At 71.7% G+C, this 87778-nt stretch carries 76 protein-coding genes; 45 read left to right on the forward strand and 31 right to left on the reverse strand.

Features of this window, described 5'->3' with window-relative positions; all coding sequences use genetic code 11:
• On the forward strand, positions 1-252 hold a 252-nt coding region (locus tag ABZV93_RS26780), incomplete at its 5' end, for an HNH endonuclease (RefSeq protein ID WP_354941328.1).
• Between the two features lie 23 nt (positions 253-275).
• Here the strand turns inward: ABZV93_RS26780 and ABZV93_RS26785 are convergent.
• From ABZV93_RS26785 to ABZV93_RS26800, 4 genes are all read right to left on the reverse strand, one after another.
• Positions 276-764, reverse strand: coding sequence for a MarR family transcriptional regulator (locus ABZV93_RS26785; protein WP_354941330.1), 489 nt, complete (start codon positions 762-764; stop codon positions 276-278).
• A 61-nt stretch (positions 765-825) separates the two neighbouring features.
• On the reverse strand, positions 826-1476 hold the full coding sequence (locus tag ABZV93_RS26790; RefSeq protein ID WP_354941332.1) for a LysE family translocator: 651 nt from the start codon (positions 1474-1476) through the stop codon (positions 826-828).
• 97 nt (positions 1477-1573) lie between these two features.
• Positions 1574-2248, reverse strand: coding sequence for a 50S ribosomal protein L11 methyltransferase (locus ABZV93_RS26795; RefSeq protein WP_354941334.1), 675 nt, complete (start codon positions 2246-2248; stop codon positions 1574-1576).
• Positions 2249-2292: 44 nt separating this feature from the next.
• The gene (locus ABZV93_RS26800) at positions 2293-3213 is read right to left on the reverse strand and encodes an aminoglycoside phosphotransferase family protein (protein ID WP_354941336.1); all 921 of its coding nucleotides are present in this window, start codon (positions 3211-3213) and stop codon (positions 2293-2295) included.
• Between the two features lie 218 nt (positions 3214-3431).
• On the opposite strand from ABZV93_RS26800, the gene ABZV93_RS26805 reads away from it, so the two are divergent.
• From ABZV93_RS26805 to ABZV93_RS26815, 3 genes are all read left to right on the forward strand, one after another.
• A complete protein-coding gene (locus ABZV93_RS26805; RefSeq protein WP_354941338.1) occupies positions 3432-4544 on the forward strand; it encodes a Gfo/Idh/MocA family oxidoreductase in 1113 nt (370 codons plus the stop codon).
• A 115-nt stretch (positions 4545-4659) separates the two neighbouring features.
• Complete coding sequence (locus ABZV93_RS26810; protein WP_354941340.1) at positions 4660-6279, forward strand: amidohydrolase family protein; 1620 nt, start codon at positions 4660-4662, stop codon at positions 6277-6279.
• A complete protein-coding gene (locus tag ABZV93_RS26815) occupies positions 6276-7616 on the forward strand; it encodes an alanine racemase (RefSeq protein ID WP_354941342.1) in 1341 nt (446 codons plus the stop codon). Before ABZV93_RS26810 ends, ABZV93_RS26815 begins: the two co-directional genes overlap by 4 nt.
• A gap of 185 nt (positions 7617-7801) precedes the next feature.
• Here ABZV93_RS26815 and ABZV93_RS26820 read toward each other — a convergent pair whose 3' ends face one another.
• Together ABZV93_RS26820 and ABZV93_RS26825 are read right to left on the reverse strand one after the other, a co-directional pair.
• A complete protein-coding gene (locus ABZV93_RS26820) occupies positions 7802-8557 on the reverse strand; it encodes a Clp protease N-terminal domain-containing protein (RefSeq protein WP_354941344.1) in 756 nt (251 codons plus the stop codon).
• Positions 8558-8634: 77 nt separating this feature from the next.
• On the reverse strand, positions 8635-10599 hold the full coding sequence (locus ABZV93_RS26825) for an N-acetylmuramoyl-L-alanine amidase (protein WP_354941346.1): 1965 nt from the start codon (positions 10597-10599) through the stop codon (positions 8635-8637).
• Between the two features lie 240 nt (positions 10600-10839).
• Here ABZV93_RS26825 and ABZV93_RS26830 point away from each other — a divergent pair, with 240 nt between their 5' ends.
• Both ABZV93_RS26830 and ABZV93_RS26835 read left to right on the forward strand, forming a co-directional pair.
• Positions 10840-11568, forward strand: coding sequence for an MBL fold metallo-hydrolase (locus ABZV93_RS26830; protein ID WP_354941348.1), 729 nt, complete (start codon positions 10840-10842; stop codon positions 11566-11568).
• 168 nt (positions 11569-11736) lie between these two features.
• Positions 11737-12747, forward strand: coding sequence for an aldo/keto reductase (locus tag ABZV93_RS26835; protein ID WP_354941350.1), 1011 nt, complete (start codon positions 11737-11739; stop codon positions 12745-12747).
• A 15-nt stretch (positions 12748-12762) separates the two neighbouring features.
• Here the strand turns inward: ABZV93_RS26835 and ABZV93_RS26840 are convergent, their stop codons facing one another.
• Positions 12763-13419, reverse strand: a complete 657-nt coding sequence (locus ABZV93_RS26840; RefSeq protein WP_354941352.1) for an MBL fold metallo-hydrolase — start codon at positions 13417-13419, stop codon at positions 12763-12765.
• An 85-nt stretch (positions 13420-13504) separates the two neighbouring features.
• Between ABZV93_RS26840 and argS the strand changes: the two genes are divergently transcribed.
• From argS to ABZV93_RS26860, 4 genes are all read left to right on the forward strand, one after another.
• On the forward strand, positions 13505-15238 hold the full coding sequence (argS, locus tag ABZV93_RS26845) for an arginine--tRNA ligase (RefSeq protein ID WP_354941354.1): 1734 nt from the start codon (positions 13505-13507) through the stop codon (positions 15236-15238).
• Between the two features lie 37 nt (positions 15239-15275).
• On the forward strand, positions 15276-15869 hold the full coding sequence (locus tag ABZV93_RS26850; protein ID WP_354941356.1) for a DUF5998 family protein: 594 nt from the start codon (positions 15276-15278) through the stop codon (positions 15867-15869).
• A complete protein-coding gene (locus ABZV93_RS26855) occupies positions 15866-17062 on the forward strand; it encodes a nucleotide pyrophosphatase/phosphodiesterase family protein (protein ID WP_354941358.1) in 1197 nt (398 codons plus the stop codon). Before ABZV93_RS26850 ends, ABZV93_RS26855 begins: the two co-directional genes overlap by 4 nt.
• Positions 17063-17123: 61 nt before the next feature.
• Positions 17124-17780, forward strand: a complete 657-nt coding sequence (locus tag ABZV93_RS26860) for a thymidine kinase (protein WP_354941360.1) — start codon at positions 17124-17126, stop codon at positions 17778-17780.
• 24 nt (positions 17781-17804) lie between these two features.
• Here the strand turns inward: ABZV93_RS26860 and ABZV93_RS26865 are convergent, their stop codons facing one another.
• Positions 17805-19214 carry a M20/M25/M40 family metallo-hydrolase gene (locus tag ABZV93_RS26865; protein WP_354941362.1) on the reverse strand — a complete coding sequence of 470 codons (1410 nt, stop codon included), beginning with the start codon at positions 19212-19214 and terminating at the stop codon, positions 17805-17807.
• Between the two features lie 60 nt (positions 19215-19274).
• Positions 19275-20252, reverse strand: a complete 978-nt coding sequence (locus ABZV93_RS26870; protein WP_354941364.1) for an LD-carboxypeptidase — start codon at positions 20250-20252, stop codon at positions 19275-19277.
• A 105-nt stretch (positions 20253-20357) separates the two neighbouring features.
• Here ABZV93_RS26870 and ABZV93_RS26875 point away from each other — a divergent pair, with 105 nt between their 5' ends.
• Positions 20358-21239, forward strand: a complete 882-nt coding sequence (locus tag ABZV93_RS26875) for a sulfurtransferase (protein WP_354941366.1) — start codon at positions 20358-20360, stop codon at positions 21237-21239.
• On the opposite strand, the gene ABZV93_RS26880 is transcribed toward ABZV93_RS26875, so the two are convergent.
• The 3 genes from ABZV93_RS26880 to ABZV93_RS26890 all read right to left on the reverse strand — a co-directional run bounded on the left by ABZV93_RS26880 (position 21183) and on the right by ABZV93_RS26890 (position 24508).
• Positions 21183-21683 carry a hypothetical protein gene (locus ABZV93_RS26880; protein WP_354941368.1) on the reverse strand — a complete coding sequence of 167 codons (501 nt, stop codon included), beginning with the start codon at positions 21681-21683 and terminating at the stop codon, positions 21183-21185. The two genes, ABZV93_RS26875 and ABZV93_RS26880, sit on opposite strands and share 57 nt — an antisense overlap.
• Before the next feature lie 226 nt (positions 21684-21909).
• The gene (gene sepH / locus ABZV93_RS26885; RefSeq protein ID WP_354941370.1) at positions 21910-23088 is read right to left on the reverse strand and encodes a septation protein SepH; all 1179 of its coding nucleotides are present in this window, start codon (positions 23086-23088) and stop codon (positions 21910-21912) included.
• A 196-nt stretch (positions 23089-23284) separates the two neighbouring features.
• Entirely contained in the window at positions 23285-24508 is a 1224-nt protein-coding gene (locus ABZV93_RS26890; protein WP_354941372.1) for an MFS transporter, read from the reverse strand.
• Between the two features lie 157 nt (positions 24509-24665).
• Between ABZV93_RS26890 and ABZV93_RS26895 the strand changes: the two genes are divergently transcribed.
• The 9 genes from ABZV93_RS26895 (at position 24666) to ABZV93_RS26935 (ending at position 35468) form a co-directional block, all read left to right on the forward strand.
• Positions 24666-25784, forward strand: a complete 1119-nt coding sequence (locus ABZV93_RS26895) for a ferrochelatase (RefSeq protein WP_354941373.1) — start codon at positions 24666-24668, stop codon at positions 25782-25784.
• 69 nt (positions 25785-25853) lie between these two features.
• Complete coding sequence (locus tag ABZV93_RS26900) at positions 25854-27971, forward strand: prolyl oligopeptidase family serine peptidase (RefSeq protein WP_354941375.1); 2118 nt, start codon at positions 25854-25856, stop codon at positions 27969-27971.
• Positions 27968-28831, forward strand: coding sequence for an inositol monophosphatase family protein (locus ABZV93_RS26905; RefSeq protein ID WP_354941377.1), 864 nt, complete (start codon positions 27968-27970; stop codon positions 28829-28831). The genes ABZV93_RS26900 and ABZV93_RS26905 overlap by 4 nt, the downstream gene beginning before the upstream one ends.
• A 749-nt stretch (positions 28832-29580) precedes the next feature.
• A complete protein-coding gene (locus tag ABZV93_RS26910; protein WP_354941379.1) occupies positions 29581-30666 on the forward strand; it encodes an ABC transporter permease in 1086 nt (361 codons plus the stop codon).
• A gap of 2 nt (positions 30667-30668) precedes the next feature.
• Entirely contained in the window at positions 30669-31586 is a 918-nt protein-coding gene (locus ABZV93_RS26915; protein WP_354941381.1) for an ABC transporter permease, read from the forward strand.
• 9 nt (positions 31587-31595) lie between these two features.
• Positions 31596-32483: an ABC transporter ATP-binding protein gene (locus tag ABZV93_RS26920; protein ID WP_354941383.1), complete on the forward strand. Its 888-nt coding sequence runs from the start codon at positions 31596-31598 to the stop codon at positions 32481-32483.
• Positions 32476-33372, forward strand: coding sequence for an ATP-binding cassette domain-containing protein (locus tag ABZV93_RS26925; RefSeq protein WP_354941385.1), 897 nt, complete (start codon positions 32476-32478; stop codon positions 33370-33372). Before ABZV93_RS26920 ends, ABZV93_RS26925 begins: the two co-directional genes overlap by 8 nt.
• The gene (locus tag ABZV93_RS26930) at positions 33369-33554 is read left to right on the forward strand and encodes a hypothetical protein (protein WP_354941387.1); all 186 of its coding nucleotides are present in this window, start codon (positions 33369-33371) and stop codon (positions 33552-33554) included. The genes ABZV93_RS26925 and ABZV93_RS26930 overlap by 4 nt, the downstream gene beginning before the upstream one ends.
• A 48-nt stretch (positions 33555-33602) precedes the next feature.
• Positions 33603-35468: an ABC transporter substrate-binding protein gene (locus ABZV93_RS26935; RefSeq protein WP_354941389.1), complete on the forward strand. Its 1866-nt coding sequence runs from the start codon at positions 33603-33605 to the stop codon at positions 35466-35468.
• Positions 35469-35562: 94 nt separating this feature from the next.
• On the opposite strand, the gene ABZV93_RS26940 is transcribed toward ABZV93_RS26935, so the two are convergent.
• Complete coding sequence (locus ABZV93_RS26940; RefSeq protein WP_354941391.1) at positions 35563-36783, reverse strand: ABC transporter permease; 1221 nt, start codon at positions 36781-36783, stop codon at positions 35563-35565.
• Positions 36780-37742, reverse strand: coding sequence for an ATP-binding cassette domain-containing protein (locus ABZV93_RS26945; RefSeq protein WP_354941393.1), 963 nt, complete (start codon positions 37740-37742; stop codon positions 36780-36782). Before ABZV93_RS26945 ends, ABZV93_RS26940 begins: the two co-directional genes overlap by 4 nt.
• 340 nt (positions 37743-38082) lie before the next feature.
• On the opposite strand from ABZV93_RS26945, the gene ABZV93_RS26950 reads away from it, so the two are divergent.
• The gene (locus ABZV93_RS26950) at positions 38083-38382 is read left to right on the forward strand and encodes a DUF4193 domain-containing protein (RefSeq protein WP_092655104.1); all 300 of its coding nucleotides are present in this window, start codon (positions 38083-38085) and stop codon (positions 38380-38382) included.
• Positions 38383-38597: 215 nt separating this feature from the next.
• Here the strand turns inward: ABZV93_RS26950 and ABZV93_RS26955 are convergent, their stop codons facing one another.
• The gene (locus tag ABZV93_RS26955) at positions 38598-38870 is read right to left on the reverse strand and encodes a DUF4235 domain-containing protein (RefSeq protein ID WP_354941395.1); all 273 of its coding nucleotides are present in this window, start codon (positions 38868-38870) and stop codon (positions 38598-38600) included.
• Positions 38871-39008: 138 nt separating this feature from the next.
• The gene (locus ABZV93_RS26960; protein WP_354941397.1) at positions 39009-39488 is read right to left on the reverse strand and encodes a DUF3093 domain-containing protein; all 480 of its coding nucleotides are present in this window, start codon (positions 39486-39488) and stop codon (positions 39009-39011) included.
• A gap of 125 nt (positions 39489-39613) precedes the next feature.
• On the opposite strand from ABZV93_RS26960, the gene dut reads away from it, so the two are divergent.
• The 4 genes from dut to ABZV93_RS26980 all read left to right on the forward strand — a co-directional run bounded on the left by dut (position 39614) and on the right by ABZV93_RS26980 (position 42182).
• Positions 39614-40099 (forward strand): dUTP diphosphatase, encoded by a 486-nt coding sequence (dut, locus tag ABZV93_RS26965; protein WP_354941399.1) that lies wholly within the window; start codon positions 39614-39616, stop codon positions 40097-40099.
• Between the two features lies 1 nt (position 40100).
• Positions 40101-40862, forward strand: coding sequence for a DUF3710 domain-containing protein (locus tag ABZV93_RS26970; protein ID WP_354941401.1), 762 nt, complete (start codon positions 40101-40103; stop codon positions 40860-40862).
• Between the two features lie 115 nt (positions 40863-40977).
• A complete protein-coding gene (locus ABZV93_RS26975) occupies positions 40978-41373 on the forward strand; it encodes an OB-fold nucleic acid binding domain-containing protein (protein ID WP_354941403.1) in 396 nt (131 codons plus the stop codon).
• A 2-nt stretch (positions 41374-41375) separates the two neighbouring features.
• Positions 41376-42182 carry a DUF3159 domain-containing protein gene (locus ABZV93_RS26980; protein ID WP_354941405.1) on the forward strand — a complete coding sequence of 269 codons (807 nt, stop codon included), beginning with the start codon at positions 41376-41378 and terminating at the stop codon, positions 42180-42182.
• A gap of 3 nt (positions 42183-42185) precedes the next feature.
• Here the strand turns inward: ABZV93_RS26980 and ABZV93_RS26985 are convergent, their stop codons facing one another.
• Together ABZV93_RS26985 and ABZV93_RS26990 are read right to left on the reverse strand one after the other, a co-directional pair.
• Positions 42186-42869: a TrkA family potassium uptake protein gene (locus ABZV93_RS26985; protein WP_354941407.1), complete on the reverse strand. Its 684-nt coding sequence runs from the start codon at positions 42867-42869 to the stop codon at positions 42186-42188.
• Complete coding sequence (locus ABZV93_RS26990; RefSeq protein WP_354941409.1) at positions 42869-43531, reverse strand: TrkA family potassium uptake protein; 663 nt, start codon at positions 43529-43531, stop codon at positions 42869-42871. The genes ABZV93_RS26985 and ABZV93_RS26990 overlap by 1 nt, the downstream gene beginning before the upstream one ends.
• Positions 43532-43662: 131 nt before the next feature.
• Here ABZV93_RS26990 and ABZV93_RS26995 point away from each other — a divergent pair, with 131 nt between their 5' ends.
• Both ABZV93_RS26995 and ABZV93_RS27000 read left to right on the forward strand, forming a co-directional pair.
• Positions 43663-45708, forward strand: a complete 2046-nt coding sequence (locus ABZV93_RS26995) for an APC family permease (protein ID WP_354941411.1) — start codon at positions 43663-43665, stop codon at positions 45706-45708.
• Positions 45709-45815: 107 nt separating this feature from the next.
• Positions 45816-46754 (forward strand): LLM class F420-dependent oxidoreductase, encoded by a 939-nt coding sequence (locus ABZV93_RS27000; RefSeq protein ID WP_354941413.1) that lies wholly within the window; start codon positions 45816-45818, stop codon positions 46752-46754.
• Positions 46755-46798: 44 nt separating this feature from the next.
• Here the strand turns inward: ABZV93_RS27000 and ABZV93_RS27005 are convergent, their stop codons facing one another.
• Positions 46799-47341 carry a CGNR zinc finger domain-containing protein gene (locus tag ABZV93_RS27005; protein WP_354941415.1) on the reverse strand — a complete coding sequence of 181 codons (543 nt, stop codon included), beginning with the start codon at positions 47339-47341 and terminating at the stop codon, positions 46799-46801.
• Between the two features lie 25 nt (positions 47342-47366).
• On the opposite strand from ABZV93_RS27005, the gene ABZV93_RS27010 reads away from it, so the two are divergent.
• The 5 genes from ABZV93_RS27010 (at position 47367) to ABZV93_RS27030 (ending at position 54431) form a co-directional block, all read left to right on the forward strand.
• Positions 47367-47666, forward strand: a complete 300-nt coding sequence (locus tag ABZV93_RS27010) for a hypothetical protein (RefSeq protein WP_354941417.1) — start codon at positions 47367-47369, stop codon at positions 47664-47666.
• A 40-nt stretch (positions 47667-47706) separates the two neighbouring features.
• On the forward strand, positions 47707-48297 hold the full coding sequence (locus tag ABZV93_RS27015; RefSeq protein ID WP_354941419.1) for a hypothetical protein: 591 nt from the start codon (positions 47707-47709) through the stop codon (positions 48295-48297).
• A gap of 391 nt (positions 48298-48688) precedes the next feature.
• Positions 48689-49315, forward strand: coding sequence for a copper resistance CopC family protein (locus tag ABZV93_RS27020; protein WP_354941421.1), 627 nt, complete (start codon positions 48689-48691; stop codon positions 49313-49315).
• Between the two features lie 17 nt (positions 49316-49332).
• A complete protein-coding gene (locus tag ABZV93_RS27025; RefSeq protein WP_354941423.1) occupies positions 49333-51375 on the forward strand; it encodes a cytochrome c oxidase assembly protein in 2043 nt (680 codons plus the stop codon).
• 248 nt (positions 51376-51623) lie between these two features.
• On the forward strand, positions 51624-54431 hold the full coding sequence (locus tag ABZV93_RS27030; protein WP_354941424.1) for an aconitate hydratase: 2808 nt from the start codon (positions 51624-51626) through the stop codon (positions 54429-54431).
• 121 nt (positions 54432-54552) lie between these two features.
• Here the strand turns inward: ABZV93_RS27030 and ABZV93_RS27035 are convergent, their stop codons facing one another.
• The 3 genes from ABZV93_RS27035 to ABZV93_RS27045 form a co-directional block, all read right to left on the reverse strand.
• Positions 54553-55032, reverse strand: a complete 480-nt coding sequence (locus ABZV93_RS27035) for a hypothetical protein (protein WP_354941426.1) — start codon at positions 55030-55032, stop codon at positions 54553-54555.
• Between the two features lie 115 nt (positions 55033-55147).
• A complete protein-coding gene (gene lysX / locus ABZV93_RS27040; RefSeq protein WP_354941428.1) occupies positions 55148-58609 on the reverse strand; it encodes a bifunctional lysylphosphatidylglycerol synthetase/lysine--tRNA ligase LysX in 3462 nt (1153 codons plus the stop codon).
• 85 nt (positions 58610-58694) lie between these two features.
• Positions 58695-59183, reverse strand: coding sequence for an HIT family protein (locus ABZV93_RS27045; RefSeq protein ID WP_354941430.1), 489 nt, complete (start codon positions 59181-59183; stop codon positions 58695-58697).
• A gap of 193 nt (positions 59184-59376) precedes the next feature.
• On the opposite strand from ABZV93_RS27045, the gene ABZV93_RS27050 reads away from it, so the two are divergent.
• The 3 genes from ABZV93_RS27050 (at position 59377) to ABZV93_RS27060 (ending at position 64475) form a co-directional block, all read left to right on the forward strand.
• Positions 59377-60750: an ROK family transcriptional regulator gene (locus ABZV93_RS27050; protein WP_354941432.1), complete on the forward strand. Its 1374-nt coding sequence runs from the start codon at positions 59377-59379 to the stop codon at positions 60748-60750.
• 185 nt (positions 60751-60935) lie between these two features.
• On the forward strand, positions 60936-62855 hold the full coding sequence (gene dxs / locus ABZV93_RS27055; RefSeq protein WP_354941434.1) for a 1-deoxy-D-xylulose-5-phosphate synthase: 1920 nt from the start codon (positions 60936-60938) through the stop codon (positions 62853-62855).
• Positions 62856-62939: 84 nt separating this feature from the next.
• Positions 62940-64475, forward strand: a complete 1536-nt coding sequence (locus ABZV93_RS27060; protein ID WP_354941436.1) for an amino acid permease — start codon at positions 62940-62942, stop codon at positions 64473-64475.
• Positions 64476-65650: 1175 nt separating this feature from the next.
• Here ABZV93_RS27060 and ABZV93_RS27065 read toward each other — a convergent pair.
• The 5 genes from ABZV93_RS27065 to ABZV93_RS27085 form a co-directional block, all read right to left on the reverse strand.
• The gene (locus ABZV93_RS27065; RefSeq protein WP_354941438.1) at positions 65651-67771 is read right to left on the reverse strand and encodes a 3-hydroxyacyl-CoA dehydrogenase NAD-binding domain-containing protein; all 2121 of its coding nucleotides are present in this window, start codon (positions 67769-67771) and stop codon (positions 65651-65653) included.
• Positions 67772-67806: 35 nt separating this feature from the next.
• Positions 67807-69003 carry a thiolase family protein gene (locus ABZV93_RS27070; RefSeq protein WP_354941440.1) on the reverse strand — a complete coding sequence of 399 codons (1197 nt, stop codon included), beginning with the start codon at positions 69001-69003 and terminating at the stop codon, positions 67807-67809.
• A 172-nt stretch (positions 69004-69175) separates the two neighbouring features.
• Positions 69176-69958 (reverse strand): DNA alkylation repair protein, encoded by a 783-nt coding sequence (locus tag ABZV93_RS27075; protein WP_354941442.1) that lies wholly within the window; start codon positions 69956-69958, stop codon positions 69176-69178.
• 125 nt (positions 69959-70083) lie between these two features.
• Positions 70084-71331, reverse strand: coding sequence for an HRDC domain-containing protein (locus ABZV93_RS27080; RefSeq protein WP_354941444.1), 1248 nt, complete (start codon positions 71329-71331; stop codon positions 70084-70086).
• Entirely contained in the window at positions 71328-71912 is a 585-nt protein-coding gene (locus tag ABZV93_RS27085) for a DUF3000 domain-containing protein (protein WP_354941446.1), read from the reverse strand. Before ABZV93_RS27085 ends, ABZV93_RS27080 begins: the two co-directional genes overlap by 4 nt.
• A gap of 229 nt (positions 71913-72141) precedes the next feature.
• On the opposite strand from ABZV93_RS27085, the gene hemE reads away from it, so the two are divergent.
• Complete coding sequence (gene hemE / locus ABZV93_RS27090; RefSeq protein ID WP_354941474.1) at positions 72142-73188, forward strand: uroporphyrinogen decarboxylase; 1047 nt, start codon at positions 72142-72144, stop codon at positions 73186-73188.
• 75 nt (positions 73189-73263) lie between these two features.
• On the opposite strand, the gene ABZV93_RS27095 is transcribed toward hemE, so the two are convergent.
• Both ABZV93_RS27095 and ABZV93_RS27100 read right to left on the reverse strand, forming a co-directional pair.
• Positions 73264-74259: a methyltransferase domain-containing protein gene (locus ABZV93_RS27095; protein WP_354941448.1), complete on the reverse strand. Its 996-nt coding sequence runs from the start codon at positions 74257-74259 to the stop codon at positions 73264-73266.
• A 53-nt stretch (positions 74260-74312) separates the two neighbouring features.
• Positions 74313-75362 carry a DUF4349 domain-containing protein gene (locus ABZV93_RS27100; protein ID WP_354941450.1) on the reverse strand — a complete coding sequence of 350 codons (1050 nt, stop codon included), beginning with the start codon at positions 75360-75362 and terminating at the stop codon, positions 74313-74315.
• Positions 75363-75554: 192 nt separating this feature from the next.
• Here ABZV93_RS27100 and hemG point away from each other — a divergent pair, with 192 nt between their 5' ends.
• From hemG to ABZV93_RS27115, 3 genes are all read left to right on the forward strand, one after another.
• Positions 75555-76964 carry a protoporphyrinogen oxidase gene (hemG, locus tag ABZV93_RS27105; RefSeq protein ID WP_354941452.1) on the forward strand — a complete coding sequence of 470 codons (1410 nt, stop codon included), beginning with the start codon at positions 75555-75557 and terminating at the stop codon, positions 76962-76964.
• Entirely contained in the window at positions 76961-77677 is a 717-nt protein-coding gene (gene hemQ / locus ABZV93_RS27110; protein WP_354941454.1) for a hydrogen peroxide-dependent heme synthase, read from the forward strand. Before hemG ends, hemQ begins: the two co-directional genes overlap by 4 nt.
• A gap of 147 nt (positions 77678-77824) precedes the next feature.
• Positions 77825-78217, forward strand: coding sequence for a hypothetical protein (locus ABZV93_RS27115; protein ID WP_354941456.1), 393 nt, complete (start codon positions 77825-77827; stop codon positions 78215-78217).
• 98 nt (positions 78218-78315) lie between these two features.
• Here the strand turns inward: ABZV93_RS27115 and msrB are convergent, their stop codons facing one another.
• Entirely contained in the window at positions 78316-78801 is a 486-nt protein-coding gene (msrB, locus tag ABZV93_RS27120; RefSeq protein WP_354941458.1) for a peptide-methionine (R)-S-oxide reductase MsrB, read from the reverse strand.
• Positions 78802-78896: 95 nt separating this feature from the next.
• On the opposite strand from msrB, the gene ABZV93_RS27125 reads away from it, so the two are divergent.
• The 4 genes from ABZV93_RS27125 to ABZV93_RS27140 all read left to right on the forward strand — a co-directional run bounded on the left by ABZV93_RS27125 (position 78897) and on the right by ABZV93_RS27140 (position 82570).
• Complete coding sequence (locus ABZV93_RS27125) at positions 78897-79919, forward strand: YafY family protein (RefSeq protein WP_354941460.1); 1023 nt, start codon at positions 78897-78899, stop codon at positions 79917-79919.
• An 80-nt stretch (positions 79920-79999) separates the two neighbouring features.
• On the forward strand, positions 80000-81076 hold the full coding sequence (locus ABZV93_RS27130) for a LacI family DNA-binding transcriptional regulator (RefSeq protein WP_354941462.1): 1077 nt from the start codon (positions 80000-80002) through the stop codon (positions 81074-81076).
• Positions 81073-82005, forward strand: a complete 933-nt coding sequence (locus ABZV93_RS27135) for an arylamine N-acetyltransferase (RefSeq protein ID WP_354941464.1) — start codon at positions 81073-81075, stop codon at positions 82003-82005. Before ABZV93_RS27130 ends, ABZV93_RS27135 begins: the two co-directional genes overlap by 4 nt.
• Positions 81998-82570, forward strand: coding sequence for an NAD(P)H-dependent oxidoreductase (locus ABZV93_RS27140; RefSeq protein WP_354941466.1), 573 nt, complete (start codon positions 81998-82000; stop codon positions 82568-82570). The genes ABZV93_RS27135 and ABZV93_RS27140 overlap by 8 nt, the downstream gene beginning before the upstream one ends.
• 39 nt (positions 82571-82609) lie before the next feature.
• Here ABZV93_RS27140 and ABZV93_RS27145 read toward each other — a convergent pair whose 3' ends face one another.
• Positions 82610-85150 (reverse strand): endonuclease/exonuclease/phosphatase family protein, encoded by a 2541-nt coding sequence (locus ABZV93_RS27145; protein WP_354941468.1) that lies wholly within the window; start codon positions 85148-85150, stop codon positions 82610-82612.
• Positions 85151-85410: 260 nt separating this feature from the next.
• On the opposite strand from ABZV93_RS27145, the gene ABZV93_RS27150 reads away from it, so the two are divergent.
• A complete protein-coding gene (locus ABZV93_RS27150; protein WP_354941470.1) occupies positions 85411-85818 on the forward strand; it encodes a hypothetical protein in 408 nt (135 codons plus the stop codon).
• Between the two features lie 48 nt (positions 85819-85866).
• Entirely contained in the window at positions 85867-87630 is a 1764-nt protein-coding gene (locus ABZV93_RS27155) for a hypothetical protein (protein ID WP_354941472.1), read from the forward strand.
• Positions 87631-87778 lie beyond the last annotated feature (148 nt).

The following is an 87778-nucleotide window of genomic DNA, read 5'->3' on the forward strand; positions in this document are numbered from 1 at the left end:
ACCGCCTACTCCAAGCCAACGCTCAAGCTGCAAGAACGACCGAACAGGCCGCTTGACAATCATAGAAGCATCCACATCAACCCCTGGGACCACGGGGGCCCAACGGATCTCGCGAACGGCGTACTCCTGTGCCGCTACCACCACGTCACCGTCCACCACAAAGGATGGCAAGTCCGCATGGGCACCCACGGCCACCCCGAATACGTCCCCCCGGAGTGGGTGGATCGACAGCAGCGGATCCTCAGGCCCTGAACGCTAGGTCGTGTTTCGAAGACCTAGGACTCGCGCTGGCGGGCTCGGCGGGCCGGACGGGGAGCCTCCACGGGTTCGGCGAGGTGGCCGGTGGTCAGCCGCTCGAGGGCCCGCAGGAAGACCTTGCGTTCGTCGGCGGGAAGTGCTGCGAGCGCCTCCTGGTGTACCCGGTCGACCACCCGCTGGCTGCGCCGGGCCAGCCGGGCACCCTCCTTGGTGACGGCCACGATCCGCGCCCGGCGGTCCGTGCTGGACGGCCGGCGCTCAGCCAGCCCGGCCTGCTCCAGCGCGTCCACCGTCACCACCATCGTGGTCTTGTCCATGTCGCCGAGCTCGGCGAGCTGGATCTGGGTGCGCTCCTCCACCAGGGCGTGCACCAGCACGCAGTGCATGCGGGCGGTGAGCCCGATCTCGCCCAGTGCCGCCGCCATCCGCGACCGCAGGACGTGGCTGGTGTGATCCAGCAGGAACGAAAGATCCGGTTCGGCGCGGGCGGGAGCCATGGCGGTCATGCCGTCCAGGCTACAACTCGATCCGTGGCGGATTATCCGAGAGCGTCGTTTCGTGGGAACGTCACGGAGTGGCGAGTACGCGGGACCGGTCCGCGGCGATCCGTACCGCCAGCCCGGCGAGCACCGTGCCCATGAGGTACCGCTGCACCCGCAGCCATGTCGGCCGCCTGCCGAGGAACGCGGCCAGCGACCCCGCGCCGAGCACGATCAGCGCGTTCACCGTCAGCGCCACCGTGATCTGCGTCAGTCCGAGCGCCAGGCTCTGCCCGGCCACGTGACCACGCCCCGGGTCGACGAACTGCGGCAGCAGCGAGACATACAGGATGGCGATCTTGGGGTTCAGCAGGTTGGTGACGAAACCCATCGCGAACAACCGGCGCGGTGGGTCGACCGGCAGCGCCTTCGGCGCGAACGCCGACTCACCGCCCGGCCGTACCGCCTTCCACGCCAGCCACAGCAGGTACGCCGCTCCGCCCAGCTTCAGCGCCGTGTAGAGCGTGGGCACCAGCGAGAAGACCGTCGCCAGTCCCGCCGTGGCCGCGAGGAGGTAGACCAGGAAGCCGGCGGCCACTCCGGTCAGCGACACCAGGCCCGCGCGGCGCCCCTGCGTCACCGAACGCGAGACGAGATAGATCATGTTCGGCCCGGGAGTGAGGACGAGGCCGAGAGCCACGGCGGCGATCCCGAGCAGGGCGTGCGGGCTGGTCGTCATGCCTTGGCAAGTTCGCCCGGCCGCGTGGTTATTCCCCGATGATCCGCCGCGGCCGGATTTCTGTCCGACCGCGGCGGGAAGCCGCCCGGCCCTACGGTCAGCCGGAGGGGCGGTCCTCGACCAGTCGCCACACCGTTGTCTGCTTGGCCTCCGCGTCCTCCAGGGTCACCGGCACCGGCATCCGGTAGGACGCGACCGCGACGAACCCGTCCGGCGGCAGATACGTACGCCCCGGGTCACCGACCAGGACACGTGCGCCGCCTGCCCGCGCCCGGCGCAGGAACGGCAGCATCCGGGCGGCGGTGGTGCGTTCGTAGAAGATGTCGCCGGCCAGCACGACGTCGGCGTCGACCGCCGCCTCGGCCAGGAGGTCGCCGAGGTGCCCGGTGAGGTGCACGGCGTTCGCGGCGGCGTTGCGGTGGATCGCCGCGAGGGACAGCGCATCCAGGTCGTTGGCGGTGACGGCGGCGGCCCCGGCCCGCGCGGCGGCGATCGCGACCAGCCCAGACCCCGAGGCCAGGTCGAGGACCCGCGCGCCGGCCACCTCCTCGGGATGGTCGAGGAGGTACCTCGCCAGTGCCTGCCCGCCGGCCCAGGCGAACGCCCAGAACGGCGGCGGTGAGTCGGTGAGGCCGAAGGAGCTCTCGGTCTCCTGCCACAGCCCGATCGCGTCGTCGGCAAGGTGCAGGCTGATCTCGGGTACGCCGGGCACCGGCCGCAGCCGGGTGTGCATCCGGACGAAGCGCAGGAACTCGTCGGATTCGGCGTCCATGGCGGGTTTCTGGCCGGCGCTCGCGTCGGGGGTGGCGTCGGGATTCACAGCTGGGCAGCCGTTCGGGCCAGCCAGTCCTCGAAGCGCAGCCACTCCGCCCGCGACGTCGGGGTCGAGGGCTCGGGCGCGTCGAGCAGTCCGTCGCAGGCGTCCAGCAGGTCCCAGTACGGATGGTGCGCGTCCGCCACGCCGATCCCGCGGTAGAGCGCCAGGAACTGCTCGGCCACCTCGCCGCCGTAGCGTCCGGCCAGGTTGAGCCGCATCCGGGCCAGGTCGATCCCGCGCGGGCCGAGGCAGCCGGTGGTCCAGTCGACCACCCCGACGAGTCGGTCGCCGTCCCACAGCGTCTGGCCGGGATGGTAGTCGCGGTGGATGAAGCCCGGCGTCGTGGGCGGCGGCCCGGCGGCCACCACGTCGAAGACCCGGTTCCACAGCCGGGGTGCCGCCGACCAGACCGGCGGGCGGCGATGGCCGTCGCGGTGGCGGTCGTAGTAGGGCCGGTACGGCGGCAGGGCCCGCACGACCGGGAGGTCCACGGCGTGGACGGCCGCGAGCGTCTCCGCCAGTTGTGCCAGCACGGCCCGGTCGGCGCGAACCGGCGGGCTGCCGGGCACGCGGGTGGTGAGCAGCGTGGGCATGTCGCACACCGTCGGCGTGGTGTCTGCGGCCACGAGCCGGGGCGCGGGTACGTCGGTGCTGCCCAGCAGGCCGAGCACGGTGGCCTCGTTGGTGGGGGCGTACCACGGGTCGGTACGCAGCCGGTCGGTCCGGTGGAAGCGGCGCAGGGCCAGGCGGTGCAGGACGCCGGTGGCGCTGAGCACGTCGACCGCGTGCAGGGTGGTGGAGTCGACGCCCATCAGCCGCAAGGAGGCCACGAGACCGCCCGGGCCGGTGACCTCGCGTACCCACCGAAGCGTTTCGCCGGACGGTGGGGGTGCGCCGTCCGGCCGCTGATCGACACTCATCGCCTTCTGAACGTTACCGCCGGGCTTCCGGCGCCAGGCTCGGCCTCGGGATCGGGCCCCTGCGGTGCCGGTCGGTCTCCGTCCGGCTCCGTTCGGCCACTCGCCCGGCCACGGCGGCGGCAGACTGGGGACAGTCCCGGCGCGGGCGTTGAGTACGCCGCGGACGGTGCCCTACACTTCCGGTCCTGACTGAAACCGCAGGAGCTGACAGGAGCGACATGGACTCGCCTCGCCCGGCAACGACGCCGGTGCCGAGCCCGGCGCAGACGCCGGCGCCAACGCCCGCGCGCAGGCGTGTCGGCCTCGTCGGTCTGGGCAGTATCGGCGTCACCCACGCGCGCGTCCTCGCCGAGTTCCGGTCGGAGGTCGAGCTCGTCGCGGTGAGCGGGGGAGCGGGCACCGACCTGGCCGAACTCGGCTGGCCGCAGACCACCAGGGCCGACCCCGAGGAGATCCTCGTCCGCGGCGACCTCAACCTGGTGGTGCTGTGCGGGCCGACTCCGACCCACGCGCCGCAGACGCTGGCGGCTCTGCGCGCCGGCCGCAACGTCGTGGTGGAGAAGCCGCTCGCGCTGGACGTGGCCGCCGCACAGGAGATCGCGTGGGAGGCGGCCCAGTCCGGCCTGCTGGTGTCGGTGATGGCCCAGCGCAGGCTGGAGCCGCAGCACCTGGACATCAAGCGCCGGCTGGACGCGGGCGAGCTCGGCCGGCCGATCCTCGGTGAGACGTTCGTCCACTGGCACCGCGACGACGCGTACTATGCGCGCGCCTCGTGGCGGAGCCGGCAGGACAGCGGCGGCGGTTCGGTGATGAACCAGTCCGTGCACAACATCGACCTGCTCCGGTGGTTCCTCGGCGCTCCGGTCGAGGTGACCGCCCAGTCGGCGACGCTGGGCCACGACCCGGCGGTGATGTCGGCCGAGGACACCACGGTTGCCACGCTGCGGTTCGTCTCGGGCGCGCTCGGCGTGGTGGTGTCGTCCACCGCCATCCGCCCGGGGGACCCGGCCCGCCTCGCTCTCTGCACGAGTAGGGGAACGATCGAGCTCACCCACGACGAGGTCACCCGCTGGGACCTGCCCGGCGTACCACCTCCACAGACTCCACAGAGCCCGGCGAACGGCACCGGACCGGCCGGCGGGGCACAGAACCCCGCCGCGATCGGCCTGGCCGGTCACCGTGCGCAGTGGCGCGACGTCCTGGACGCGTTGCGGGACGACCGGCCCCCGGCGGTCGACGTCACCGACGGCGTGAAGACCGTACGGCTGTTGTGCGCGATCTACTCCGCGGCCGCGACCGGACGGGCGGTCCAGCTGCACCCCGAGCCGTGACACCCGTGACATCCGTGACACCCGGGACGGCTGCGCCTATTCGGCTCGGACCGGATAGCCTCGGCCGCGGGGCCACCAGCCGGTGGCCGGAGCACGCGGACGCGGCGAGGTATGAGTGAGCGGGTACGACATCCTCCTGACCGGCGGCACCGTCGTGGACGGCACCGACCCGGGTAGCCCCGGTCCGAACGGCTCTGCCGGTGACGGCGGCACCGGAGTGGGTCCGCGGCGCGCGGACGTCGGCATCAGGGACGGCCGGATCGTCGCGGTCGGGGACCTGGGCGCGGACGTTTCCGCCCGGACGGTGCTGGACGTGACCGGGCGATACGTACTCCCCGGCTTCGTCGACTCCCACGTGCACGCGGACGCGGTCCTCACCCGCCCCGACGTCCAGGAAGCCATGCTCCGCCAGGGCGTCACCTCGGTCGTGCTCGGCCAGGACGGCCTGTCGTTCGCGCCCGGCTCGGCGGAGACGGTGGCCTACGTCGCCCGCTACTTCGCCGCGGTGGACGGTACGCCGCCGCCGGAGCTCGCGGCCGGCTGCACCGTCGCGCAGCTGCTGGACTTCTACGACCGCAGGACACCGGTCAACGTCTCCTACCTCGTTCCCCTCGGCACCGTCCGGCACGAGGTGCTCGGCCCCGACGACCATCCCGCCGGCGACCGGCTGCCCGAACTCGTGCGCCTGGTCGAGCAGGGACTGGACGAGGGAGCGGTCGGGGTGTCGACCGGGCTGGAGTACGTCCCCGGCGTGTTCGCCGACTTCGACGAGCTAGCCACGCTGTGCCGGGTGGCGGCCGCGGTGGGAGTGCCGTACGTCAGCCACCTGCGCAGCTACGACGGCGGGCACGCGCCCGGCATGGTCGAGGCCCGCGACCTCGGCCGGACGACCGGCGTACCGATCCACGTCTCGCACCTGCGCGGGCGGGCCGAACCCCTCCTCGCCCACCTCGCCGACTGTGCCGCGGACGGCGTGGACGCGACGTTCGACGTCTACCCGCACATCTACGGCAACACCATCCTGGCGATGAAGGCGCTGCCGCCGCAGGTGCAGGCGGGCGGGGTGGAGGCGACGCTGCGCCGGCTCGCCGACCCGGCCGTGCGCGCCGAGCTGCGGGCGAACTGGTTCCCCCGGGTCAGCACCGACCTGGCGCCGGCGATCCTCGGCTACGTGGCGGGCAGGACGTTCCGGTGGGCGGAGGGCCGCACGCTTGCGCAGGCGTGTGCGGAGTCCGGCCTGGACCTGCCCGACCTGCTGTGCGACCTGTTGCTGGACAGCGACCTCGCGGTGGGCGCGATCATCCCGGCGCCCGGCGGCGACGAGTCCGACCTGCGTGCGATGCTGCGCGACGATCGCCACGTCGGCTGCTCCGACGCCATCTACCTCGGCGGGCACCCGCACCCGCGCGGCTGGGGAGCGTTCGCGCGTTTCCTCGGCCACCACACCCGGGAGCTCGGCGACTGGACGTGGCCGCAGGCGGCGTGGCACCTTGCGGGACACCCCGCCCGGCGGTTCCAGCTCACCGACCGGGGGCGGCTCGCCGAGGGTGCGGTCGCCGACGTCGTGGTGGTCGACCCCGAGCGGGTCGGCGACCGGGCGACGTACGACCACCCGAGGCAGCTGGCCGATGGGGTGGACGACGTACTCGTCGCCGGTGAGCTCGTGCTGACCGGCGGCGAACTCACCGGCGCGACCCCCGGGCGCGCCCTGCGACGAGGAGAAGCCGGCCGATGAAAGCGACCCCCGACGAAACCGCTCCCGGCGCGTCCGTCCCGGGCGGAATCGCCTACGACGCGAGGGTTCTCGACGCCACCCTGACCGCGCTGCGCGAGCAGCCGATCGGCCCCGCGGAGAAGGGATTCACCGCCCTCGCCCCGCTGACGCCGGCGGATCTGGTCGACCGCAAGGCGGGCTTGCGTACCGGCGAACTCACGTTCCCGTTGATGGTGCTGCGGGAGACGGCGCTGGCCGCGAACGTCGCCACCATGGCCGCCTGGTGCGCCGAGCGCGACGTGGTGCTCGCGCCGCACGGGAAGACGTCCATGTCGCCGGAGGTCACCGCGCGGCAGCTGCGAGCCGGCGCGTGGGGGATCACCGCGGCGACGATCGGGCAGGTGCGCGCCTACGCCGAGTGCGGGGTACGCCGGATCCTGCTGGCCAACCAGCTCGTCGACCCGGCCGGTATCGGCTGGCTGGCCGCGGCGACGACCGCCGACCCCGACCTCACCGTCTACGTGTGCGTCGACAGCATCGAGGGCGTCGCACAGCTGAACGAGGCGCTGCGCGCGAACGCCGCGAGCCGGCCGCTGCCGGTGCTCGTGGAGATCGGCGTACCCGGCCGCCGGACCGGCGCGCGCGGCCACGACGCCGCGATGGCGGTGGCCCGGGCCGCCGCCGCGGCGCCGATGCTGCGGGTCGCGGGCGCGACCGGCTACGAGGGCGTGCTCGGGCACGGACGTGACGACACCGCGCTCGCCGCCGCAGCGGCGTTCTGCCAGGAGGTGCGCACGCTCGGCATCGCGCTGCGCGAGGAGGGCCTGGTGGACGTGCCCGACGGCCGGCTGCTGCTGTCCGCCGGCGGGAGCACGTACTTCGACGTGGTGGCGCAGGAGCTCACCGGCGTGCCGTCGTCGACGGTGGTCGTCCGCAGTGGCGGCTACGTCACCCACGACGAGGAGCTGTACGGCCACGCCACCCCGCTGCCCACCGGTGGCCGGCCGCACGAGCTGCGGGCCGCACTGGAGGTGTGGGCGTACGTCCTGTCCCGGCCGGAGCCGAACCGGGCGCTGGTGGGTGCCGGCCGGCGGGACGTGCCGTTCGACGTCGCGCTTCCGTCGGTGCGGTCGGCCGTGGGGCCGGGCGGCCGGCGCCGGGACGTCGCGGGTGTGCGCGTCAGCGCCCTCAACGACCAGCACGCGTTCCTCGACCTGCCGGCGGAGGCCGACCTTGCCGTCGGCGACCTGGTGCGGTTCGGGATTTCCCACCCGTGCACGGCGTTCGACAAGTGGCGGCTGATCCCGGTCGTGGACGGGGCGGACCGGATCGTCGAGGTGGCGCACACGTTGTTCTGACGACGACCAGTGCGGCACGCCGCTGTCCGAACGCGAGGGCGGCTGGACCTGCCCGTGAGCGACCCGACGTCGCACGACTCGGCGTCAACTCCGGGTTGGCAGCGTCCGCATTGGACACCCGAGCGGTCACAGCGGCGTGCCCCCGGATGGCCGGGATGGCACGCCGCTGTGAGTTTCTCGAAGTCCTACGCCCGCTTGCGGGTGCGCTTTGCGGCGGGACGCTCGGCGGCCTCGGTGGACAGCCGGCTCACCTCCTGGCGCAGTGCCGCGTAGTCCACCCCGGCCTCGGCGAGCGCCTGGCCGGCCGGCGTGCGCGGGTCACTGGCAAGGGCCAGCAGCACGTGCTCGGTGCCGATCTCGCCGCCACCGAGCCGCAGTGCCTCGCGCACCGCGACGTCCAGCGCCCGTACCGACGCCCTGCCCAGCGGGGGGTTCTTCGTGACCCGGCGCGGGCCCTCCGCGGTCAGCCGCGCCCGCGCGGTGCGGCGAACGTCGGCCACGCGGACGCCCGAGGCCTTCACCGCGCTGACGGCGCCGCCACTTCGGTTGTCCAGCAACGTCAGCAGCAGGTGCAGGTCGTCGACGTAGCGGTGGTGGTGGGAGACCGCCAGGTCGCGGGCCGCCGTCAGGGTGGCGGTGGCCCGGGCGCTGTAGGGGAGAGCGGCGCGGCTGCCCGCCGCCTCCACGTCGACCCCCTCCGCCGGAACGAACCGCTGCTGCGCAGCCTGCCGGGTGACGCCGAGCGCCGCACCGATGTCGGTCCAGGACGCACCTTCGTGGCGCGCCTGGTCGACGAAGTGCGCGACCACGTGCTGTGCAAGGGCATCCAAGCGGGTGGCGGCCGCACGTGCGGCACCCACCCGCTCCAGCGGGGTGGCCTGGGTCTGTTCACCTTCGACCGCGGCGATGATCTGGTCGAGATCCAAGTCGTTGACAGCCATGGGGACAGACTGGTTGGATGATCGCCCTATGTCAAGCGGACGTTGACATAGTTGGCCGCAGGTAGCCTGCGCTGCGTTCAGCCGGCAGGAGTCACGAGGTCGACGTCGTCGGCGAGCACGTAGCCGATGCGGTGGCCGAACTGCACCTGGTAGTAGCGCAGTTCTCCACGGATCACCTGGTGGTCGGCCGGATCGAAGGTCACCGCGCGGTAGTACTCCGCCTCTGCCTGCATTCCCAGTACGTACTTCTGCCCGGCGGGCCAGGTGTAGCTCAACGGCACCAGCGGCTGCACGGGAACGTCCGGCGGATACGCGGTCGCCTCGGGGTAGGCCCGGCCGTAGATCTGCACCGAATCCCTGCCCTGCTTGGGCTTCACCAGCGTCGCCTTCGTCCAGACCGCGCGCGGAGCGTCGGCGGGGTTGAAGAACCACCCCTTCTGGCCGAGGTACCAGATCGCCGTCCAGTCACCGCGTACCTCGGCGACGGCGTACTGCTGGCCGGCGGAGACCCGGCTGCCGATGTCGGCGACGTTGGTCGTACTCACACCGTCAGGTGGGTTGCTGTCCACGTCCCGCAGCAGCGGTGCGCCCTGGTTGGGCTCGGTGTGCAGCAACACCGCGGACGACGGCCAGGCCCGGCAGCGGCGCGGTCGGCCCTCCGACGGCGGGCCGGGTTGGTCCTCGCAGTGGGTGAAGACGGGCCGGTTGGTCGCGGGGTCCGGCTTGATGGTCACCACTCCGCCGGCCGACGTGGAGTTCTGCGTGAACGGCGCGCCGAGCAGCTCGAAGTAGTGGTTCCAGTCCCAGTAGGGACCCGGGTCCCAGTGCATTCCGGCCACGTTGGCCGGGGTGATGCCGGGCACGTTGTCGTGGCCGAGGATGTGCTGGCGGTCCAGCGGGATGTCGTACTTCGCCGCCAGGTAACGCACCAGGGAGGCGGAGTTGCGGTACATCACCTCGGTGAACCAGTCGCCGCGCGCGGCGTAGCCCTCGTGCTCCAGGCCGATCGACTTGGCGTTGACATACCAGTTGCCCGCGTGCCAGGCGACGTCCTTGGTCAGTACGTGCTGGGCGATGTGGCCGTCGCTGTCGCGCAACGTGTAGTGCCAGCTGACGTAGGTCGGGTCCTGGACGAGGTTGATGGTGCCGGCGTAGCTGCCCTCGGTGCTGTGGATGACGATGTAGCGCACCTTCTGGCTGTTCGGCCGGTCGGCGAGGTCGTGGTTGCCGTAGTCGCCGTCGCCGAATTCCTCGTACGGCGCGGGAATCCACTCACAGCCGAGGTCTGCCGGGCACTCGGGCGCGGCCGCGGCCTTCGGAGCCCTCCGCAAGTCCAGCTTGCGCAGCCAGGTGCGGTCCGCGCGTACGGTGGTCGGCGCCAGGGTGACCCGGTGCCCGTCGTCGGTCGCCCGGCTCGCGCCCGTTCGAATCTGGGCATAGACGTCGTCGGCGAACGCACGGGCCGCGGACTGCTCGGTGGCGCCGGAGTAGGCCGCGACCGCGCCATACCAGTCACCGGGGTCGGTGGCGCCTGCTCCGCCCAACCGGCGTTGGTACTCCGCGAGCACCGCCGCACCGCCGCGGATGTTGGCGGCCGGGTCGGTGCGCAAGGTGGCCTTGCCCACGCCGGTCAGCCGGGCGGCGAGGTCGACGGTCCGGAACGCCGGACCACTGGGCGTCCTCGCCGCGCCCGGACGCGCCGGGTCGCCGCGGTCGCCCGGAGCCGGGGTGCCGCCCTGCGCGGTGGCGGCGGCCAGGTCGGTGAGGTGCATCGGGCCGTAGCCACCGGCCATGGAAGGCCTGCCCCGGTGGGCGTCCCAGCGCGTCTCGAGGTAGGACACACCCAGCAGCACCGGCAGCGGTACGGCGTACTCCCGCGCCGCCTCGGCGAACGCCGCCTGCCGTGAGTCCGAAATCCCTGCTGTGGTTGAGCTCTGGCCACTCTGCTGGGCCACACTCGGGGCCGCCGCCCGCGCTCCGACCGCGGGCACCCCGCTCATCGCGAGTGCCGCGGCGGCCACGGCGGCGGTGGCGACGCCCACTCGCAGGGAGGGCGTCCTCTTCGGACTGCGTTTCGGACTGCTCTTCGGGCTCCTCGGAAACTTCCCGCGCATCACTGACCTCCCCGTCAGCCACGCAGCACCGGCCCACGCCGCGCGATGTCCGGCTCAGCGTTATCCCACCGGGGCAGCCGCGTCAACGGATTGCGCACAACCGGACGGCCTCGCAGGTATTTTCCTGGACGCGCGCCTCGGCCGGGAACATGCCCTACCTTGGGCGGGATGAAGGCAACCACGGTGGTTCCGGGCGTCTACCGCATCAAGCACGGGTTCGTGAGCTCCTACGTCGTGGAGTCCGACGACGGTCTCGTCCTGGTCGACACCGGTGAGCCCAAGGACGACGAGGACATCGCCGAAGGCCTGCGGCTGCTGGGCCGGGAGGCGGCGCTGATCCGCCACATCCTGGTGACGCACCACCATCCCGACCACATGGGTGGCCTGGCGGCGATGGTGCGTCGTACCGGCGCGTCTGTGTACGCACATCCCGTCGACGCCGGTGTCGTACGTGGCGACACTCCGCGGCAGTGGCCGCAATGGCAAGGCGTGGTTGCCCGCGTGCTCGGCCCCCTCGTCGTGCGGATGAACGCCAGGGGCGGCGAACCCGAGCCCGCACAGGTCGACGTCGAGGTCGACGAGGGGCAGCGGCTGCCGTTCGCCGGCGGGATCCGGGTGATCCACACGCCCGGCCACACCCGCGGCCACCTGTCGTTCCTGCTCGAACGCGACGGCGGAACGCTGCTCGTCGGCGACGCCGCGGTCAACCTCGCCGGCATCCGGTCACCGGCCGGCCGGGCGGGGGAGATCGTCACCGAGGACATGCCCGCGGCGGCGCGGAGCTTCCGCCGGCTCGGGGAGTTCGACTTCGAGAAGGCCGTGTTCGGCCACGGCGAGCCGATCCTGTCCGGCGCCTCCGAGCGCTTCCGGCGCAGGGCCGGACGCGGACGTTCGTAGGCGGAGTCGTTCGTAGGGCGTTTCCAGGCCGAATTGGTCCGGAATCCGGCCTGCTGGATGGCCGGTCCGAGCGGCTCGTTCCGCCCTAACGTTCTGGCAGGCACGCGAAAGCGCCGCGCCAGGACGCCTCGCCAGAACGCGTCGACACAGCACCTCGACAGGAGTCTCATGGAACACCGGTATCTCGGCCGGACCGGCCTGCGGGTCAGCGAACTCTGCCTCGGCACGATGTCGTTCGGGCAGTCCACCGACGAGGCCACCAGCCACAAGATGCTGGACCGGTTCGTGGAGGCAGGCGGGACCTTCGTGGACACCGCCGACGTCTATGGCGCCGGCGCCAGCGAGGAGGTCGTCGGCCGTTGGCTGAGGTCGGCGAACCGCGACGACATCGTGCTCGCCACGAAGGTGTACGGGCAGATGGGACCGGGCCAGAACGACACCGGCGCCGGCCGCAAGCACATCATGGCGGCGGTGGAGGCCAGCCTGCGCCGGTTCGGCACCGACTACCTCGACCTGTACCAGGTGCACGTCTTCGACGACGGTACGCCGCTGGAGGAGACGCTCGGCACCCTCGACCGGCTGGTGCAGAGCGGCAAGGTCCGCTTCCTCGGAGCGAGCAACTACACCGGCTGGCAACTGCAGAAGTCGGTCGACCTCGCCCGGCACAACGGCTGGGAGCCGTTCGCCTGCCTGCAGCCGCTGTACAACCTGCTCGACCGCGACGCCGAACTCGAACTCGTCCCCGTCTGCGAACGCGAGGGCCTCGGCCTGATCGCCTGGAGTCCGCTGCGTGGCGGCTGGCTGTCCGGCCGGTACCGCCGCGGCGCGGACGGCGCGGCGGCCGGCTCACGCGTGGCCGAGGCGAGCGGGAACGACAACGGCGAGAGCTGGGAGCGGTACGCCAACGAGCGCACCTGGACCGTCCTGGACGCCCTGCACGACATCGGCGAATCGACCGGTCACTCGCCCGCGCAGGTCGCGCTGCGCTGGCTCGTGCAGCGGCCGGGGGTGACAGCGCCCATCATCGGCGCGCGGACGCTGGAGCAGTTCGAGGACAACCTCGGGGCCGCCGGCTGGTCGCTGGGTGCCGCGGAGATGGCCCGGCTGGACGAGGTGAGCGAGTTCGCCCGTCCCTATCCGTACGCCCTGCTGCGGTCTTTCGTACGCCGGCCCGTCTGAGCCGGACCCGGCCGCTCACCAGCCGCGGGCACGCCACTCCGGCAGGTGGGGCCGCTCGGCGCCGAGCGTGGTGTCGGCACCGTGGCCGGGGTAGACCCAGGTCTCGTCCGGCAGCCGGTCGAACAGTTTGTGCTCCACGTCGTCGATCAGCCGGGTGAAGTCCTTCTTCGACCCGTGGGTGTTGCCGACGCCGCCGGGGAACAGGCTGTCGCCGGTGAACAGGTGCGGACGCCCGCCCGGCTCGTGGTAACACAGCGCGACCGAGCCGGGCGTGTGCCCGGCCAGATGAGTGACGGTGAGGGCGCAGGAGCCGACGCGCACCTCGTCCCCGTCGTGCAGCGGCTCGGTGGTGGGCACCTTGATGCCGGGCGCGTCGTCGACGTGGGCGGCCGTTGCCGCGCCGGTCCGCTGCACGATCTCGGCCAGCGCCTGCCAGTGGTCGCCGTGACGGTGGGTGGTGATCACCCGGGCCAGCGGCGCCCCGCCGAGCAGGTCGATCAACGTCCCGGCGTCGGCGGCCGCGTCGATCAGGACCTGCTCCCCGGTCTCCCGGCAGCGCAGCAGGTAGGCGTTGTTGTCCATCCGGCCCACCGACACCTTGGTCAGGGTCAGCCCGGCGAGCTCGCGGACCGCGGGGGCGCCCCCAACCTTCACATTTCCGTCGTACGCCATGGCTCGGACGGTAGCGCACCATCGCGCGCCAACATGTGACCCGCCGCGTGCCTTCGCGTGGGTGGGCGTGCGATCCTTACGTGTTGTGACCGACCTTCCCGAGCTGCTCGCGCAGAAGCTGGCCCGTGCCTTCGCCGACGTGGCGGGATCGCCCGCCGACCCGGCGGTGCGACGTTCCGACCGTGCCGACTACCAGGCCGACGGCGCGCTCCGCCTGGCCAAGCAGCTGGGCCGCCCCCCGCGCGAGGTCGCGGCGCAGGTGCTGGAGCGGGCCGATCTCGGTGAGCTGGTCTCCGGCGCGGAGATCGCCGGACCCGGGTTCGTCAACCTCACCGTCGCCGACGCGGCGCTGTCCGGGCTGGTGGAGCAGATGGCCGCCGACACCGAGCGGCTGGGCGTGGCCACCGCGCCGGAGCCGGAGCGGGTGCTGGTCGACTACTCCGGCCCGAACGTCGCCAAGGAGATGCACGTCGGGCACCTGCGGTCGACGATCATCGGCGACGCGCTGTCCAGGCTGCTGAACCACCTCGGCCACGACGTCGTACGCCGGAACCACATCGGCGACTGGGGCACGCCGTTCGGCATGCTGATCGAGCACATGCTCGACCTCGGCGCCGGTGAGACGGCACAGGAGTTGTCCGTCGGGGACCTCGGCGAGTTCTACCGGGGGGCTCGGGCGAAGTTCGACGCCGACCCCGGCTTCGCCGACCGGGCCCGCCGCCGGGTGGTGGCGCTGCAGGGCGGAGACGCCGAGACACTCGCCCTGTGGCGGGTGCTGGTGGAGGAGTCCGAGCGCTACTTCGCCGCCGTCTACGACCGGCTGTCGGTGCTGCTCACGCCCGCCGACATCGCGGGGGAGTCCAGCTACAACGACCTGCTCGCCCCGGTGATCGACGAGCTCGTCCAGCTCGGGCTGGCCCGGGAGAGCGAGGGCGCCCTGTGCGTCTTCCCCGAGGGCTTCACCGGACGCGACGGCGGGCCGCTGCCGCTGATCCTGCGCAAGAGCGACGGCGGGTTCGGGTACGACACCACCGACCTGGCCGCCCTGCGCCACCGCGTCCACGACCTGAAGGCACGCCGGCTCGTCTACATCACCGACCTCGGGCAACGCCTGCACTTCGAGATGGTGTTCCAGGCAGGCCGGGAGGCCGGCTGGCTCGGCGCCGACGCGCGGGCGGAGTTCCAGGGCTTCGGCATCGTGCTCGGGCCGGACCGCAAGCGGCTGCGCACCCGGGCCGGCGACTCGGTCAAGCTGATCGACCTGATCGAGGAGGCGGTCCGCCGGGCCGCGGCCGTGGTGGGGGAGAAGGCGCCTCACCTGTCGGCGGAGGAGCAGGCGGAGGTCGCCCAGATCGTGGGCATCGGCGCGATGAAGTACGCCGACCTGTCCAACGACCGGGTGAAGGACTACGTCTTCGACTGGGACCGGATGCTGTCCTTCGACGGCAACACCGCGCCGTACCTCCAGTACGCCCACGCCCGGATCCACTCCGTGTTCCGGCGCGGCGAGATCGACCCGGCGAGCCTGGCCGGTGCCAAGGTGGTGCTCGCCGACCCGGCCGAGCACGCCCTGGCGTTGCGGCTCACGGAGTTCGAGGGTGTGCTGCACAAGGCGGTCGAGGAGGTGGAGCTGCACCGGATCGCGGGGTACCTCTTCGAGCTGGCGACGGCGTTCACGACGTTCTACGAGCGCTGCCCGGTGCTGCGCGCGGAGGACGAGCAGACCAGGACCAGCCGCCTCGTGCTGTGCGACGTGACCGCCCGGGTGCTGGCAACCGGGCTGTCGCTGCTGGGGATTGCCGCGCCGACCCGCATGTAGGACGCTGCCCTCGAGGCAGGCGTGGAAGGATGACCGCATGAGTGAGTCCGCGAGCGCGACGCAGGGGCTGCGCGCGGCCATCGACCGCAGTGGCTACTACCCGGACGTCGTCGCCGACGCGTTGGAGACGTGCCTGGCCGGTGAACGGGTCGTCTCCTACTTCGTCCACCACGAGCCGACGTTCTACTCCGAGGAGGTCCGCCGGCACATCACGGTGCTCGTCCTCACCCCGAGCCGGCTGGTCCTCGGCCACACCGACGAGCACCCGGCCGACGAGACCCTGCCGACGCCGTACGCCACGGCCTCCACCGAGGCTGTGCCCATCGACCGGGTGAGCTCCATCGTGGTGAGCCGGGTGGTGGCCAACCCGGCCGCGTACGAGCCGGGCGGCCCCGTGCACGAGGCGATCCTCACCATCGGCTGGGGCGCGATGGGCCGGCTGGACCTGGAGCCCGCCACCTGCGCCGACCCCAACTGCGAGGCCGACCACGGCTACACCGGCACGTTCTCCTCCGACGACCTCACCGTGCGGGTGAGCTCGGCGGTGGAGGGCGGCGACGCCGTGGGCCGGCTGCTCGGGTTCGCGCAGGAGCTGTCGGTCCTCACCCGGCGCCCGCCGCAGTTTCGATGACCTCACCGGAGGGCGGCGGCCGACCGGGGACGCCTCCTCGGTCGGATCCGTCGACGCCGTCGGCTCCCTCGGCCCCGCCGGACCTGGTGCTCCCGCGCTACGGCGCCGGCGCGTTGTCCGACGTGGTGCCGTCCGCCCTCGCCGCCCTCGGAGTCGAGGGCGAGCGTGACCTGCTCGGCCTGCCGCCGGCGGACAGGTACGTCGTCCTGCTCGTCGACGGGTTGGGCCGGCACCTCCTGCACCGCCACGCCGAGGACGCGCCGTTCCTCACCGGCGAGGGCCGGATCAGGCGCTCGATGACGGTGGGTGTGCCGTCCACCACGTCCACCAGCCTGGCGAGCCTGGGCACCGGCCTCGCGCCGGGCCGACACGGCATCGTCGGCTACACCATGGCGATCCCGGGCACCGACCGGCTGCTCAACACGTTGCGCTGGGACACCACGGTGGAGCCGCTGGTGTGGCAGCCGCACCAGACGGCGTTCGAACGCGGAGCCCAGGCCGGGGTGGCCGTCACCACCGTGGCCCGCAGGGCGTTCCGCGGGTCCGGCATCACGGTCGCCGGCCTGCGCGGTGGCGACTTCGCCCCCGCCGACAGCGCCGGTCAGGCCACGGCGGCCACGGTGGAGGCGAGCCGCCGGGGCGACCGCAGTCTGGTCTATCTGTACGAAGGCGACCTGGACTGGACCGGGCACCGCGGGGGCGTGAACGCTCCGGCGTGGCGGCACCAGCTGTCCGTGATCGACCACTTCGCCGCCCGGCTGCGTGCGTCGCTTCCCGCCGACGTCGTACTCCTGATCACCGGTGACCACGGGATGGTGGACGTGCCGCAGGACGCCCGCGTGGACGTCGACTCCGCGCCGGAGCTGCGCGCCGGGGTGCGGATGGTCGGGGGAGACCCGCGGCTGCGCTACCTCTACACCGACGAGGGCGCCGCCGACGAGGTGATGGCGACATGGCGCGAACGCCTCGGCGACCAGGCGCTCGTCCTGGGTCGGGACGAGGCGATCGCGGCGGGGTGGTTCGGCGAGGTGGAGGACCGCGTCCGCCCGCGGATCGGCGACGTGGTGATCGCCGCGCTGGACGACCTGGCGGTGGAGTGCAGGAAGGACTTCCCGATGGAGCCGCTGATGGTCGGCTGGCACGGCTCGCTCACCGCGGCGGAGATGCTGGTCCCGCTGATAGTCGCCCACTGACCTGACGATCACTCGCCCCCGCCGATCACCCGGCGCGGGTGATAGGCGAGGATTGCCCGCCGTGGCCGATCTCGTCTTCTTCACCGGAACCATGGACTGCGGCAAGTCGACCCTTGCCCTGCAGATGGACCACAACGCCCGCCAGCGCGGCCTCGCCGGACGGCTGTTCACCTGCCACGACCGGGCCGGCGCGGCGACGTTGTCCAGCCGGCTGGGGCTCACCGTGCCCGCCGTCGAGGTACGCCCGCACCTCGACCTCCAGCAGTACGTCGTCGCCGAGATGACCGCGGGCGCGCGCATCGACTACCTCATCTGCGACGAGGCGCAGTTCTACTCCGGCGCGCAGGTCGAGCAGCTCGGCCGGATCGTGGACGAGCTGAGCGTCGAGGTCTACGCGTTCGGCATCCTCACCGACTTCCGCACCAGGCTGTTCGAGGGCAGCCAGCGGCTGGTCGAGCTCGCCGACCGGGTCGAGGCCCTGCAGGTGCAGGCCCTGTGCTGGTGCGGCCGGCGCGGCACCCACAACGCCCGGACGGTGGGCGGCGTCATGGTCACCGAGGGAGCACAGGTCGTGGTCGGCGACACCGACGAGGGCGCCACCCTGGAGATCGGGTACGAGGTCCTGTGCCGGCGCCACCACCGCCGCCGGGTCACCGCGCACGCCGCGGGAGCCGGATCCCCGTCGCCGGACGTCCTTCCGTTCGGCGCGTCCGCCTGAGGCGCCCGCGCCGACCGGCCGATCTCACACCGTACGCAGGAAGTGGTCCAGCACCCGCGCGCCGAACCGCAGCCCGTCCACCGGCACCCGCTCGTCCACCCCGTGCGCCAACCCCCGGAGCGGGAAGTCGGGCGGCAGCCGCAGCGGTGAGAAGCCGTAGCCCGCGATGCCGAGCCGGGCGAACGACTTGGCGTCGGTCCCACCGCCCATGCAGTAAGGCACCACCACCGCGTCCGGGTCCTGCGTACGCAACGCCGCGGCCATCGCCTCGAACCACGGCGAGTCGATCGGCGCGGACACCGCCTCGGTGTAGTCCAGGGTCTCCCGTTCGACGTGGGGGCCGAGGAGCTTGTCGATGGTGTCCAGGAACTCCTGCTCGGTGCCCGGGAGCGCGCGGCCGTCGATGTTGGCGTGCGCGGTGCCGGGGATGACGTTGATCTTGTAGCCGGCGTCCAGCATCGTCGGGGTCGCGGTCGCCCGGACGGTCGCCGTGGCGAGCGCCCCGGCCTTGCCCAGCCGGTCGATGGTGGCGTCCACGTCGGTCAGGTCGACCTCGACGCCGAGTGCCGCGCCGGTGCGTTCGAGGAACGCCTGCACGGTCGGGGTGAGCCGGACCGGCCACTCGTACGCTGCGATCCGGGCCAGCGCGTGCGCCAGCCGGACGACGGCGTTGTCGGGGTTGGGCCGGGAGCCGTGACCGGCCCGCCCGCGCGCGGTGAGCCGGAGGTGGATGGTGCCGCGCTCGGCGGCGGCCACCGGATACAGGCGTACGCCGTCCACGTCGAAGGAGTGCCCGCCGGACTCGCTGATCCCGATCGCGCAACCGGAGAACAGCTCCGGGTGCTCGTCGACCAGCCAGCTCGCGCCGTAGTCGCCGTGCGCCTCTTCGTCGGCGACGAACGCCACCACGATGTCGCGCCGGGGCCGCAGGCCCGCCGCCGACCAGGAGCGCAGCACCGCGAGCACCATCGCGCACATGTCCTTCATGTCGACCGCCCCGCGGCCCCACACCAGGCCGTCGCGGATCTCACCGGAGAACGGATGCACCGACCACTCGCTCGGATCGGCGGGCACGACGTCGAGGTGGGCGTGCACCAGCACCGCCTCCGCGGCCGGGTCGGTGCCGGGGATGCGGACCACGACGTTGGCCCGCCGGGGCGCGGACTCCAGCAGCGTCGGGGACAGGCCCGCGTCGGTGAGCACACCGGCGACGTACTCGGCGGCCTCGCGTTCGCCCACCGAGTCCCCGGGTCCGCGGTTGGTGGTGTCGAACCGGATCAGCCGCGCACAGAGGTCCTCCACCCCCTCCTCGGGACGGTGGGCCGGCGTTCCTTCGGCCGCGCTGCGGGCGGCGTCGCCGGCGTCGGGGTTGGTCTCGGGGTTGGTGTGGGAGTACGCCTCGTCGGTTCCGGTCACGTTCGATCCCTCGCTCACGTTCGCCTCGTCCTCACCCTGCTGCGTTCTCGCCGGGACGCCTGCCCGGCCTGCGGCACCTCAGCCGATCGTCTCGCCGAGCCTCAGCTGCGCCACCCCCGCGTCGGGGTCGGCGACCAGCTCCACCTCCACGCCGAGCGGCACCGCGAGCTGTGCCGGGCAGTGCCCGAACCCGAGCTCCCAGATGATGGGTACGCCGAGCCCGCCCAGCCGGTCCGCCAGGAGCGCCCGGACCGTCTCGAGGTCGCCGCACTCCACCCACGATCCCAGCGCGATCCCGGCCACGCCCTCGAAGTACCCGGCGCGCAGCAGGTGCGTCACGAAGTGGTCGATGCGGTACGGCTCCTCGGTGACGTCCTCGAGCAGGACGATCGACCCCGGCGGTGGCGGGGCGACGTCGGGAACTCCGCGTCCGGACACCACCAGGCTGAGGTTGCCGCCGACGGTGCGCCCACGTGCCCATCCGGGCACCATCGTCTGCGCCAGTGGCCCGGACATCACCAGGCCCGCGTCCGGCTCGAACAGCAGCCGGCGGAGGTTCTCCTGGGCCGCCGGGTCGTCCACGAACGACGCGGTGCCCATCATCGCCCCGAACACCGTGGGTGTGCCGAGCCGGGAGCCGATCACCTGGTGCAGCGCGGTGACGTCGCTGGAGCCGGTGAACACCTTCGGCGGGGCGGCGGCGATCGCGGTCCAGTCGATCAGGTCGAGGATGCGAAGCGCGCCGTACCCACCGCGGGCGCAGAAGATCGCCGCCACGTCCGGGTCGCACCATGCCCTGGTCAAGTCCCCGGCCCGGTCGGCGTCGGTGCCGGCGAGGTAGTCGAAGGTGGGATGCCGGTCGCGGGCGTGCGGTGCGACCTCCACCTCCAGGCCCCAGGACCGCAGGACCGCCACACCCTTCTCGAGATACTCCGGCACCAGTGGGCCGGACGGCGCCACGACAACGGCTCGGTCACCGGGACGCAGCCGGCGCGGCGCGACCGGACCGGCACCTTCGCCGGAACCCGGTGGGCCGGGGAACGCGGACGTCGGCATCGAACCTCCTCGGCGGCCGGCGCTCGGTGGCAGCCGGGCGACTCAGCCTCTCAGATCGCCGGGCACCAGTCGATCACCGGTCCGCCGCCTGGGAGACTGGCCGCCATGAGCCCGATCCTCTCCGTGCCGGACCTGGCCACCTGGCTGGCCAGTGGCCGGCCGCCCGTCGTCCTCGACGTCCGGTGGACGCTCGCCGGCTCACCTGCGCTGGAGGTCTACCGGACCGGGCACGTGCCCGGTGCGAGGTACGTCGACTTCGACACCGTGCTGTCCGGACCTGCCGATCCCTCCGGCGGCGGGCGGCATCCCCTGCCGTCCGCTGAGGACTTTGCCGGGGCCATGCGTGCCCTCGGCGTACACACCGACACCGACGTGGTGGTCTACGGCGCGCCCGACGGGTTCGGCGCCGCGCGCGCGTGGTGGTGCCTGCGGTACTTCGGCCACCGCTCGGTCCGGGTGCTCGACGGCGGGTTCGCCGCCTGGGAGCGGGCCGGGCAGCCGGTGGAGACGGGGGAGCCGGGGCCGGTCCCGGCGGTCGGCGACTTCGCTGCCCAGCCGGGTGGCATGCCGGTCCTCGACGTGGACGGCGCGGCCCGGCTCGCCCGGTCCGGCCTGCTCCTCGACGCCCGGGCAGGCGAGCGCTACCGCGGTGAGACCGAACCCGTCGACCCGGTGGGCGGGCACATCCCCGGTGCGCTGAGCGCCCCCACCGCGGCGAACCTCGACGCCGACGGCCGGTTCCTGGACGCTGCCCGCCTGCGGAAGCGGTTCGCGGCGCTGGGGGTCGGCCCCGAGGACGGCGATGCTGCGGCCGGTGCGGACGGCGGATCCGGCGTGGGCACCTACTGCGGTTCCGGGGTGAGTGCGGCGCAGCAGGTGCTCGCCCTGGAGTTGGCCGGCGTACGGGCCGGGTTGTACGTCGGCTCCTGGTCAGACTGGGTGTCCGACCGCCAACGGCCGGTGGCCACCGGCCCGGACCGGGGCTGACCGCCAGACCTCGGGCGACCCGGCGGACGAGCCGGCTGCGGGCGCGAGGCCGGGGAGGAGGTCGGTGACCAGCCGGTTGAACACCTCCGCGGCCGCGTCGACGGTCAGCAGCCCGGCCTCGAAGCCGCGCCAGCCCTGCTCGGCCGCGCCGTCGTAGCGCACGCCGTCGGCAGGTTGCGTGTGCGTACGCAACACCAGCCGGGGTGGCGCTTGTGGGGCAGGCAGGTGCTCGCCGCAGCCGCAGTCGCAGCGAGGGGCGGGGTCGGCGAACAGGAAGTCACCCTCGGCGTACCGCTCGAGGTCCACGGTCGTGCCGTGGCAGCGGAAGTGCAGCAGCCCGCCGGCCGGCAGCAGTGCCCACAGCCGCACCGGGGCGGGGTGGCTCGGCGGCACGACACGCAGGCCGCGGTCGAAAAGGGTGCGAGTCCAGGCAGCGAAATCCATCGCGGGCGTCCTCGAAGAGCTGGTTGATGCTGCGGCGGCAGGCCGCGGGACCGGATGAGGTCAGCAGCAACAACAACAGCGGTGCAGGACGCCAGAACGCATGTCCGGAAGTCTGCCAGCCTTCCGGCCGGGCCGAACATCGCGTCCAGCATCCGGACACGATGTCCAGCAACGGCGAGGGACGAACCAGGCCGTGCCGGACGAAGCGCCCGGCCGGCGGAGACAACTACTCCGAACCGCGGCCGCCGCCGAACAGGATGTCGTCCCAGCTGGGAACCGCGCTCCGTCCCCTGCCCTTGCCGCCGGCGGCGCGTGCCCGGCGTCGCCGGGCCTCCGCGGCCCGGCGACGGGCGGGCTGCTCGGGAGAGGCCTGTTCCTTCTCGTCATCGGCAGGCGTGCTCTCGGCGGCGGGCTCGTCCTGGGCGGCCACCTCCGGCTCCGCGGCGACCTCCGGTTCGGCAGACGGCTCGGGAAAAGAGGCGCGGGTCTTCTCCTCCGGTGCGGAGGGCGCCGGGATCTCGTCCGCCGGTGTCGGCGACGCCGTCCGCTCGGTCTCGGGTGCTTCGTTCAGATCGGGCACCTCGTCGGGGGCGAGGTCGTCGGGATCGTTCGCCCTGCCGGTGTCACGCGGACCCGGCGCCGGCACCCCGCGAGGGCCCTGGCCCGCGGCGAACTGGCGGCCGATGCTGTGCGAGAGGTCGACCGTGTCCTCGGTCTCCGGCACGGCATCGGCAGGTGGGGGAGCGAGCCGGAGCCGGTGGGCGTCACGCGACAGCGGCTCGGCCGCGGGTGTCGCCGGTGCGGCGGGCGGAGGGACGATGCTGTCCATCGGCGCCTCACCGACCAGGGCGCGTGCCTTGGCGTCGGAGGTGACGACGACCCGGCCGAGCGGGTCGTAGCTGAACATCGCGCGGTGCTCTTCGCCCTCGAACGCGAAGGTGACCGAGACCGCCCAGCGCCCCTCGGGAGTGCGCCAGGCGTCCCAGGTGGCGTGGTCGCGGCCGACGCCGAGCGCATCGAGCCGGCTGCCGACCGCCTCGTCGAGGATCTGCGCCGGGCCCTCGCGGCCGTTACGGCGAAGCGCGCAGCGCCGGGCCTGGCCGGCGGTGTACTCGCGTTCGGCCAGCACGGGTCCGGCATAGCGAAGGATCCGCTCGATCGGCACCTCGGCAGCCGCGGCGACGGTCTCCGACGACTCACCGGCACGCAGCCGAGCCTGGATCTCCTTGGGCCGGAGCCGGCTCTGCTTCTCCAGCGGTGCCGACCCCTGTCGTGCCCGGTCACTCACGACGGCTCCGCGGAGCCGGTCGTCGATCTTGAGTGCGAACTCCTCCCCCGAGCCCTCGTGAGTCAGGAGCAGATGGGTGCCGTCGTCGCTGAGGTGTACCAGCCTGACGTCGCGCACGGTGTGCCTCCCCACATGTCGAGCCCTGATCAGTCTCTCGCGTACCGGGAGGACGATGCCAGGCACCGCGCCGGAGACACCCGAGGCGGTTCGACTGATCCGTGGTCTCGGGGGAGACGCCTTCGGTCAGAGCCTAACGTCTGTCCCGCGCCCCGAGGTCCTTGACGCCGCCGCCATGAACGCGGCCGGGCCGACGTCACGTCGCGGTCAGTTCGACGGGTTCGGCGACCTCGGCGGGCGCACGTCGCCGCGGCGACCGGGCTGCGAACGCGACGAGCACGGTGACGACTCCCGCGGTGAGGGGGACGTAGAAGCCCGCGCGGCCACCCGCGGCGTCCACGACCTGACCCGCGACGGCGGCGCCGACGGCAACGCCCGCGGCCATGCCGGTCGTGGTCCAGGCCATGCCCTCGTTGAGCCGGGCGGCCGGGACCGTGCGCTGGACGACCGCCATACTCGACACCAGTGTGGGCGAGATCGCGAAGCCGGCAAGGAAGAGCACGACGCCGAGCACGCCGAGATGACCGATGAACGGCAGCGGGAGCATCGTCGCGGCGATCGCCGCCGAACCGAGCCGGAACCGCTTCATCGGCGGCATCCGCAGCCGCATCGCGCCGAGTGCCAGCGCGGACAGCATGCTTCCGGTGGCCCAGCCGGCGAGCAGCAGACCGGACGCGGACCGGTGGCCGGCGTCGGAGGCGACCGCGACGACCACAACCTCGGCGCTGCCGAACAGCGCGCCGAGACCGGCGCACGCGACCACGACCGGGCCGAGCACCGGCCAGCCGAGCGGCGGCTTCACCTGCTGGCCGCTGCCGGGGTGATGGACCGGTGGTTGCGTACGCCGCTGCGCGGCCAGCAGGCAGGCGCCGACCACGCCTGCGACGACGGCCGTCAGCAGTCCGGCGACCGGGCTCACCGTGGTGGCCAGCAGGGTCACCAGCGGCGGGCCGACCATGAAGACGACCTCGTCCAGCAGGGCCTCCAGCGCGAACGCCGTGTGCAACTCCGGCTTGCCCTCGAGCAGGTGGGTCCACCGGGCACGGACGTAGGAACCGACCAACGGTCCGGAAGCACCGGCGACGGCCGCCAGTGCCTGGGGGAGCGGGTACGCCACGCCGGCGCGTACGGTCACGATCAGCCCGCCCAGCGCGACCGCGTTGACCGCCGCGATCAGGGGAAGGACGAGGTGCTGCCCGTGGCGGTCGACCAGGCGGGCCTGCACCGGAGCGAGCACCGCCGCCGCGATGACGTAGGACGCGGAGATCGTGCCGGCCAGGCCGTAGGAGCCGGTGGTGGCCGACACGAGCAGGACCAGGCCGAGGCCGACCATCGACAGCGGAAGCCGGGCGAACCAGCCGGTGAGGGAGAAGGCGAGGCTTCCGGGAAGGCCGAGGATGGTGCGGTACGGGCTGAACATGGCAGGGCAGCTCACGGTGGGGAGAGGGTCGGACGGGGGGTCGGAACGTCGTGGTGCGGTGTCTCACGTGCCGCGCGAACTGCGGCGGCGAGCCCGGGGAACCGCACCGCTCACCCTAACGAGCACCACCGACAGGGCACCTGCGAATATCGGGAACATGCGAGCCGCCCCGATCGATGCCGTCCTGTTGGTCTCGTTCGGCGGACCGGAAGAACCGGACGACGTGGTGCCATTCCTCGAGAACGTCACCCGGGGGCGGGGCATTCCTCGTGAACGCCTCGCCGAGGTGGGCCAGCACTACTTCCTGTTCGGCGGCCGCAGCCCGATCAACGACCAGTGCCGGGCGCTGAAGGCCGAGCTGGAGGAGGACCTACGGCTCAACGGGCCGAACCTCCCGGTCTACTGGGGAAACCGCAACTGGGACCCCTACCTGCCCGACACGCTGGCGCGGATGCGCGACGCCGGCGTCCGGCGGGCCGCCTGTCTGTTCACCAGTGCGTACTCCTCCTACTCCGGCTGCCGGCAGTATCGCGAGAACCTCGCCGACGCCCTGGCCGAGGTGGGCGAGGGCGCACCGGAGCTCGTCCGGCTGCCGCACTACTTCAACCGTCCCGGTTTCGTCGCGCCCTTCGTGGACGAGACGGCCGCCGCGCTGGAAAGGCTTCCGGCCGGGTCGCGGATGGTCTTCGTCACCCACTCGGTCCCCGAGGCGATGAACGACGCCAGCGGTCCCGAGGGTGGCCGGTACGTCGCCGAACACCGTGACGTCGCGGCGACGGTGGCCCGCGAGGTGGCCGCCCGGACCGGGCGGGACGCCGGCTGGGATCTCGTCTACTGCAGCCGGTCCGGCCCGCCGAGCCAGCCGTGGCTGGAGCCGGACGTCAACGACCACCTGGCGGCGCTGGCCGACCAGGGCGTGCGGGGCGTCGCGGTGGTGCCGATCGGCTTCGTCTCCGACCACATGGAAGTGCTGTACGACCTGGACACCGAGGCCCGGGCCACCGCCGATCGGCTCGGGCTGGCCTTCACCCGCGTGGCCACGCCGGGGATCGACCCGAGGTTCGTCCGCATGGCCGGCGACCTCGTCCGGGAGCGGGTCACCGCGGACGAAGGTGACGAACACGGCGAGCGCGGCGAGGGTGCCGCCCCGGCCGCGGCCGGCGACGTCGGGCCGGCGGAGCTGACCGGCTCGCTGGGGCCGATCTGGGGCAACTGTCCGGCCGGGTGCTGCCGCAACCTGCGCGGCGACCGTCCGGCGGTGTGCGGCGCCGACTGAGGCGCCGACTGAGGCGGGGAACGAAGATCATCGTGCTCCATGAGGGCGCTCACCTCTAGGCTGATCCACATGACTGCGGAGACGGCGACCCCTTTCCATGATCTGGACCACTACGTAGCGTTGCGCCGGCTCGCCGGTCTCTGGCTGTCGCCCGACGGCAGCCGACTGGTGGCCGCCGCCCAGCAGCTCTCACCCGACCGCAAGAAGTACGTCACGTCGTTGTGGCAGGTCGACCCTTCCGGTGCCCGCCCGGCGCGGCGGCTCACCCGCGGCACCACCGGCGAGGCCGGCGCGGCGTTCCTGCCCGACGGCTCGTTGTTGTTCGTCTCCAAGCGTCCGCACGAGGAGTGGCCGGAGCCGCCGGAGTCCATGCGTTCCGGCGACTCCGACGAGCCCGCCGACACCAACGGCACCACCTCTCGGGAAGTGTCCACCGGCGAAGGGAACGACGCGGACAAACCCGCCCTGTGGATGCTGCCCGCCGGAGGCGGCGAGGCCCGCCGGGTGGTGGGCCGGCCGGGTGGCGTCGGCGGGGTGATGGTGGCCCGCGACGCCGGGACGCTCGTGTTCACCGCCCCCACGCTTCCCGGCACCAAGACCGCCGACGACGACCGCGAGCGCCGCAAGGCCCGCACCGACGCGTCGGTGTCGGCGATCCTGCACGAGGGCTATCCCGTTCGTTACTGGGACCACGACCTCGGGCCGGACGAGCTCCGCCTGTTCGCCGCCGACCCGTTCGACGTCGACGAGGGCCACCCGCGCCCGCGCGACCTCAGCCCCGAGCCCGGCCGCGCCCTCGACGAGGGGGCGGCCGACGTCAGCGCGGACGGGAGCACCGTCGTCAGCACGTGGAAGGTCGCGACCCGCCATGGCGACCACCGCGTCGACCTGGTGGCGATCGACACCGCAACCGGCGAGCGCCGGGTGCTGGCCAGTGACCCCGACCACGACCACGAGTCGCCCCAGATCTCCCCGGACGGCCGCTGGGTGGTGTGTACTCGCGAGCGCCGCAGCACCACCGACGCCGCGCCAGACGTCACGTTGTGGCTGGTTCCGGCCAACGGCGGCGAGCAGCGGGACCTCACTCCCGAGCTCGACCTGTGGCCGCACGAGCCCCGCTGGTCCCCGGATGGGCACACCATCTACTTCACCGCGGACGAACGCGGCCACTGCCCGGTCTTCGCCGTCGACGTCGCCACCGGCTGCGTGCGCCGGCTCACCGCGTCCGGCGCCTACGCCGCGCTGGAGCCGGCACCCGACGGCCGGTCCCTCTACGCGCTTCGCAACGCCGTGGACGCGCCGCCGTCGATCGTCCGGCTCGCGGTGGACGCCGTCGACCAGGAGGCGGAGCGACTGCGGGGGCCGGAGGCGACTCCCGCGCTGCCGGGACGGCTCACCGAGGTGACCGCGACCGCCGAGGACGGCTCGGACCTGCGGGCCTGGCTGGTGCTGCCCGACGGTGCGTCCGCGGAGCAACCGGCGCCGCTGCTGCTGTGGATCCATGGTGGTCCGCTGTCGTCGTGGAACACCTGGAGCTGGCGGTGGAACCCCTGGCTGATGGCCGCCCGCGGCTACGCCGTCCTGCTGCCCGACCCGGCGCTGTCCACCGGATACGGACAGGAGTTCGTCGAGCGGGGCTGGGGGCGTTGGGGCGCCGAGCCGTTCACCGACCTGATGGCGGTGACCGACGCGGCCCTCGAGGTGCCCGAGATCGACGCCGACCGCACGGCCGCGATGGGCGGCTCGTTCGGCGGCTACATGGCCAACTGGGTGGCCGGGCACACCGACCGGTTCAAGGCGATCGTGACGCATGCCAGCCTGTGGGCGCTGGACCAGTTCGGCCCGACCACCGACGTGGCGTCGTACTGGTTCCGCGAGCTCACTCCCGAGCGCGCCCTCGCCAACTCCCCGCACCTGTCCGCGGAGCAGATCACCACGCCGATGCTGGTGATCCACGGTGACCGCGACTACCGCGTGCCGATCGGGGAGGGGCTGCGGCTGTGGTGGGAGCTCAACCGCCTGCACGACGGGGACCCCGCCGCGCTGCCGCACCGGTTCCTCTACTTCCCCGACGAGAACCACTGGGTGCTCTCGCCGAACCACGCGAAGGTGTGGTACTCCACGGTGTTCGCGTTCCTCTCCTGGCACGTCGAGGGCGCGGGCTGGGAACGCCCGGAGCTGGTGTGAGCACCAGCACGGAAGGCGTCGATCCGACGGCGCTGCTCGACCTCGCGGTGCGGACGGCCCGCGAGGCGGGCGAGCTGCTTCGCGCGCGGCGGCTGACCGACGAGGTGAGTGTCGACCACACCAAGTCGACGCCGACCGACATCGTGACCGCGATGGACACCGCGTCGGAGGCGCTGATCCGCGACCGGCTCCGCGCCGCACGCCCGGACGACACGATCCTCGGCGAGGAGGGCGGCAGCGTCCCCGGCGAGTCCGGGGTCAGGTGGCTGGTCGACCCGCTCGACGGCACCGTCAACTACCTGTACGGCCTGCCGGCGTACGCCGTCAGCATCGCCGCGGAGGTGGCCGGCGAGGTAGTGGCCGGTGCCGTGTTCTGTCCGCCGGCTGAAGAGTTGTGGACGGCGGTGCGAGGCGCCGGCGCCTGGCTGAACGACGACCCGGTGCGGACCAACTCCGTGCCCGAGCTCGGCCGCGCGCTGGTCGGCACCGGGTTCTGGTACGACTCGGGTCTGCGCGCCCGGCAGGCCGAGCTGCTGCGGCACGTTCTGCCCCGGGTGCGCGACGTACGCCGGATCGGTTCGGCGGCCCTGGACCTGTGCTCGGTCGCCTGCGGCCGTCTCGACGCCTACTACGAGACCGGCCTGCATCCGTGGGACTGGTCGGCCGGCCTGCTGGTGGCCCGGGAGGCCGGCGCCCGGGTCGGCGGCCTGCCCGGCGAGCCCGCGAGCCGCCGGCTGGCGATCGCCGCCGCCCCGGGCGTCTTCGACGAGCTCCGGTCGCTGGTGGTGGCCCATGGATCCGGCGTCGTGGGCAGTCAGGTGGTGTCCGCCGGCGCCGACCTCGGGCCCGGTGAGTCCTAGGGACTGTCCTTCGGATCAGGGTCGAGTAGTGAGCGGGTCATCCGCGCCCGCGCGGCAAGGCGGAGGAGGAGTCGCGTAGCGACGGTCTACGCGCGACGACGGCAACGCAGCCGGGCGGGATGCGGGGGCACGCGAACCGGCCATGATCCGCAGGACAGACCCTGGTCCGGAACCGATGCCGTTCACCGCGATCGCGGCCGTTGGTTTCCGGCCGTTCGGAGTCTCGAAGCGCGAATGCGGTAAACATCACATTCGACCGAGAAGAATGCACGGTCGAGTGCACTCGGTAATTGTCCGAACGCTTTCCGGAGTCGGCCGGAAAACCGATCCGCAAACGTTCACGGCAAACGCCGTAACGACACCGCGGGCCGTCCCGCCGATTCGTACACAACCGACGATGTGTGAACGCCGGTGGAGTCTCCCGACGGGCGGCGCCCCGGACAGCCTCTCTCCGGCCGAGAATCACCACAAAATCGGACATACGCGACGCAACGATGCGCGAAACCGGATGGACATAGCCGGGAGTGTGCAGATTTCCGCAACAAAATCGGGTTACAACTTGCCTGATGTGGTTCCGTTCCGCCCCGGTGAAGGTATACGTTCCGGGTCAGTCAACGTTCCCGGTGCGAATCCGTGCGGGGAGCACTTTGTGAACCACGCATCCCTGTGTCGACGGTGTCGGAACGAACGCGCTTTGTGCGCGGAGGCCGCCGGTCGTGCCGGTGATGGGGAGAAGCCGGGAGGTGAAGGTGGCTGCGACCGAAAGCCTGGAGACGGACGAGCCGGAGAAGGGCTCGAAACCGGCCGGCCGGAGATCGTCCACGACCAGGTACGTCGTGGGGCGGGTCGTCAAGGCGTTCCTGACGATCTACGTCGTCGCGACCGCCATCTTCTTCCTGGTGCGGCTGCTGCCGGGCAACCCGGTGGACGTCTACATCAACCAGCAGATCGCGCAGTACGGCATGAGCTACCAGGAGGCCGCCAACGCCGCGGCCGGCCTGTTCTCCTTCGACCCGAACGAGTCGAAGTTCATGCAGTACCTCCACTACCTCGGTGGCCTGGTCCAGGGTGACCTGGGCACCTCGCTGCTCTCGCCGGGTTCCTCGGTGACCTCCCAGATCGGCGCCTACCTGCCGTGGACGCTGTTCAGCGTCGGCATCGCGCTGATCATCAGCTTCGTGCTCGGCATCGGCATCGGCATGGCGATGGCCTACCGGCGCGGCGGAATCTTCGACCACGCGATGACGCTGGTCGCCTCGATCACGCACTCCATCCCCAACTTCCTGCTGGCGATGATGATCATCGTCTTCTTCGGCGTCCAGCTGGAGTGGCTGCCGATCGCGACCATGCGCGGTGCCTACTCGCCGGGCGTGCACCCGGAGTTCAGCCTGTACTTCCTCTCCGACGCCTTCTACCACGCGGCCCTGCCGATGTTCGTCTACGTGCTCACCTCGCTCGGTGGATGGATGCTGGTGATGAAGTCGTCGACGGTGGAGACCCTCGGCGAGGACTACGTGACGGTCGCCCGGGCGCGGGGGCTCACCGACCGCCGGATCCAGGTGCAGTACGTCGGCCGCAACGCCATGCTGCCGTTGTTCACCAGCTTCGTCCTTTCCCTCGGTTTCGTCGTCGGCGGCTCGATCCTGGTCGAGCAGGTGACGCAGTACCAAGGCATCGGGTTCCTGCTCTACGAGGCGGTCCAGCGTCGTGACTACCCCGTCCTGCAGGGCATCCTGCTGATCGTCACCATCTCCGTGGTGCTGGCCAACCTCGTCGCCGACCTGCTCTACAGCCGGGTCGACCCGCGGATCCGCATCACCAGCAAGGAGGGCTGACCGTGACCCAGATCGTCGACACCGGGACGATGCAGCCGGCCCAGGCCCCGGCACCGGAGGGGCAGGGCACGGGCGCGTTCCGCACCTTCGTACGCCAGCTGATGCGCAGCAAGACCGGCTTCCTCGGCTTCTGCGTGTTCGCGCTGATGGTTCTCATCTGCCTGATCGGCCCGATGTTCACCCCGAACGACCTGCCGACCAACACCAACCTCATCTACGGCCCGGCGAGCTGGAGCCACCCGTTCGGCTTCGACTCCGAGGGCCGGGACGTGCTGATCCAGGTCATCGACGGCGGCCGGGCGGTCATCCTGGTCGGCTTCCTCGCCGCGCTGATCTCCACCGTGATCGCCGTGGTGTTCGGCGCGCTGGCCGCCTACCTCGGCGGGCGGGTCGACTCGATCATCGTGACGGCCACCGACATCGTGCTGACGGTGCCGAGCATCATCCTGCTCGCCGTACTGGCGGCGTTCTACCGCGTGGGCGACTCGATCACGCTGGCGGTCATCCTCGGTGTGCTCGGCTGGCCGGGGTTGCTGCGCGCCGTGCGCGCCCAGGTGTTCTCGCTCAAGCAGCGGGAGTACATCGAGGCGGCGAGGCTGCTCGACCTCGGCACGGGCCGGATCGTGATCCGGGAGATCCTGCCCAACATGGCGAGCTTCATCCTGATGAACTTCGTCATCGGCATGACCAACGCCATCTACGCGATGGCCGGTCTGTACCTCCTCGGTCTGGCGCCCATGCAGGGCGACAACTGGGGCATCATGATCAACTTCGCCTGGACCCGCGGCGCCATCTTCTTCGACGGCAGCCTCGGCTACATCCTCGGTCCGGTGCTGTCGATCTGCATCCTCCAGCTCTCGCTCGTGACGATGGCGAGGTCCTTCGAGGAAATCCTGAACCCCCGACTGCGGCACAACTAGGAGGACGCTGTGGGAGAAGGCGTAGTCGAGGGTTCGAACACGAACCCCACGGGCGAGCCGGTCCTGTCCGTGCGCGACCTCGTGGTCGAGTACAAGACCGGGCAGGGCGTGAACGACCCGGCCCACCGTGCCGTGGACGGCGTGAGCTTCGACCTGTACCCGGGCGAGAGCATCGCGCTGATCGGGGAGAGCGGCTGCGGGAAGACCACCCTGGGCCTCGGCCTGCTGCGGCTGCTGCCGAAGCTGGGCTCGATCCCGTCGGGGTCGGTGACCTACCGGCGCCGGGACGGCTCGACGGTCGACCTGCTCAAGCTCGACAAGCAGCAGTTGCGGAAGTTCCGGTGGTCCGAGGCCGCCATGGTCTTCCAGGGCGCGATGAACTCCTTCAACCCGGTGCTGAAGGTCTGGGACCAGATGCTCGACACCGTTCGGGCGCACGACCGGTCGATGTCGAAGCGGACGGCGTACGAGCGGGCCGAACAGGTCCTGCGCGACGTCGACCTCGACCCCGACCGGGTGCTGAAGTCCTACCCGCACGAGCTGTCCGGCGGTATGCGGCAGCGGGTGCTGATCGCGATGGCGATGCTGCTGCGGCCGCAGATGCTCATCCTGGACGAGCCGACCACGGCGCTGGACATCCTCACTCAGCGGGCGATCGTCGACCTGATCCACGAGCTGCACGAGCGGCTGGACTTCGCGATGATCTTCGTCTCGCACGACCTCGCGGTGGCCGCCGAGCTGGCCACCCGGGTGGCCACGATGTACGACGGCAAGATCGTCGAGATGGGCGACGTCCGCGACATCTTCTACCGCCCCCAGCACGAGTACACCAAGAGCCTGATCAACGCAGTGCCCACGGTGACCGAGGAACGCAAGGAGGTGCCGAGCAATGGCTGACGCGGCGACGTCCGGCCCGCTGCTGGAACTCGACGGCATCACGCAGGTGTTCAGCACCCGCCGTGGCGAGGTGCGGGCTGTCGACGACGTGACCCTGCGGCTCGGGGTGGGCGAGGTGCTGTGCCTGGTCGGGCAGAGCGGCTCGGGCAAGAGCACCACGGCGAAGATCGCCTCCGGGCTGCTGCGTCCGTCCGAGGGCGTGGTGCGGTTCGAGGGGGAGGACATCCTCGGGCAGCGGCGCCCGGACAAGAGCCGGTTCAAGCGCTTCCGGCGTGCGGTGCAGTACGTCCACCAGGACCCGTACGCCTCGCTGAACCCGATCCAGGACGTCTTCACCACGCTGTCGGCGCCGCTTCGCCGGCACGGCCTGGTGAAGAGCAGGTCCCAGGCGCGCGAGCGGGTGTCCGAACTCCTCGCGCAGGTGGGCCTCAACCCGGCCGAGACGTTCCTGCCGAAGTTTCCCCACCAGATGTCGGGTGGGCAGCGCCAGCGGGTGGCGGTCGCCCGGGCGCTGACTCTCGAGCCGCGGTTGATCATCGCGGACGAGGCGACCTCGATGCTCGACGTGTCCATCCGGATCGAGCTGCTCGGCATGCTCACCAAGCTGCGTACCGAGCTCGGCGTCGGCTTCCTGTTCATCACCCACGACCTGGCGATGGCGAAGTACTTCGGCGCCGAAGGCGACATCGCGGTGATGCACGAGGGGAAGATCGTCGAGTACGGCCCGACCCTGCAGGTGATCGACAACCCCCAGGACGCCTACACCAAGGCGCTCCTGGAGGCCGTGCCCGAGGCCGACCCCGACCTCGCGCGGCGCAAGCGGGCGGCGCGCACCGCGGCCAAGGCGGCGGCCGGTGGCGCGGCGGCCGGTGGGGTCCCGGCGGCATGATCGGCCCCGGAGCCGGGCTCACGGCGTTTCGGGTGGCGGCGTTCATCGTCGTCTTCTCCGGGCTGCTGTTGCTGATCGTCGAGCCCGGCACGGCACAGTTCGTGATCACCTGCTTCATGCTCGTCATGGGGCTGGTGTTCGCGGCGTTGGTCTTCGTGCTCGTACGTCTGAAGAATCGCTAGGCAGAACCCTCCTAGCGCGGCACTGATCCCTTGATGGGGAGGAACCTGATGAACGCAACACCAGGCCCGTTCGGGCCCCAGCTTTCCCGGCGACGGGTGCTCGAGATCTTCGGCCTCGGTGCCGCGAGCGCCGCGGTGCTGTCCGCGTGTGGCGGCCAGCACAGCGGCAACGGAGGGGGCGGTGGCGGCGGCGGTGGAGCCGCCGGCGGCGGCGGTGGCAAGGGCGGGGAGTTCCACGGCGCCTATCCGTACTCCGTGCCGCCGAAGGGCCACTTCAACCTGATGAGCGGTGTGACCGACTCGATCATGGGTGGCACGCCCTACCAGGACCTCATTCTTCTCCCCGGCGGCATGTACCGCTGGGCGGAGAAGAAGTGGGAGCCCATGCTGGCGGAGAAGTGGGAGTTCGACGGCAAGGCGAAGACGTTCACCTACCACGTCCGCCAGGGCCTTTCGTGGAGTGACGGCAAGCCGATCACCAGCAAGGACGTCGTGACGACGTTCTGGTGCCGGCGGATCATGCGCCAGGTCGAGTGGGACCTGATCGACGACGTGAAGGCCACCGACGACCAGACCGTGGTCTTCTCGATGAAGAAGCCGTCGACGGTGCTGGAGCGGTACGCCATCCGGCAGGCGATCTTCTCCGACGCGACGTACGGCAAGTTCGCCAAGCGCGCGCAGGACCTGTTCGGTGGCGGCAAGGACCTCGACAGCCCCGAGGGCAAGAAGCTGAACGAGGACCTGCAGGGCTACCGCCCGAAGAACCCCGCCAAGGAGTTCATCACCAGCGGCCCGTTCACGTTCGACTTCAACAGCATCACCAACGCCCAGCTGACCCTGGTCAAGAAGGACAAGGGCTACGCCACGGACAAGGTGCTGTTCGACCGGGTCGTGCTCTACAACGGCGAGGTGCCCACCATCACCCCGCTGGTGGTCGGCAAGCAGGTCGACTACGCCACCCACGGTTTCCCGGTCGCGACCGAGAAGCAGATGATCAAGAAGGGCCTGCGGATCATCCGTCCGCCGGTCTACTCCGGCCCGGCGATCTTCTTCAACATGGCCAAGCTTCCGGAGTTCAAGGACGCGCGCGTCCGCCAGGCGTTCGCGCACGCGATCAACCGCAACGACAACGGCACCTTCGCCCTCGGTGACTCCGGCAAGGGCGTGAAGTTCATGACCGGCTTCTCCGACAACCAGGTTCCGGACTGGCTGAGCGACGCCGAGCAGGGCAAGCTCGACACGTACGAGCTGGACCCGAAGAAGGCGGCCGACCTGCTCACCCAGGCCGGCTGGAAGAAGCAGGGCAACTCCTGGATGAAGCCGGACGGCAAGCCGGCGGCCTACGAGATCACGTTCCCGGCGGAGTTCGCCGACTGGTCGGCGGCCGGTGAGAACGCCGCCAAGCAGCTGTCGCAGTTCGGGATCAAGGTCACCGGCCGCGGGGTCACCTTCACCCAGCAGCCGATCGACGTGGACAAGGGCAACTTCGAGCTGGCGATCCAGGGCTGGGGAACGTCCTCCCAGCCGCACCCGCACTTCGCCTTCGTCGCCGACCTGTTCACGCACAACATCCCGATCGCCGCCAACCAGGGCGGCAAGGGGATGGGCTTCGAGCTGAAGCAGAAGACCAAGGCGTACGGCCAGGTCGACCTGCAGGAGGTCGTGCTCTCGGCCGCGCAGGGCCTGGACGAGGCCGAGCAGAAGCGCAACGTCGCCAAGGCGGCGGTGGTGTTCAACGAGCTGCTGCCGATCGTGCCGCTGTTCGAGCGGTACGGCAACAACCCGTGCCTGGAGGGTGACCGGGTCGACAAGTGGCCGGCCGACAGCGACCCGCTGCTGCAGAACTCCCCGTACGCCGACAACTTCACCATCATGTTGATGTTGTCCGGCGACCTGAAGCCCGCCGGCAAGTAAGGCAGCTCGGGTAGTCGCGGAGCAGCGAACGCAGGACGGCCCCCGCACGAGTTTCGTGCGGGGGCCGTGTCGTCGTACCGTGTCGTCGTTCGGGTCAGTTGGCGGCCTCGACGGCGGCCGGTGTGGAGCCCTTCCTGGCACCACGCCACGCGTCCAGCAGGGAGATCTTGGCGCCCATCCGCAGGATCGCTCCCTCGTAGATCCGCGCGCCCGCCACGACCAGCGCGCCGATCGCCGCCAGCATCAGGGCCAGCGCCAGCCCGATCTCCCACATCGGGGCGTCACCCCGCGCCATCCGCACGGGGGCACACAGCGCCGAGAACGGCGGCACGATCGAGAGCACCCGGGAGACCGGCGCGTCGGGGTTGGCGTTGACGTAGAAGGTGGCGAAGAACGACACCATGATGGCCATGCTGGCCGGGGCGATGACGTTCTGCAGCTCCTCCTGGCGGGACACCCTGGCCGCGCTCGCGGCGAACACCGAGCTGTAGAAGCCGTAGCCGAGCACGAACCACAACATGACGTAGCCGACGGGGATCACCAGGTCGGCGGTGACGTTCAGCATCCCGGTGGCGTTGCCCAGGGTGAGGCCGAACGCCGCGATCACGGCCAGCTGGGCGAACCCGAGGAGACCGATGCCGAGGATCTTGCCGGCCAGCAGCGCCTTGGTGGAGATGGCGGACAGGATGAGCTCCACTACCCGGCTCGACTTCTCCTCCACGATGCCGAACGCCACCCACATGCAGTAGCCGATGAGCTGGCCGTAGAGCACGATGCTGCCGACGAACGCGATCTGGCCCCGCATCTCGGCCTTCGGGTCGGCCGGGTCGAGAGCATCGACCGCGAGCGGTGCGACCTGCTGGGCGGTCCGGACCGCCCCGGGGTCCATGCCGCCCTGGCGCAGCCGCTGCCCGGCGACGATGTCGCGGTGGGCGGTCTGGATCGCCGCACCGATCTGCGGGTCCAGCTTCTCCTTGACGAGGACCTTGCCGTCGGTCACGTAGGCGTCCAGCTTGCCGTCGGTGACGGCCGCGCGGGCCGCCGCCTCGTCGGGGTAGCGGACGCGCTCGACGGTCGCGTCGAGTGCGGTGGCCTGGGCCCTCACCGACGCGGCGAGCTGGTCGGCCGCGGGCCCGGCGTAGGCGACGCGGTAGGTGTCGTCGCCGCCGAGCAGCTTCGGCAGGAACAGGACCACGCCGAGGATGACCAGGGTGAGCGCGGTGGAGAACCAGAAGGACTTGTCGCGCAGCCGCTCGGTCAGCTCGCGACGGGCCACCGTGCGGGTGGCCTCGGACAGGGACAGAGGGGCGCTCATGCCGGGATCTCCTGGGTGGCCGGGCGGCTGCGGGTGTCGGTGGGGGAGGGCTGCGGAAGCTCCTCGGAGACGACCTCCCGGAAGAGGTCGACCAGGCTGGGGATGAGCGGCCGGAACTCGTGCACCGGGCCGGCCGCGCGGGCGACGTCGAGCAGGTGCTGCGGGTCGACCGCCGAGCCGAGCTCGACCGTCGTGGCCAGGCTGCCGTCACGCCGGTCCTCGGCGACCACCTCGACTCCCGGTACGCCGGCGGTCCAGCCCGGACCGGCGCCGACCGCGACGAGGTAGCGGCGCGGGCGGTTCTGCGTCCGGAGCTGCTCGACGGTGCCGGTGGCGACGATCCGACCGGCGGCGATGATGCCGACCGCGTCGCAGAGGCGTTCGACCAGGTCGAGCTGGTGGGAGGAGAACAGCACCCCCACGCCGCGGCGAACCCGCTGGGCGAGGATCTCCGCCAGCGCGTCGACACCGACCGGGTCCAGGCCAGAGAACGGCTCGTCCAGCACCAGGAACGCCGGGTCGTGGACGAGCGCCGCGGCCAGCTGTACCCGCTGCTGGTTGCCGAGGGAGAGTGCCTCCACCCGGTCACCGGCCCGGTCGGCCAGGCCGAACTCCGCCAGCAGCTCCTCGACCGCGCCGGCCGCCACGTCGCGGGGTGTGCCGCGCAGCTTGGCGAGGTAGACGAGTTGTTCGCGGATCCGCATCTTCGGGTAGAGCCCCCGCTCCTCGGGCATGTACCCGAAGCTTCGCCGGGCGTCGGCGTCGGCGGGACGGCCGTTCCAGCGGACCTGTCCGGCGTCCTGTTCCAGGACACCCATCAGGATGCGCATCGTCGTGGTCTTGCCCGCACCGTTGGTCCCGACGAAGCCGAACATCTGACCGGGCCGCACCGACAAGGAGAGATCATCGACGGCGACGCGGTCGCCGTACCGCTTGGTGACACCTACGAGTTCAAGCACAAGGAACACACTTTCAGGCGTTCGTGGTAAACCAGGTCATCCTCGGGGACGGTTTGTCATCGACCCGGGGTAGGATCCGGGCGCCGCGCATGTCGAACGGCGGGTGAGACCGTGCCTTCGACGACCAGATCGACGACACCTGGTTCAGGTGCCTCCGGACCGGAGCGGGGTGAGGCAGAATCTGCGCCCGGATCGGGCACAAGTTGAGCCCGCCGAGCGTTAGGTGCTCGATAAGCAGTCCGGACCCGCTGCCCGAGGGCCGCAGACCGAGGGTCCCGTTACACACAGCGCACAAAGACGTGCACACCGCAAGACCCGCTGAGCCAGGGGGAAGAGGACGATGGCCACCGATTACGACGCGCCACGCAAGACGGACGAGGAGCTTTCCGAGGACAGCATCGAGGAGCTCAAGGCGCGGCGCATGGACAAGAACTCCGGGAAGGTCGACGTCGACGAGGCCGAGGTGGCCGAGACGTTCGAGCTCCCGGGCGCCGACCTTTCCAACGAGGAACTCTCCGTGCGGGTGCTGCCCCGCCAGGCGGACGAGTTCACCTGTTCGAGCTGCTTCCTGGTGCACCACCGCAGTCAGCTCGCGTTCGAGAAGAACGGCGGGCCGATCTGCCGGGACTGCGCCGCCTAGGGTCCGCTGGACAGGTCCGAACAGCAACACAGCCGGGCGGTCGAACACGGCCTGGCAGCGACACAGCCGGTAGCTACACGGCCGGGCAGCAGATCCGGGCAGGGCTGGACGGGGAAACACAGACCTACGCGTCCGGGGGTGAGCGACCGCCACGTGCGGCGGCTCACCACCGGACGCGTCGTCGTGTCCGGGCGACACCTCGCCGGTGTTCGGCGCTACTTCGACGGCGGCAGCTCACCCGTCCAGCGCTGCCACAGCTTGGCGGCCTGCCGGGTCGCCAGCAGCCGGGCGATGGCGATCCCCATCCCGCTGGCCAGCGCCCAGGTGACCGCTTCCTTCCAGGTCAGGTCGGGGTCCTCCGGGTCCGAGGGGGGCTCGTTGCCGGTGACGTAGCGCCAGCTGGTGTCGACGGCTTTGCGGGTCACGGCGACCGCGGCCAGAGTGCTGACACTCCGCACGACGGTCCATCCGAGTTTCGACCTTGTCACGTGGAAACCTCCCTGTTTTGGTCGAGTCTGGCACGTCGTGCGCGTGCTCGCGCGAGTTCCCGGGGCGCCGGGCGGGGCGGCGTGTTGGGAGACCGCGGGCGGCCCCGGTCCCGGGCGAACCGGGGTCCGCGTGGCTCCTCAGTCGGTGTCGGGCCAGGTGGCCCGAGACCGCTCCAGGGCGGCGGCCAGCCGCTCCGGGTGACGGCTCGCGACGTACCAGTACGGCGTGGGGTCGGTCGGGTCGGTGATCTCCACCCGTACGCCGCGGGAGATGTAGGGACGCAGGAACATCCGGGCGGTCGCGTCGGCCGCCGGGCCCCGCAGGGCCCGGGCCTGCCCGGTCGTCAGGGCGAGCACCGAGCCGATCGTCGCCCGCGGTGCCCGCGCCCCGCCCACCGAGAGCCCGGTGCCGTCGACGAGGACCCGCGTGCTGCCGAGGTAGCCGAGGCCCACACCGCACAGTGCCGCCGCCACCGCGCCGACCACGTGACCGGGACCGCCCATCGCGTGCTCGGCGGCGAACCACAGCGAAGCCACCATCACCGCCGCGAACGCCCACCACGACGCCGGCACCCACCAGCGTTCGGCGTAGGCCGGTTCGGTCCGCGCGGGGCCCACGGGGTGATCCGCAGGGTGGTCCGAGGGGTGGTCCGAGGGGTGGTCCGAGGCGTGGTCCGATGGCGCGTTCACGTCGGCTAGCCTCCCACCGCGAGCGCCCGGGATTGCGAGTAGGGTCGGGCACCGTGACCAGCACGGACGACGTCCCGGTGTTGATCCGGCGTCTCGACCCCGACGTGACGATTCCGGCCTACGCCCACCCGGGGGACGCCGGCGCCGACCTCGTGACGACGGTCGACGTCACGCTCGCCCCGGGAGAACGCGGGGTGGTGCCGACCGGCGTCGCGCTCGCTCTGCCCGCCGGATACGCCGCCTTCGTGCACCCGCGTTCCGGCCTCGCGGCCAGGCTCGGCGTGTCGATCGTCAACGCGCCGGGCACCGTCGACGCCGGCTACCGCGGCGAGATCCAGGTCGTTCTGGTCAACCTCGACCCACACACCACGGTCGAGTTCCGGCGCGGTGACCGAATCGCACAGCTGGTGATCCAGAAAGTCGAGCGTGCCCGGTTCGTCGAGGTCGACTCCTTGCCGGGGTCGCTGCGCGGCGCCGACGGCCACGGCTCGACCGGGGGCTTTACAGATGCGGGCCGACCCCGCGGTGGAGGGATCTGACGTGATTTTCCGAAGGGCCAACTCCTCACCCGCCGACCTCGACGCGCGCGACCGTCGCCGCCGCGGACGGCGCCCGGCCGACGACGACGTGCCCACGTACGCCGTCGACGAACAGCCCGACGCCGGCGAGGGCGGGACGGCCGGCCGGGCCGTGGACGACCCCGCGCCGCGGACGAAGGGGCCCTATGACGCCGCCGACGTGGACTCCCTCGACGAGCCGCTGAAGGTGGGCCGGATCGACCTCGGCGGTCTGCAGGTGCACCCGGTCGAGGGGATGGAGCTTCGGCTGCAGGTCGACGAGGAGTCCCAGTCGGTGGTGGCCGCGCTGCTCGTCCAGGAGGACTCCGCACTGGAGCTGCGGCCGTTCGCGGCACCGCGCACCGAAGGCCTGTGGGCCGAGATCCGCCGCGAGATCGCGGCCGAGACCACCCGGCGCGGAGGCGTGGTGACCGAGGGGACCGGACCGTTCGGGCCCGAGGTGAAGGTCGTCGTCCCGGCCACGATGCCCGACGGCCAGCAGGCCACGCAGGCCTCCCGCATCATCGGCGTGGACGGGCCCCGGTGGTTCCTGCGCGGCACGCTGATCGGCCGCGCGGCAGTCGACCCCGACGCCGCCGAACCCCTGCTCGCGGCGATGGCGCAGGTGGTCGTGGTCCGGGGCAAGGGACCCATGGCGCCGCGCGACATGATCCCGCTGCGGCTGCCCGAGGAGGCCCAGCAGATCGGTCCGGAGGACGTCGAGGACCCGGACGAGCTCGGCTGACCGGTCTCGCGGATCCCGGCGGCCTCCCCGATGCGTGAGGTGCGCCGAGATGAGTCGGGGCCCCGGCGTGCGTGCGGTCTCGTCGGTTCCGGAGCCTCCGAGTACGCTGCGTCGCATGAGCGGCGACACGACCAGGTCGACACGCACCGGTATGTGGCGTCGTGCCCTTTCCAGACTGACCAGCAGCCAGGACGACCTCGAGGCGGCCGAGCTGCAGGACGACGTACTGGAGGCGGGTTACGACCCGATCCACGGCTGCGCCGACCGTGAGCAGGTCCAGTTGCGCGGCACCATCAAGACGGTGACGTTGCGCCCCCGAGCGGGTACGCCCGCACTGGAGGCCGAGCTGTACGACGGGTCCGGCAAGGTGGCCCTGGTGTGGCTCGGCCGGCGCCGGATCGCCGGCATCGAACCCGGCCGCAACGTCATCGTCCGCGGCCGGATCGCTGTGCACGACGACCGCAGGATCATGTACAACCCTCGCTACGAGCTCAGGCCCCTGGGAGAGTGACCGTGACCGACGGACCGTCGCCCCGCCCAGACGACGACTCTCCCGGCCGCCTGCCGGGCCGGCCCGCCGAGCACACCCAGGCTCCCGAGCGCACCGGGGTTCCCGAGCACGCCGAGGCGCCGGAGCGCGCGGAGGAGCCGGCCGAGGAGGACGAGGACGCCTTCTCGCTGCTGCGGGTCTTCGGCGGGTGGAGCGGCCTGCTGGACGCGGGACTTCCCGGTCTGGCATTCGTCGTCGCTTTCACGGTGTCCGGTCAGCAGTTGCGGCCGGCGCTCATGGTGGCGATCGCGCTGGGCGTGGTGTTCGCCGTCGTCCGGCTGGTACGCCGCGACCCGCTGCAGAACGTCGTCGGCGGATTTTTCGGGGTCGCGATCGCGGCCCTGATCGCCAATGCCACCGGCAAGGCCGCCGACTTCTACCTGCCCGGCCTGTTCATCAATGCCGCCTACGCGGTCGGGTACCTGGTCGCCAACCTCGTGCGGTGGCCGCTGATCGGGGTCGTGGTCGGGCTGGCCGCCGGTTGGGGTACGGCCTGGCGGGACGACCCCGTACTGCTGCGGGCGTTCACCCGGGCGGGCTGGCTGTGGGCGGGGTTCTTCCTGCTCAAGCTGGCCGTCCAGCTGCCGTTGTACCTCGCCGACCAGGTGGTCGCGCTCGGCGTGGCCCGGGTGGTGATGGGCTGGCCGCTGTGGCTGGTCCTGCTCTGGCTGACGTACGTCGTGGTGAAGGGCTCGGTGCCGCAGGCACACTTCCGCGCGGTCAAGCAGGCCGCCGAGCGGATCGCCGCCCGGCAGCACCCCGACAGGTGATTCCTAGCCCTGGCGCGCCTTCTTCGCCTGGTGCGGGCACAGCAGCTCCTGGAGCTCCTTCTCCCGCTCGGTGACGGCGACGAACAGCAGCTCGTCGTGCGCCTCCAGCGGCGTGTCGCCGGTGGGGACCAGGACCCGGCCCTCCCGCACGATGGTCACCAGCACGGTGTCGGGTGGCCAGGAGACGTCCTGCACGCGGTTTCCGATGCAGGTGGAGTCGGACGGGAGCGTGAGCTCGACCAGGTTGGCCTCGCCCTGGCGGAAGGTGAACAACCGCACCAGGTCACCGACCGAGACCGCCTCCTCGACCAGCGCGGCCATGATCCGGGGTGTGGAGACCGCGACGTCGACACCCCAGGACTCGTTGAACATCCACTCGTTCTTGGGGTGGTTGACCCGGGCGACCACCCGCGGCACGCCGAACTCGGTCTTGGCCAGCAGCGACACCACGAGGTTGGCCTTGTCGTCGCCGGTCGCGGCGATGGCCACCTGGCAGCGGTGCAGCGCGGCCTCGTCGAGGGTGGACAGCTCGCAGGCGTCGGCCAGCAGCCACTCCGCGTTGGGCACCGCCTCGGCCTTGGTGGCCCGCGGGTCCCGGTCGATCAGCAGGACCTCGTGGTTGTTCTCGAGGAGTTCGGCGGCGATGGACCGGCCGACGTTGCCGGCCCCGGCGATCACGACACGCATCAGACGTCCTCCGGTCCGGTGGCGAACGCGGCCTCGACCTTCTCGATGCCGTCCTCCCGCATGATGACGTGCACCAGGTCACCGTCCTGGATGACCGTGTCCCGGTGGGGAAGGATCCCCTCACCGAGCCGGGTGAGGAACGCAACCCGGGCGCCGGACGTCTGCTCCAGGTCGCTCACCCGGTGGCCCACCCACGCGGGCGCGATGTGCACCTCCGCCAGCCGGACCGTGCCGGTCGGGTCGCGCCACTCCGGCTCGGCCCCCTCCGGCAGCAGCCGGCGGATGATCTGGTGCGTCGTCCAGGGGATCGTGGCCACGGTGGGGATGCCGAGCCGCTGGTAGACCTCGGCCCGGCCGGGGTCGTAGATGCGGGCCACCACGTTGTCGACCCGGAAGATCTCCCGGGCGATCCGCGCGGCGAGGACGTTGGAGTTGTCACCGCTGGAAACCGCCGCGAACGCACCGGCCTCCTCGATCCCGGCCTCGATCAGGACATCCCGGTCGAAGCCGATGCCGGTGACCGTCCGTCCGGCGAAGTGCGGGCCCAGCCGGCGGAAGGCCTCGGCCGCCCGGTCCACGATGGCGACGCTGTGGCCGCGGTCCTCCAGGCTGTGCGCGAGTGTGGAGCCGACCCGGCCGCAGCCCATGATCACGATGTGCACAGTGTCCTTCTTCGCACGATCTCTCGTCAGGGCAATCCCGAACGCTACACCGGGGCGAGCGTGTCCGCCCGCCCGGCGGGTGATCCAGGCGCACGCGACCCCGATCAGCCGGTACCTCTAGCATCCCTCCCGTGGGATTAGGTGATCTGGGTAAACGCCTGCTGGTCGGCCGTAAGCTCCGCAGCACGCAGCTGGGAGAGACGCTGCTGCCCAAGCGGGTGGCCCTTCCGGTTTTCGCCAGCGACGCGCTCTCCTCGGTGGGCTACGCCCCGGACGAGATCTTCATCACCCTCTCCGCGGCGGGGCTGGCCGCGTACGCGTTCTCCTGGAAGATCGGGATCGCGGTCGCCCTGGTGATGCTGGTCGTGGTGGCCTCCTACCGCCAGACCGTGCAGGCGTACCAGTCCGGCGGCGGCGACTACGAGGTGGCGAGCGTCAACCTCGGCCAGTCGGCCGGGCTCACCGTGGCCAGCGCGCTGCTGGTCGACTACGTGCTGACGGTGGCGGTGTCGATCTCCTCCGCCGCGCAGTACGCCGCGACCGCGATCGAGTCGCTGCAGGGACACCAGGCTCTCGTGGCGGTGATCGCGACGGTGTTCCTGATGACGATGAACCTGCGCGGCATCCGCGAGTCCGGCACGGCCTTCGCCATCCCGACGTACCTCTTCATGTTCTCCATCCTCGGCATGGCGGCGTGGGGGTTCGTCCGGCTGTTGTTCGGAGACCTGCCGCAGGCGGCGACCGCCGAACTGCACGTGGCGCCGGAGCCCGCCTACACCCACGGGCTGATGGGCCTGGCCGGCGTCTTCTTGATCATGCGGGCGTTCGCTTCCGGCAGCGCGGCGCTCACCGGCGTGGAGGCGATCAGCAACGGTGTGCCGGCGTTCCGCAAGCCGAAGGGCCGCAACGCCGCGACCACCCTGCTGATGCTCGCGGTGGTCGCGGTCAGCATGGCGATCAGTGTGATCGTGCTGGCCAACCTGATGCACGTGCGGATGGCCGAGCGGCCGGCCACCCAGTTGCTGCACGCCGACGGCACTCCGGTGGGGCCGAACTACCACCAGCCGCCGGTGATCAGCCAGCTCGCCGCCGGAATCTTCGACCACTTTCCGATCGGCTTCTACGTGGTCGCCGCGGTCACCGGCGTGATCCTGGTGCTGGCCGCCAACACCGCGTTCAACGGCTTCCCGGTGCTCGGCTCGATCCTCGGCCGGGACGGCTTCCTGCCCCGGCAGCTGCACACCCGCGGCGACCGGCTGGCGTACTCCAACGGCATCATCCTGCTGGCCGGCTTCGCGATCGTGCTGATCGTCGCGTTCCGTGCCGACGTGACCCGGCTGATCCAGCTCTACATCGTCGGCGTGTTCGTGTCGTTCACCGTCAGCCAGACCGGCATGCTGCGGCATTGGGGCAGGCTGCTGCGCACCGAGCAGGACCCCGCCAAACGCGCCCGGATGCAGCGCAGCCGGCTGGTCAACGCGGTCGGCCTGGTGACCACCGGCCTGGTGCTGATCATCGTGCTGATCACGAAGTTCACCCACGGCGCGTGGATCGCGCTGGCGGCGATGGCCGTGCTGTTCATGCTGATGAAGGGCATCCGCAAGCACTACGACCGGGTGGCCACCGAGATCGCGATCGACACCGACGAGGACATGACGCTGCCGTCGAAGGTGCACGCGGTGGTGCTGGTCTCCAAGCTGCACCGGCCCAGCCTGCGGGCGATCGCGTTCGCCCGCGCGTCGCGCCCGGACGTGCTGGAGGCGGTGACCGTCGACGTCGACCCGGAGGAGACCGCCCGGCTGGTGGACGAGTGGGACCAGCGGGGGATCCCGGTGCCGCTGAAGGTGCTCGCCTCGCCGTACCGCGAGATCACCCGGCCGATCGTGGAGTACGCCCGCAGCATCCGCCGGGCCAGCCCGCGCGACATCGTGATGGTCTACATCCCGGAGTACGTCGTGGGCCGCTGGTGGGAGCAGCTGCTGCACAACCAGAGCGCCCTGCGGCTGAAGGGCCGGCTGCTGTTCACCCCGGGCGTGCTGGTGACCAGCGTTCCGTACCAGCTGCGGTCGTCGCGGATCGCCGCCCGGCGCGAGGACAGCCCGTGGCGGGCACCCGGTCAGGTTCGCCGGGGTGGTCCGGGGCGCTCGGCACGCGAACGGACCGGCACCCGCCGTTGACGGCGCCTGCCCGGGTGCCGACCGCGCCGACTGCACCGACCGCGCCGACTGCACCGACCGGGCTGACCGCGCCGACTGGTGAGCCGCGCGTCGGGAAGGATGCCGGCATGGACCTGCGCATCTTCACCGAACCCCAGCAGGGCGCGACGTACGACGACCAGCTCCGCGTCGCCCGTGCGGCGGAGGACTGCGGCTACGACGCGTTCTTCCGCTCCGACCACCTGCTCGCCATCGACGGCATGCCGGCCGGACCGGACGGACTGCCCGGCCCCACCGACGCGTGGACGACGCTGGCGGGCCTGGCCCGCGACACCAGCCGGATCCGGCTGGGCACCCTGGTCTCCCCGGTGACCTTCCGGCCGCCCGGGCTGCTCGCCCTGCAGGTGGCGCAGGTGGACCAGATGTCCGGTGGCCGGGTCGAGCTCGGTCTCGGCGCGGGGTGGTACGAGCAGGAGCACCGGGCGCTCGGGCTGCCGTTCCCCTCCCGGCGGTTCGGTCTGTTCACCGAGCAGCTGGCGATCATCACCGGGCTGTGGTCGACGCCGGTGGGCGAGCGGTTCAGCTTCGACGGCGAGCACTACCAGCTCACCGAAGCGACCGGGCTGCCGAAGCCGGTCCAGTCGCCGCATCCGCCGATCATCGTGGGCGGCGCGGGGCCGCGGCGTACGCCCGCGCTGGCGGCGAAGTACGCCGCGGAGTTCAACCTCGGATTCGCCCCACCGGAGGAGATGGCACCGGCCTACGACCGGGTCCGGGCGGCCTGCGCCGACCAGGGCCGCGACCCGGGCACGCTCAGGCTGTCGGCCGCCCTCACCGTGAGCTGCGGCCGCGACGACGCGGAGGTGGCGCGGCGGGCGGCGAACATCGGCCAGGACCCGGCGGCCCTGCGCGAACGCGGCCTGGCCGGTACGCCGGCCGAGGTGGCCGACCGGATCGGTGCGTACGCCGAACTCGGCGTGTCGAGGTTCTACCTCCAGCTGCTCGAACTCACCGATCTGGACCAGGTGGAGCTGATCGCCGAGCAGGTCGCACCGCAGCTGCCGTGACGCGGCGACCCGGCGCGCCCGCTCGGTGCGCCGGGTGCTTCCGCTCAGCGCGCCGACCGGGCGCGGTGGTCGGCGACCCGCACCCGGTTGGCGCACCGCAGCGAGCAGAACCGCCGCCGGCCGTTGCGGGAGGTGTCCAGGAACACCGCACCGCAGCCCTCCCGGTCACAGCGCCCGAGCCGGTGCCCGGCCGCGTCGCAGACCACGTGGGCGAGGCCGGCGGCGGTCTGCGCCCGGACGCGGGTCACCACGTCGGGGTCCTCGGGGAAGTAGTGCAGGTGCGGTGGCCGGCCGCCGTGCCGGCTGACGAACGGCCGGCTCGCGCCGAGATCCAGCAGTTCGTTGACCAGGGCGACCTGGCGGTCCGGGTCGGGCTCGCCGTAGGCCCGGTCCAGGTGCGCGGCCCAGGCGGCCAGGTCGTCGGCGTCGCGCCGGGTCAGCCGCCCGGGGTCGATCTGGTGGGCGGCCAGGATCCGGGCCAGTTCGCCGATGTCCGGCGGGCCGGGCTGGTCGGCGGTCTCCCGGCACTGGTTGACCAGCGCGGTCGCCGGCCGCGCCGCCGACCCGCCGTAATGGTTGAAGTGCACAAGACCATGACAGCACGCTGGGCCCATGCCAGACCACGACCCCGCCCATCGCGACACCTGTCCCACCTGCGGCTGGCCGATGGCCGAGCTGACCAGCCCGGCCGATTCCGGAGGACCCGCCGATCCCGGGGGACCGGGCGAGCTGCTGTCCCGGCACGGCACCTCCGCCGGCACGGTGACGTACGTGCGGTGCGTCTGCGGCGGCCTCCTCGTCCTGGTGGCGGGCGGGCTCGCCGGTGGCGTCGCGGGTGATGCCGGGCCGTGGGAGAACGACCAGGGCGGCGCGGGTCACCGGGGCACGACCGCCTCACGAGGTGCCGCCTAGACTCGGCCCCGACGTACTTTCCGAACGAACAGGACCGGTCGTGAGCCACCCCGGCAGTGGGCCGCTGCGGATCATCCGCGGTGCCCTGCTCGCGGTCTGCTGCACCGCGCTGGCCGTCCTGGGCCACGTCGGTGCCGGCGGCGAACCACCGCCGGTGGCGGCGCTGGTGGCCGGCACTGTCATCGTCGGCGCGGCGTTCGCGGTGCTCGCGGACCGGCGCCGGGCGTTCGGCCAGATCCTGGCCGCCGCACTGGTGGCGCAGGTGATCTTCCACGCCGCGTTCTCCCTCGCGTGCGCGCACGGGTACGACCTCACGACCGGGACCACCCTCACGCCCAGCCCCGTCGCCGGCGCGGTGGCGGAGGTGTCACCCGGGCCGGTGATGGTGCTCGCCCACCTCGGCGCCGCCGTGGTGCTCGCGGCCCTGGCCGCGGCCGGTGAGACGCTCGTCTGGGTGGTGTTCCACCTGCTCGGGCTGGTGCGCGTGCCAGCCCTGACCCTGCCGTCACCCACCAGGGTCGGCGTCACCCCGGCGCGAAACCACGACGAGCTTCACCGAGCGCGCGAACTCCGGATCTGCCGAGCCCACCGGCGGCGAGGACCCCCGGCGGCGATGCCGGCTCCGGCCTGATCCGACGCAAACACCCGCCCTTCCGACTCCTCGGCCCGGGCGAGCGGACGACGTGCGTGCGGACGGCCGGTAGCCCACCGAACCGCCGTCCTGTCACCAGCGCGCGCAACTGGCGGCTCCCCGGCCCCATCCGCGCGTGGGTCCGCACCGAAGGGTTCTCATGCACGTCAGTCCGCCTCATCTCGCCCCCGCCTCACGATCGGTCCGTACGTCACTACGGCGGGCCGCGGTGGTCACCGGCACCGCCGCCGGTGCGCTGCTGCCTTTCACCGGGATCGCCTCCGCCCACGTGACCGTCAACCCTGGCGAGGCCGGACACGGCAGGCCCGGGACGCCCGGCGGAACCAGGCCATCCCGAGCACCCGGGAGACGGCGAGGTGCCAGGACGCGGGTGGTCGCCGTCGCGCTCGTACTCGCCGGGTGCCTGGGCCTGCAGGCCTGGTCGTCGGTTCCGGCGTTCGCCCACGCGGCGCTGGTCTCCAGCGACCCGAAGGACGGCGCGGTGCTCGACCGGCCGCCGCGGCGCATCACCCTGGAGTTCGACGACCCGATCTCCGGCAAGTTCGACTTCGTCGCCGTCAGCGGGCCCGACGGCGCCACCTACCAGTCCGGTCACCCGCGAGTGATGGGAAGCAAGCTGACCCAGCGGCTCGCTCGCCCCGGGCCGGCCGGCACCTACCAGGTCGCCTGGCGGGTGGTGTCCGCCGACGGGCACCCCGTGTCCGGGACGCTGAAGTTCACCACCCGCACCGCCGGGGGCGGGCACGGTACGCCGGCCACCACGCAGCCCGGGAAGCCCGGCACGCCCGGCACGCCCGGCACAAGGGGAGACGGCTCCACGGCCACCCCCGGAGCGACCGGCACGCCGTCCGCGTCAGGCCGGGATGACTCCTCCGGCACGCCGTGGTGGCCGATCGGCGTGGCGGTGCTCGTGGTGGCCGGCGGCGGTGCGGTGATCGCCGGCCGCCGGCGGCGCGACGGCGATCACGGCGACCCGCCGTCACCGGACGAGGGCTAGGTGGGGATCCTGTGAGCGTGACCGAACCTCGAGACGCCGGTAGCCGGCCGGACCGGGACGCCACCCGCCCCGGCACTGCCGGCCACTTCCCCTGGGTAGCGGCCGGATGGCTGCTGGCCGGGGTGGGCGTGCTCGTGATCGCCCTGGTGGTGGGCGGGGGACGGCCGAAGCCCGCCGCCCCGGGTCTGCCCGATCCCGGGATGCTCACCGGCTGGGGCCTGCCGATCGCCAAGCTGGCCATGGACCTCGCGGCCGTGGGCGCGGTGGGGTCGCTGCTGTTCGGGGTGCTCGCGCCCACCCGGGCCGGTGCGCTCGAGCCCGCCGCCACCCGGGCGGTACGCGGCGCGGCGGCCTGCGCGTGGGCGTGGGCGGTCGCCGCCGCGCTCACCCTGGCCTTCACCCTGTCGGACTTTCTCGGCATCCCGGTCACCCGGCTGGGTTACCGGGACAACCTGGCCGGTTTCGTCGCCGAGGTGACCCAGGGCCGGTCACTGGCGGTCGTCTTCCTGCTGGCGGTCATCCTGGCGGCCACCGCGCGCGGCGTACGTACGCTCAACGGCGTCGCCCTGCTGCTCGTACTGGCGGTCACCGCCACGCTTCCACCCGCGCTGACCGGCCACTCGGCCGGCGCCGCCGACCACGACATCGCCACCTCCAGCCTGCTGGTGCACATCGTCGCGGTGACGCTGTGGGTCGGCGGCCTGGTCGGCCTGGCGGTCTACGGCCGGCGGGCGACCACCCCCGCGCTGGGCAGCGCCGCCACCCGGTACAGCTCACTGGCCCTGTGGTGCTTCGCGGCCGCGGGCTTCTCCGGGCTGGTCAACGCGTGGGTACGCCTGGGCGGGATCGCTCCGCTGGTCACCTCGTCGTACGGCTGGCTGGTCCTCGGCAAGATCGCCGCGCTGGCCGTCCTCGGCTGGTTCGGCTGGTGGCACCGCCGCCGGACCCTGCCGGCCCTGGGCCGGAAGACGCCCGGTGGCTTCCGCCGGTTCGCGGCGGCGGAGGCGGCGGTGATGGCCGCCACGATCGGGCTGGCCGTCGCGCTGTCGCGGACGCCGACCCCGGTGCCGGAGGAGGTGGACCGCCAGTCGACCGCGCAGGCGCTGATCGGGTGGGCGGTCCCGCCGTTCTCCTGGTCGCACGTGCTCACCCTGTGGCGGCCGGACGCGCTGGTGCTGGTGGCCGCGGCCACCGGCGTGGTCCTCTACCTGCGCGGGGTCTGGCGGCTGCGCACCCGTGACCTGCGCTGGCCGGTCGGGCGTACGGTCAGCTGGTTGGCGGGCGTGGCGGTCACCGTCTTCGTGCTGTGCTCGGGTGTGGCGTCGTACGCCCCGGCGATGTTCAGCGTGCACATGGCCCAGCACATGACGCTCACCATGCTGTCGCCGATCCTGTTGGCCATGGGCGCTCCGGTGACGCTGGCGCTGCGCGCGCTGCCGGCCGGTCGCCGGGGCGAGGACGGCGGCCGGGAGCGGGGCATGCGCGAGTGGATCCTCACCGTGCTGCACAGCCGGGTGGTGCGGGTCGTCACCCATCCCCTGGTGGCGCTGGCGTTGTACGTGCTGAGCCTGTACGCCTTCTACTTCACCGGGCTGTTCGCCTCGGCGATGAGCAGCCATACCGGCCACCTGCTGATGACGTTCCACTTCCTGGCGGTAGGGTCGCTGTACTTCTGGCCGATCATCGGGCTGGACCCGATGCCGCGCCGCCTGCCGCCGGTCGGCCGGATGCTGTTGCTGTTCGCGTCCATGCCGTTCCACGCGTTCTTCGGCGTGATCGTGATGACCACCACGACGGTGCTCGGCGCGGAGTGGTTCGCCGGCCTGCGGCTGCCCTGGCTGGATCCGCTGGCCGACCAGAACGTGGGCGGCGGGATCGCCTGGGCCGCCGCGGAGGTTCCGGTGATCATCGTCCTCGGCGTGGTGTTCGCGCAGTGGGTGCGCGCCGACGCCCGCGAGGCGAAGCGGACGGACCGGCGCGCCGACGCCGGCGACAGTCGGCTGTCCGACTACAACGCGATGCTGGCCCGGCTGGCCGCCCGGGACGAGTCCGGCCGCTGACGGTCCGCCCGCCCGGTCCCGTCGTCGGAGTCAAGTCGTCCCGGGCGGGTGGCGCCGGCTCACCTCACCCGTGTATCTTGACGTCGAGATAATTGCGAGGGCCCGGGCCGCATCCGGACCCCGGCCGGTGCGCGCGGTGCGTCGGTGGGCAGGATGGCCGGCGGGCCCACAAGCAGGATCGACCGGGACCCACCGGGCCCTGACGGACAGATCCGACGGACAGATCCAAAGGACAAGGGGAGAGGGCCATGGCGAGCGTCGACAGCTTCGGAGCCAAGGGACAGCTCGAGGTCGGTGAGGCGTCGTACGAGATCTACCGGCTCGCCGCCTTCGACGGCGCCGAGCGGCTGCCGTACAGCCTGAAGATCCTGCTGGAGAACCTCCTGCGCACCGAGGACGGTGCCAACATCACCGCCGACGACATCCGTGCGCTGGCGCAGTGGGACGCGAACAGCGAACCCAGCAAGGAGATCCAGTTCACCCCGGCCCGGGTCATCATGCAGGACTTCACCGGCGTGCCCGCCGTGGTCGACCTGGCCACGATGCGTGAGGCGGTACGCGACCTTGGCGGCGACCCGGCGCGGATCAACCCGCTGTCGCCGGCCGAACTCGTCATTGACCACTCCGTCATCGCCGACGTGTTCGGTACGCCGGACGCGTTCGCCCGTAACGTCGAGATCGAGTACGAGCGCAACAAGGAGCGCTACCAGTTCCTGCGCTGGGGCCAGGGCGCCTTCGACGACTTCCGGGTCGTCCCGCCGGGCACCGGCATCGTGCACCAGGTCAACATCGAGCACCTCGCCCGGGTGGTCTTCGGCCGCGAGGTCGACGGCGCCCGCCAGGCCTACCCCGACACCTGTGTGGGCACCGACTCCCACACCACCATGGTCAACGGCCTCGGCGTCGTCGGCTGGGGTGTGGGCGGGATCGAGGCCGAGGCCGCGATGCTCGGGCAGCCGGTGTCCATGCTCATCCCGCGCGTGGTCGGCTTCAAGCTCAACGGTGAACTGCCCGAGGGCGCCACCGCCACCGACCTGGTGCTCACCATCACCGAGATGCTGCGCAAGCACGGTGTGGTCGGCAAGTTCGTGGAGTTCTACGGCCCCGGTGTGGGAGCGGTCCCACTGGCCAACCGCGCCACCATCGGCAACATGTCCCCGGAGTACGGCTCCACGATCGCGGTGTTCCCGGTCGACGAGGAGACCGTGCGCTACCTGCGGTTGACAGGCCGTCCGGACGAGCAGGTCGCGCTGGTCGAGGCGTACGCCAAGGAGCAGGGCCTGTGGCACGACCCCGAGCGCGAGGCCGCCTACTCCGAGTACCTCGAACTCGACCTGTCCACGGTCGTCCCGTCCATCGCCGGCCCGAAGCGGCCGCAGGACCGGGTGAGCCTCACCGACGCCAAGCAGGTCTTCCGCGGCGTGCTCACCGACTACGTGACCGCCGAGCCGAAGACGGACGGCGACGAGAAGGGCTACGACGAGGCGGCCGCGGAGTCCTTCCCGGCCAGCGACGCGCCCTCCTTCAGCGGTGACAACCACTCCGAGCAGCCGGCGGGCTACGCCTCCGCTGCCCGCGGTGCCGACGGCCGGCCGAGCGCGCCGACCCGGGTCACCCTCGCCGACGGCACCGAGTGCGAGGTCGACCACGGCGCCGTGGTGATCGCCGCGATCACCTCCTGCACCAACACCTCCAACCCGTCGGTGATGGTCGGTGCGGCACTGCTGGCCAAGAAGGCGGTCGAACGCGGCCTGAACCGCAAGCCCTGGGTGAAGACCACCCTGGCGCCGGGTTCGAAGGTCGTCATGGACTACTACGAGCGGGCCGGCCTCACGCCGTACCTCGAGAAGCTCGGCTTCAACCTGGTCGGCTACGGCTGCACCACCTGCATCGGCAACTCCGGCCCGCTCATCCCCGAGGTGAGCCAGGCGGTCAACGACGCCGACCTCGCCGCGGTGTCGGTCCTGTCCGGCAACCGCAACTTCGAGGGCAGGATCAACCCCGACGTGAAGATGAACTACCTCGCGTCCCCGCCGCTGGTGGTGGCGTACGCCCTCGCCGGCAGCATGGACGCCGACCTGAACACCGAGCCGCTCGGGCAGGACAAGGACGGCAACGACGTGTTCCTCGCCGACATCTGGCCCTCGGAGCACGAGGTCGAGGAGGTTGTCGCCGGCGCCATCGCCAGCGAGATGTTCACCCGCGACTACGCCGACGTGTTCGCCGGCGACGAGCAGTGGCAGGGCCTGCCCACCCCCGAGGGCGACCTGTTCGCGTGGGACGGGCAGTCCACCTACGTGCGCAAGCCGCCGTACTTCGAGGGCATGGCCGCCGAGCCCACGCCGGTGAGCGACATCACCGGTGCCCGGGTGCTGGCCAAGCTGGGCGACTCGGTGACCACCGACCACATCTCCCCGGCCGGCTCGATCAAGAAGGACAGCCCGGCCGGTGCGTACCTCCTCGAGAACGGCGTGCAGTTCCGCGACTTCAACTCCTACGGGTCACGGCGCGGCAACCACGAGGTGATGATCCGCGGCACCTTCGCCAACATCCGGTTGCGCAACCAGCTGGCGCCGGGCACCGAGGGCGGCTTCACCCGCGACTTCACCGCGGGCGGCGAGGTCGCCACGATCTACGACGCCTCCACCCACTACCAGGAGGCCGGCACGCCGCTGATCATCCTTGCCGGCAAGGAGTACGGCTCGGGTTCCTCCCGTGACTGGGCGGCCAAGGGCACCGCGCTGCTGGGTGTCAAGGCGGTGTTGGCGGAGTCGTACGAGCGGATCCACCGGTCCAACCTCATCGGCATGGGCGTGCTGCCGCTGCAGTACGCCGACGGCGAGTCGGCCGAGTCGCTCGGACTCACCGGCGAGGAGACCTTCGACGTGGTGGGGATCGAGGCGCTCAACGAGGGGGACACCCCGCGTGAGCTGACGGTGCGTGCGGACGGCAAGGAGTTCCGTGCGGTCGTCCGCATCGACACCCCGGGCGAGGCCGACTACTTCCGGCACGGCGGGATCATGCAGTACGTCCTGCGGTCCCTGCTCAGCCGCTGAGGTTCGCAAGCCCCGGGTAGACCTCAGCTCCGGGCAGAAGTCACCGTCGCCCCCGTCCCCACGATGCACGTGGGGGCGGGGGCGACGTCGTGGTACGGCGTTCGGGCGATGCTTCGCGCGCTCAGGCGGCCTCGTAGGCCTGGGTGGTGGGATACTCGCCGGCCTCCTCGTCGGTGGCGGCGCGCCGGCGCAGGGCCGCGGCGCCGATCAGCACCAGGAGCAACCCGCCGGCGGCGATCCACGCACCAGGCTGGAGGTCGGCGACCCCGAACTGCCCCGCGCCGTTCGCGAAGGCGATCCGGACCACCCACAGCCCGACGGTGGCCGCACCGAGCAGGAACGACAACCACAGCAGCACCCGCACCAGGAGCAGTGCGCCCAGGATGCCGATCGCGCCGGCGACCGCGAGCGGAGCGGCCATCGACGTCCAGTAGTTCAGCGTCTGGCCGGTCAGGTCCTTGACCTCGGGCCGGGTGAGGAGCTCCTGCAGGCGAACCTGTTGTGGCGAGCGGTTTCCCAGCCAGTCGAAATAGGCGCCGCTCGCGATCGCGATGGCTCCGATGGTGGCGAGTACCGCCGCCCGAGGACGAACGATTGTCATGGCCGGACCTCCAGCGTCGTGCCGATCCCCGTGTGGCTGCCCCCGCGACTCTCGACTGAGCAACCTACCCCAATCCGGCCCGCCGGTGGGGAAGGAAGATCCGGACCGGGGCGGCTCAGGTCCGCTGATCCCCGCGCGGGCGCACCAACGGGAACAGCAGCGTCTCCCGGATCGACCGGCCGGTCAGCGTCATCACCAGCCGGTCGATGCCCAGACCGAGGCCGCCGGCCGGCGGCATGCCGTACTCCAGCGTGCGCAGGAAGTCCTCGTCGAACTGCATCGCCTCGGGGTCGCCGCCGGCGGCCAGCAGCGACTGCGCGGTCAGCCGGCGGCGTTGCTCCACCGGGTCGGCGAGCTCGGAGTACGCCGTGCCGAGCTCGACGCCGAACACCACGAGGTCCCAGCGTTCGGCGAGGCGCGGGTCGTCGCGGTGCGGCCGGGTGAGCGGGGAGACGTCGGTGGGGAAGTCGGTGTAGAACGTCGGGCCGAGGGTGTTCGGCTCCACCAGCGCGTCGTACACAGCGAGCACCGCCGCACCGGCGCCGGCCGACGCGTCGACGTGGACGTTCGCGCGGGCGGCGTACCGGCGCACCGTCTCGGCGTCGGTGCCGGGCCCCACCTCCTCACCGAGTGCCGCGCTCACCGCCGCGTGCACGCTCACCACCGGCCACTCCGCGGCGAGGTCGACCTCGATGGTTGCTCCGGCGGTTCCCTTGCTTCCGGGGGTTCCGGCGGTTCCGGCGGGCTTGGTTCGCCTGAGCACCGTGCCGCCGTGCACCGCCCGGCAGGCGGCGCGGACGAGGTCGCAGGCCAGCAGGCGCATGGAGTGGTAGTCGCCGTACGCCTGGTAGGCCTCCAGCATCGTGAACTCCGGGTTGTGTGTCGCGTCGGCGCCCTCGTTGCGGAAGTTGCGGTTCAGCTCGAAGACCTGCTCCAGCCCGCCGACGAGCAGCCGCTTCAGGTACAGCTCCGGGGCGATCCGCAGGTAGAGCGGCAGGTCGTAGGCATTGATGTGGGTGGTGAACGGCCGGGCGTTCGCGCCGCCGTGCACCGGCTGCAGCATGGGGGTCTCCACCTCCTCGTACCCCCCGGCCCGCAGGGTGTCGCGAACCGCCGCCACCACGGCGCGGCGTTGCGCGAACAGGGCCCGGCTGTCGGGCCGGGTGGCCAGGTCGACGGCGCGCTCGCGAACCCGCGCCTCCGCGTCGGTACGGCCGTGCCACTTGTCCGGCAGGGGACGCAGGCACTTCGCCGTCAGCGCCCAGCCGCTCGCGCGGACGGTGAGCTCCCCGGACCTGGTCGTACCGACGTGGCCGGTGACGCCCACGTGGTCGCCGAGGTCGACGTGGTGCTTCCACCGGGTGAGCGCCGTCGGGTCGGTCAGGTGCCGCCGGTCGAGCATGACCTGCAGGTCGCCGGTGCCGTCACGGACGGTGGCGAACGCCAGTCCGCCGAACGTACGCAGGCCGACCACCCGGCCGGTCACGCCCACCTGCCGGGTCGTCCAGGTGTCGGGCGCGAGGCCGGCGAACTGCGCCACCACGTCGGCGGCGCAGGCGGTCCGGGGATAGCCGACGGGATAGGGATCGACGCCTTCCGCGCGCAGCCGGCGCAGCTTGTCCCGGCGGACGCGTTCCTGTTCGGGCAGGGCGCGTTCGCGGCAGGCCTCCAGCCGGTCGAGGTCGGCGGCCGGGTCCTCGCCGGGAAGGGTGCCGGCGTCGGGCCCCTCGATGACCGGTGGCTGGATCGTGCCGGCGGCCCCGGCTCTCCCGGCGGCACCGGCAGCACCAGCAGCACCGGCACTGGCGCCACCGGCGGTAGCCGCCCGGGTCGGCACCTCCGGCGCCAGCCCGCGTGCGCCGGCCCGGCGCAGCCGGCGGCCCGGCCAGACTGGTACGGGGACCAGGCCCTCCGCGATCCCGGACGCCACCGCGATCCTGGGCAGGTCGGGCGACCTCGGGTAGCACAGGAAGCGCGTCACCCACTCAGGCTCGAACTTCGCGTTCGCGCGGTACAGCGCCTCGATCTGCCACCAGCGCGAGGCGAGCAGTAGCGTCCGCCGCCACACCCGGGCGACCGGTCCGGCGCCGATCTCGGCCCCCTCCACCAGCCCGGAACGGAAGATCGCGAAGTTGAGCGAGATCCGGTCGACGCCGAGCGCCCGCGCCGCCTCGACCAGCCGGGACACCATCAGCTCGACCACACCGTTGGGTGCCACGGGCGCGCGGCGCATCAGGTCCAGGGATAGGCCGCGCCGACCCCAAGGTGCGAACGACAACAGGGCGCGCCGGTAGCCGTGCCGGTCCAGGCACTCGACCAGGACGCACCGGCCGTCGCGCGGGTCGCCGAGCCGGCCGAGCGCCATCGAGAAGCCGCGTTCACCCTGCGTACCCCGCCACCGGTCGGCGTCCGAACCGATCTCGGCCAGCTCGTCGGCGGGGATGTCCGCGTGCCGCCGGATCCGGCAGGTGTAGCCCAGCCGCTCCAGCCGCTGCACCGCCTGTCGTACGCCACGCATCCGGCGCCCGGCCAGGTCGTAGTCGGCCACCCGGAGCACCGCCTCGTCGCCGAGTTCGAGGACGTGCAGGCCGGCGTCGGCGTAGGCGTGCGCACCCGCCTCGGTCGTTCCCATCACCGCCGGTGCCCAGGCGTAGCGGCGGGCCTCGGCGAGCCAGGCACGGATCGCCGCCGGCCACTGCCGCGGGTCGCCCACCGGGTCGCCGGAGGCCAGGCTGACCCCGGCCACCACGCGGTAGGTGACCGCCGCCGCGCCGGAGGAGGCGAACATCGCCGACTTGTCGTGGCGGGTGGCGAAGTAGCCCAGGGAGTCCTCGGCGTACGTCGTCAGCAGCGAGCGAAGCTGCCGGTCGCCGTCCGGAGTCTGGTAGAGCGTCTTGCGGCGCGGGCGGAACAGCACCCAGGCGCCGGCCAGCTGGACGGCCGCGCCGAGCAGGCCGAGGAAGACCGACACCGGGTGCGGAGGCGGGGGAGTGGACAGCTCGCGGAAGAGATCGAACCGGTTCGTGGTGGCGTCGGTCCCGCCGGTCAGGAACACCAGCACGGTCTCCGCCCGGTCACCGACGGATGCGATCTGCCCGGGGAAGAGGGCCAGCGCCGCCATCCCGAGCACGAACCCGGCGACGATGGCGACCGCCACCGTGGCCAGTGCCCGCCAGCCGGCCCGCGGCGCGACCTCGGCGTCGAACGCGGGCCGGGCCAGGACCAGGATCACCAGCACCGCCGTGAGGACGGCCAGGCTGAGCAGGCCGTGGTGCAGGACGACGACCTCGGCGACGTCGTATGCCATGTTCGGGACGATCAGCGCCAGGACGAGGAACCACCAGGCGATCCGCTTGCGCCGCCGGACCGCGGCGGCGAGGATCCCGAGGTACGCCGCGTAGGCGAGGTTCGGCTGGGCGCCGATGGTGGTCAGCTCGATCAGGTCGCGCACGGGTTCCAGCACGCGCCGCAGCCCCGGGAAGAGCGCGGTGACCACACAGAAGACCGCGACCGCGATCAGGAAGCGCGCGATCCAGGTCGCCAGGACGGCTGCCCTGGCGTCCTTGCGAGGAGCCATCCGGCTACCTCACCGGCCCCGCGCAGGCAGCCGGGACACGCAGCGGGTCGGGACGCACGCCAGGCAGCATAGAAGGTCTTCCTGGTCACAGGGCCGCGCGTACCTTCGCGGCGTACTCCCGGGCCTCGTCCTCGTCGGCGTACTTGTGCCGCGGCCAGAAGAATCCCCGCAAACCGTCTCCCTTGGTGCGCGGCACCACATGGGTGTGCAGGTGCGGGACGCTCTGACTGACCCGGTTGTTGACCGCGACGAACGAGCCCTTCGCGCCGAGGCCGGTCTCCATCGCCCGGGCCACGCGCTGGACCGCCGCGAGATAGGGGTCGCGGAGTTCACCGGGCAGGTCCAGCAGAGTGTCGACGTGAGCGCGGGGGAGCACCAGCGTGTGGCCCTTGAACACCGGGCGTACGTCGAGGAATGCCACCACGTCCGGCTCGTCCAGCACCAGGTCGGCCGACCCGTCGGCGACGACGCCGCAGAACACGCAGCTGCCGGCGGCTGAGTCGGCTGGGTCGGCCGGCCCGGCTGAGTCGGTGTGCCCGGAGGGCCCGGAAGAACCCGGCGCGGCGGTAGGCATGGTGGACAGATTACGGCCTGTCCACCTCCGGACCGCAGAACCGCCGCGCGCCACCGGCGACATGACGTGCCGATTACGGCAACGTGCTCCGGCTGGTAAACCCTTGACGATCATGTGACGGAATAGTTGTCTGTGGCCCGTGACGCACCGGCCTGGTTCGCAGGCGTCGCTTCGGGCGGCAAACGTACGTCGGGTGCTGGCAGCGGTCCGGGCACACGGCGTACTCAGTCAGGCCGAGATCGCGCGGATCACCGGTCTCTCGCCGGCCTCGGTCTCCAACATCGTGCACCAGCTCGCCGACGCGGACGCCGTTGAGCTGTCCCCGGGGATCCGTGGTGGCCGGCGTGCGCAGGAGGTGCGCGTCCGTTCCGACGGCGGCCTGGTCGTCGGGCTGGACTTCGGCCACCGGCACATCCGGGTGGCGGTGTCCGACCTGCGGTTCGTCGTACGCGCCGAACGCCGGGTGGAGTGCGACGTCGGAGCGTCGGCACTGTCGGCGCTCGCGGTCGCGGAGAAGCTCGTCGGCGAGCTGCTGGACGAGATCGGCACCACCAAGTGCGGAATCCGGGCCGTGGGGCTCGGCCTGCCGGCGCCGATGGGTCCCGACGGCGGCACTCTGGCGGCCTGGCCGATCCTGCCGAGCTGGTCGACCATCGACCCCGCCCGGCACCTCGCCGAGCGGCTGGGCGCGCCGGTGTACGCCGACAACGACGCCAACCTGGGCGCCCGCGGCGAGCTGTACTTCGGTGCCGGGCGCGGCGTGTCCGACCTCGCCTACATCAAGGCGGCCACCGGCCTGGGTGCCGGGCTGGTGGTGGCCGGGAACGTCTACCGCGGGTTCGCCGGCTCCGCCGGTGAGATCGGTCACCTCACCATCGACGAGATGGGGCCGGTGTGCTCCTGCGGCAACCGCGGCTGTCTGGAGACGATGGTGGGCGCGCCGTACCTCCTGGAACTCATCCGGTACAGCCACCCCGACGTGCGGACGGTGGAGCAGCTGGTGACCTGCGCGCTGTCCGGTGACGGCGGCTGCCAGCGGGTGGTCGCCGACGCGGGCCGGCACATCGGGTTCGTGGCCGCCAACCTGTGCAACGTCGTCAACCCCGAGCGGGTGGTGGTGGGCGGTGACCTGGCGGCCGCCGGCGACCTGCTGCTGGAGCCGCTTCGGTCAGCGATGCCCCGGTATGCCGTGGTCACGGTGGCGTCGACCCCGGTGGTGGCGGCGCTGACGGGGGAGCGGGCGGAGGTCCTCGGGGCGCTCGTCCTCGCGGTCGAGCAGTTCCAGCGCCGGCACGACCAGAACGACGGCGCCGACGCTGCTGACGACGACCGGGGCAGGGAGCAGTCGGCGAGCGAGCACTCGGGCAGGGAACGGCAAGGCAGTGAGCAGCTTGGGAGGGAGCACGCGGGCGGGAGCGCCGCCGGCGCCTCCTCGCGTGGCGGCTCGGCCGGCGCCCCGGGCTCCCGCGCAGAGGCCGGCCTGGCCAACGGGCGTCTCTCGGCGGTCGGTGACCCCGCGCCGGACCTCGGCGCGGCGGGTCGCAACCTGCTCGGCGGCCCTGCCTAGCCTGTTGGCGGCCCCACGTGATCGGCTCGGTCCGGAGTGCCCCACCGTGTCCTGGTCGTCACCCCGGGTGCCGATCCGGGCGTGGCGTACGTTACTCACCAGTCCAGGTCCCACCCGCGGGCCGCGCGGCACTCTAGACTCGACCCCAGCCGGTGACGGTCGACAACGCGTGGGAGGTAGCTGGCATGGGTGTGCTCGAGAAGGTACGGGAACCAGCCGACCTCAACGCTCTGTCCGACGAGCAGCTCACCACCCTCGCCCGCGAGATCCGCGACTTCCTGGTGGCCAAGGTCTCCCGCACCGGCGGCCACCTGGGCCCCAACCTCGGCATCGTCGAGCTCACCCTCGCCCTGCACCGGGTCTTCGAGTCCCCCCGGGACCGGATCATCTTCGACGTCGGCCACCAGGCCTACGTGCACAAGATGCTCACCGGCCGCCAGGAGGGATTCGACCTGCTCCGCCAGAAGGGCGGCCTGTCGGGTTACCCCAGCCGGGCGGAGTCCGAGCACGACGTGGTGGAAAACTCCCACGCCTCGGCCTCCCTGTCGTACGCCGACGGCCTGGCGAAGGCCTACCAACTGCGCGGTGAGGACCGGCACGTCGTCGCGGTGATCGGCGACGGCGCCCTGACCGGCGGGATGGCCTGGGAGGCGCTGAACAACATCGCCGGTGCCAACGACCGGCCGCTGGTGATCGTGGTCAACGACAACGGGCGTTCCTACACCCCGACCGTCGGCGGCATCGCCGACCACCTCACCGCCCTGCGCACCGACCCCCGCTACGAACGCGTCCTGGACCTCGTCAAGCGCTCACTGAGCCGCACCCCGCTGGTCGGGCCGCCGCTCTACGACGTTCTGCACGGCATCAAGCGCGGGCTCAAGGATGTGATGGCGCCGCAGGGACTGTTCGAGGACCTCGGGATGAAGTACGTCGGACCCGTGGACGGCCACGACCGCGAACTCGTCGAGCACGCCCTGGAGCAGGCGAAGAACTTCGGCGGGCCCGTCATCGTGCACTGCGTGACCCGCAAGGGCTTCGGGTACGACATCGCCGAGCAGGACGAGGCCGACTGCTTCCACAGCCCCTCGGGCGCGTTCGACCCGCTGACCGGCACTCCCGTGGCCGCGCCGGGCGCGAAGTGGACCAACGTCTTCCGCGACGATCTGGTCGAGCTGGGCCGGGAGCGCCCCGACATCGTGGCCATCACCGCCGCCATGCAGCACCCGACGGGGCTGGACGCGTTCGCCCGCGAGTTCCCCGAGCGGTCCTTCGACGTGGGTATCGCCGAGCAGCACGCCGTGACGTCGGCGGCCGGTCTGGCAATGGGCGGAATGCACCCGGTGGTGGCGATCTACTCCACGTTCCTCAACCGCGCGTTCGACCAGATGCTGATGGACGTCGCCTTGCACCGGTGCGGCGCGACGTTCGTGCTCGACCGGGCCGGCGTGACCGGTGAGGACGGCCCGAGCCACAACGGCATGTGGGACATGTCGATCCTGCAGGTCGTACCCGGCCTGCGGCTCGCCGCTCCGCGCGACGGTGCCCGGCTGCGCGAGCTGCTCCGCGAGGCGGTCGCGGTCGACGACGCACCGACCGTGCTGCGGTTCCCCAAGGGTGCGCTGCCCGACGACCTGCCCGCTCTCGAACGCCGGGACGGTGTGGACGTCCTGGTCCGCGAGGGCGACACCGACGTCCTGCTCGTCTGCGTCGGCTCGATGGCGGCCACCGGAGTCGAGGTGGCCGCCCGGCTCACCGGTCAGGGCATCGGCGTCACCGTCGTCGACCCGCGCTGGGTGAAGCCGGTCAATCCCGTCCTGGTCGACCTCGCCCGCACCCACCGGCTCGTGGTGTCGCTGGAGGACAGCGGCCGGGTAGGCGGGTGCGGCGCAGCTCTCGGGCTGGCCCTGTCCGACGCCCGGGTCGGCACGCCGCTGCACGTCGCCGGCATCGCCCAGCGGTTCCTGGATCACGACAAGCGGCCCCAGTTACTGGCGGAGATGGGACTCGGTGCCCAGGACCTCGCCCGCGACATCGTCGAGCGCATGGCACATGCCGACGACGCCGCTCTGGTGACGGACGATCACGACGCGGTGTCACGCGGGTAACCACCCGCATCTGTCCGCTGACCTGCGCTGATGGCCGGGGGGACCCCGCTGGCCGACCAAGGTCCGGTCCTCTACCTTGGTGCGATGAATTCTCAGGATCCGCGCGGGTCGACGTCGGTCATGCGCACCAAGCCGGTCGAAATGGCCATCTCCGACACCGAGGAGCCAGAGCACCGGCTGAAGAAGAACCTCGGTGCGCTCGACCTCACCGTCTTCGGGGTCGGTGTCACGATCGGCGGCGGTCTGTTCGTGCTCACCGGTACGGCCGCGGCGACGTACGCCGGCCCCGCGGTGGCGCTGTCGTTCGTGATCGCCGCGGTGGCGTGCGGGCTGGCGGCACTGTGCTACGCGGAGTTCGCCTCGACCGTTCCGGTGGCCGGTTCGGCGTACACCTTCTCCTACGCCACTCTCGGCGAGCTGATCGCGTGGATCATCGGCTGGGACCTCATCCTGGAGTTCTTCGTCGGCGCCGCGGCGGTGTCCAGTGGCTGGTCGGGATATCTCGCGAGCGCGTTGCAGGGTACGCCGCTGCAGATACCCGCGGCGGTGGCCAACACCAAGGACGGGTTCATGAACCTCCCGGCCGGGCTGCTCGTCCTGGCGCTGACCGCGGTGCTCGTCATCGGCATCAAGCTGTCCAGCCGGATCAACCAGGTCGCCGTCGCGATCAAGGTGGGCGTGGCGCTGCTGTTCGTGCTGGCCGGCATCTTCTTCGTCAAGGCCGCCAACCTGACGCCGTTCGTACCGCCGAGCCAGCCCACCAAGGGCGGCGGCGGCAGCCTCACCGAGCCGCTGATCCAGGTGTTGTTCGGCATGCAGCCGGGATCGTTCGGCTGGGCCGGAGTGGTGAGCGGCGCGGCGGTCGTGTTCTTCGCGTTCATCGGCTTCGACGTGGTGGCCACCACCGCTGAGGAGACCCGCAAGCCGCAGCGCAACCTGCCGATCGGAATCATCGCCTCGCTGGCGATCTGCACCGTCCTCTACGTCACCGTCAGCCTCGTGGTGACCGGCATCCAGAGCTACAAGAAGATCGACCCCGCCGACGCCGCGCCGCTGGCCACCGCCATGACCCACGCCGGCCACCCCGCGCTGGCCAGGATCATCTCCGTCGGCGCCGCGGTCGGGATCATCGTGGTGGTGATGATCCTGCTGCTCGGGCAGAGCCGGGTCGCGTTCGCGATGGCCCGCGACGGCCTGCTGCCGCCGGTGTTCGCCAAGGTCCACCCCAGGTTCCGTACGCCCTACGTCGTCACCATCGTGGTCGGCATCGCGGCGGCGCTGCTCGCGGCCTTCACCTCGATCGACGTGCTGGCCGAACTCGTCAACGTCGGAACCCTGGCGGCGTTCATCCTGGTCAGCATCGGTGTGCTCGTCCTGCGCAGGTCCCGACCCGACCTCCAGCGCGGCTTCCGCACGCCGCTGGTGCCGGTGCTGCCGATCGTCTCGGCGCTGGTGTGCTTCTACCTCATGCTCAACCTCGCGGTGGAGACCTGGCTGCGGTTCCTGGTGTGGATGGCGATCGGCCTGGTCATCTACTTCGCCTACGGCCGTCGGCGGTCCCGGCTGGTGACCGGCAACGTCGAGGCCGGTGGCAAGGGAGGCCGCGCAGGCAGGCGCTAGTTCCAGCTGGGCTGTCTTGGGGGGGAGCTGCCTTGCGGTGGAGCTGGCTTCGGGATCGGGGCGAGCTGGGAAGACTTATGGGGCCTATGACACCCACAAGTCTTCCCAGCTCGCCGTTGAACTGCCGTCGCGTAGAACCTGGCGTCTTCGCCGTCGAGTCGGACGTAGTCGGATTCCTCTGCCGTGCATCCGCGCGGGCGATTCTTCCGCGGAAGAACTCCGGGGCCCGATGGTGCCGTCCCGCGTACCCGCCCCGGGCGATCAACTGGTTCTCGGGCCTGGGCAGGCAGCGCACGGATTCTTCCGCGGAAGAATCCGGCTGCTGCTTCTCCCGCCTCGGGCGGATCAATCGGTCCGTCAGGTGATCCCTGGGAGGCGGCCCCGATTCTTCCGCGGAAGAATTCCCGCGCCGCCAAGCGGACCTCCCGGCGAGCAGGCGCACCCCAGCCAGAAGAGTGAAGACCTGCGGGGTCTCCAACCACCGGAACCCTTCGCATTACCCTGACCGTCGTCAGGTTGGCTCGGGGCCGCAAGAACGCCGGCATTCTTCCGCGGAAGAATGCCCGGTCTCGACACATCAGCCCCTGCCCGCTTCCGGCGGTCGACCGGGACCGGTAGATGTGACCTCGGCCCGGCTTCGGCTGTAGCTAGGGCGACTTCCGCGGACGAATGCCCGGGTCCCGACACAGCTGTCGTCGCCCGCTTCTGGCGGTCGACCTGGTATCGGCGGACGTGACGTCGGCCCGGTTCGGCTGCGGCATTCTTCCGCGGAAGAATCGCCCCGGCAGCGGCGTCCAATCCCCGAGCGGTGACCACGCGTGCTGCGGTCGGTTCCCCGGCGCTGTCGGTGATGATTTCTTCCGCGGAAGAATGCTGCGGAGGTGCTGGACCCGGCTGAATGGCTTGCTGTTGGGCCGGCGGTTCACGCGATCAACGGCCCGCGAGGCCGAGCCGCTCGACATCGGGCGCGCCCCATCCTTCGTGCGAACGAAATGACGCGGGCCGCACCAGTGGTGCGGCCCGCGTCGGCAGGGTGGAGCGTCTCGTCGAGAGACCCGGCTGCGGATCCGGATTCGCCGAACCGGTCGCCGGGCCGGTCGCGGGGTCCCGGTCCCGGTCGCCGCGCCGGTCGCAGGGCAGCTCGTCGGCCGGATCGTGAGTTGGTCGTACGACGATCAGACCGGCAGGCTGGCGACCCCCGCCGGGAGGAAGCGCCGTCCGCCGACCCGCTCGGCGATCCCGCTGCGGTCGAGGTAGGGCGTGATGCCGCCCAGGTGAAACGGCCAGCCCGCGCCGAGAAGCATCGCGAGGTCGACGTCGGGTGCGTCAGCGACAACGCCGTCGTCCAGCAGCCGGCGTACCTCGTCGGCTACCGCCGCCATCGCGCGCTCGCGTACCTGCTCCGCGGTGGACGGCTGGTCGCCCTGCTCGAGCAGGGCGCGGGTGTCGTCGTCGAGGTACGGCTTTCCCTGGGCATCCCACGACCACAGGCCGGGCTTGTTCGCCGCGACCAGCCGCTGCAGGTTGGGGGAGACGTAGAACCGGTCGGGGAACGCCTCGTGCAGGGTTTCGGCCACGTGCAGCCCGACCGCCGGGCCGACCAACTGCAGCAGCACGAACGGCGTCATCGGCAGGCCGAGCGGAAGAACTGCCTGGTCCGCGACCTCCACCGGCGTTCCCTCGTCGACGCAGCGGGTCACCTCGCCCATGAACCTCGTCAGGATGCGGTTGACGACGAACGCCGGAGCGTCCTTGACCAGAATCGCGTTCTTCTTCAGGCCCTTGGCGGTGGCGAACGCAGTGGCCAGGCTGGCGTCGTCGGTACGCTGCCCGCGGACGACCTCCAGCAGCGGCAGGATCGCCACCGGGTTGAAGAAGTGGAACCCGACCACGCGTTCGGGATGGGCCAGCTTGCTCGCCATCGTGGTGACCGACAACGACGAGGTGTTGGTGGCGAGGACGCACTCGGGCGAGACGATCCCCTCCAGTTCGGCGAACACCTGCTGCTTGACCTTCATCTCCTCGAAGACGGCCTCGAGCACGAAGTCGCAGTCGGCGTAGACGGTCTTGTCGGTGGACCCGCTGACCAGTGCCTTGATCCGGTTGGCCTGGTCACCACTGACCCGGCCCTTGGCGGCCAGCTTGTCCACCTCGCCGCGGACGTACGACATGCCCTTCTCGACCCGCTCGTCGTCGATGTCGGTGAGCACCACGGGTACCAGCAGCCGGCGGGCGAACAGCAACGCCAGCTGACTGGCCATCAGGCCCGCGCCGACGATGCCGACCTTCGTCACCGGCCGGGCCAGCGACTTGTCCGGAACGCCGACCGGCTTCTTCGCGCGCCGCTGCACCAGGTCGAACGCGTACAGCCCGGACCGGAACTCCTCGCTCATCAGCAGGTCGGCCAGGGCGTCGTCCTCCAGGGCGAAACCCTCCTCCTTGGAGCAGGTCTTCGCCGCCTCGATGATGTCGAGGGCACGCTGCGCTGCCGGCGCCGCGCCGTGCAGCTTCGCGTCGACGAACGCGCGGCCGCGGGCGACGGCCGCGTCCCACGCCTCGCCCCGGTCGACCGGCGCCCGCTCCACCTGGGTCCGCCCGGTGAGCACCTGACCCGCCCAGTCGAGGGAGCGTTCGAGGAAGTCGGCGCCCTCGAACGTCGCGTCGGCGATGCCGAGCGGCTGCACCTGCGGTCCCCGCAGCATGCGGTTGTTGTTCAGCGCGTTCTCGATGATCACCTTCACCGCGCGGTCGGCGCCGACGAGGTTGGGCAGCAGCCAGGTGCCGCCCCAGCCGGGCAGGATGCCGAGGAAACACTCGCTGAACGCCACCGCCGGCGCCGAGGCGATGACCGTGCGGTAGGTGCAGTTGAGCGCGACCTCCAGGCCGCCGCCGATCGCCAGGCCGTTGACGAACCCGAACGACGGTTTGCGGCCGTCGTCGAGCTTGCCGAACACCTCGTGGCCGTACCGCGCGATCTCCTTGGCCTGCTCGCGCCGCGTGATCCTGGGCATGCCGCTGATGTCGGCGCCCGCGGCGAGGATGAACGGCTTGCCGGTGATGCCGATCGCCGCTACGTCCTCGCGGGCGAGCGCGGACTCGATGGCCGCGTCCAGCTCGGCCAGTCCCTTCGGCCCGAACGAGTTGGGCCGGGTGTGGTCGAGCCCGTTGTCGATGGTGATCAAAGCCATCGTTCCGGCGCCGTACGGAAGGTCGACGTCACGCACGTGCGCGTGCGTGACCACCTCGTCGGGGAAGACGTCGGCGAAGTCCCGGGTCAGGGCGGTCGGGCTGGTCACGGTGCCTCCTGAAGCGCTTCGGTCGTGGTGCCCGCTCACGCGGCGCCTTGCCAGTGGGGGTTCTCCCAGATGACGCTGCCGCCCATGCCGATACCGACGCACAGTGTGGTGAGGCCGTAGCGCACGTCCGGACGGTCCTCGAACTCCCGCGCCAGCTGCAGCATCAGCCGCACCCCGCTGGAGGCCAGCGGGTGCCCGACGGCGATCGCGCCGCCGTAGGGGTTGAGCCGCGGGTCGTCCTCACGCAGGCCGAAGTGGTCGCAGAACGCCAGCACCTGCACGGCGAACGCCTCGTTGATCTCGATCAGCCCGATGTCGTCCATCGTCAGGCCGGCCTTGGCGAGCACCTTCTCGGTGGCGGGGATGGGCCCTTCACCCATCACCTCCGGCTCCACCCCGACGAAGGAGTAGGCGACAAGCCGCATCTTCGGCGTGAGCCCCAGCTCCTTCGCGACCTCCTCCGACGCCAGCAGGCAGGCGGTGGCGCCGTCGTTGAGGCCGGCGGCGTTGCCCGCCGTCACCCGGCCGTGCGGGCGGAACGGCGTGCGCAGCTGGGCGAGTCCTTCGACGGTGGTGTCCGGGCGGGGCGGCTCGTCGACCGTGGCCAATCCCCAGCCCTCCTCGGTGCTGCGCGTCGCGATCGGCACCAGGTCGGGCTGGATGGTGTTGTCGGCGTACGCCTTGGCCAGCTTGCGCTGGCTGGCCGCGGCGTAGGCGTCGGCGCGCTCTTTGGTGATGCCGGGGAAGCGGTCGTGGAGGTTTTCCGCCGTCTGCCCCATCACCAGCGCGGACGGGTCGACCAGCTTCTCGGAGATGATCCGGGGGTTGGGGTCGACGCCCTCGCCCATCGGGTGGTGGCCCATGTGCTCGACTCCACCGGCGATCACGACGTCGTAGGCGCCGAAGGCGATGCCGGACGCGGTGGTGGTCACCGCGGTCATCGCGCCCGCGCACATCCGGTCGACGGCGAAGCCGGGAACGGTCTTGGGCAGCCCGGCCAGCAGGGCGGCGGTGCGCCCGATGGTCAGGCCCTGGTCACCGGTCTGTGTGGTGGCGGCGATGGCGACGTCGTCGACCCGCTCCGCGGGCAGGCTCGCGTTGCGGCGAAGCAACTCGCGGATGCACTTGATCACCAGGTCGTCGGCGCGGGTCTCGGCGTACATGCCGCCCGCCTTGCCGAACGGCGTACGGACGCCGTCCACGAAGACCACGTCACGGAGCTCACGGGGCACGTCGCTCTCCTCGTCGTCGGACCGTCGGGGGTGCCTGACCGGGCATCCTGACTGGGGTGCCTGGCCGTTGCCTGACTGCCGGGTTGGCCGCCGAGCTGCCCGGCCGGGTAGCCGGAACACGCCCGACAACTCTGATGCTACTCACTGGTAACAAGAATGCGCGGCATCCGGGTCAAGTCCTCGGTCCCGAGCCGCCGCGGGGACCCTCCACCTGCGGGGGCGGATGGTGCTTCAGCGCCTCGCGGCGCGAAAGCGGGGCAAGCCGGTCCTCCTGCTCGGCGACGTAGGCAAGCACCCAGGCGGGGTCGGTCCGGGCGTACTCGCGCAACGCCCAGCCGATCGCCTTGCGCAGAAAGAATTCCGGTCTCTCCAGGCTCGGCTCCAAGCACGCCCGCAGGAGGGCGGTGTCGGTGGCACCCTTCGCCTTCAGTTGGGCCAGGATCGCCACCCGGCGCAGCCAGATGTCCTCGCCCACGGCCCAGGCGAGCAGGACCGGAGCGACGGTCGCGGGGTCTTCGGCCAGGATCGGGCCCACCCGGTTGGCGGCGATCTCGTCGACGAAGTCCCACCAGGCACCGGTCACCGCGAGATGCTCGTAGAGGGGCAGCGTGCCCGCGTCCTGCCAGCCCCGGTAGTCACGAAGCCCGGTCAGTGCGAGTGCGGCGTAGCGCTCCTCGCGGAAGGCCGCGTCGTCCCACAGGGCGCGGACGGTGGCCGCCCAGGACGCACGGTCCTGGACAGGGTGTGCGGGCAGCACCTCGCGGCAGACCTGTTTCAGGACCGGCGCGGGTACGCCCCGGAACGGCATCGCCGACTTCATGTAGGCCTGCATCCGCTCCGCGCGCTCGGGGTCGCCGACCGCGGCCAGGCCTGCCCGCACGGCCTCGACCAGCTGCCGGTCAGCCTCGGGACGGCCGTGCGCCGGGGGTGACGTTTCCGACGATCGTGGGTTCACGTCGCGGAGCATACGAGCCCGCTCCGACAAGCCGAGGACACCGCGTGGCCGTGAGGTCAGGCAGGGCCGGGAAAGCAGGCCGACAGATCAGGTGGGGGTGACTCAACTCAGGTGGGACCGGCAACTCAGGCAGGCTCGGGCAGATGCGCGGCGAGCGCCTGCGCCAGCGCACCCGCGGCGAGCTCGACCTGCCATTCGCGGGCACCCCGCTCCCGCAGCGCCTGGGCAACCGCCTCCGGCGTCGGGTCGGCGGGCGGGTCCCACGCGAGCCGGCGTACCGAGTCAGGCGCAAGAAGGTTCTCCACCGGCAGCTCGAACCGGTCGGCGATGGCGTGCAGGCTCGTCCGGCAGGCGGCCAGCCGCGCCGCCGCGGAGGGGTCGCGGTCGGCCCACGCGCGGGCGGGTGGCGGTCCGTCGTACGGCATGGTGTGCTCGGGCAGCTCGTCGTCGGCGAGCTCGCGCGCCTGCCGCACCGCCGACCACCACAGGTCGAGGTCACGGCGGGCGGCGCGGTTCTCGAACGGCCCGAGTGCTGCCAGCTGCGCCCGGCTGGTCGGCTTGGTGCTCGCCGCCGTGATGATGGCGAGGTCGCTCAGCACCCGGCCGGGGGAGATGTCGCGCCGGCGGGCGGTCTCGTCGCGCGCCGTCCACAACGAGCGGACGAACGCCATCTCGCGGCGGTTGCGGATCCGGTGGATGCCGGAGGTGCGCCGCCAGGGGTCGCGCCGGGTCTCCCGCGGCTGGTGCCCGACGAGCGCGTCGAACTCCTGGGTGGCCCACTCACGCTTGCCGGTGGAGTCCAACGCGTCGGCCAGGACGTCGCGCAGCTCCACCAGGAGTTCGACGTCCAGCGCGGCGTAGACCAGCCAGGGTTCGGGCAGCGGCCGGGTGGACCAGTCGACCGCGGAGTGGCCCTTCTCCAGCGTGAAGCCGAGCAGCTCCTCCACCAGCGCGCCGAGGCCGACCTTCGGGTAGGACAGCAGCCGGCCGGCGAGCTCGGTGTCGAACAGCGTGCGTGGCCGAAAGCCCAGCTCGGCCAGGCAGGGGAGGTCCTGGGTGGCCGCGTGCAGCACCCACTCGGTGTCGGCGAGGGCCGCGTCGAGCTCGTGCAGGTCGGGGCAGCGGATCGGGTCGATCAGCGCGGTGCCGGAGCCCGCTCGGCGGAGCTGGACGAGGTAGGCCCGGTGGGAGTAGCGGTAGCCGGAGGCCCGCTCGGCGTCCACGGCGACCGGCCCGTGCCCGGCGGCGAACGCCTCGACGGTGACGGCGAGCGCCTCCGCAGAGTCGACGACCGGTGGCAGACCGTCATGGGGCTTCAGCAGCGGAACGGGCGCGCCCTTCGCGGGTCCAGACGAGGGGAGCTGGTCCGTCACCGGCTCCTCACCCGCCGGGCCGGGATAGGAACGACACCGGCCGGGACCGTCGGCAGACCGGCCGAGGTGCACAGCAGCCGGCCCCAGGCAAGCGCGTGCCTGCCGAGAGCGTCGTCCACGGGTGTCCAGGAGGCACGGATCTCCAGCTCGGCCCGCGCCGGCTCGTCGGCCATCCCGCCGAAACTCTCCGAGGCCACCCGGGTGACGGTGCCGCTGGCCGCGGTGTAGTCGGCGTCCTCGGCGTCGAGCGCCTCCACCAGCCAGGACCAGCCGACGCCGCCGAGGAGCGGGTCGGTGACCATCTCGGCCTCGATTTCCGCGCGGACGTACGCCACACACCGGAAGGTACCGTTCCAGGCGTCGTGGCCGTCGGGGTGGTGGAGAAGTACGAGCCGGCCGCTGGCCAGGTCCAGGTCGTCGACCACGACGTCGGCGCTGATCGCGGCCGCGAAGGGCGCGACTCGCTGCGGTGCCGGCACCTCCTCGGCGATGATCTCCGGCCGGAAGGGTGCGGCACGTATCTCGCTCAGCGCCCGTTGGAAAATCTCGGGCGGGGCGTTCGAATCCGTACGCGCAGCCACGCGGGAGAGCCTACGTCGGCCCACCCCCGCGCGCTGGGGACCGACGCGCCGAGAATCCCGGCTATACCCGGACAAGTACTGAAAGAAACCTGCGAACCGTGTCCGTTGGCGGACACGGTGGCGGTGCCGTCGGAGTTGTCGGACCGACGGCCTACGCTTCGAAACTGTGGACACCAGCACCGCACGGACCAGCCCGACCAGCCCGACCAGCCCGACCAGCCCCACCACCCTGACGCCGACGAACGCCGACCTCGCCGACTCGGCATTCCTGCGCGCCTGCCGTGGCGAGTCCGTGCCACACACGCCGGTGTGGTTCATGCGCCAGGCTGGGCGAGCGCTGCCGGAGTACCGCGCGCTGCGCGAGGGCGTCCCGATGCTCAAGTCGTGCACCCGCCCGGAGTTGGTGGTGGAGATCACCATGCAGCCGGTCCGCCGCTACGGCGTGGACGCGGCGATCTTTTACTCCGACATCGTGGTGCCGCTGAAGGCGATCGGTGTGGACCTCGACATCGTTCCCGGCGTCGGTCCGGTGGTCGCCGAGCCGATGCGCACACTCGCCGACCTGGCGCCGTTGCGGCCGATCGAGCCCGGCGACGTTCCATACGTCACCGAGTCGGTCCGTGGGCTCACGGCGGAGCTGGGGGGCACGCCGCTGATCGGGTTCGCCGGCGCGCCGTTCACGCTGGCGTCCTACCTCGTCGAGGGCGGCCCGAGCAAGGACCACGCGGCGACGAAGGCGCTGATGTACGGGCAACCCGAGGTCTGGCACGAGCTGCTCGGACGGCTGGCGAGGATCGCCGCGGGCTTCCTGCGCATCCAGGTGGACGCCGGTGCCTCCGCGGTGCAGTTGTTCGACTCCTGGGCGGGCAGCCTGGCTCCTGACGACTACGACAAGTACGTCCGGCCGCACTCGGAGGCTGTCCTGGCCGAGGTGGGCAGGCTCGGCGTGCCCCGCATCCACTTCGGCGTGGGCACCGGCGAGCTGCTGGGTGCGATGGCCGCGGCCGGTGCGGACGTGGTGGGCGTCGACTGGCGGGTCCCGCTGGCCGCCGGCATCGACCGAGTCGACGGCCGGGTGGTGCAGGGCAACCTCGACCCGTCGCTGGTCTTCGCACCCTGGGAGATCGTCGCGGAGAAGGCGGCTGACATCCTGACCGCCGGTCAGAAGGCGCCCGGGCACATCTTCAACCTCGGGCACGGCGTGCTGCCCAAGACTGATCCGGACGTCCTTGCCAGGCTGGTCGACTTCGTGCACACCGAGTCAGCCCGCGGCTGAGCATGCCGGTCGTCGCACCGGAAACTCTGCCGAAGCCGGGCAGAAGATCGGCGTGCTGAGCGTCCGGTGCCTTCGCTACTTCTTGACCTTGGCCGCCGCCTTGTCGGCTCGCCTGGGGTTCGCCTCCGACGGCGCGAACTGGTGGCTGCCGAAATAGACGGCAAGACCCTGCATCGCCTGCTGGGAGCGGCTGAAGATGAGGTAGCGCTTCCGCGGACCGCCGGCGTCGGTGGTGGCCACCTCGGGCAACCGGAAGTCGACGAACATGTCGTTCTCCCTGGCGATGTGCGCCAGTGCCTGCGGCGTGTAGTACGACGTGTGGCCGCGGATGAAGAGATAGCTTTGCTTCTCCAGATTTCCGCCGTCGTAGATGTTGGTCGAGCAGACCAGCACCCCTTCGTCTTCGACATAGCTCAGGGTCTTCTTGAAGTCGTTCGGCGGGTCGGTGAAGTGCTCGACGACCTCACAACAGATCACGATGTCGAACTTCGCCGTGACCGGAGAGTTGAGGTCGACCCACTCAGCGTCGTCGAAGAACTTCATGAGGTCGGCGATCGCGACCTTCTTCACCTGCTTCAGGCCGGCAATGCGCCGATAGTCGATGCTGCGTCCAGGACCGCACACGAGGACGGAGAGATCTTCGCGGCCCAGAGCCTCGATCGCCATCTCGGCCATGAAGTACTCCCGACCCGGCTTGCCTTCCGAACCCACCCGCGGGGTGTTGCCGAGCTGCTTCGCGGACGTGAACTTGCTGTAGTCCTTGAAGTTGTCGGGGGCGGCGACGTGACCGCACGATCGGCAGACGACGACCTCCAGGGTGGCGTTCTTCGGCAGGTAGGTCACGCTCTTGCTGACCGTGTTGGCGGATGCACAGACCTTGCACGGCACGCCGGATCCAGCGTTTCGGCCCATGTTGCGCAGTTTTGCGATGTAGCGCTTCCGCATCGGCGGATCGAAGATCATCCGGGTCGCGATCCGGACCGGACGCCGCAGATTGTGAGGCATCATGATTCGTCCTCCCAGGTGATACCGGCCGACTTGAGGGAGATAGTGACGAACCTTGGCCTCCACTTGGTGATCAACGGCACGTTATGGCCGTTACCGGCCGCCCGCGGGTTATCCGCTCAGGAGCCGGCCGGGGGAGGCGTCGGCTCCGCGGGCGCCGACGGGCGGGTGGACCTTGCCCGCAGCCGGCGCCGCAGAGGTACGACGACCAGCGCGCACAGGCCGAGCAGGACGAGGAACGGCGTCGCCGCCCCGAGCGCGGTCAGCACCGCCTTCCCGGTGGCCGCGAACGCCGACCAGCCCGAACGCAACCCGGCCAGGAAGCCGCTCCCCGCGTGCTCGGTCTGCTCGGTGCCCGCCGCCGGCGGGGTCTCGAAGTCGACCCGGATCGTCGCCAGGGTCGCCTGGCCGTCGAGGGCCGCGGCCCGGGCCTGCAGCGACTCCAGCTCGGCCTCGCGGGAGGCGAGCTCGGTCTCCACCTGCATCACCTCACCCACGGTCTTCGCCTGGCCGAGCAGCGTGCGCAGCCGGTCGATGCTGCGCTGCTGGCTCTTCACCCGGCTGCCCACGTCGACCACCTGGTCGGTGACATCGGTGGCCTGCTGGGAGTCGGTGCGTACCGTTCCCATTTCTCGGAGCGCGCCCACCACCCGGTCGAAGTCCGCGACGGGCACCCGCAGGACCAGGCTGACCCCGGTGGTCGAGGTCGTCGCCGTGCCGGGGGCGCCGGACCCGGGCTTGGCCTCGTCGGAGGTGCTCTCCTGGTTGGCGACGTACCCACCGGCGCCCTCGGCGAGGGACGCGGCGCGGCGGGCCGCGGCCCGAGCGTCCTTGGTACGGATGCCGAGGGTCGCGGTCCGGACGATGGACCGGCGGAGCTCGCCCAGCTCGACACTGGCCTGCTGTGCCTTCGCGGCGCCGCCCTTGGCTGCCGTGCCGGGCTTGCCGGCAGTGCCTGCTTCCACCCCCCGTTCGGCGGAGTCCGGCGCGGCGGCCGGGTCCGCCTTGCTCGCCGAGCCGCCGCCCGCCGCACTCTCCACAGACGGGTCGGAGCATCCGGCCACGGCCAGGGCGACGACGGCGGCCAGCAGAAGTGCGCACGTACGGGCGAACCGCGAGGAGCGGGCCGGCGGGGCAGGACGGCGCGGTGGGAGCGGCCGAAGCCGCATCGACTGGAGCGACTGGAGCGAAAGAGTCGGAAGGGTCGGACGGCGGGCTTCTGGGCCGGTCATGGTGGACCTCCGCGAAGGACGAACCGGAACGATCGCGGCCTGGCGTACGGCGTGATCACCCGGCGGGTGCTGTCCCGACGCGCGCGGGCCGGGCAAGGTTGCCCGCGCCCGGTCTGGGAAGGTGGGCGTATGCGGGAGATCGTGATCGTCGGGGGCGGAATCGCGGGTGCGGCCACGGCGTGGTTCCTTCACCAGGCCGGCCGCACCGACCTCACGGTGACGATCCTGGAGGGCGCACCCCGGGTCGGCGGCAAGCTCGCCACCACCGAACTCGCCGGGGTTCCGGTCGACACCGGGGCCGAGGCGATACTCAACCGGCGTCCGGAGGCGGTGGAGCTCGCCCGGGCCGTCGGGCTCGGCGACGCGCTCCGCCATCCCGCCACCACGTCCGCCTCGGTGTGGACGCACGACGGCCTGCGTCCGCTGCCCGCGGGCACCGTGATGGGGATCCCCGCCGAGCAGGCGGCGGTCGCCGGTGGTGGCATCCTCGGTGCGGACTCGATCGCCCGGCTCGCCGCCGAACCCGACGAGCCGGGGCCGCCGCTGTCCGGTGACGTGGCGATCGGGAAGTACGTCGAACGGCGGCTGGGCCGGGAGATCGTCGACCTGCTCGTCGAGCCGCTGCTGGGCGGGGTGTACGCCGGGCACGCCGACGAGCTGTCCCTGGAGGCGACGGTCCCGCAGCTCGCGGCCCAGTTGCGGACCGACCCCTCACTCGTGCGCGCCGCCGCCCGCGCCAAGGCGGCCGCGCCCACCTCCGACGCGCCGGTGTTCGCCGGTCTGGAGGGCGGCGTCGGCCGACTCGTGCCCGCGGTGGCGGAGGCGTCCGGTGCGACCGTCCGTACCGACACGACCGTTCGCGCGCTGACCCGCACGGCCACCGGCTGGGAACTCCTGACCGGTCCCACCCGCGCCCCGGCGACGCTCCGCGCCGACGCCGTGGTGCTGGCCTGTCCGGCCCGCCCGGCGAGCCGGCTGCTGGAGACGGTCGCGCCGGGGGCGGCCGCGGACCTCGCCGGGATCGAGTACGCCAGCATGGCCACGATCGCGCTGGCCTACCCGGTCGCCGCTGTGCCCGGCGAGCTGACCGGCTCGGGCTTCCTGGTCCCGCCGGTGGAGCGGCGGTCGATCAAGGCGGCGACGTACTCCTCCCGCAAGTGGGGCTGGCTGGCCGAGCGGGCGCCCGGCCTGGTGATCGTCCGCGCCTCGATCGGCCGCCACCGGGAGGAGGCCGACCTGCAGCGATCCGACGACGAACTGGTCGCCGCCGCGCGTGCGGATCTCGCCGCCGCCACCGGGATCGCGGGCGAACCGGTGGACACCCACGTCCAACGCTGGGGAGGTGCGCTGCCGCAGTACGCCGTCGGCCACCGGGCGCGGGTCGAGCGGATCCGCGCCGGCGTCGCAGCGCACCCCGGCCTGGCCGTGGCCGGCGCCGCCTACGACGGGCTCGGCATCGCCCCCTGCGTGGCGAGTGCCCGGGCGGCCGCCACCCAGGTGCTCGCCGCCCTGCCCGTCGCGGGGACAATGACCCCATGAGCGGACCACGACAAGAGACCGGCACCGCGCGCCCGAAGGCACGTGACCTGAACCAGACGATTCGGTACACGATGTGGTCGGTGTTCCGGCTGCGCGAGCCGCTGGGCGCCGACGGCCGTGCGCTGGCCGCGGAGGTCGAGGACCTGTTCGGGCAGCTGGCCGGCAAGGACGTGGTGGTCCGCGGCACCTACGACGTGTCCGGGATGCGCGCCGACGCCGACCTGCTCATCTGGTGGCACGCCGCCGACGCCGACGACCTGCAGGAGGCGTACAACCGCTTCCGGCGCACCGCCCTCGGCCGCCACTTCGCGCCGGTGTGGTCCCAGCTGGCGCTGCACCGCCCGGCGGAGTTCAACAAGAGCCACATTCCGGCCTTCCTCGCCGAGGAGGAGCCGAAGCGCTACGTGAGCGTCTACCCGTTCGTCCGGTCCTACGAGTGGTATCTCCTGCCCGACGAGGAGCGCCGCGCGATGCTGGCCGAGCACGGGATGATGGCCCGCGACTACCCCGACGTACGCGCCAACACGGTGTCGTCGTTCGCGCTCGGCGACTACGAGTGGATCCTCGCCTTCGAGGCCGACGAACTGCACCGGATCACCGACCTGATGCGGCACCTGCGCGGCGCCAGGGCACGGCTGCACACCCGCGAGGAAGTGCCGTTCTTCGCGGGACGGCGCAAGCCGATCGCGGACATCGTCGACCAGTTGCCCTGACTGCCGGCGCCAACCGGCCCGCGCCGGCGCGCACGTGTGTGAAGGTGGGGTGGGCGGACGGCGCCGGGGTGAGGTGCGAGGTGCCGGTGAGGCACGGTGACGGTGCCGTACGGCCCATCAGCGGAGCGGCAGGGGAGAGGAGCGGGCGTGAGCTGGCTGCGGAAGGTGTTCGGCGGTAGCGACGACCTGGCGGCGGCGCCGGTGACGATGAACGTCGAGCGGCGCACGGAGCAGTTGGTCCGGCTGGAGAACGCCCTCGACCGGCTGGTCGAGGTGATGAAGGCCAACGAGGAACGGATGGCCAACCCCGCCTGGAAGGAACGCATGGCGGAGTACCGCCGGATCTCCGGTGAGTGCTACAAGCTCCGCTCGAGCGGGTTCACCCGCGAGCAGATCCTGGACGTGGCGTTCGAGGTACGACCGGTCTTCGGAGGCGAGCTTCCTCCCGACGTACGTGCCGTCGAGCCGCCGCAGGAGGAAGCACTCGCCGCCGCCGCGGAGATCCAGGCCGTGCTTCCCGACGAACGCCCCACGAGCTGACCGAGCCCTTGTGGGACCGGGGGCCGGCCCGGCCCGAGGTTGCCCGGCCGATGTGCGCTCGGCGCCTTGTCTGCTCGGCGTCGCGGTGTTCGACGGTCTCAGGACGTCCCGGCCGCCTCGTCGGGCTCGAGGGTCAGCGACACCGAGTTGATGCAGAAGCGCTGGTCGGTGGGCGTGCCGTAGCCCTCACCCTCGAAGACGTGCCCGAGGTGGGAGTCGCATCGGGCGCAGCGCACCTCGGTGCGGACCGTCCCGAACGACCGGTCCTCCAGCAGCCGTACCCGGTCACCTGCCATCGGCGACCAGAACGACGGCCACCCACAGTGGCTGTCGAACTTCGTGTCGCTGCGGAACAGTTCGGTCCCGCAGGCGCGGCAGCGGTAGACCCCGGTGGTCTTGGTGTCGACGTACTCGCCGGTCCAGGGTCGCTCGGTGCCGGCCTGGCGAAGGACGGCGTACTCCTCCGGCGACAACTGGGCGCGCCACTCATCGTCGGACTTGCGGATCTGGCCTGTGGTCTGGTCCCCCGCCTGGTCCGGCGTCCGCGCGGTCTGGGTGTTCTGTGCGTTCTGGTTCTCCGGCATGCTTTCGACCCTACGCCGCCACGCCCAGCGCCCGCGGCCGCCGGCCCCGCCCTCAGCGGACATGAACTGACCGCAATGTCGGGCATGCTGAGTGCATGGCGAACACCAGCTCCCGGACGCTGCGGTTGCTCTCCCTGCTCCAGACCCACCGGTACTGGCCCGGCCAGGAGCTCGCCGACCGGCTCGGCGTGTCCGTACGCACTCTGCGCCGCGACGTCGACCGGCTGCGCGAGCTGGGATACCCGGTGGACGCCAACCGCGGAGTCGACGGCGGGTACCAGCTCGCGGCCGGTGCCGCCCTGCCCCCGCTGGTCATCGACGACGAGGAGGCGGTAGCCGTCGCGATCGGCCTGCGGGTCGCGACCCAGGGAGCGATCGCGGGGATCGAGGAGTCCTCGGTCCGGGCGCTCACCAAGATCATCCAGGTGATGCCGCCCAGGCTGCGCCGGCGGGTGGACACCCTGCGCACCGTGACCGTGCCCGCGGCGTGGACCGGCGGGCCGACGGTGGACGCCGACGTCCTGACCACGCTCGCCCAGGCCTGCCGCGACGAGGAACAGCTCAGGTTCTCCTACACCGCGCACGGGGGTGAGCGGAGCGGACGCCAGGTGGAGCCGCACCGTCTGGTGTCACTGGGCCGCCGGTGGTACCTCGTGGCGTACGACCTCACCCGGCACGACTGGCGCAGCTTCCGGCTGGACCGGGTGACCGAACCCCGCAGCACCGGGACGCGTTTTCGCCCGCGCCAACTCCCGGCGGACGACGCCGCGGCGTTCGTCCGGGCCGGGATCGACAACCGCTCGGTCGCGACAGCTGTCGAGGTGCTCGTCCACGCGCCGGCCGACAGCGTCCGCGCGAAGGTCGGCCAGTGGGCGACCGTGGAGCAGCTCGGCAGCGAGAACGGCGAGAACGGCGAGAACGGTGAGCAGCGGTGCCGGCTGCTCATGACCGTCGACTCGCTGGAGTGGGTGTTGCTGACCGTCGGCGCGGTGGGCGCGGAGTTCGAGGTCGTCAGCCCGCCCGAGCTCACCGAGCGGGTACGCGAGTGGTCGGCGCGGTTCGGCCGGGCCGTGGCCGCCGGAGACGCTGCGCCCCCCGGACCTCGATCACGTTCATAAGAGAGCCCACCGCCTTGACGATCAACGTCCGGCGAGGGACAGTGTCGTCGTCGAGTTAATCGATTAACGGGCGGAGATTCATGGGTACTCGAGTGACACTGCGGTCGGTTGCCGACGCGGCCGGCGTCTCGACGGCAGCCGTCTCCTACGCCTTCAGCCGTCCGGACCGGGTGTCGTCGCAGACGCGGGCCCGAATCCTGGCGGTGGCGCGGGAGCTGGGCTACGCCGGACCCGATGCCGCCGGACGGTCGCTGCGGACCGGCCGGGCCAATGCGATCGGCGTCATCCTGACGACCGGGCTGACGTACGCCTTCACCGACCCTTACGTCCTCGGCCTGCTCGACGGCCTCGCGGAGACGCTGGCGCACAGCCGGACCAGTCTGGTGCTCATCCCCTTCGCGCCGGTCGTGGCCGGCCTCACCGATGCCGAGGTCGACGAATCACTCGACGCCGTACGCCGCGCGGTCATCGATGGCGCGGTGGCCGACGGGCTCACCGACGGCCATCCCGCAGTGCGGGCCCTGGCCGAGCGATCGCTGCCCCTGGTCCTTTCCTACGAGGCCGCGGGCACCCGATGTGTGCTGATCGACGACCAGAAGGCAGGGCGCGCGATCGCGCACCACCTGTCCGGCCTCGGCCACCGCGACATCGCCATGGTGGTCGCCTCGCCGGCCGAGCCCGGCCGCAGGGTCCGCGCGGTGGACGAGGCGGCACTCTGTCCCTACTCGCGCAACCGGCTGACCGGCGTACGGGATGCCCTGCCCGCGGGCGCCCGGCTGCGCGTCTTCAGCGGGGGCAGCAACACCACGACCTCCGGTCACGCTGCGACGACAGCGATCCTGGCGGGCTCGGATCACCCCACAGCGATCGTCGCCGACAGCGACGTACTCGCTGCTGCCGCCGCCGAGATCGCCCGCAGCCAGGGGCTCCGCATCGGACACGACCTGTCGATCACCGGGTTCGACGACGTGCCGGTGGCGGCCTCCGCCGGGCTGACCACCGTCCGCCAACCCATCCGGGAGAAGGGGCGGTGGATGGCCCGCATGCTGCTCGACCCGGAGGGGACCCCGGCCCGGGTGACCCTGCCGACCGAGCTCGTCGTCCGCGCCAGCACCGGTCCCGTACCGCGGCGCCGAGCCGAAAGGAAACCGACATGACCAGCCGACCACCCGCGCCGGGGGGCCTCGCCTACCCGGCCGTGCCCTGGCCCGTGGATGCACTGGATCTGGACGCCTACCTCCGGCGGATCGACCACCGCGGACCGATCGCACCGGACGGGGCGACCCTGCGCCGCCTGCACCGGGCGCACGTCGCCGCCATCGCGTTCGAGAACCTGGACCTGATGCTCGGCCGCGGCCTCGACGTCGAGCTCACACAGGTACAGGACAAACTCGTCCACGCCGGCCGTGGCGGCTACTGCTACGAACACGGCACTCTCTTCGGCGCGGTGCTCCAGCGCATCGGTTACCGGGTGGACAGGCTGCTCGCCCGCACCGGCGATCCGCTCGAGAAGCCCCGCCCCCGCTCGCACCTGGTCCTCCGCGTCGACGACGGCGACGAAGTGTGGCTGGCCGACGTGGGTTTCGGCTCGGGTCTCCTCGAGCCGCTGCCGCTGACCGAGGGTGAACCCCAGCAGCAGGGCGCATGGCAGTACCGGCTTCGTCGCGGCGCGGAAGGTGCCTGGCGGCTCCAGGAGCGGGTCACCGAGGTCGTCGACACCTGGACCACCATCCTGACCTTCACCGAAGAGCCGCAGTACCCGGTCGACATCGAGGTCGCCAACCACAACACCGCGACCAGCCCGCTGTCCCCGTTCACCCAGCAGAGCATCGTCGTCCGCAAGGACGAGCTCTCGGTGCGCCGGCTCGTTGGCCGTGACTACACCGAGGACCGTCCGGGCTCCGGCACGCACACCCGGTCCATGACCGACGAGGAGTACGCCACCACCCTGGTCGCCGATCTCGGCGTCGCCCTCGACGCGAACGAGATCCGGGCCCTCCTGACCACCCTCCCCCCGCCGATCGGGACTCGCCTCACTTCCCCCGACCTGGACCTGCGGTCCCCGACAGGAGGGCACCATGCCTGACGCTTCCACGCCCTACGTTCTGGTCGTCGTCACCGCCAGCGTCCGCCCGGACCGCATCGGCCACACGGTGACCCGATGGTTCCTCCGGCACCTGTCCGGACTCACCTGCGCGACCGTCGACCACATCGACCTCGCCACACTGGACCTCCCCGGCCGCCTCGACGGCGGCGGAGACACCGATGAGTTCACCAAGCGGATCGACCGTGCCGACGCCTTCGTCCTCGTCACGCCGGAGTACAACCACGGTTACCCGGGGCCGCTGAAGACCGCGATCGACACCCCGTACGAACAATGGCGCGCGAAGCCACTCGGCTTCGTCTCCTACGGAGGCGCCTCCGGCGGCCTGCGCGCGGTGGAGCAGCTGCGCAATGTCATGGCCGAACTGCATGTCACCACCATGCGGACCGGCGTCATGATTCCCAATGTCCACGACGCCTTCGACGAGCACGGTGAGCCACGCCGGCCCGAGCACCTGGAGGCAGCGCTGGCAGAGATGGTGTGCCAGCTGAACTGGTGGGCCCCCGCTCTCAACCGGGCAAGGGCCCACCAGCCGTACGCGTGCTGAACGCCGGTCAGCCGGTCGGCAGGACGTGGCAGCCTGAGGTCACGGGCTGATCCGCACCACCTGGGGGTCGTGGTCACTCACCTGGTCGGCGAACTCCGCGTTGACGTGGACGATGTCGTAGTCACGCACCCGGCCGGAGAAGCCGGCCGACCGGTTGCCGATCAGCGCCGGGCTCACCAGGATCTGGTCGAGCACCTGGGAGTTGCCCTCGAAGACGTACGAGTAACGCTGGGCCGGCGGCAGCAGGGTGGGCAGGCTCACCAGTGTCCGGCCCTCCTGCAGGATCTGGCTCGTACGCGAGAACTCGAAATCGTTCAGGTCCCCGACGACGACCACTTCGGCGTCGGGCTGGACAGCGCGGATCTGTGCCACGAAGTCGTGCACGAGCCGGGCCTGGGCGTGCCGCTGGGTCTCCGACGAACGCGCCGGCGGCTGCCAGCGCCCGAGCAGGGGTTCGTCGCCGCCCTTGGAGTTGAAGTGGTTGGCGATGACGAAGAACGTGCGCCCGCGGTAGGCGAACTCACCGGCCAACGGCTTGCGCGAGTCCTCCCACGCATCGTCGGTGGGTGCGATCCGGCCGGGGGACATCGTGAGGGCCGCCTGCCCGTCGGGCTGCCGGGTCACGTCCGTGGCGGTGGTGGCGTCACCGCCGGACCGGTCGACGAACGACACCCCGCGGTCGGTGCGGAACAGGAAAGCCACCCGGATGTTGCCGGTCGGCTGACCGCCGTCGGCCAGGTTGACCGGCGAGATCTGCCGCCACTGGTACGCGGGGCCGCCGGCCGCCGCGATCGCGTCGGTCAGCATCCGCAGGGTCCTGTCCGCCGACACCACGCCGTCCGACTCACAGGTGGCCGAAGGTCCGTTGGGGCACTCCGGACCGGTGTCGTCCTGGACCTCCTCCAGCGCAACGACGTCTGGTGCGGCGAGGTTGTGCACGATCGTCTCGGCCAGCCGGTCGAACTTCACCTGCGGGTCGGTCGGATCGAGGTTCTCCACGTTGAAGGTCGCGATCGCCACCTCGTTGCGCGCCGGTGCCTGCGTGACCTCCTTGGTCAGCCCGCCGGAGCGGACCGTCGGCACCGAGGTGGGGTAGATGCGGAACGTGCCGTAGTCGTAGGAGAGCGGGCCGCTCACCGCACCGGTCAACGTGTCGCCGACGTTGGCGGCCGGCATCTGCTGGTAGATGATCTCGTCGTCGACGGTGAGCCGCGCGGTGTTGGGTGTGTCGTAGGAGGCGTAGCGAACGCCGCCGGAACGCGTGGGCAGGGCACCGGTGGTGCCGCCGGGTACGACGGTCAGCTCGCCGTAACTGTTGGTCGGCCCGACCACCTGCGCGTCGCGCACCTCCACCCGCATGCTTTCCAGCGTCTCGTAGAAGTCGATCGCGTCCCGGTCGGGCCGGAAGTCACCGGTCGTCTCCACGTCGACCCGGTTGCCGGAGCCGTCGCCGCTGTCGGCGTTCTCCGCGGGAGCGACCCGGCCACTCGGCCCGATCAGGACCGGCGCCGGCATCGGCTCGGCCCGCGCGCCCTCGGTGAAGGTCGAGTCGGTGAGCTCGGTGAGCGCGAGGTTGGGTCCGGTGCGCGACGACGGGCGGAACTCACTCACGGTCGCGGTGACGGTGACCGTCCTGCCGACTGCGGGCTTCGCTCCGGCGGCACCGGCGTAGACGTAGATGCCGTCGGACGTGGTGTCGTCGCCGTCGCCTGCCGAGTCCTGAATCCAGTAGCCGTCGAACTTGTTCGCCGTCACCACGCCGGTGGTGGCGACCCGCCTGCCGTCGTAGGGCGAGCGGTGCCCGTGGCCCTGGATCGCGGGGATGCGTGCCTGCTCGGGCTCGGGACCGGGGTCGCCGCCTGCGCCGGTCTCCCCGGCGGCGTTGACCGGGGTCGGTGCGCCGGTGGCGAAGTCGGCCGCGTTGTCGTCGGTGTCACGGGCGTCCGCGCCGCCGCGCGCCGAGGACGTGGCGTTGGTCGTGGCCGCCGCCGCGTGGCCCTCGAAGTCGTTGGCGCCGCCCCAGCCGAGGAAGTCGACCACGGCAGGGTCGGTGGCGCAGGCGGTGCCGCAGGAGAGCACGGACGTGGCGCGCACCAGGGCGACCTTCCCGGCGGTGCCGGACAGGTTGATCGCCGTGCTGGACTGGTCGGGCTGGGGCAGCGCCTGCCCGGCGCCGGAGCCGGGCGCGAGCTGCACGAGGAACGTGTGACCGGGCGCCACGCTTCCGTGCAGGTCGACCTTCAGCGATCCCGAACCGGGCGCGGAACCACCGCCGAGGTTGCCCGACGCCGAGCCGTACTGCAGCGACAGCCCCTCCAGGGACGCCGGAGCGCTGCCGTGGTTGGCGAGTTCGACGAAGTCGTGGGTGTAGGCCGCGCCGGAGTTGCCACCGCCGCCGTACACCTCGTTCAGCACCAGGTCGGTGGAGGCGGCCGAGGCGGAGGTGGTGGTGACGGTGAGACCGGCGAGGGCGAGCGCGAGGGTCGATCCCGCGGCCAGCGCCGTTCGTGTTGTGCGTACTGAGGCTCTGGGTGCTGAGGCTCTGCGTACTGAGGAGGTGCGGATGCGCCGACGCGTCATCAAGAGGCTCCCGTGAGTGGTCGAAACCTGTGCGAGCGTTCTTACCACTCCCGGCGGACAAGTGCGCGGGATCGCCGTGAACGAGCGGTTATCCACAAGACCGACGTCGCCGGCTGCGCCGAGGTGATCAGGTCGCGTACCGTTCTTTCCCGGACGCCACCCGCCGGCGCCCGCACACGCGACCTTCCGCCACGGGCGCCACCTCCGCCCGGTTCGGCGAGGATCGTACGCCAGCTTTCACACGAGGACGGTGGCCGTAGATGGGGACAAAGGTCGAGCCGGGAGCCCTGGACTCCTTCGCGAAGTACGTCGACGAGCTCGCCGACGGATGGAACGACAAGACGACCTCGGACGCGGTGCGGATGGCCGAGTCGAAGGAGGGCGACTACAACTACCCCCAGCTCGGTGACTTCGGCGGCGCCAAGACGTTGACGTCTACCTACGAGCAGAAGCGTGCCGACACGGCCAAGTCCTGTGGTGAGCTCTACTCCGCCCTGCGCGGACTGGCCAAGGCCACCCGGAAGATCGCCGACAAGTACCGCTCCGCGGAGGCGCTGAACCACGCCAACGTCGGCCAGATCGACAAGATCCTGGGCGACAACATCAAGCCCCCGACCACGGATCCGAAGAACCCGGACGCCGACCCGCCCAGCCCCCCGAAGCCGTAAGGCCTTCAGGGAAACAGCGTTCAGGGCTCACTGACGAGGGAGAGTGTGATGGGGGATTTTCCGACCAGCGAGTTCGAGAAGACCGAACACGCCAAGATCATCGGCAAGCTCTGGGACTACTGGTCCGAGAAGCCCGAGACCGACACCGATTCCAAGACCGTTCCGACCAGCAGTTCGGTGTACAACACCAAGACGCTGTGGGAGGGGGTCGGGTCCCAGGCCGACACCCTGGCCGACGACCTCGACAAGGCGCTGAAGACGCTGCTCGACGGCGGCAACGGCAGCTGGGAGGGCGACGCGGCGGAGGAGTTCCGCAAGACGGTCAAGCAGATCGTTCGGTTCACCCGCGAGATCGCGCACACGGCCGACAGCAAGTATCCCAAGCCCGGCGGTGAGGGCGAGAAGAGCGACAGCAACTTCGAGTCGGCGACGGTCTCGAAGAGCTTCGCGCAGGTCTTCGGGAACGTTTACGACCAGCTGTCCGCGACGCAGCGGGACTCGGGACTTCCTGCCCCTCCGTTCTGGAACACCCCGTACTGGGTGAAGTGGTGGGCCGACTTCGGGTGGGACTGGACCATCAAGTACGAGATCCGCAAGGGCACGGGCGACGGGACCATCCTCACCCCTCCGGGTGGAAAGGCATGCTACGACTCCGATGAGATGTCCGGAGGCGACGACGGCGGAGGCGGCATCTACGCCACGGCACAGGTGCAGGTCGATCGTAGCGAGGACGGCTGGTGTCACGGCTTCCTGCCGAGGAACGACACCGAGAACAACAAGCTGATGACGTACCTCAAGTTCAACGAGAACGAGGAGAAGACCTGCCGGGCGTCGGCCAAGACACTGCTGGAGAAGTACGGCGAAGCCAACGACCACATGCCGACCCCGCCGTCCGGGCTGAAGCTGACCTTCTCCTCCGCCGACCCCGGCAAGTTCGGCGGTGGGGGAGGGGGCGGTGGTGGCGCTCCGAAGATTCCCGGTGGTGGTGGCGGTGCTCCCAAGATTCCGGGCGGTGGAGGACACCCCCAGATTCCCGACGGCGGAAATCCCCCGAAGACCCCCGGCGACCGCGACGGCGACGGCATCCCCGACGGCAAGGACAAGTACCCCGACGACCCGACCAACCATGGTGGCAGACCCGAGGTCCCGGGCGACCGCGACGGCGACGGCATCCCCGACGGCAAGGATCGCTATCCCGACGACCCGACCCGCGGCGGCGGTAGCCCCTTCGACCCGTCCAAGGACAGCGACGGCGACGGGGTCCCGGACTACAAGGATCGCTATCCCGACGACCCCACTCGCGGTGGTGGCGGCGGCTTCGAGTTGCCCGACCGTGATGGTGACGGTGTTCCGGACTACAAGGACAAGTACCCCGACGACCCGACCCGCGGAGGCGGGGGAGCGGGCAATGTCGACACCGGTACGAGCACCGCGCGCGCCGGCGGCTTCGGTGGCGGTGGCGGCTTCGGCGGTGGTGGATTCGGCGGCGGAGGTATTCCCGGTGCCGGCGGCGTTCCCGGCGGCGGAATCCCCGGTGGCGGCGGACTCGCGGACGGCAGTGCTCCCGCCGGCGCGCCGGCCGGAGCACTCAACGTCGGAGGCACCGGAGCCGGCGCCGGCGGCATGGGTGCCCCCGGCGCGGCGGGCGCGCGCTCCGGCATGGGCGGCATGATGCCGATGATGGGTGGCGGCATGGCCGGCGAGGACGGCGGTCAGGAGCAGGAACGCACCACCTGGCTCGACGAGGACGAGGACGTCTGGGGTGGGGGCGACGACGACGCACCGCCTCCCGTGCTCGGCGGCGGCTTCTAGCGGAGGGCGCCGCGGCACCAGGGGACTTCGATCCCCTCGGACGCCCCGGACAGGCCTACTACGGCGGCGGGCCGAACCCTCGAGGGGCCGCCGACCAGGCGCTGGGTGAGGCGCTCGCCCGCTGGGGCCGGCCCGACCTGGCAGCCGA

The organism is Actinopolymorpha sp. NPDC004070 (assembly GCF_040610475.1).
In the GTDB taxonomy this organism is placed as follows: Bacteria; Actinomycetota; Actinomycetes; order Propionibacteriales; family Actinopolymorphaceae; genus Actinopolymorpha.

Coding starts and splice junctions, on each gene's coding strand:
- ABZV93_RS26785 (WP_354941330.1), bottom strand. CDS start 764: ATGACCGCCATGGCTCCCGCCCGCGCCGAACCGGATCTTTCGTTCCTG.
- ABZV93_RS26790 (WP_354941332.1), bottom strand. CDS start 1,476: ATGACGACCAGCCCGCACGCCCTGCTCGGGATCGCCGCCGTGGCTCTC.
- ABZV93_RS26795 (WP_354941334.1), bottom strand. CDS start 2,248: ATGGACGCCGAATCCGACGAGTTCCTGCGCTTCGTCCGGATGCACACC.
- ABZV93_RS26800 (WP_354941336.1), bottom strand. CDS start 3,213: ATGAGTGTCGATCAGCGGCCGGACGGCGCACCCCCACCGTCCGGCGAA.
- ABZV93_RS26805 (WP_354941338.1), top strand. CDS start 3,432: ATGGACTCGCCTCGCCCGGCAACGACGCCGGTGCCGAGCCCGGCGCAG.
- ABZV93_RS26815 (WP_354941342.1), top strand. CDS start 6,276: ATGAAAGCGACCCCCGACGAAACCGCTCCCGGCGCGTCCGTCCCGGGC.
- ABZV93_RS26820 (WP_354941344.1), bottom strand. CDS start 8,557: ATGGCTGTCAACGACTTGGATCTCGACCAGATCATCGCCGCGGTCGAA.
- ABZV93_RS26830 (WP_354941348.1), top strand. CDS start 10,840: ATGAAGGCAACCACGGTGGTTCCGGGCGTCTACCGCATCAAGCACGGG.
- ABZV93_RS26835 (WP_354941350.1), top strand. CDS start 11,737: ATGGAACACCGGTATCTCGGCCGGACCGGCCTGCGGGTCAGCGAACTC.
- ABZV93_RS26840 (WP_354941352.1), bottom strand. CDS start 13,419: ATGGCGTACGACGGAAATGTGAAGGTTGGGGGCGCCCCCGCGGTCCGC.
- ABZV93_RS26850 (WP_354941356.1), top strand. CDS start 15,276: ATGAGTGAGTCCGCGAGCGCGACGCAGGGGCTGCGCGCGGCCATCGAC.
- ABZV93_RS26855 (WP_354941358.1), top strand. CDS start 15,866: ATGACCTCACCGGAGGGCGGCGGCCGACCGGGGACGCCTCCTCGGTCG.
- ABZV93_RS26870 (WP_354941364.1), bottom strand. CDS start 20,252: ATGCCGACGTCCGCGTTCCCCGGCCCACCGGGTTCCGGCGAAGGTGCC.
- ABZV93_RS26875 (WP_354941366.1), top strand. CDS start 20,358: ATGAGCCCGATCCTCTCCGTGCCGGACCTGGCCACCTGGCTGGCCAGT.
- ABZV93_RS26880 (WP_354941368.1), bottom strand. CDS start 21,683: ATGGATTTCGCTGCCTGGACTCGCACCCTTTTCGACCGCGGCCTGCGT.
- ABZV93_RS26890 (WP_354941372.1), bottom strand. CDS start 24,508: ATGTTCAGCCCGTACCGCACCATCCTCGGCCTTCCCGGAAGCCTCGCC.
- ABZV93_RS26895 (WP_354941373.1), top strand. CDS start 24,666: ATGCGAGCCGCCCCGATCGATGCCGTCCTGTTGGTCTCGTTCGGCGGA.
- ABZV93_RS26900 (WP_354941375.1), top strand. CDS start 25,854: ATGACTGCGGAGACGGCGACCCCTTTCCATGATCTGGACCACTACGTA.
- ABZV93_RS26925 (WP_354941385.1), top strand. CDS start 32,476: ATGGCTGACGCGGCGACGTCCGGCCCGCTGCTGGAACTCGACGGCATC.
- ABZV93_RS26930 (WP_354941387.1), top strand. CDS start 33,369: ATGATCGGCCCCGGAGCCGGGCTCACGGCGTTTCGGGTGGCGGCGTTC.
- ABZV93_RS26935 (WP_354941389.1), top strand. CDS start 33,603: ATGAACGCAACACCAGGCCCGTTCGGGCCCCAGCTTTCCCGGCGACGG.
- ABZV93_RS26940 (WP_354941391.1), bottom strand. CDS start 36,783: ATGAGCGCCCCTCTGTCCCTGTCCGAGGCCACCCGCACGGTGGCCCGT.
- ABZV93_RS26950 (WP_092655104.1), top strand. CDS start 38,083: ATGGCCACCGATTACGACGCGCCACGCAAGACGGACGAGGAGCTTTCC.
- ABZV93_RS26975 (WP_354941403.1), top strand. CDS start 40,978: ATGAGCGGCGACACGACCAGGTCGACACGCACCGGTATGTGGCGTCGT.
- ABZV93_RS26985 (WP_354941407.1), bottom strand. CDS start 42,869: ATGCGTGTCGTGATCGCCGGGGCCGGCAACGTCGGCCGGTCCATCGCC.
- ABZV93_RS27000 (WP_354941413.1), top strand. CDS start 45,816: ATGGACCTGCGCATCTTCACCGAACCCCAGCAGGGCGCGACGTACGAC.
- ABZV93_RS27010 (WP_354941417.1), top strand. CDS start 47,367: ATGCCAGACCACGACCCCGCCCATCGCGACACCTGTCCCACCTGCGGC.
- ABZV93_RS27030 (WP_354941424.1), top strand. CDS start 51,624: ATGGCGAGCGTCGACAGCTTCGGAGCCAAGGGACAGCTCGAGGTCGGT.
- ABZV93_RS27035 (WP_354941426.1), bottom strand. CDS start 55,032: ATGACAATCGTTCGTCCTCGGGCGGCGGTACTCGCCACCATCGGAGCC.
- lysX (WP_354941428.1), bottom strand. CDS start 58,609: ATGGCTCCTCGCAAGGACGCCAGGGCAGCCGTCCTGGCGACCTGGATC.
- ABZV93_RS27045 (WP_354941430.1), bottom strand. CDS start 59,183: ATGCCTACCGCCGCGCCGGGTTCTTCCGGGCCCTCCGGGCACACCGAC.
- dxs (WP_354941434.1), top strand. CDS start 60,936: ATGGGTGTGCTCGAGAAGGTACGGGAACCAGCCGACCTCAACGCTCTG.
- ABZV93_RS27060 (WP_354941436.1), top strand. CDS start 62,940: ATGAATTCTCAGGATCCGCGCGGGTCGACGTCGGTCATGCGCACCAAG.
- ABZV93_RS27100 (WP_354941450.1), bottom strand. CDS start 75,362: ATGCGGCTTCGGCCGCTCCCACCGCGCCGTCCTGCCCCGCCGGCCCGC.
- hemG (WP_354941452.1), top strand. CDS start 75,555: ATGCGGGAGATCGTGATCGTCGGGGGCGGAATCGCGGGTGCGGCCACG.
- hemQ (WP_354941454.1), top strand. CDS start 76,961: ATGAGCGGACCACGACAAGAGACCGGCACCGCGCGCCCGAAGGCACGT.
- msrB (WP_354941458.1), bottom strand. CDS start 78,801: ATGCCGGAGAACCAGAACGCACAGAACACCCAGACCGCGCGGACGCCG.
- ABZV93_RS27125 (WP_354941460.1), top strand. CDS start 78,897: ATGGCGAACACCAGCTCCCGGACGCTGCGGTTGCTCTCCCTGCTCCAG.
- ABZV93_RS27130 (WP_354941462.1), top strand. CDS start 80,000: ATGGGTACTCGAGTGACACTGCGGTCGGTTGCCGACGCGGCCGGCGTC.
- ABZV93_RS27135 (WP_354941464.1), top strand. CDS start 81,073: ATGACCAGCCGACCACCCGCGCCGGGGGGCCTCGCCTACCCGGCCGTG.
- ABZV93_RS27140 (WP_354941466.1), top strand. CDS start 81,998: ATGCCTGACGCTTCCACGCCCTACGTTCTGGTCGTCGTCACCGCCAGC.
- ABZV93_RS27145 (WP_354941468.1), bottom strand. CDS start 85,150: ATGACGCGTCGGCGCATCCGCACCTCCTCAGTACGCAGAGCCTCAGCA.
- ABZV93_RS27150 (WP_354941470.1), top strand. CDS start 85,411: ATGGGGACAAAGGTCGAGCCGGGAGCCCTGGACTCCTTCGCGAAGTAC.
- ABZV93_RS27155 (WP_354941472.1), top strand. CDS start 85,867: ATGGGGGATTTTCCGACCAGCGAGTTCGAGAAGACCGAACACGCCAAG.